Origin of the sequence: Brachybacterium sp. J144, assembly GCF_036321705.1 — a bacterium.
Lineage (GTDB): Bacteria > Actinomycetota > Actinomycetes > Actinomycetales > Dermabacteraceae > Brachybacterium.
Genome location: NZ_JAZDCG010000001.1, coordinates 286,606 through 400,816 on the forward strand (window position 1 = coordinate 286,606; position 114,211 = coordinate 400,816).

General features: G+C 71.4%; 95 protein-coding genes, 2 tRNA genes, 3 rRNA genes and 1 pseudogene (2 of these 101 running past the window's edge). 69 read left to right on the forward strand and 32 right to left on the reverse strand.

Features of this window, described 5'->3' with window-relative positions:
* A protein-coding gene (gene rlmB / locus V1260_RS01250; RefSeq protein ID WP_329744977.1) for a 23S rRNA (guanosine(2251)-2'-O)-methyltransferase RlmB crosses the window boundary here: on the forward strand, positions 1-792 show its 3' portion. Its footprint begins 162 nt before the window's first position; 792 of the gene's 954 nt are visible here — the last part of the coding sequence; its start codon lies beyond the left edge, outside the window; it ends in the stop codon at positions 790-792.
* 29 nt (positions 793-821) lie between these two features.
* Here the strand turns inward: rlmB and yczE are convergent, their stop codons facing one another.
* The 3 genes and pseudogenes from yczE to V1260_RS01265 all read right to left on the reverse strand — a co-directional run.
* Positions 822-1,559: a membrane protein YczE gene (gene yczE / locus V1260_RS01255; protein WP_329744978.1), complete on the reverse strand. Its 738-nt coding sequence runs from the start codon at positions 1,557-1,559 to the stop codon at positions 822-824.
* Between the two features lie 11 nt (positions 1,560-1,570).
* Positions 1,571-2,812 carry a DUF4032 domain-containing protein gene (locus V1260_RS01260; protein ID WP_329744979.1) on the reverse strand — a complete coding sequence of 414 codons (1,242 nt, stop codon included), beginning with the start codon at positions 2,810-2,812 and terminating at the stop codon, positions 1,571-1,573.
* Positions 2,813-2,951: 139 nt separating this feature from the next.
* Positions 2,952-4,028: pseudogene (locus tag V1260_RS01265) on the reverse strand (ABC transporter ATP-binding protein); the annotation flags it as partial.
* 173 nt (positions 4,029-4,201) lie between these two features.
* Between V1260_RS01265 and V1260_RS01270 the strand changes: the two are divergent.
* Together V1260_RS01270 and V1260_RS01275 are read left to right on the forward strand one after the other, a co-directional pair.
* On the forward strand, positions 4,202-4,897 hold the full coding sequence (locus tag V1260_RS01270) for a peptide deformylase (RefSeq protein ID WP_329744980.1): 696 nt from the start codon (positions 4,202-4,204) through the stop codon (positions 4,895-4,897).
* Positions 4,898-4,952: 55 nt separating this feature from the next.
* Positions 4,953-5,693 carry a hypothetical protein gene (locus tag V1260_RS01275; protein WP_329744981.1) on the forward strand — a complete coding sequence of 247 codons (741 nt, stop codon included), beginning with the start codon at positions 4,953-4,955 and terminating at the stop codon, positions 5,691-5,693.
* Positions 5,694-5,826: 133 nt separating this feature from the next.
* Here V1260_RS01275 and V1260_RS01280 read toward each other — a convergent pair whose 3' ends face one another.
* Positions 5,827-6,339: an inorganic diphosphatase gene (locus tag V1260_RS01280; RefSeq protein WP_329744982.1), complete on the reverse strand. Its 513-nt coding sequence runs from the start codon at positions 6,337-6,339 to the stop codon at positions 5,827-5,829.
* A 67-nt stretch (positions 6,340-6,406) separates the two neighbouring features.
* Between V1260_RS01280 and V1260_RS01285 the strand changes: the two genes are divergently transcribed.
* The 15 genes from V1260_RS01285 to V1260_RS01355 all read left to right on the forward strand — a co-directional run bounded on the left by V1260_RS01285 (position 6,407) and on the right by V1260_RS01355 (position 20,834).
* Positions 6,407-7,816 carry a D-alanyl-D-alanine carboxypeptidase/D-alanyl-D-alanine-endopeptidase gene (locus V1260_RS01285; RefSeq protein WP_329744983.1) on the forward strand — a complete coding sequence of 470 codons (1,410 nt, stop codon included), beginning with the start codon at positions 6,407-6,409 and terminating at the stop codon, positions 7,814-7,816.
* Positions 7,816-8,910 carry a tRNA lysidine(34) synthetase TilS gene (gene tilS, locus V1260_RS01290; RefSeq protein WP_329744984.1) on the forward strand — a complete coding sequence of 365 codons (1,095 nt, stop codon included), beginning with the start codon at positions 7,816-7,818 and terminating at the stop codon, positions 8,908-8,910. The genes V1260_RS01285 and tilS overlap by 1 nt, the downstream gene beginning before the upstream one ends.
* A 41-nt stretch (positions 8,911-8,951) precedes the next feature.
* A complete protein-coding gene (gene hpt / locus V1260_RS01295) occupies positions 8,952-9,506 on the forward strand; it encodes a hypoxanthine phosphoribosyltransferase (protein WP_329744985.1) in 555 nt (184 codons plus the stop codon).
* Positions 9,507-9,508: 2 nt separating this feature from the next.
* A complete protein-coding gene (gene ftsH / locus V1260_RS01300; protein ID WP_329744986.1) occupies positions 9,509-11,578 on the forward strand; it encodes an ATP-dependent zinc metalloprotease FtsH in 2,070 nt (689 codons plus the stop codon).
* A 1-nt stretch (position 11,579) separates the two neighbouring features.
* Complete coding sequence (gene folE / locus V1260_RS01305) at positions 11,580-12,149, forward strand: GTP cyclohydrolase I FolE (protein WP_329744987.1); 570 nt, start codon at positions 11,580-11,582, stop codon at positions 12,147-12,149.
* Between the two features lies 1 nt (position 12,150).
* Positions 12,151-13,011, forward strand: coding sequence for a dihydropteroate synthase (folP, locus tag V1260_RS01310; RefSeq protein ID WP_329744988.1), 861 nt, complete (start codon positions 12,151-12,153; stop codon positions 13,009-13,011).
* The gene (gene folK, locus V1260_RS01315) at positions 13,008-13,931 is read left to right on the forward strand and encodes a 2-amino-4-hydroxy-6-hydroxymethyldihydropteridine diphosphokinase (protein WP_329744989.1); all 924 of its coding nucleotides are present in this window, start codon (positions 13,008-13,010) and stop codon (positions 13,929-13,931) included. Before folP ends, folK begins: the two co-directional genes overlap by 4 nt.
* Positions 13,928-14,437, forward strand: coding sequence for a DUF3180 domain-containing protein (locus V1260_RS01320; RefSeq protein ID WP_329744990.1), 510 nt, complete (start codon positions 13,928-13,930; stop codon positions 14,435-14,437). The genes folK and V1260_RS01320 overlap by 4 nt, the downstream gene beginning before the upstream one ends.
* Positions 14,438-14,571: 134 nt before the next feature.
* Complete coding sequence (locus tag V1260_RS01325; RefSeq protein WP_329744991.1) at positions 14,572-15,264, forward strand: PH domain-containing protein; 693 nt, start codon at positions 14,572-14,574, stop codon at positions 15,262-15,264.
* Entirely contained in the window at positions 15,261-16,889 is a 1,629-nt protein-coding gene (locus V1260_RS01330) for a PH domain-containing protein (RefSeq protein ID WP_329744992.1), read from the forward strand. Before V1260_RS01325 ends, V1260_RS01330 begins: the two co-directional genes overlap by 4 nt.
* Complete coding sequence (locus V1260_RS01335; protein WP_329744993.1) at positions 16,886-17,788, forward strand: Rossmann-like and DUF2520 domain-containing protein; 903 nt, start codon at positions 16,886-16,888, stop codon at positions 17,786-17,788. The genes V1260_RS01330 and V1260_RS01335 overlap by 4 nt, the downstream gene beginning before the upstream one ends.
* Positions 17,785-18,648: a pantoate--beta-alanine ligase gene (gene panC, locus V1260_RS01340; protein WP_329744994.1), complete on the forward strand. Its 864-nt coding sequence runs from the start codon at positions 17,785-17,787 to the stop codon at positions 18,646-18,648. The genes V1260_RS01335 and panC overlap by 4 nt, the downstream gene beginning before the upstream one ends.
* Positions 18,649-18,691: 43 nt before the next feature.
* Positions 18,692-20,200 (forward strand): lysine--tRNA ligase, encoded by a 1,509-nt coding sequence (gene lysS, locus V1260_RS01345; RefSeq protein WP_329744995.1) that lies wholly within the window; start codon positions 18,692-18,694, stop codon positions 20,198-20,200.
* A 1-nt stretch (position 20,201) separates the two neighbouring features.
* Positions 20,202-20,405: a hypothetical protein gene (locus V1260_RS01350; protein WP_329744996.1), complete on the forward strand. Its 204-nt coding sequence runs from the start codon at positions 20,202-20,204 to the stop codon at positions 20,403-20,405.
* A gap of 90 nt (positions 20,406-20,495) precedes the next feature.
* Positions 20,496-20,834: a histone-like nucleoid-structuring protein Lsr2 gene (locus V1260_RS01355; protein WP_329744997.1), complete on the forward strand. Its 339-nt coding sequence runs from the start codon at positions 20,496-20,498 to the stop codon at positions 20,832-20,834.
* A gap of 116 nt (positions 20,835-20,950) precedes the next feature.
* Here the strand turns inward: V1260_RS01355 and V1260_RS01360 are convergent, their stop codons facing one another.
* From V1260_RS01360 to V1260_RS01385, 6 genes are all read right to left on the reverse strand, one after another.
* Complete coding sequence (locus V1260_RS01360; protein WP_329744998.1) at positions 20,951-21,907, reverse strand: aldose 1-epimerase family protein; 957 nt, start codon at positions 21,905-21,907, stop codon at positions 20,951-20,953.
* Positions 21,904-22,674, reverse strand: coding sequence for a LutC/YkgG family protein (locus V1260_RS01365; RefSeq protein WP_329744999.1), 771 nt, complete (start codon positions 22,672-22,674; stop codon positions 21,904-21,906). The genes V1260_RS01360 and V1260_RS01365 overlap by 4 nt, the downstream gene beginning before the upstream one ends.
* Complete coding sequence (locus tag V1260_RS01370) at positions 22,671-24,260, reverse strand: lactate utilization protein B (protein WP_329745000.1); 1,590 nt, start codon at positions 24,258-24,260, stop codon at positions 22,671-22,673. The genes V1260_RS01365 and V1260_RS01370 overlap by 4 nt, the downstream gene beginning before the upstream one ends.
* 49 nt (positions 24,261-24,309) lie before the next feature.
* Positions 24,310-25,104, reverse strand: coding sequence for a (Fe-S)-binding protein (locus tag V1260_RS01375; RefSeq protein WP_329745001.1), 795 nt, complete (start codon positions 25,102-25,104; stop codon positions 24,310-24,312).
* A 41-nt stretch (positions 25,105-25,145) separates the two neighbouring features.
* The gene (locus tag V1260_RS01380) at positions 25,146-26,630 is read right to left on the reverse strand and encodes a malate:quinone oxidoreductase (RefSeq protein ID WP_329745002.1); all 1,485 of its coding nucleotides are present in this window, start codon (positions 26,628-26,630) and stop codon (positions 25,146-25,148) included.
* Between the two features lie 82 nt (positions 26,631-26,712).
* Positions 26,713-27,453: a DUF624 domain-containing protein gene (locus tag V1260_RS01385; protein ID WP_329745003.1), complete on the reverse strand. Its 741-nt coding sequence runs from the start codon at positions 27,451-27,453 to the stop codon at positions 26,713-26,715.
* 81 nt (positions 27,454-27,534) lie between these two features.
* Between V1260_RS01385 and V1260_RS01390 the strand changes: the two genes are divergently transcribed.
* Entirely contained in the window at positions 27,535-28,821 is a 1,287-nt protein-coding gene (locus tag V1260_RS01390; RefSeq protein WP_329745004.1) for an alpha-L-fucosidase, read from the forward strand.
* A gap of 87 nt (positions 28,822-28,908) precedes the next feature.
* Here the strand turns inward: V1260_RS01390 and V1260_RS01395 are convergent, their stop codons facing one another.
* The 4 genes from V1260_RS01395 to V1260_RS01410 all read right to left on the reverse strand — a co-directional run bounded on the left by V1260_RS01395 (position 28,909) and on the right by V1260_RS01410 (position 34,614).
* Complete coding sequence (locus V1260_RS01395) at positions 28,909-30,657, reverse strand: extracellular solute-binding protein (RefSeq protein WP_329745005.1); 1,749 nt, start codon at positions 30,655-30,657, stop codon at positions 28,909-28,911.
* A gap of 58 nt (positions 30,658-30,715) precedes the next feature.
* The gene (locus V1260_RS01400) at positions 30,716-32,527 is read right to left on the reverse strand and encodes an extracellular solute-binding protein (RefSeq protein ID WP_329745006.1); all 1,812 of its coding nucleotides are present in this window, start codon (positions 32,525-32,527) and stop codon (positions 30,716-30,718) included.
* A 67-nt stretch (positions 32,528-32,594) separates the two neighbouring features.
* A complete protein-coding gene (locus tag V1260_RS01405; protein ID WP_329745007.1) occupies positions 32,595-33,611 on the reverse strand; it encodes an ABC transporter permease in 1,017 nt (338 codons plus the stop codon).
* Positions 33,612-33,618: 7 nt separating this feature from the next.
* Positions 33,619-34,614 carry a carbohydrate ABC transporter permease gene (locus V1260_RS01410; protein WP_329745008.1) on the reverse strand — a complete coding sequence of 332 codons (996 nt, stop codon included), beginning with the start codon at positions 34,612-34,614 and terminating at the stop codon, positions 33,619-33,621.
* A gap of 234 nt (positions 34,615-34,848) precedes the next feature.
* Here V1260_RS01410 and V1260_RS01415 point away from each other — a divergent pair, with 234 nt between their 5' ends.
* From V1260_RS01415 to V1260_RS01430, 4 genes are read left to right on the forward strand one after another with little or no spacing between them, the layout of a single operon-like run.
* A complete protein-coding gene (locus tag V1260_RS01415; RefSeq protein WP_329745009.1) occupies positions 34,849-36,171 on the forward strand; it encodes an enolase C-terminal domain-like protein in 1,323 nt (440 codons plus the stop codon).
* Entirely contained in the window at positions 36,155-37,450 is a 1,296-nt protein-coding gene (locus V1260_RS01420; protein WP_329745010.1) for an alpha-L-fucosidase, read from the forward strand. Before V1260_RS01415 ends, V1260_RS01420 begins: the two co-directional genes overlap by 17 nt.
* Positions 37,447-38,382, forward strand: coding sequence for an aldo/keto reductase (locus V1260_RS01425; RefSeq protein ID WP_329745011.1), 936 nt, complete (start codon positions 37,447-37,449; stop codon positions 38,380-38,382). Before V1260_RS01420 ends, V1260_RS01425 begins: the two co-directional genes overlap by 4 nt.
* On the forward strand, positions 38,375-39,277 hold the full coding sequence (locus V1260_RS01430; RefSeq protein WP_329745012.1) for an amidohydrolase family protein: 903 nt from the start codon (positions 38,375-38,377) through the stop codon (positions 39,275-39,277). The genes V1260_RS01425 and V1260_RS01430 overlap by 8 nt, the downstream gene beginning before the upstream one ends.
* Before the next feature lie 55 nt (positions 39,278-39,332).
* On the opposite strand, the gene V1260_RS01435 is transcribed toward V1260_RS01430, so the two are convergent.
* Together V1260_RS01435 and V1260_RS01440 are read right to left on the reverse strand one after the other, a co-directional pair.
* Positions 39,333-40,025, reverse strand: a complete 693-nt coding sequence (locus tag V1260_RS01435; RefSeq protein ID WP_329745013.1) for a FadR/GntR family transcriptional regulator — start codon at positions 40,023-40,025, stop codon at positions 39,333-39,335.
* Between the two features lie 160 nt (positions 40,026-40,185).
* Positions 40,186-40,425, reverse strand: coding sequence for a DUF6458 family protein (locus tag V1260_RS01440; RefSeq protein ID WP_329745014.1), 240 nt, complete (start codon positions 40,423-40,425; stop codon positions 40,186-40,188).
* 212 nt (positions 40,426-40,637) lie between these two features.
* Here V1260_RS01440 and V1260_RS01445 point away from each other — a divergent pair, with 212 nt between their 5' ends.
* The 3 genes from V1260_RS01445 to V1260_RS01455 all read left to right on the forward strand — a co-directional run bounded on the left by V1260_RS01445 (position 40,638) and on the right by V1260_RS01455 (position 44,692).
* Positions 40,638-43,220, forward strand: a complete 2,583-nt coding sequence (locus V1260_RS01445; RefSeq protein ID WP_329745015.1) for an ATP-dependent Clp protease ATP-binding subunit — start codon at positions 40,638-40,640, stop codon at positions 43,218-43,220.
* A gap of 111 nt (positions 43,221-43,331) precedes the next feature.
* Positions 43,332-44,180 (forward strand): DedA family protein, encoded by an 849-nt coding sequence (locus V1260_RS01450; protein ID WP_329745016.1) that lies wholly within the window; start codon positions 43,332-43,334, stop codon positions 44,178-44,180.
* On the forward strand, positions 44,177-44,692 hold the full coding sequence (locus V1260_RS01455) for an amino-acid N-acetyltransferase (RefSeq protein ID WP_329745017.1): 516 nt from the start codon (positions 44,177-44,179) through the stop codon (positions 44,690-44,692). Before V1260_RS01450 ends, V1260_RS01455 begins: the two co-directional genes overlap by 4 nt.
* Positions 44,693-44,716: 24 nt before the next feature.
* On the opposite strand, the gene V1260_RS01460 is transcribed toward V1260_RS01455, so the two are convergent.
* From V1260_RS01460 to V1260_RS01480, 5 genes are all read right to left on the reverse strand, one after another.
* The gene (locus V1260_RS01460) at positions 44,717-45,658 is read right to left on the reverse strand and encodes an A/G-specific adenine glycosylase (RefSeq protein ID WP_442878103.1); all 942 of its coding nucleotides are present in this window, start codon (positions 45,656-45,658) and stop codon (positions 44,717-44,719) included.
* Positions 45,659-45,746: 88 nt separating this feature from the next.
* Entirely contained in the window at positions 45,747-46,154 is a 408-nt protein-coding gene (gene mscL / locus V1260_RS01465; RefSeq protein WP_329745019.1) for a large conductance mechanosensitive channel protein MscL, read from the reverse strand.
* A 60-nt stretch (positions 46,155-46,214) separates the two neighbouring features.
* Positions 46,215-46,853 carry an SAF domain-containing protein gene (locus tag V1260_RS01470; protein ID WP_329745020.1) on the reverse strand — a complete coding sequence of 213 codons (639 nt, stop codon included), beginning with the start codon at positions 46,851-46,853 and terminating at the stop codon, positions 46,215-46,217.
* Between the two features lie 85 nt (positions 46,854-46,938).
* Positions 46,939-47,265, reverse strand: a complete 327-nt coding sequence (locus tag V1260_RS01475; protein WP_329745021.1) for an FmdB family zinc ribbon protein — start codon at positions 47,263-47,265, stop codon at positions 46,939-46,941.
* A gap of 83 nt (positions 47,266-47,348) precedes the next feature.
* On the reverse strand, positions 47,349-48,083 hold the full coding sequence (locus V1260_RS01480) for a 5-formyltetrahydrofolate cyclo-ligase (RefSeq protein WP_329745022.1): 735 nt from the start codon (positions 48,081-48,083) through the stop codon (positions 47,349-47,351).
* Positions 48,084-48,146: 63 nt separating this feature from the next.
* Here V1260_RS01480 and V1260_RS01485 point away from each other — a divergent pair, with 63 nt between their 5' ends.
* The 7 genes from V1260_RS01485 to V1260_RS01515 all read left to right on the forward strand — a co-directional run bounded on the left by V1260_RS01485 (position 48,147) and on the right by V1260_RS01515 (position 55,051).
* On the forward strand, positions 48,147-48,773 hold the full coding sequence (locus tag V1260_RS01485; RefSeq protein ID WP_329745023.1) for a GNAT family N-acetyltransferase: 627 nt from the start codon (positions 48,147-48,149) through the stop codon (positions 48,771-48,773).
* 36 nt (positions 48,774-48,809) lie between these two features.
* On the forward strand, positions 48,810-49,754 hold the full coding sequence (locus tag V1260_RS01490; protein ID WP_329745024.1) for a hypothetical protein: 945 nt from the start codon (positions 48,810-48,812) through the stop codon (positions 49,752-49,754).
* 1 nt (position 49,755) lies between these two features.
* Positions 49,756-50,976 (forward strand): alanine racemase, encoded by a 1,221-nt coding sequence (locus V1260_RS01495; protein ID WP_329745025.1) that lies wholly within the window; start codon positions 49,756-49,758, stop codon positions 50,974-50,976.
* 39 nt (positions 50,977-51,015) lie between these two features.
* On the forward strand, positions 51,016-52,344 hold the full coding sequence (locus tag V1260_RS01500) for a D-arabinono-1,4-lactone oxidase (protein WP_329745026.1): 1,329 nt from the start codon (positions 51,016-51,018) through the stop codon (positions 52,342-52,344).
* A gap of 24 nt (positions 52,345-52,368) precedes the next feature.
* Positions 52,369-53,271, forward strand: a complete 903-nt coding sequence (locus V1260_RS01505; protein WP_329745027.1) for an inositol monophosphatase family protein — start codon at positions 52,369-52,371, stop codon at positions 53,269-53,271.
* A gap of 77 nt (positions 53,272-53,348) precedes the next feature.
* A tRNA-Ala gene (locus tag V1260_RS01510) sits at positions 53,349-53,421 on the forward strand.
* Positions 53,422-53,542: 121 nt separating this feature from the next.
* Positions 53,543-55,051: an Hsp70 family protein gene (locus tag V1260_RS01515; RefSeq protein WP_329745028.1), complete on the forward strand. Its 1,509-nt coding sequence runs from the start codon at positions 53,543-53,545 to the stop codon at positions 55,049-55,051.
* 90 nt (positions 55,052-55,141) lie between these two features.
* Here V1260_RS01515 and V1260_RS01520 read toward each other — a convergent pair whose 3' ends face one another.
* Together V1260_RS01520 and V1260_RS01525 are read right to left on the reverse strand one after the other, a co-directional pair.
* Positions 55,142-56,266, reverse strand: coding sequence for a Gfo/Idh/MocA family protein (locus tag V1260_RS01520; protein WP_329745029.1), 1,125 nt, complete (start codon positions 56,264-56,266; stop codon positions 55,142-55,144).
* A complete protein-coding gene (locus V1260_RS01525; RefSeq protein ID WP_329745030.1) occupies positions 56,263-57,087 on the reverse strand; it encodes a sugar phosphate isomerase/epimerase family protein in 825 nt (274 codons plus the stop codon). Before V1260_RS01525 ends, V1260_RS01520 begins: the two co-directional genes overlap by 4 nt.
* Before the next feature lie 117 nt (positions 57,088-57,204).
* Between V1260_RS01525 and V1260_RS01530 the strand changes: the two genes are divergently transcribed.
* The 3 genes from V1260_RS01530 (at position 57,205) to V1260_RS01540 (ending at position 59,493) form a co-directional block, all read left to right on the forward strand.
* A complete protein-coding gene (locus V1260_RS01530; RefSeq protein WP_329745031.1) occupies positions 57,205-57,906 on the forward strand; it encodes a TetR/AcrR family transcriptional regulator in 702 nt (233 codons plus the stop codon).
* A 106-nt stretch (positions 57,907-58,012) separates the two neighbouring features.
* Positions 58,013-58,726, forward strand: coding sequence for an alpha/beta hydrolase (locus tag V1260_RS01535; RefSeq protein ID WP_329745032.1), 714 nt, complete (start codon positions 58,013-58,015; stop codon positions 58,724-58,726).
* Positions 58,723-59,493, forward strand: a complete 771-nt coding sequence (locus V1260_RS01540; RefSeq protein ID WP_329745033.1) for an alpha/beta fold hydrolase — start codon at positions 58,723-58,725, stop codon at positions 59,491-59,493. Before V1260_RS01535 ends, V1260_RS01540 begins: the two co-directional genes overlap by 4 nt.
* Positions 59,494-59,520: 27 nt before the next feature.
* Here the strand turns inward: V1260_RS01540 and V1260_RS01545 are convergent, their stop codons facing one another.
* Positions 59,521-59,934 carry a hypothetical protein gene (locus V1260_RS01545; RefSeq protein ID WP_329745034.1) on the reverse strand — a complete coding sequence of 138 codons (414 nt, stop codon included), beginning with the start codon at positions 59,932-59,934 and terminating at the stop codon, positions 59,521-59,523.
* A gap of 151 nt (positions 59,935-60,085) precedes the next feature.
* On the opposite strand from V1260_RS01545, the gene V1260_RS01550 reads away from it, so the two are divergent.
* The 4 genes from V1260_RS01550 to V1260_RS01565 all read left to right on the forward strand — a co-directional run bounded on the left by V1260_RS01550 (position 60,086) and on the right by V1260_RS01565 (position 63,139).
* Entirely contained in the window at positions 60,086-61,156 is a 1,071-nt protein-coding gene (locus V1260_RS01550; protein WP_329745035.1) for a hypothetical protein, read from the forward strand.
* Between the two features lie 90 nt (positions 61,157-61,246).
* Positions 61,247-62,062 (forward strand): hypothetical protein, encoded by an 816-nt coding sequence (locus V1260_RS01555; protein WP_329745036.1) that lies wholly within the window; start codon positions 61,247-61,249, stop codon positions 62,060-62,062.
* Between the two features lie 26 nt (positions 62,063-62,088).
* Entirely contained in the window at positions 62,089-62,634 is a 546-nt protein-coding gene (locus V1260_RS01560; RefSeq protein ID WP_329745037.1) for a LysR substrate-binding domain-containing protein, read from the forward strand.
* Between the two features lie 31 nt (positions 62,635-62,665).
* Entirely contained in the window at positions 62,666-63,139 is a 474-nt protein-coding gene (locus V1260_RS01565) for an S-ribosylhomocysteine lyase (protein WP_329745038.1), read from the forward strand.
* Positions 63,140-63,184: 45 nt separating this feature from the next.
* Here the strand turns inward: V1260_RS01565 and malQ are convergent, their stop codons facing one another.
* Both malQ and V1260_RS01575 read right to left on the reverse strand, forming a co-directional pair.
* Positions 63,185-65,332 carry a 4-alpha-glucanotransferase gene (malQ, locus tag V1260_RS01570; protein ID WP_329745039.1) on the reverse strand — a complete coding sequence of 716 codons (2,148 nt, stop codon included), beginning with the start codon at positions 65,330-65,332 and terminating at the stop codon, positions 63,185-63,187.
* A gap of 56 nt (positions 65,333-65,388) precedes the next feature.
* The gene (locus V1260_RS01575; RefSeq protein WP_329745040.1) at positions 65,389-66,999 is read right to left on the reverse strand and encodes a dolichyl-phosphate-mannose--protein mannosyltransferase; all 1,611 of its coding nucleotides are present in this window, start codon (positions 66,997-66,999) and stop codon (positions 65,389-65,391) included.
* A gap of 43 nt (positions 67,000-67,042) precedes the next feature.
* On the opposite strand from V1260_RS01575, the gene rsmI reads away from it, so the two are divergent.
* Positions 67,043-67,885 carry a 16S rRNA (cytidine(1402)-2'-O)-methyltransferase gene (gene rsmI, locus V1260_RS01580; protein ID WP_329745041.1) on the forward strand — a complete coding sequence of 281 codons (843 nt, stop codon included), beginning with the start codon at positions 67,043-67,045 and terminating at the stop codon, positions 67,883-67,885.
* 95 nt (positions 67,886-67,980) lie between these two features.
* On the opposite strand, the gene rpmF is transcribed toward rsmI, so the two are convergent.
* Entirely contained in the window at positions 67,981-68,151 is a 171-nt protein-coding gene (gene rpmF, locus V1260_RS01585; RefSeq protein WP_329745042.1) for a 50S ribosomal protein L32, read from the reverse strand.
* 240 nt (positions 68,152-68,391) lie between these two features.
* On the opposite strand from rpmF, the gene V1260_RS01590 reads away from it, so the two are divergent.
* The 4 genes from V1260_RS01590 to V1260_RS01605 all read left to right on the forward strand — a co-directional run bounded on the left by V1260_RS01590 (position 68,392) and on the right by V1260_RS01605 (position 73,227).
* Positions 68,392-69,393, forward strand: a complete 1,002-nt coding sequence (locus V1260_RS01590; protein WP_329745043.1) for a TatD family hydrolase — start codon at positions 68,392-68,394, stop codon at positions 69,391-69,393.
* Positions 69,390-70,313, forward strand: a complete 924-nt coding sequence (rsmA, locus tag V1260_RS01595) for a 16S rRNA (adenine(1518)-N(6)/adenine(1519)-N(6))-dimethyltransferase RsmA (RefSeq protein ID WP_329745044.1) — start codon at positions 69,390-69,392, stop codon at positions 70,311-70,313. The genes V1260_RS01590 and rsmA overlap by 4 nt, the downstream gene beginning before the upstream one ends.
* Positions 70,310-71,311 carry a 4-(cytidine 5'-diphospho)-2-C-methyl-D-erythritol kinase gene (locus tag V1260_RS01600; protein ID WP_329745045.1) on the forward strand — a complete coding sequence of 334 codons (1,002 nt, stop codon included), beginning with the start codon at positions 70,310-70,312 and terminating at the stop codon, positions 71,309-71,311. The genes rsmA and V1260_RS01600 overlap by 4 nt, the downstream gene beginning before the upstream one ends.
* Positions 71,312-71,634: 323 nt before the next feature.
* A complete protein-coding gene (locus V1260_RS01605; RefSeq protein WP_329745046.1) occupies positions 71,635-73,227 on the forward strand; it encodes an HNH endonuclease signature motif containing protein in 1,593 nt (530 codons plus the stop codon).
* Between the two features lie 41 nt (positions 73,228-73,268).
* On the opposite strand, the gene V1260_RS01610 is transcribed toward V1260_RS01605, so the two are convergent.
* The 3 genes from V1260_RS01610 to V1260_RS01620 form a co-directional block, all read right to left on the reverse strand.
* Positions 73,269-75,110 (reverse strand): ABC-F family ATP-binding cassette domain-containing protein, encoded by a 1,842-nt coding sequence (locus V1260_RS01610; RefSeq protein WP_329745047.1) that lies wholly within the window; start codon positions 75,108-75,110, stop codon positions 73,269-73,271.
* Between the two features lie 89 nt (positions 75,111-75,199).
* Positions 75,200-75,721: a MarR family winged helix-turn-helix transcriptional regulator gene (locus V1260_RS01615; RefSeq protein ID WP_329745048.1), complete on the reverse strand. Its 522-nt coding sequence runs from the start codon at positions 75,719-75,721 to the stop codon at positions 75,200-75,202.
* A gap of 23 nt (positions 75,722-75,744) precedes the next feature.
* Entirely contained in the window at positions 75,745-76,404 is a 660-nt protein-coding gene (locus V1260_RS01620; RefSeq protein ID WP_329745049.1) for a TetR/AcrR family transcriptional regulator, read from the reverse strand.
* A 211-nt stretch (positions 76,405-76,615) separates the two neighbouring features.
* Here V1260_RS01620 and V1260_RS01625 point away from each other — a divergent pair.
* From V1260_RS01625 to V1260_RS01635, 3 genes are all read left to right on the forward strand, one after another.
* A tRNA-Gln gene (locus V1260_RS01625) sits at positions 76,616-76,687 on the forward strand.
* A gap of 60 nt (positions 76,688-76,747) precedes the next feature.
* Positions 76,748-78,235, forward strand: coding sequence for a bifunctional UDP-N-acetylglucosamine diphosphorylase/glucosamine-1-phosphate N-acetyltransferase GlmU (gene glmU, locus V1260_RS01630; RefSeq protein ID WP_329745050.1), 1,488 nt, complete (start codon positions 76,748-76,750; stop codon positions 78,233-78,235).
* Entirely contained in the window at positions 78,232-79,212 is a 981-nt protein-coding gene (locus V1260_RS01635; protein WP_329745051.1) for a ribose-phosphate diphosphokinase, read from the forward strand. Before glmU ends, V1260_RS01635 begins: the two co-directional genes overlap by 4 nt.
* A 154-nt stretch (positions 79,213-79,366) precedes the next feature.
* On the opposite strand, the gene V1260_RS01640 is transcribed toward V1260_RS01635, so the two are convergent.
* Positions 79,367-79,924, reverse strand: coding sequence for a hypothetical protein (locus tag V1260_RS01640; protein ID WP_329745052.1), 558 nt, complete (start codon positions 79,922-79,924; stop codon positions 79,367-79,369).
* A gap of 380 nt (positions 79,925-80,304) precedes the next feature.
* Here V1260_RS01640 and V1260_RS01645 point away from each other — a divergent pair, with 380 nt between their 5' ends.
* The 12 genes from V1260_RS01645 (at position 80,305) to V1260_RS01700 (ending at position 94,085) form a co-directional block, all read left to right on the forward strand.
* Entirely contained in the window at positions 80,305-80,934 is a 630-nt protein-coding gene (locus V1260_RS01645; RefSeq protein ID WP_329745053.1) for a 50S ribosomal protein L25/general stress protein Ctc, read from the forward strand.
* 116 nt (positions 80,935-81,050) lie between these two features.
* Positions 81,051-81,665: an aminoacyl-tRNA hydrolase gene (pth, locus tag V1260_RS01650; RefSeq protein ID WP_329745054.1), complete on the forward strand. Its 615-nt coding sequence runs from the start codon at positions 81,051-81,053 to the stop codon at positions 81,663-81,665.
* Positions 81,662-85,258, forward strand: a complete 3,597-nt coding sequence (mfd, locus tag V1260_RS01655; RefSeq protein WP_329745055.1) for a transcription-repair coupling factor — start codon at positions 81,662-81,664, stop codon at positions 85,256-85,258. Before pth ends, mfd begins: the two co-directional genes overlap by 4 nt.
* A 9-nt stretch (positions 85,259-85,267) precedes the next feature.
* Positions 85,268-86,101, forward strand: a complete 834-nt coding sequence (locus V1260_RS01660; protein ID WP_329745056.1) for a MazG nucleotide pyrophosphohydrolase domain-containing protein — start codon at positions 85,268-85,270, stop codon at positions 86,099-86,101.
* 66 nt (positions 86,102-86,167) lie between these two features.
* Positions 86,168-87,451, forward strand: a complete 1,284-nt coding sequence (gene eno, locus V1260_RS01665; RefSeq protein WP_329745057.1) for a phosphopyruvate hydratase — start codon at positions 86,168-86,170, stop codon at positions 87,449-87,451.
* Between the two features lie 29 nt (positions 87,452-87,480).
* The gene (locus V1260_RS01670; protein ID WP_329745058.1) at positions 87,481-88,152 is read left to right on the forward strand and encodes an FtsB family cell division protein; all 672 of its coding nucleotides are present in this window, start codon (positions 87,481-87,483) and stop codon (positions 88,150-88,152) included.
* Positions 88,149-88,679: a DUF501 domain-containing protein gene (locus tag V1260_RS01675; RefSeq protein WP_329745059.1), complete on the forward strand. Its 531-nt coding sequence runs from the start codon at positions 88,149-88,151 to the stop codon at positions 88,677-88,679. Before V1260_RS01670 ends, V1260_RS01675 begins: the two co-directional genes overlap by 4 nt.
* Positions 88,676-89,629, forward strand: coding sequence for a Ppx/GppA phosphatase family protein (locus V1260_RS01680; protein WP_329745060.1), 954 nt, complete (start codon positions 88,676-88,678; stop codon positions 89,627-89,629). The genes V1260_RS01675 and V1260_RS01680 overlap by 4 nt, the downstream gene beginning before the upstream one ends.
* A gap of 97 nt (positions 89,630-89,726) precedes the next feature.
* Complete coding sequence (locus V1260_RS01685; RefSeq protein ID WP_329745061.1) at positions 89,727-91,100, forward strand: NAD(P)/FAD-dependent oxidoreductase; 1,374 nt, start codon at positions 89,727-89,729, stop codon at positions 91,098-91,100.
* Positions 91,101-91,337: 237 nt separating this feature from the next.
* Positions 91,338-92,093 (forward strand): glucosamine-6-phosphate deaminase, encoded by a 756-nt coding sequence (gene nagB / locus V1260_RS01690; protein ID WP_329745062.1) that lies wholly within the window; start codon positions 91,338-91,340, stop codon positions 92,091-92,093.
* A gap of 52 nt (positions 92,094-92,145) precedes the next feature.
* On the forward strand, positions 92,146-93,648 hold the full coding sequence (locus V1260_RS01695; protein WP_329745063.1) for an NCS2 family permease: 1,503 nt from the start codon (positions 92,146-92,148) through the stop codon (positions 93,646-93,648).
* Positions 93,645-94,085: a MarR family winged helix-turn-helix transcriptional regulator gene (locus V1260_RS01700; protein ID WP_329745064.1), complete on the forward strand. Its 441-nt coding sequence runs from the start codon at positions 93,645-93,647 to the stop codon at positions 94,083-94,085. Before V1260_RS01695 ends, V1260_RS01700 begins: the two co-directional genes overlap by 4 nt.
* Positions 94,086-94,186: 101 nt before the next feature.
* On the opposite strand, the gene serC is transcribed toward V1260_RS01700, so the two are convergent.
* Entirely contained in the window at positions 94,187-95,344 is a 1,158-nt protein-coding gene (serC, locus tag V1260_RS01705; protein WP_329745065.1) for a phosphoserine transaminase, read from the reverse strand.
* 131 nt (positions 95,345-95,475) lie between these two features.
* Here serC and V1260_RS01710 point away from each other — a divergent pair, with 131 nt between their 5' ends.
* The 9 genes from V1260_RS01710 to V1260_RS01750 form a co-directional block, all read left to right on the forward strand.
* A complete protein-coding gene (locus V1260_RS01710; RefSeq protein WP_329745066.1) occupies positions 95,476-96,189 on the forward strand; it encodes a ubiquinone/menaquinone biosynthesis methyltransferase in 714 nt (237 codons plus the stop codon).
* A 522-nt stretch (positions 96,190-96,711) separates the two neighbouring features.
* A 16S ribosomal RNA gene (locus V1260_RS01715) occupies positions 96,712-98,230 on the forward strand.
* 367 nt (positions 98,231-98,597) lie between these two features.
* Positions 98,598-101,657 (forward strand): 23S ribosomal RNA (locus tag V1260_RS01720).
* A gap of 111 nt (positions 101,658-101,768) precedes the next feature.
* Positions 101,769-101,885 (forward strand): 5S ribosomal RNA (rrf, locus tag V1260_RS01725).
* Together the 16S, 23S and 5S rRNA genes form the textbook arrangement of a ribosomal RNA operon.
* Positions 101,886-102,200: 315 nt before the next feature.
* Positions 102,201-103,208, forward strand: a complete 1,008-nt coding sequence (locus tag V1260_RS01730) for a polyprenyl synthetase family protein (RefSeq protein WP_329745067.1) — start codon at positions 102,201-102,203, stop codon at positions 103,206-103,208.
* Between the two features lie 256 nt (positions 103,209-103,464).
* Positions 103,465-109,698, forward strand: coding sequence for an Ig-like domain-containing protein (locus V1260_RS01735; RefSeq protein ID WP_329745068.1), 6,234 nt, complete (start codon positions 103,465-103,467; stop codon positions 109,696-109,698).
* A gap of 67 nt (positions 109,699-109,765) precedes the next feature.
* Complete coding sequence (locus tag V1260_RS01740) at positions 109,766-110,740, forward strand: AAA family ATPase (protein WP_329745069.1); 975 nt, start codon at positions 109,766-109,768, stop codon at positions 110,738-110,740.
* Positions 110,737-112,137: a DUF58 domain-containing protein gene (locus V1260_RS01745; protein ID WP_329745070.1), complete on the forward strand. Its 1,401-nt coding sequence runs from the start codon at positions 110,737-110,739 to the stop codon at positions 112,135-112,137. Before V1260_RS01740 ends, V1260_RS01745 begins: the two co-directional genes overlap by 4 nt.
* On the forward strand, positions 112,134-114,211 hold the 5' portion of the coding sequence (locus tag V1260_RS01750) for a transglutaminase-like domain-containing protein (RefSeq protein WP_329745071.1). It continues 430 nt past the right edge of the window; 2,078 of the gene's 2,508 nt are visible here — the first part of the coding sequence; its start codon is at positions 112,134-112,136; its stop codon lies beyond the right edge, outside the window. Before V1260_RS01745 ends, V1260_RS01750 begins: the two co-directional genes overlap by 4 nt.

Here is a 114,211-nt window from a genome sequence, read left to right on the forward strand (position 1 = left end):
GGCGCCGGCCGGGGCGGCAAGAACGCCCGCAAGGTTCCCGGCAGCGATCAGGTCGCTGGCCGCAACGCGGTGCTCGAGGCCCTCTCCGAGGACGTCCCCGCGACCCAGCTGACCATGATGCAGCGCCTCGAGGTCGACGAGCGGGTGCGCGAGATCATGCGCCTGGCGACCGCGCGCGGCCTGCCCATCGCGGAGGCCTCCCGCACCGACCTGGACCGACTCACCGACCACGCGGTCCACCAGGGCGTGGCCCTCACGATCCCGCCGTACGAGTACGCGAGCCTCGACGACCTGCTGCAGATCGCCTCCGACGCCTTCGAGCCGCCGTTGCTGGTGGCCCTCGACGGCATCACCGACCCGCGCAACCTCGGCGCGATCCTCCGCTCGGCCGACGCCTTCTGCGCGCACGGCGTGATCCTGCCCGAGCGCCGCAGCGTCTCGATGACCGCGAGCGTGTGGAAGGTCGCGGCGGGAGCGGCGGGCCGGGTCCGCGTCGCGCAGGTCACCAATCTCAACCGCGCGCTCGGCGAGCTCAAGGAGCGCGGCGTCTTCGTGCTCGGCCTCGACGCGGACGGCGACGTCACCTCGCGCGAGCTGAGCCTCGGCACGCAGCCGGCGGCGCTCGTCGTGGGCGCCGAGGGCAAGGGCCTCTCGCGCCTCGCCCGGGAGACCTGCGACCAGGTGGTGTCGATCCCGATGACCGGCCGCACCGAGTCGCTCAACGCCTCCGTGGCCGCCGCGATCGCGCTCTACGAGATCTCGGGGGTGCGCGCGGAGAAGGGACGCGCCTGAGTTCGGGCGGGCAGCTCCGCGTCTCCGTCTCAGGCGGGCAGCGCCGGGGGATCCTCCCCGGCGCCGTCCTCGTCGTCACGGCTCGTGCCCGCGGCCGGGCCGACCGGCCGCCCGCCGACGGTGCGCACCGGGATCGTCACCCAGGGGAGCGTCGCCTGGATCACCGGCCCCAGGCCCAGGGCGTAGACCACCGTCCCCACGCCGAGCGGACCGCCGAGGGCCCAGCCGGTGAGCAGCACGGCGATCTCGAGCACGATCCGCACCGGACCGACGGGTCGCCCCAGCCTCCGGCTGAGACCCGTCATGAGGCCGTCCCGGGCCCCCGGCCCGAGCTGTGCTCCGATGTACACCGCGGCGAAGATCCCGTTGAGCAGCACGCCCAGCAGCATCATGCCGATCCCGGCGACCGGGCCCGAGACGCTCGGCAGCAGCCACAGGCCGAGGTCGATGCTGGCTCCCACCCAGATCGCGTTGGAGACGGTGCCGATCCCGACCTGCTCCCGCAGCGGGATCCACACGAGGAGCAGCATGAAGCTCACGGCGATGCTCATGAACCCGACGCTCGTGCCCAGCAGGCCCGCCAGCGCGGTGTGCAGCACGTCCCAGGGGGCCGCGCCGACGCCCGCTTCGAGCAGCAGGGCGAGGGACAGGCCGAAACCGGTCAGGCCCACCATCATCAGGGCCACCCGCTGGGGGAGACGATCCACCCGCAGCTGATCGCGCAGGGACAGGTTCGCGAGCGCACGGTCACGCGGGGTCGACGCCATCGGGGCCGGGCTCAGCTGTCGAAGAGCGGCAGAGCCGAGGTCTCGGTGGTCACGAGCGACTTCTCGTCGGGGCGATGGATCAGCACGTTGAGGATGTAGTGGCGCACCGTCTCGTCGAGGCTGACATCCTTCTCGGCGGTCTCCGACAAGAACCACTTATGCTCGAGCACCTCGTGGAAGAACTCCGGCGGCTGCAGCTTCGAGCGCATCGAGCGGGGGATCGCCCGCACCACCGGCTCGTACTGGCGCTGCAGCCACTCATGGGCCACGAACTCCTCCTCCTCGGCCTGCTGCTCGGTCGCCGCCCGGTACTGGTCGAGGTCGTTGAGCAGCCGACGGGCCTGGTTCTCCTGGGCATCGATACCGGTCAGCCGCATGAGCCGCCGGGCGTGATGACCCGCATCGACCACCTTCGGGCGGATGCTCAGCGAGGTGCCGTCGAGGTCGGTGGTGATCTCCAGCTCGCCCACGTCGAAGCCCAGCTCGTTGAGCCGCTCGATGCGGGCCGAGACCCGCCAGCGCTCATCGGCCGCGAAGCGCTCCCGCGCGGTCAGCGCATCCCACAGGGACTCGTAGCGACGCACCAGGTCGTCGCCCACCTCGACCGGATCCGCCTCGGGGTCGAACATCTCGCCGGCCTGGAGGTCCATCAGCTCGCCGATGATGTTGGTGCGGGCGAGGTCCACGTCGTAGCGGCGCTGGCCGTCGCTGAGCTTCTCGTAGAGGGTGCCCGTCTCGACGTCGACGATGAAGGCGGCGAAGGCCCCCGCGTCGCGGCGGAACAGGGTGTTGGACAGCGACACGTCGCCCCAGTAGAAGCCCTCGAGGTGCAGACGCACCAGCAGCACGGCGAGGGCGTCCAGCAGGCGGTGCGCTGTCTCCTGCTGCGACACCTGGCTGAACAGGGAACGGTAGGGGAGGGAGAACTGCAGGTGCCGGGTGATCAGCACCGCGTCGAGCGCGTCCCCGTTCGCGTCGGTGCGGCCCGAGACGACGGCGAAGGGCTCGACGCACGGGATCCCGAGCCGGCCCAGGACGCGCAGCATGTCGTACTCGCGCCGTGCCAGCTGATGGTTGATCTCCTTGAGCGCGAGCACGCGCCCCGAGACCCGCACGAAGCGCACGACGTGGCGCGAGATGCCGCGGGGGAGCGCGGCGAGCATCTCCTCCGGCCAGTCCTCGAGCGGTCGTTCCCAGGGCAGGTCCAGGAGTGCCGGATCCGCCCGGGACGCAGTGATCTCCAATGGTGCCATTGCTCCATTCTCCCCCGAACTGCCAACGGGTGCGCGCGGAAGCCCGCGGAAGGAGAAGATGTCCCTCCCGCGGAGACGGCGACGGGGGGGCGGGGGAGGGGGGGGGGCGGTGTGCGGTGGGGGGGGGGGGGGGGGGGGCCAGGCGCTGACCGGACTTCACGTCGAACAGGTGCAGGTGGCCCTGCTTCGGTCGGAAGTAGACGGTCTCACCCTTGGCCGGGGGACGACGGCCGTCGACACGCGCGATGAACGGCTTGGCCGTCTCGTCGCTGCCGGCGCGGCGCCCGTAGATGAACGCGTCGGCGCCGAGCTCCTCGACGACGTCGACCTCGACCGCTATGCCCTGCTCGTCGCTGACCAGCTCGAGGTCCTCGGGGCGGACGCCCACGGTGACCGAGGTCTGGTCGGTGCCCGAGAGGGTCGCACGATCCACGGGCAGCACGGCGCCGCCGAAGTGGACGCCCTGGTCGGTGAGGGACTCCTCGAGGAGGTTCATCGCCGGGGAGCCGATGAAGCCGGCCACGAACACGTTGTTCGGGTGGTCGTACATGCGGCGGGGCGAGTCGATCTGCTGGAGCACGCCGCGGTCGAGCACCGCCACGCGATCGCCCATGGTCATGGCCTCGGTCTGGTCGTGGGTCACGTACACGGTGGTGACGCCGAGTCGACGCTGCAGGGAGGCGATCTGGGTACGGGTCGAGACGCGGAGCTTGGCGTCCAGGTTGGACAGCGGCTCGTCCATGAGGAACACCTGGGGCGAGCGGACGATCGCACGACCCATGGCCACACGCTGGCGCTGACCACCGGAGAGCGCCTTCGGCTTGCGGTCGAGGTACTCGGTGAGGTCCAGGATCGCGGCGGCGTCCTCGACGCGCTTGCGGATCTCGGCCTTGGGGGTGCCCGCGATCTTCAGGGCGAAGCCCATGTTGTCCGCGACGGTCATGTGCGGGTACAGGGCGTAGTTCTGGAACACCATGGCGATGTCGCGGTCCTTCGGCGGGACGTCGGTGACGTCGCGATCGCCGATCAGGATGCGACCCGCGTCGATCTCCTCGAGACCCGCGAGCATGCGCAGCGAGGTCGACTTGCCGCAACCGGAGGGGCCGACGAGGACGAGGAACTCGCCGTCACCGATCTCGATGTTGAGGTTGTCCACCGCGGGGCGCTCCTGGCCCGGGTAGATGCGGGAGGCGTTGTCGAAAGTGACTGTTGCCATGGTGTTTCTCCTTCACCGGCAGGTACGTGCCGGACGATCCGTTGTGAAGTGAATAGGTCACCGGTCCAGGGGATTCGCATCCGTGAGGGTGCGTCCTTGCACCGGCAGAAAGAGTGTATCCCATCTCTCACCGGCTCCGGACGCGACCGTCCGGACTGCGGGATACTGGCGCGGTGGACATAACCCAGCTGACCCGGAAGATCCTCGATCGTCGCGCCCGACCGACGGACCCCCTGCGCATCGTCCAGGCCGGGCACCCGGCCCTGCGCCGCACCGCCGTCGACGCGCGCGATCGCCTCGAGCCAGAGCTGCTCGGCGAGCTCGTCCGGGCGATGGCCCTCACCATGCGCGAGGCGCCGGGGGTCGGCCTCGCCGCCCCGCAGGTGGGCCTGCCGCTGCGGCTGTTCGTGATCGAGGACCGCTACGCAGGCGAGGACGGCGACCCGGAGGACCGGCTGCTCGAGCGCACCCCCGTGCCCCTGCGCGCGCTCCTCGACCCCGTCGTCGAGCCCCTCGGCGACGAGCGCGTCTACGCCTGGGAGGGCTGCCTGTCGGTCGACGGCTGGAGCTCGATCGTGGCCCGCTCCCGCCGCGTGCGGCTCACCGCCCTCGAACTGCTCGGCGACGGGAGGATGCGCGAGGTTGACGAGGAGCACGTGGGCTGGCCGGCCCGCATCCTGCAGCACGAGACCGATCACCTCGCGGGCACCCTCTGCCATGACGTGTCCGTGCCGCGCTCCTTCATCGAGACCGGCTACGTGCGCCACTACGCCGACCTCCCCGAGGCGGTGCGCCGCCTCCGGCTGACCGGCGAGATCACGTCGCTCGGCGAGGGCGAGGTGCGCATCTCGGGGCCCGCCCGGCGGTAGCGTGATCCTGTTCCCCGGAGCCCTCCGGGACCCGTCCGACGAAACGGAGCCGACCGTGACCTCGAGCCCCCAGCACCTGCCCGAGCCCTCTCAGCTCGCCGACGACGGCTTCGCCGAGCAGCTCGACGAGCGCTGGCTGGCCGTCCTCGACACCGCCCTGCGGGTCCAGGCGCCGCTCGCCCACTCCTACGTCCTGCGCCTGCGCGAGAAGCATCCCGAGGCGACCGATCGGGAGCTGCTGGAGAAGGTCACCGGGCGCTTCACCGGCCTGATGACCCTCACCGGGGCGGGCATCGGCGGCGTCGCCGCCCTGCCCGGTCTCGGCACCGCCGCCGCCGTCGGCCTGAGCATCGGCGAGGGCGTCTCCTTCGCCGAGGCGTGCGCCTTCCTCACCCTCGCCGCGGCGGACATCCATGGCCTGGACATGTCCGACCGCAACACCCGCCGCCTGGTGCTGATGAGCGTGCTGTCGGGGGAGCGGGGCGCCGAGATCATCGCGCGCTCGCTCGGCAAGCAGGGCGTGCGCTGGTCCTCGCTGCTCGGCGGGGGCGGCGGCGGGCTGATCCCCGGCTTCGTCTCGCGGGAGATCTCCCGTCGGGTGCGCCGCACCGTCGTCCGCCGCGCCGGCGGGCTGTGGCTGGTGCGCCTGCTGCCCTTCGGCATCGGTGCCCTGCTCGGCGGGCTCGGGGCGCGCGCCGTCTCGCGCTCGGTGGTCGAGGCGATGCAGGAGATCTTCTCCCAGGCCACCCTCCTCGAGGGCGAGATCGCGGGCGACCCCGGCCGCCTCGAGGCCTGAGCACGCGGGACTCCGCTACCGGCGCCACGGCCCACGGATCACGATGCGCGACGACATATAACGCAGGAGCGGGCCGCCCCGATCGGGGCGGCCCGCTCTCGCGTCGCGGGGACCGAGGACGGCCCCTCGGGGATCAGACGTCCTGCGTGAACTCGTTGGCGTGCTCGGTGCCGATCGCGCGCTGGTACGAGCGGCGGATCTCCGCCTCCGCGTCGGAGCGGCCCTCCCAGTGGGCGCCCTCGACGCTCTTGCCGGGCTCGAGGTCCTTGTAGACCTCGAAGAAGTGCTGGATCTCGAGGCGGTGGAACTCCGAGACGTCGGTCAGCTCCTGGCGGCGCACCTGGCGGCGGTCGCCCACCGGCACCGCGATGATCTTGTCGTCGCCGCCGGCCTCGTCGCGCATGCGGAACATGCCGAGCGCGCGGCAGCGGATCAGGCAGCCCGGGAACGTGGGCTCCTCGAGCAACACCAGGCAGTCCAGCGGGTCTCCGTCCTCGCCGAGGGTGCCCTCGATGAATCCGTAATCATCCGGATAGCGGGTGGCGGTGAACAGCATGCGGTCCAGACGGATGCGCCCGTTGTGGTGGTCCACCTCGTACTTGTTCCGGTTCCCGCGAGGGATCTCGATGGTCACGTCGAATTCCACGACAGCCGCTCCGTTGCTCCGGCCCTGAGGCCTTGGGTATTGACCGGGACACCATATCGTTAAGGCCATGGGCTTCAGGGCATCTGACCGGGTATGGCGGGCGACGGCGATCGTGCTGTGCGCCGCGGTGCCGGCGAGCTTCTACGTGCTCGGCGACCTCACCGACGCCTTCCCCGGTGTGCTCACCCTCGAGCGTCGGGAAGAGGGGACCGCGGCGGGTCCCCCGGCTCGCGCCGAGGGCTTCGAGCGCGTCACCCCCGCCGAGCCCGGCCCCACCATCACCTCCGGGGTCGACGCCGATCAGTCCGCTGACCTGGAGCAGCGCATGGCCGCGCATGCGGATCTGCCGGTGGTCGCCGGCGGTCTCGCCTTCTCCGTCGTCGACGTCGGGACCGGGGAGCTGATCGCCGCGCGGGACGCCGACACCGCGCGGATCCCCGCCTCCACCCTCAAGCTGCTCACCGCCGCCGCCGTGCTGCGGCTCTACACCGGCGAGGAGGTGCTCACCACGCGGGCGGTGGTGCAGGACGGCACCATCACCCTCCAGGGAGGGGGTGACATGACTCTCTCCGAAGAGGACCTGCGCGGGCTCGCCGAGGACGCTGCGGCCCTCGCCCGGGAGCAGGGCACGACCGAGGTGTCCCTCGTGCTCGACGCGGACTACATCGTCGGCGGGCAGAACCCGGCCTGGGGCGCGAACGGCACCGCCGGCGGCTGGGTCGCGCCCACCGCCTCCCTCGCCGTCGACGAGGGGTGGCTGGATGCGGAGCAGTACGGCCCGAAGTCCACCGACCCCGCGGGCGACGCCGCCGCGCTCTTCGCCCAGCTCCTCGGCGAGCAGGGCCTCACGGTGACCGGCGAGATCACCACGGGGCAGGCCCCGGCCGACGCCCCCGCCGCCGAGGTGCACTCCGAGAGCATCGGCGAGATCGTCCGGCACACCCTGGAGATCTCCGACAACACCACCGCCGAGCTCCTCGCCCACCTCGTGGCGCTGGGCCGCGGCGAGGCGACCACCCCGGAGTCCGCGGCCGCCGCCGTCGAGGCCGAGGTGCGCGAGCTCGCCGCCGAGGCGGGCGTCCCCGAGCCGGACCTCGAGGCGCTCGAGATCCGGGACGGCTCCGGACTCTCGCGCGACAACCGGGTCCCTCCCGCCCTGCTGGCCGCGGTCCTCGGCGAGGTGGCCGCGGGGACCGTCCCCCAGCTGCAGCAGATCCTCTTCGACGTCCCGATCGCCGGGCTCTCCGGGACCCTCGCCTCCCGCTTCGACGAGGAGGACACCGAGGTCGCCCGCGGCGTGGTGCGCGGCAAGACCGGCTACCTCGGCGGCGCCTCGACCCTCGCCGGGGTGACGGTGCTGCCCGACGGCCGCATCGTCGCCTACTCGATCGTCGTGCACGGATTCGACGGCGCCGACGCCGCGGCGGCCCGCGCCGCCGTCGACCAGGTCGCCGCCGAGATGGTGCAGGACTCCTGATGGCCGGTCCACCCCCCGTCGTCGCCCGGGCCCGCACCGCGGTGCGCGCCGCGCTCACCGCGCGCCTCGAGCAGCTGGCCGACGACACCGCCGCCGGGAATCTCGCCCCCCGGCTGCTCGTGGGCGTGAGCGGCGGCGCGGATTCCCTGGCGCTGCTCGCGACCACCCGCTGGGTGGGGGAGCGGATGGGGCTGGAGACCGAGGCGGCGATCGTCGACCATGCCCTGCAGCACGAGTCGGCGCAGGTCGCCGAGCGCGCCGCCATCCAGGCCGAGCGGCTCGGCGCCACCGCCCACGTGCTCCGCGTCGCCGTGGACCGCGACGCCCCCGGTGGACTGGAGAGCGCGGCCCGCGACGCCCGCCACGCCGCCCTCGAGCTCCTCCTCGCCGACCGGGGCGGCCTCGCCCTCCTCCTCGGCCACACCCTCGACGACCAGGCGGAGCAGGTGCTCATGGGACTCGCCCGCGGTGCCGGACCGCGCGCCCTCGCGGGCATCCCCCGGGCGCGCGGCCCGCTCCTGCGGCCCTTCCTGGGGACTGGCCGGGACGAGACCACGGCCCTGCGCCGCGGAGACACCGAGGAGATCTGCCGCCTCCACGACCTCGAGTGGTGGGAGGACCCGATGAACGCCGACCAGACCCTTCTCCGAGCGCGCGTGCGGCACCGGGCGCTGCCGCTGCTGCGGGAGATCCTCGGCGAGCAGATCGACGAGAACCTCGCCCGTACCGCGGACCTTGTGCGACCCGACGTCGACCACCTCGACGCCGCCGCCCGCGACGGGCTCGAGGCGCTGCGGCGGGACGGCGGCGCGCTGCGGACCGAGGACGATCTGCTGCTGCTCGACGTGCACGCCCTCGCCGCGCTGCCCGCCCCGGTCCGCACCCGGATCCTGCGCGATGCGACCCGCTCCGCACAGGCCGCGGCGCGGGAGCTCGGCGCCGTCCCCGCGACCAAGTCCCTGCTGCGCCGCCAGGTGCTCGCCCTCGACGCCCTCGTCGTCTCATGGCACGGTCAGGTAGGCGTGCCCGTTCCGGGTAGGATCGAGGTCGCTCGCCGCGACGGCCTGCTGGTGTGGCGCCGGTCGGATCCGTGAGCCGCGGCGGCGCACCCACACCTTCCACCGAGGAGTACCGCGTGCCCCAGACGCACATCCACCCCGATGTCGAGCGCGTCCTGCTGGATCAGCAGCAGATCAGCGACCGGCTGAGCGAGATCGGCGCACAGATCGCCGCGGACTACGCGGACGAGCCCCCGATCCTCGTGGGCGTCCTCAAGGGTGCGGTCATGGTCATGGCCGACCTCGCGCGCGCCGTTGACCTCACGGTGGAGATGGACTGGATGGCCGTGTCCTCCTACGGCTCGGGCACCAAGTCCTCCGGGGTCGTCCGCATCCTTAAGGACCTCTCCGCGGACATCTCCGGGCGCAACGTGCTCATCGTCGAGGACATCATCGACTCGGGCCTGACGCTCAAGTGGCTGCTCTCCAACCTCCGCTCGCGGGGGCCGAAGTCCGTCGAGATCTGCACCCTGCTGCGCAAGCCCGAGGCGGCGCGCGTCGAGATCGACGTCCGCTACGTCGGCTTCGACATCCCCAACGAGTTCGTCATCGGCTACGGGCTCGACTACGCCGAGGTGTATCGCAACCTGCCCTACGTCGGCGTCCTCAAGCGCTCCGTCTACGAGAGCTGATCATGGCTGAGACCTCCCCCCGCGGCCGCAGGAAGCGGCCGTTCACCTCGATCGCCCTGTGGATCCTGGTGGCCCTGCTGCTGGGCATGGCGCTCTTCACCCTCTTCGGCCGCGACGGCTACCAGCAGATCGACACCGAGCAAGGCCTCGCCCTGCTCGAGGGCGACACCGTCGAGCAGGCCCGCATCATCGGCGGCAACCAGCAGCGTGTCGATCTCGTGCTGACCGAGCCGTACGTCGACGGTGAGGAGGACAAGGGCACCCAGGTCCGCTTCAGCTACGTCGACGCCCGCGCCGAGGCCGTGGTGCAGGCCGTCGACGCGGCGCAGCCCGAGAAGGGCTACACCGACGAGATCGCCACCTCGTCCTGGTGGTCCACGCTGCTGCTGTCCTTCCTCCCGCTGCTGATCTTCATCGGCCTGTTCTGGTTCCTGATCATGAACGCCCAGGGCGGCGGTCGGGCGATGCAGTTCGGCAAGTCCAAGGCGAAGCTGTTCAACAAGGAGGCCCCCAAGGTTACCTTCGCGGACGTCGCCGGCGCCGAGGAGGCCGTCGAGGAGCTCGACGAGATCAAGCAGTTCCTCGTCGACCCGGGCAAGTACCAGGCGGTCGGCGCGAAGATCCCCAAGGGCGTGCTGCTCTACGGCCCGCCCGGCACCGGCAAGACGCTGCTGGCCAAGGCCGTCGCCGGCGAGGCGAACGTGCCCTTCTACTCGATCTCCGGCTCGGACTTCGTGGAGATGTTCGTTGGCGTCGGCGCGAGCCGCGTGCGCGACCTGTTCACCACCGCGAAGGATAACGCCCCGGCGATCATCTTCATCGACGAGATCGACGCCGTCGGCCGCCATCGCGGCGCGGGCATGGGCGGCGGTCACGACGAGCGCGAGCAGACCCTGAACCAGATGCTCGTGGAGATGGACGGGTTCGACGAGAACCAGAACGTCATCCTCATCGCCGCGACCAACCGCGTCGACATCCTCGACCCGGCCCTGCTGCGCCCCGGCCGTTTCGACCGCCAGATCGCGGTGACCGCCCCGGACCTCAAGGGCCGCCTGCACATCCTCGGGGTGCACGCCAAGGGCAAGCCGCTCGCGCACGACGTCGACCTCGAGGCCGTCGCCAAGCGCACCATCGGCATGTCCGGCGCGGACCTGGCCAACGTGCTCAACGAGGCGGCGCTGCTGACGGCCCGCTCGGGCAACCAGATCATCGACAACCGGGCGCTCGACGAGGCGATCGACCGCGTCTCCATGGGCCCGCAGCGCTACTCGAAGGTCATGACGGAGCGCGAGCGCCAGATGACCGCGTACCACGAGGGCGGCCACGCCCTGGTCGCGGCGGCGATGAACAACTCCGCCCCGGTCACCAAGGTGACGATCCTGCCGCGCGGCCAGGCCGGCGGCTATACGATGGTCGTGCCCACCCAGGACCGCAACTACCAGTCCCGCAACGAGCTGCTGGACCGCCTCGCGTACGCGATGGGCGGCTACGCGGTGGAGGAGTCGATCTTCCACGACGTCACCACCGGCCCCAGCTCCGACCTGCAGAACGCCACCAAGATCGCCCGCACCATGGTCATGCAGCTGGGCATGAGCGAGGCCGTCGGCCAGGTCGCGCTCTCCGGCGACCAGGACGAGGTGTTCGTGGGCATGCAGCAGGGCCAGGCGCCCCGCTTCAGCGGCGAGACCGCGACCCTCGTCGACCAGGAGGTGCGCAAGCTCCTCGACGCCGCGCTCGACGAGGCCTGGGCCGTGATCGTGGAGAACCGGGACGTGCTGGACCGCCTGGTGGAGGAGCTCCTCGAGAAGGAGACCCTGAACGAGGCGGAGCTCGCCGAGATCTTCCGCGACGTGCGCAAGCGCCCGCTGCGCGAGGTGTGGGTCTCGAGCGCGGAGCGCCCGGCCCTCGAGGCCCCGACCGTCGGCGCGACCACCACCGCGACCGGCGCGGAGTCCCATGACGCGGGGGAATCCCTGCAGCCCGGCGCTCCCGAGCTGCCGCATCCGGGCGGTGACGGCCCCGCGATCCCCGGCGCCCCGGGGCACGACGCGACCGGCGGGACGGACCACTGAGGTGGCCGTCGACCACGCCCGCGTCGAGGCCGCGGTCCGGGAGATCCTCGCCGGCATCGGCGAGGACCCCGACCGCGACGGCCTGAGAGACACCCCCGCCCGGGTCGCCCGCATGTACGCCGAGGTCTTCGAGGGCCTCGATCAGGATGCGCGCGAGCCGCTCTCGACCCGCTTCGAGATCGAGCACCAGGAGCTGGTGCTCGTGCGGGGCATCCGCTTCCACTCGATGTGCGAGCACCACCTGCTGCCTTTCATCGGCACCGCCCACGTGGGGTACATCCCCGGCGGCGGTGCCGTGACCGGACTCAGCAAGCTCGCCCGCCTGGTGCACGTCTACGCCCGGCGCCCCCAGGTGCAGGAGCGCCTGACCTCCCAGATCGCCGATGCCCTCGCCGAGGAGCTGGGCGCCGCCGGGGTGATCGTCGTGATCGAGGCGGAGCACATGTGCATGTCGATGCGCGGCGTGCGCGCCGAGGGCGCCGACACCGTCACCAGCGCCGTGCGGGGCATGCTGCGCGACAGCGCGAGCACCCGTGCGGAGGCGATGAGCCTCATCCATCGAGGACGCTGAGATGGACCGCACCCCGCGACGCGGCCCCGACGGCCTGCCCGCCCGGCTCGGCGGCGACGACACCCTCGTCATGGGCGTCCTGAACGTCACGCCCGACTCCTTCTCCGACGGCGGGGAGCACGATCGCGCGCCGGAGGCGATCGCCCACGGTCGACGGCTCGTCGCCGAGGGGGCGGACATCGTCGACATCGGCGGCGAGTCCACCCGCCCGGGCGCGCCCCGCGTGGACGAGGAGGAGGAGCTGCGCCGGGTGGTCCCGGTGGTCCGCGCCCTCGCCGCGGAGGGCGTCGTGGTCAGCGTGGACACGATGCGCGCGGCCGTCGCGGTGGCGAGCGTCGAGGCCGGCGCCCTGATCGTGAACGACGTGTCCGCGGGGCTCGCCGACGCCGAGATGGGGACCATCGCCGCCACGCTGCGCACGCGCCTGGGCACCCCGCCGGTGTTCGTGGCGATGCACTGGCGCGGGCACAGCGACGTGATGAACCGGCTGACCGACTACGGCGACGTCGCGCGCGACAGCGCCGCCGAGCTCGAGGACCGGCTGACGGCCCTGCGCGCGGCCGGCGTAGAGGACCGCTTCCTGGTCGCCGACCCGGGGCTCGGGTTCTCGAAGACCGGCGAGCAGAACTGGGAGGTGCTCGCCGACTGGGACTCCCTGACCTCCCACGGTCTGCCGGTGCTGATCGGGGCCTCCCGCAAGCGATTCGTGAGCGCGCTCGGCGTGGATCGCGACGCCGCGACCGCGGCGATCAGCGCCTACAGCGCCGAACGCGGCGCCTGGGCCGTGCGCGTCCACTCCGTGCCGCCCACCGTGGCCGCGGTGCGGGTCGGGGATCGTCTGCGCCGGAGCAGGCGCGCATGAGCCCGATCGAGCAGAGCGTGCCGCGCGACGGCGCCGACGGCCTGCTGGACCGCATCGAGGTGTCCGGCATCCGCGCCTGGGGCCGCCACGGCGTGCTCGCGGCGGAGAAGGAGCTGGGGCAGGAGTTCGGCGCCGACGTCACGCTGCACCTGTGGACCGGCCCCGCGGGTCGGGCGGACGCCCTCTCGCGCACGGTGAACTACGCAGTGGTCGCCGAGGCGGTCGCCGAGGAGATCACGACCGGCTCCCACGACCTCGTGGAGACGCTCGCCGAGCGGATCGCCGCGCGGATCCTCGAGGACGTGGGACGTCCGCTGGTGCGCCGGGTGGGGGTGCGGATCCACAAGCCCGGGGCCCCCGTCGGCCGACCCATCGGCGATGTGACCGTCACGATCGAGCGCGACGCGGCCCCGGTGTCCGGCGTGCTCGCCCTCGGCGGCAACCTCAACGACCGCGCGCAGATCCTCGAGCGGGCCCTCGCCTCCCTCGCCGCGCACCCGCTGGTGGACGTCGAATGGACCGGACCCGTGCTCGAGACGGCCCCCGTCGGCGGTCCCGACGGGCAGGGGGCCTTCCTGAACTCGGTCGTCGGCGTGCGCACCGCGCTGGGCCCCTTCGCCCTGCTGGACCTCGCCCACCGCCTCGAGCGGGAGGCGCGCCGGGAGCGGCTCGTGCGCTGGGGGCCGCGCACCCTGGACGTCGACCTGATCGCCTACGGCGACCTGCGCAGCGCGGACGAGGAGCTCACCCTCCCGCATCCGCGCGCCCACGAGCGCGCGTTCGTGCTCGCCCCGTGGCATGCGGCCCGCCCGGAGGCCGAGCTGCCCGGACACGGCTCGATCGCGGCCCTGCTCGAGGGCGCCGCGGATCGTGGCGATCTCGCCCCGGGCCCCGAGATCGCGGGATTCGGGCGTCCATGAAGCCGCTGAGCATCCCGGCGCTGGTGCTGATCACCGTCGTCGGCGCCGGACTGGGTGCGCAGATGATGGAGACCCTCGCCACGCGCGGCCACTCGCTGCCGATCGCCGGCTGGCTGACCACGCTGGTCGAGCTGGTGCTGTGCGCCGTCCTCCTCGCCTACGGCCTGCCGATGCGCCGTTATCTCGCCGAGAGCGAGGAGCGGCGCCGGCACCCCAGCCTCACCCCGCGCCGGCATCAGATCGACCTGCCCACCGCGTATCGCACGGTGCTGCTGGCCCGGGCCTGCGCGTACACGGGGGCGGTCGTCGGCGGGCTGTTCAGCGGCCAGGCGCTGTTCCTGACCATCACCGGCACCGGAGACCCGCTGAGCGGGATCCTGCCCACCGCCGCCGCGGCCCTCGCGGGGCTCGCCCTCGGGGTCCTCGGCGTGGTCGTGGAGCGCTGGGGGACGCTGCCGCCCGAGGACGGCGAGCACGGTGCCGAGGGGGCCGGGGCCGGGTCCTGAGCCGGACCCCTTTCCCGGGTCGGCCCGGCGAGGCCGCGGGCCGACGATGATCGCCGCGGACATCGACCATCGACGGGTCATCCCGCGCCGGGCGTCGCAGGCCGGGTGCCCGCGAGGATGACACGATGGGGCGCATGACCGACGCGCCCGATCCGGCTCTGCCCGCGCCGCCGCCCGCCGCACCCCGACCCACGCCGCAGCCCGCCGCTCCGGTGCCGACGCCGCAGCCTGCCGCGCCGGTGCCCGCGGTCGCGCCGCCAATGCCCGCAGCTGCGCCGCCAATGTCCGCCACGGCGCCGCACGAGCTCTCGCGGACGTCGCCGGAGATCTCCGACGCGCCGCCCGCCCGGCTCGGTGCGGCCGGGATGACCCCCGTCTCCGAGAAGCTGATCCCCGCGCGGTATCTCGGCGGGATCCCCGGCTATGCGTTTGGGCTGCTGCTGGTCGCCGGGGCGATCGTGGGCGCGGTCCTGACCTCCTGGTGGTGGATCGGGGCGCTCGGCGCGCTGCCGCTGATCGTGGTCGTGCAGGGACTGCTGTTCACCCCTCGGCGTGTGCGCGCCCTCGGCTATCGCGTGGGGGAGGAGGACCTCACCGTCGTCTCCGGCATCCTCTTCCGCACAGTCGAGACGGTCCCCTTCGGCCGCGTGCAGTCGGTCAACATCGGCGAGGGCCCCGTGGAGCGCCGCTACGGACTCGCCACGATCACCCTGGGCACCGCCCACAAGGACTCGGCGGTCACGCTCCCCGGACTGCCCCGTGAGGAGGCGGAGCGGCTGCGCACGCTGCTCACCGCGCGCGGCGTCGAGCTGATGGCGGCGCTGTGAGCACTTCCGAGCCCGCACCGGAGCGTGCCTCCGCCGCGGCCGGCGGATCCGATCCGATCCAGGCCCCGCCATCCGCCGCGGAGACTCCGCGACGGCGCACCCACCCGATCACCCCGCTGGTGACCGGCTGGAAGGTTGTCGTCGGCATCATCGCCGTGGCCACGGCGCAGAACATCTCGCAGCTGGTCGGCGAGTTCGACCCGCGCCGCCTCCTGATCGGCCTGGGCCTGGTGACCCTCGCCATCGTGGTCGCGGTCCTGTTCTCGACGCTCAGCTGGTGGTTCACCACCTACGCGGTCGATGACGACGGTGTCTCCGTGCACCGCGGGGTGATCAGCCGCTCGCGCGAGTATGCCCCGCGCGCCCGCATCGAGTCGGTCTCGGTCGAGCGCCCGCTGCTGGCTCGGATCCTGGGCCTCGCGAAGGTGCGCGTCGAGGTCGCCGGCGGCGGCGAGTCCTCCCTGGACATCGAATACGTCAGCTCCGCGCGGGCCGAGGAGCTGCGGCTCGGCATCCTCCAGATTGCGGCGGGCGGGCGGTCCGAGAAGCCCGCGACGGAGAACGGCGGCGAGGCCGCTGCGCCGGACGCGGCGACCGCCGCCCCCCGACACGTCGAGGGCGGCGCGGAGTCGACGGCGGCCCCTCGGGGCGGCCGGCTCGACGCGCTGCTGCACGACGGGGTCACCGACGGCGAGCTGATCGCCCGCATCCCCACCGAGCGCCTGGTGCGCTCCCTGCTGCGGGACCTCGGCTTCCTCACCGGGGTGCTCATGAGCATCCTCGGCGTGGCCGTCGCCATCGGCCTCGCGATCTGGCAGGAGGGCTTCTCGCCCGCGATCCTCCTCGCCCTGCTGCCCACGGTGATCGCCGTGCCGCGATACGTCTTCGGTCGCATCGACGCCGGGTGGGGCTTCGTCTCCCGCGACACCGACCGCGGCCTGCGGATGCGGCGCGGTCTGCTGAACACCCGCACCGACAACATCGCGGCCGGCCGCATCCAGGGCCTCGATCTGCGCCGTCCCGTCCTCTGGCGGGCACCCGGATGGACCGCCGTGACGGCGACCGTCGCCGGGATCGACGAGGACGACGAGAACGGACCGACGAGCGTGCTCCCCGTCGGCACCCGTGCGGAGCTGCGCGACACCCTCCGTCGTCTCAGCACCCCGCTCGGCACGGCCGACGACCTCGCCGTCGTCGAGCACCTGCTCACCGCCCCGGCGCGCAGCATCGAGGGCCTGCGCGCCCCCGTGCGCTGGGCCTGGATCGCGCGGCGCACCCGCGTCACCGTGCTCCTGCCGGGGGCCCTGGTGCACCGCAGCGGCATCCTCGCGCGCCGCCTCGAGATCGTGCCCCGCGAGCGGATCCAGCAACTCTCGGTCGGGGACGATCCGATCGCCCGTCGCCTCGGGATCCTCGACCTCACGGTCCGCACCGCGGGTGACGAGCTGACGCTGGACAGCCTCCCGCGGGCCGAGGTCCTCGGCCTCCACGCGACCCTCGCCGCCGACGCCCGCACGCTGCGCCGCTACCGCGATCGGGACAGCTGGCCGCAGCCGCTGGTCGCCGCGGGAGCGGTCGACGGTCCCGCCGAACCCGTGCACGCCGCCGAGGAGACCGGGCGATGACCCCGCCCCGCCTCGGCATCGGCGTGATCGGCGCGGGTCGCGTCGGCGCCGTGCTCGGAGCGGCCCTGCGCGCCCGGGGCCACGGGATCCTCGGCGCGTACGCCGTCTCCGACGCATCACGGACTCGGGCCGCGGAGCTGCTGCCCGGCGTCCCCCTGCTCGACGTCCCCGCGATCGTCGAGCGCAGCGAATTGCTCCTGCTCGCCGTGCCCGACGACCAGCTCGGCCCCCTCGCGGCCGGGATCGCCGCGACCGGCCTCGCCCCCGGGGGACAGCTCGTCGTCCACACCTCGGGCCGCTACGGCACCGAGGTGCTCACCCCGCTCGCCGAGGCCGGCTGCGCCCCGCTCGCCCTGCACCCCGCGATGACCTTCACGGGCACCTCCGCGGACCTCCCGCGCCTGGTCGGCTGCCCCATGGCCGTGACCGCCGCCGAGGAGTTCCTGCCCGTCGCGGCGGCGCTCGTCGTCGAGCTCGGCGGCGAGGCGGTGGTGCTTCCCGAGGGGGACCGGCCGACGTACCACGCCGCGCTCGCCCATGCCGCGAACCACCTGGTGGTGCTCGTGGACCAGTCCCGCGAGGTGCTGCGCCGGCTCGGGATCGACGATCCCGGCGCCTATCTTCGACCGCTGCTCGAGGCGGCCCTGGACGAGTCGCTGCGCCGCGGGAGCCGGGCGCTCACCGGACCGGTCATCCGCGGCGACGCGGGCACCGTCGCCGCCCATCTCGTGGCCCTCGAGGACCTCGACGCCACCGCCGCGGACCCGGGCACGGCGGATCTCGGCGCGACCTACCGGGCCCTCGCGCTCGCGGCCCTCGCGCGTGCGACACTCGCCCCGGGCGACCGGGATGCGATCCGGGCGCTGCTCGCGGAGAGCACCACCGAGGAGGACGCATGACCCCTGCCGCCGGCACCACCCCCAGAACGACGCTCGTGAGGACGAAGGCGGAGCTGCGCACCCACCGCGCCGCGCTCCGCGGGAGCGTCGCCCTGGTCCCCACGATGGGTGCCCTGCACGACGGGCACGTCGCCCTCGTCGCCCGCGCCCGCGAGCTCTGCGACCACGTGATCCTCTCCGACTTCGTGAACCCCCTGCAGTTCGGGCCCGGAGAGGACTACGAGGCCTATCCGCGGGACCTCGAGGCGGACCTCGCCGCCGTCGACGGCCTCGTCGACCTGGTCTTCGCCCCCTCTGTCGAGGAGATGTACCCGGTCCTGCCGCCGACGGTCTCGGTCACCGCGGGCGCCGCCGGCACGATCCTCGAGGGTGCCGCCCGGCCCGGCCACTTCGACGGGGTCGTCACCGTGGTCACCAAGCTGCTCCAGCTGACCACCCCGGATGTGGCGGTCTTCGGGCGCAAGGACGCCCAGCAGCTCGCGATCATCCAGGCCCTCGTCGCCGACCTCGACCTGCCCGTGCGGATCGAGCCGGTCGAGATCCAGCGGGAGCCCTCGGGCCTGGCCCGCTCGAGCCGCAACGTGTACCTCAGCGACGCGGGACGCGAGCGCGCCCTCGTCCTCTCCCGCACTCTGGCCGCGGCCCGCGCCGCCGCCCCCTCGAACGCCGCCCTCCGCGCCGTGCTCCACGACGCCCTCCAGCGCGCCGAGATCGACTGGGCCTACGCCCTGGCGCTCGACCCGGCCACGCTCCAGGAGATCGACGCCGCGCATCGCGGCGAGGTGCTCGTGACGCTCGTCGGCCGCGTCGAGGGTGTGCGCCTGCTCGACGCCGCTGTGGTGGTGGTGACAGAGGCCTGAGCCTGCAGGCATCGTCCGGGGCGCGGATGAGACAATCGCGGCCATGAGCGAGAACCTCCCTGCCCCGGACCAGACCGACACCTCCGACCAGGTGGCGGTCCGCAAGGCCAAGCGGGAGCGCCTGCTGGCGCGCGGGGAGGAGGCCTACCCCGTCTCCGTCCCGGTGACGACGAGCATCGCGGCGGTGCGCGCCGCGTACGGCCACCTCGAGGCGGGCCAGGAGACCGAGGACGTCGTGGGCGTCGCCGGGCGCGTCGTCTTCCAGCGCAGCACCGGCAAGCTCGCCTTCATCACCCTCCAGGACGGCGCCGGCGAGCGGCTCCAGGTGATGGCCTCCCTGGCCGAGATCGGGGAGGAGCGCCTCGCCGACCTCAAGGCCGATGTCGACCTCGGCGACCATGTGTTCTTCCACGGTCGCGTCGGCGCCTCCCGCCGCGGGGAGCTGAGCATCTTCGCCGACTCCTGGCAGATGGCCGCGAAGGCCGTCCGCCCGCTCCCGGTGCTGCACGCCGACCTCTCCGAGGAGTCGCGGGTGCGTCGCCGCTACGTCGACCTCATCGTGCGCCAGCAGGCCCGGGACACCGTCCGTCAGCGCGCCGAGGTCATGCACTCCCTGCGATCCTCCTTCCGCGAGCGGGACTTCGTCGAGGTCGAGACCCCGATGCTGCAGGTCGTCCCCTCGGGGGCGGCGGCCCGTCCGTTCGTGACCCACATGAACGCCTTCGACCTCGACCTCTTCCTGCGCATCGCCCCGGAGCTCTTCCTCAAGCGGGCCGCCGTGGGCGGACTGGAGCGAGTGTTCGAGATCAACCGGAACTTCCGCAACGAGGGCGCCGATTCGACCCATTCCCCCGAGTTCGCGATGCTCGAGGCATATCAGGCATACGGGGATTACGACTCGATCGGTGATCTCACCCGATCCCTCGTCCAGGAGGCCGCGGAGCAGGCGACGGGATCGCAGATCGTCACCCTCGCCGACGGCTCCGAGTACGACTTCTCCGGGGAATGGAGGCAGATCACCGTCTACGGATCCCTCTCGGAATCCCTCGGGCAGGAGATCACCCCCGAGACCTCCGTCGAGGAGCTGCGCGCGATCACGCGATCGCTCGATCTCGACCTGGACCACCCGCGCTTCGGGCACGGGAAGCTGGTCGAGGAGCTGTTCGAGCATCGCGTGGGCGACCACCTGTACGAGCCGACGTTCGTGCGCGACTTCCCCGTCGAGACCAGCCCGCTCGTGCGCGCCCACCGCTCCACTCCCGGCGTGGTCGAGAAGTGGGACCTGTACGTGCGCGGCTTCGAGCTCGGCACCGGCTACTCCGAGCTCGTCGACCCCGTCATCCAGCGCGAACGCTTCGCCCAGCAGGCGCAGCTCGCGGCCCAGGGCGACGACGAGGCGATGCGGCTCGACGAGGACTTCCTCGAGGCGATGGAGTACGCCCTGCCCCCGACGGGCGGGATGGGCATGGGCGTGGATCGGCTGCTGATGGCCCTGACCGGCCTCGGTATCCGCGAGACGATCCTCTTCCCGCTGGTGAAGCCGGGGGCCTGAGATGGACAGCGGATTCTGGTTCGAGGCGGGGTCGCTGCTCCCGTCGATCGGTGTGGGCCTGCTCTTCTGGTTCGTGATCCGGGCGATGATGCGCGCGGATCGCGGGGAGCGGGAGGCGGACCGAATTGCGGAACACGAAATCCGCGAGGCGATGTCCCGCGAGGATTCCGTGAAGAATCAGACCCCGACACGCGAAATGGATTGATTCTCGCTCGGAGCATGTGGATACTGTGTGCAATCTCGGACTGACTCGGTCCGGAGCGCATTGCACCCCTATCGACGAGGGAGAACCCCTGTGGCACGAAAGACTTTTGTGGAGCTCATCGACGACCTTGACGGCGGAAAGGCCGAGCAGACGGTGAGCTTCGCCCTGGACGGCGTGGCCTACGAGATCGATCTCTCCGAGGAGAACGCCGCGAAGTTCCGCGAGGAGCTCGGCGCCTGGGCCGAGAAGGGCCGCCGCGTGGGCGGTCGCCGCGGCGGTCGCGCCGGCGGCTCCGCCCCCGCCAAGTCGGGATCCAACGATTCCTCGCGCATCCGCGAGTGGGCCCGCTCGGCCGGCTACGAGGTCCCCGACCGCGGCCGTATCTCGGGCACCATCCGCAAGGCCTACGAGGACGCGCACAAGGACTGATCACCGGACGTACCGCGTGTCCCGGACAGCGCGCGAGGGCCTGTCGCCGATCGGCGACAGGCCCTCGTCGTGCGTCCAGGGGTGGGACTCACCCGGGGGATCCCCGGGGAGACGCCTCACCAGCCGCGGATGCTCCAGGAGGCCTCGTGCTGCTGGCCCGGGGCGAGGCGCACCACGTCCGTGCCCGAGCGGAATGCATCCGGCGGGCAGGTCATCGGCTCGACCGCGAGCCCGAGGCGGTTCTCCTCGGGCTCGGGCCGGTCACCGGTGTGCACCTGGAGCCAGCTGCACTCGGTGCCCGCGCTCATCTCCACCCCGGTGCCGCCGGGGGCGTCCAGGCGCACGCGGAAGGTCCCGTCGTCCTCACGGACCAGATCGGTGAACGCGTGATCGATGAAGAGATCCGCGATCGGCCGCGGCGACCGGAAGTCGAAGGGGTCGCCCGGTCCGACCGGCGCCGTGCCCGTCGGCAGCAGGCGGTCCTCGGTCACGGTCATCACCGTGCCGGCGCCCATCGTCAGGCTCCAGGTGTCGAGCGGCTCGGGGCCTGCGACGAGGTAGGGGTGCGGGCACACGCCGTAGGGCGCGTCCTGGCCGCCGAGGTTCAGGGCGGTGACCGTGCTGACCAGCCCGGCCTCGGGCTCGACGGCGTGGCGGACGGTGAGCAGCAGATGGAAGGGGTAGCCGGGGGAGGGGAACAGCTCGGTCCGCAGCACCACCTCGTCCCCGGAGACGCTGACCGGGACGAAGGCCTGGAAGGACACCAGCCCGTGGAGGGCGTTGCCGCGGTCCGGCTCGGTCAGGGCGGTCTGGATCTCCTGCCCGTCCCAGGTGTAGCGGCCGTCGCCGATCCGGTTCGGCCAGGGGGCGACGACCGCACCCCGGTATAAGCGCATCGGCCCCGTCTCGGGGCTCCGCACCAGCAGATCGCGACCGTCGACGGTGAGGTGCTCGACGGTCGCGCCGACCAGCGAGATCCCGGCGCGGTAGGGGCCGGCCGCGATCTCGAGCAGGTCGCCGCGGTCACGGGCGGCGACGGGGGTGCGGTCGGCGGGGACGGGGGTCTCGCTCATGCGGTGCGCTCCTGGCGGGGACGGGCGACGGGGGAGGGTGCTGCGTCGGCGGGCTCGGGCTCGGGCTCCGGTTCGGGGTCGATGAGCACCACGTCGAGCCGGCGCGGTCCGTGCACGCCCTCGACGCGGTCCAGCTCGATGTCGCTCGTGGCGCTGGGCCCGGAGATCATGGTCCACGCCGCCCGGGCGTCCTCGGCCATGCGCTCGATGCCCTTCGGGACGCCGAGCACGACCTGCTCCGCCTCGACGACGATCACGTGATGGTCGGGGACGAGCGAGATCGCGCGACGACCGCCGGTCCCGTCCCCGCGCAGCACGATGGTGCCGGTCAGCGCGATCGCCGTGTGGCAGCCGGTAAGCACGGCGTCGATCCGGTCGAGATCCCGCGGGGTGGCGGTGCCGTCGTCGGTGGTGATCTCGGCGGTGACCCCGCTCGTCCACTCCGTCGGCAGGTCGGCGGGGACCACCACGGTGCGGGCCTCGCCGAGAGCGGCGGCGATCGCGGACGCCACGCCGGAGGGCGTCGTGCGGTGCACGGTCGCGGTGTAGTCCTCGAGCCGCTGGACGAGGACGTCGCGGATCTTGCCGGGGTCGGTGGAGACCTCCTGCTTGTCGTCGGCCCGCTGGTAGTCGCGGGGGACGTCCTCCGCCTCGGTCACCGCATCGCGGCGCGGTGCGGCCAGCGCGGTGCGGACCCGCGCGAGGATCTCCTCCTTCGCGCTCATCCCCGGGGTGCGGGTGGGGCGGGAGTCGGACCACTCGTTCATGCCTGCTCCTGTCCGTCGGCCGTCGGCCCGTCGGCGCCGTCCTCGGTGGCGGGGGCGGCGGAGGTGCTCCCGCCGCGCGCCTTCTCCTTCTCCCGCGCGTCCCACCAGGAGCGGAAGGACTGCCCCGGCTTGGGGAGATCGCGGTGGTCGGTCCAGCCGGGCACGAGCGGCAGGATCCCGGGGAGCTTGCCGATGTTCGCGCCGGGCAGCACCTTGGCGAGGGTCCCCGCCGAACGGACCGCGGCGTCGTAGGCGCGGGGCGAGGACATGAGCCGGCTCGCCCCCTTCAGCGCCACGTCCCAGGTGCCGTGGAACTCGCCGCGTGTCTCCCGACGGCGGTCGACGTCCTCGGCGCGCAGGTGCACCAGGATCTCGGGGATGTTGATCTTCACCGGGCACACGTCGTAGCACGCGCCGCACAGACTCGAGGCGTAGGGGAGTGTCGAGTTCGGGTCGTCCGTGCCCGAGGTGCCGGTCATCTGCGGGGAGAGGATCGCCCCGATCGGTCCGGGATAGGTCGAGCCGTAGGCATGGCCGCCGGCGCGCGCGTACACCGGGCAGACGTTCAGGCAGGCCGAGCAGCGGATGCAGTGCAGGGCGCTGCGCCCCTCGGGGTCCTCGAGCACCGCCGAGCGGCCGTTGTCCAGCAGCACCAGGTGGAACTCCTCGGGGCCGTCGCCCTCGTGCACCCCCGTGAACAGGGTCGTGTACGGGTTCATCCGCTCACCGGTCGAGGACCGGGGGAGGAGCTGCAGGAAGACCTCGAGATCCTGGAAGGTCGGCACGATCTTCTCGATCCCGACCACGGAGATGAGGGTCTTCGGCAGGGTCAGGCACATGCGCCCGTTCCCCTCGGACTCCACGACCACCAGGGTGCCTGTCTCGGCGACGGCGAAGTTCGCCCCGGAGATCGCGACCGACCCCGGCATGTCCAGGAACTTCTCGCGGAGGAAGCGGCGGGCGGCCTCGGCCAGCTCCTTCGGCTCATCGGTGATCGACGGATCCAGATCCGGCATGGCGGCGAGGAAGATCTCGCGGATCTCGGCGCGGTTGCGGTGGATCGCGGGGACCAGGATGTGCGACGGGGTGTCGTCGGCGAGCTGCACGATGAGCTCGGCGAGATCGGACTCGATGGTCCGGATCCCAGCGTGCTCGAGGGTCTCGTTCAGGCCGATCTCCTGGGTGGCCATCGACTTGACCTTGAGCACCTCGGTGGCCTGCCGCTCGAGGCAGAGCCGGGTGACGATGTCCCCCGCCTCCTCGGCGTCACGAGCCCAGTGCACCACGCCGCCCGCGGCGACGACGGACTCCTCCAGCTGCTCCAGCAGCTCCGGGAGATGATCGGTGACCTGCCACTTCAGGGCCGAGCCGGCATTGCGGAGCTTCTGCCAGTCACGCACCTCGCGGACCACTCCGGCGCGCTTGGCCTGGATCGTGGTCGTGGCATGGCGGAGGTTGCCGCGAAGGGTCTCGTTGCCCAGCTCGTCATGGGCCGCGGCCGGGAAGCCGCGCTCCCCGCGCAGGTTCGAGGAGGGGGAGGCGTGCTGCGGGCGGATGGTGGGGATGCCCAGGTTCACCGTGTTCATCGGGTCATCTCCTCCCGCTCGTTCCTCACAGTTCGTCGACCGACCGTGCTCATGAGACCGCTGCGCTCCGTCCGAGGATCGTCTCCGAGGGGATGAAGGGCTCCTCGCGGGTGGAGGCGAGGATCTGCGCGAGATGCACGGGGCGCGGAGCCGCCCCGGTGCGGCGGAGCTTCCCGCCGATGTTCATCAGGCACGAGGCGTCGCCCGCGACCACGAACTCGGCGCCGGAGGCGACGACGTTCTTCGCCTTGTCGGTGACCATCGCGTCGGAGGTGTCGGCGTTCTTCACCGAGAAGGTGCCGCCGAAGCCGCAGCAGGTGTCGGACTCGGGGAGGTTCTTCACCTCGATGCCCTCGACGGCCCGCAGCAGCTTGAGCGGACGCGGCCCCACCTTCAGCACGCGCATCGAATGGCACGTGGGGTGATAGGTCACCGAGTGGGGGAAGTAGGCGCCGACGTCGGTCACCTTGAGCACGTCGACCAGCAGCTCGGAGAGCTCGTAGGTCTTCGCGGCGACCGCGGCGGCGCGCTGCTCCAGCTCCCCGTCCCCCTCGTGCCGCGCGACCAGCGCATGCTGGTCCCGCACGCAGCCGGCGCAGGACCCGGACGGCATGACGATCGCGTCGACCGTCTCGAGCGCCGGCTCATAGGTGTCCACGAACTGCCGCACCACGGGCGCGGCCTCCGTGTAGTAGCCGGTGTTGGTGTGCATCTGGCCGCAGCAGGTCTGCCGCTTGTCGAACACGACCTGGTGGCCGAGCCGCTCGAGCACGGTCACCGTGGCGCGCGCGACGTCGGGTGCCATCACGTCGACCAGGCACGTGGTCATCAGGGAAATCCGCATGGGACGTTCTTCCTCCTCTGTCGCGGTTGCGCCGCGTCGGCTCAGGGGTGGTCGAGGCCGAGCGAGGCCGCGGTGTGCTCGAGGGAGCGGTGCGCGATGTCGGCGTCGTCCGACAGGCGCGTCCCCCAGCTCGGCACCATCTGGGTGATCGTCGGTCGCCACGCGTCGATCCGCTCGGGGAACATGCGGCCCAGCATGGTGAGCATGATGTCGGTCGCGGTGGACGCGCCGGGGGAGGCGCCGAGCATCCCGCCGATCGACCCGTCGGCCGCGGTGATCAGCTGGGTGCCGAACTGCAGCACCCCGTGCTTCGCCGCATCGGGCGCGATGACCTGCACCCGCTGACCGGCCGTGACCTGCTCCCAGTCGGACTCGCGGGCCGAGGGCATGTACTCCAGCAGCGCCTCGAAGCGCTTCTTCCGGGTGGCCGCGAGCTGCGAGCCGAGGTAGACCATGAGGTCCAGGTTCGGTGGGGCGACCGCCATCATCTGGGTGACGTTCGAAGGCTTCACCGACGCGAAGAGGTCGGTGTAGCTGCCGGTCTTGAGGAACTTCGGTGACCAGCCGGCGTACGGGCCGAACATCAGCGAGCGCTCGCCGCCGATGTAGCGGGTGTCCAGGTGCGGGACGCTCATGGGCGGCGCGCCGACGGCGGCCTTGCCGTACACCTTCGCGTCGTGGCGGTCGATGACCTCGGGGTTCGTGCAGCGCAGCCACTGGCCCGAGATCGGGAAGCCACCGAAGCCGCGGATCTCGTCGATCCCGGACTTCTGCAGCAGCGGCAGGGCGTTGCCGCCCGCGCCGACGAACACGACGGGGGCGCGGAGCACGCGGATCGAGTCGTCGGCCGTGGAGCGCACCATGACGCCCCAGTCGGCGCCGAGGCGGCGCAGGTCCACGACCTCGGAGCGGGTGGAGACGGTGGTGCCGACGCGGCCCGCGAAGTCCAGCAGCTGCCGGGTGAGGGCGCCGAAGTCGACGTCGGTGCCGTCCGGCGACCAGGTCGCGGCGATGGTCTCCGTGACGGGACGCTCGGCGGCGACCAGCGGCGCCCACTCGGCGAGGCGCGCGTGCTCGGTCGTGAACTCCATGCGGTCGAACAGCGGGTTCGCGGTGAGCGCCTCGTGGCGGCGGCGCAGGTAGTCGACGTTGTCGAGGCCGTGCACGAAGCTCATGTGCGGCACGGAGTGGATGAAGGAGGAGGGATCGCCGATGCGGTCGTTCTCCACGAGGTGCGCCCAGAACTGGCGGGACACCTGGAACTGCTCGTTGATGGCGATCGCCTTCGCGGGGCTCACCGAGCCGTCGACGTCCTGCGGCGTGTAGTTGAGCTCGCACAGGGCGCTGTGGCCGGTGCCGGCGTTGTTCCAGCCGTCGCTCGACTCGAGCCCGAGGCCGTCGAGCTTCTCGAGGACCACGATCCGCCAGTCGGGCTGCAGCTCGCTCAGCAGCGCCGCCAGGGTGGCACTGGCTATGCCGCCTCCGATCAGCACCGCATCGGCACGCGTCACGTCCAGGTCAGCCATCTCACTCCGTTCCAGCGTCGAGGTCGCCCCCGGGCGGCGGAGCGGGGCTCCTCGCGCATCCCGGGCGGGCGTGCCGCCCAGCCTATCCCTCCCGGGCGGGCGTCGCGCCCGGCGCTGCGCTCTGGGATGCGGCCTGATCGGCGCCGGGGACGGCGCGCGCCGCAGCTCCCCGATCCAGGTCCTCGAGCAGCACCCGGATCCGGCGCGAGAGCACCGAGACCGCGAGCAGCGCCGAGACGGAGGCGCCGAGCAGCAGGGCGAGCGGCCACACGAGGGAGCACACCACGGCCCAGACGAGCAGCAGCAGTAGCAGGCCGATCGAACGCAGCGGCATCGCCCCCGGCAGCAGCAGCGCGAGCCGCCAGGTGACGAGCAGGTCCTGGCGGCGCACCCGCGGGGCGGCGACGATCACCGCGAGGCTCACGGTCGCCCAGGCGCCGCTCACCGCGGCAAGCACGCCCGTCGCGAGCAGGGCGAGCGGCCCGTCGGACAGCCCCGCCGAGACGGTCCAGAGCATCGATCCGGCACCGGCTTGGACCAGCAGCAGCGGCAGCATCCGGAGGTTCCCTCGCACCAGCTCCTCCCGCCAGGTGGACCACATGCGCGAGACCACGCGGGGTCGCTCCCCGTCGCGCAGCGCGAGCTGGACGTCGGCCGCGGCGCTGCTCGCCGGTCCGATGCCGAGCACGACAAGTCCCAGGAGGGTGAGGGCCAGCCACATGATCCCGGTGAGCAGGAGGGTGAGGAGCAGCTCGATGGCCTCGTTCATGCGGACCGCCCAGCCGGGCATCTCCGTCGGGCCGGCGCGGCGGGTGTCTTCCATGTGAGGCAGGGTACACAGGAGGGTGGGGAGATTCCCGGACGCCCCCTTCCTCAGACACCCGATGTCTGATGGGATGGGCCCATGTCCACTGCTGCACATCCTCCCCTCCTCGCCCCGACTCCCAGCCAGCTCGCCTGGCAACGGGACGGACTCGGCGTGTTCTTCCACGTCGGCGTCAACACCTTCGCGGGCCTCGAATGGTCCGATGGGACGCTGTCCCCGGAGATCTTCGATCCCTCCGATCTCGACACCGACGAGTGGGTGCGCACCGCCGCGCGGCTCGGCGCTCGCTACGTGGTCCTCACCGCCAAGCACCACGACGGGTTCTGCCTGTGGCCGACGGCGACCACCGACTACTCCGTCGCCTCCTCCCCGTGGCGGCAGGGACGCGGCGATCTCGTGCGTGAGCTCGCGGACTCCTGCGCCCGCCACGACATGAAGCTCGGCCTCTACCTCTCGCCGTGGGACCGTCACGATCCCCGGTACGAGGACCCGGCCGCGTACGACGAGCTCTATCTCGCCCAGCTGCGCGAGCTCTGCACGGACTACGGCGAGCTCCATGAGCTCTGGTTCGACGGCGCGGGCTCCGCGGGCCGCGAGTACGACTGGGAGCGGATCGGCGCGCTCATCGCCGAGCTGCAGCCCGGCGCGATGGTCTTCAACATGGGCCCCGCGACGATCCGCTGGGTCGGCAACGAGGACGGCCTCGCCGCGGACCCCGTCGAGTATGTGACCACCAGCGCGGACCTCAACAACTACGACGAGGACACCATCGAGCGGGACGCCCCGCGGTACCTCCCGCCCGAGTGCGACGTGTCGCTGCGCAAGGGCTGGTTCTGGCAGGAGGGGGAGGACCCCAAGTCCCTGCCCCACCTCCTCGCGATCCACGACCGCTCGATCGGCCTGGGGGCGAACCTGTTGTTGAACATCCCGCCGGATCGGCGCGGCCGCATCGATCCGGCCGACGCCGCGAGCGTGCGCGAGCTCGGCACGGCCCTCCGGGCGCGCTTCGGCGCCCCGGTCGTGGGGGAGATGGTCGCCGCGGCCGACGGGACGGTGCGGGTCCGGCTCCCCGAGGGGACGCGTGCCGACCACGTGGAGCTGCGCGAACGGCTCGAGGAGGGCCAGCGCGTGCGCGGGCACCGCGTCCGCACGGCCGACGGCGAGATGCTCGCCGAGGGCCTCACCGTAGGCGTGCGCCGGATCCACCAGCTCGGGGAGGCGCGGACGCTCTCGGAGCTGGTGATCGAGATCGACGGGGACGAGCCCGTGCTCGAGCAGGTGCTCGTGCACGATGCGACCGGGGCGCCGGTGCCGGACCTCGGCGACTTCTACGCCGCGAGCACCGAGCGGCCGGACGCGGGCTGAGCCCGCCCGGGACGACGCAGCGCCCCCGCCCGGACGGACCGGACGGGGGCGCTGTCTTCGGAGCCGGGCTCCGCTGGCGGGTGGCGCTCAGGCGCGCTCGCGGTCCGCCTCGGTGAGGACCTCGAGGTAGCGCTCGAGGCCCGCATTGGTGATCGAGGCGACGTAGGTCTCCCAGTCGGCGTCGTCGTTCGGGTCGAGGTCGCCGAGCACCATCTGCGTCGACACCTGCGCGAAGGCGCTGTCGATGTTGGTGCGCAGCTCGCCGATCTCCGCGGACTGGTTCGCGTCGAAGAAGGGGCTCGCGAACACCGCCGAGAGGTCGTTGCGGTACGGCTCGTACAGCTTGCCGGCGTCGTAGAGCATCGGCTCGATGGAGCTCTCGGGGTCCACCGCCTCGCCGTGCCGGACGTCCATCCCCAGGTTGTAGGGGCCGAACTCGGGCCAGGTGAGGTTCGAGGGGCCGTCCTCACCCTGGGGGATCTTCGTGTAGACGGCGCTCTTCCCGTCGATGCCGAGGTCGTCCGGGCTCGCCCAGGTCCACTGCTCCTCGAGGACTCCGAGGCGCATCTCGAGGGTGGGGAGGAGGCCCAGCTGGAAGTCGGCCCAGCGGACCAGCATCGCGGGATCCTCGCAGGCGTTCGTGATCACGAGGCCGGTCGCATCGCCGTGGGACTCGTTCCAGGGGATGATCGGATCGCCGTTCGGCCCCTTGAAGGGGGCGAGCGGCACGAACTCGCGGTAGCGCGCCGCGGGGTCGGAGTAGTCGATGTCGGCGAACCCACCCTGGGAGCCCATCTGGACCACGCCGGTCTTCGAGCCGGCGGGATCCATCGTAAGGCGCTTGAGCTGGTCGCCGTCCTGCGTGAACGCGTTCGGGTCGAGGAGGCCGTCGGCGACGAAGCGGTGCATCGTGATCAGCACCTGGCGGAACTTCTCGTCGACCGGCGTGTACACGATCTGGTCCCCGTCGCGGCGCAGCCAGTTGACGCCGATGTCCAGGAACGCCGCGCCGATCAGCCCGAACGGGGGCGTCGACTTCTCGCCGCTGAACGGGCGGTACGCCGGGTCGGAGCCCTTGAACGCGATGAGCATCTCCTCGAACTCGTCGAGAGTCGTGGGCTGGGAACTGATCCCCACCTTGTCGAGCGTGGGCTGGTGGACCCAGGTCCGCACCGCCGACGAGGCGCAGTGGTAGCACTGGTTCACAGCGGGCATCGCGTACATGACGCCATCCGGCGCGGTCCAGGTCGCGCGGAGGTCCGGGTTCTGCTCGAAGAGCTCCTGGAGCTGCGGGGCGTACTCGTCGATCAGCTGGTCCAGCGGCTGGAAGAGCCCCTGCTGGCCGTAGACGTACAGCTGCGCCTTCGTGAAGCCGCCCATCCACTCCGGGCCGAGCATGAGCGCATCCGGGAGATCGCCGCTCGAGATGACCGCGTTGACTTTCGGGGCGCCCTCCTCGCCCTGGGGCACGGTCTCGTAGGTGATCTTCACGCCCGTCTTCTCCTCCAGATAGAGGGAGTGGGTGTTCTTCGCGAGGTCGAGGTTCGTCTCGCTCCGGGTGAGGATCGTGAACTCGGCGCCGTCGCCGAAGGGCTCGGACTCCCGTGCCTTCGGGCCGACATAGCCCTCCGGGTACGGGACGCCGTCGATCTCCGGGCCGAGCCCGACCTTGAGCGAGGAAGAGCCCTGCACGTACTCCGCCTGCGGGACGTCGCCGCCGGATCCGCTGGATCCGCCGCCCGAGCAGGAGGCGAGGGCGGCGACGCCGGGCAGCGCGCCGAGGCCGATCAGCAGGCGCCGGCGGTCGAGGAGGGCGGCGGGGGTGGACGTGGTCATGGTGGTCTCCGAGGGGGTGAAGGGGTGGAAGGGGAGCACGGTCGGGGGCGGGGCGGTCTCAGGCCTGGGCGTCGTACGCCGACTGTGTGATCTCGAGATACCTCTCGAGCCCCATGGACGAGAAGGTCTCCACGAAGGCGGTCCAGTCGGCGTCCTTCGAGGCGTCGGCCTTCCCGGTGCCGAAGTTCGCGAAGCTCTGGGTGAGGTGCTGGTTGAGGTTCGCCTCGATCTCGCCGATCTCGGCAGACTGGTCGAGGTCGAAGGCGAGCTCGGGGATCTTGGACTCCTTGGCGATCCGGTAGGGCTCGTACGCCGCCGCCGACTCGTAGAGCGACGGCTCGATCGAGGTGGTGCCCTCCTGGACCGCCTCGCCGTGGCGCTGGCCCATCGACTTGTAGTACGGGCCCCACTCCCACCAGCCGGTGTTCTTCAGCTCGGTACTGCCGGGGACGACCTCGTAGACGGCCTGCTCGCCGTCGATGCCCAGCGTCCCCTCGCCCGCCCACACCCAGCCGGGGCCCTCCTGGCCGCGGCCCATCGCGGTCGTGAGGCTCAGCTCGAACTGGTAGTCGGCCCAGCGGATCATCGTCACGGGATCCTGGCAGGAGCTCGTGATGACGAAGTTCGGGGACCCGATCGAGTACCACTCCCAGTCGGTCGTGCGCACGCCGCGGGGGCCCTCCATCGGCGGCAGAGGCACCATGATCGCGGCGGGGTTGCTGGGATCCGACGGGTCTGCGGCGGAGCTGAACGAGCCCTGCGAGTTGCCGTAGGTGACGCCGAGCTGGGGCCCCTCGGGGGCGTCGGCGAGACGCTTGATCTGTTCCTCGGTGGCGGAGAACATCGCGGTGTCGAAATGCCCCTTCGAGAACTGCTCCTGGATCCAGATCATCCCCTCGCGGTACTCGTCGAGGGTGGGCAGCCAGGTGACCTTCCCGTCGCGCAGCAGGCGGCTGTCGGCGGAGATCTCGAGGAAGGAGCCGAGGAAGAAGGTGAACAGGCTCGTGACGGTGTCGGAGGTGGTGGTGACGAGCTGCGAGGAGGAGGTTCGCGAGGGCAGGCCCTTCCACTCCGCGAGCAGGGCGTCGAAGTCGTCGAGGGTCTGCGGCACCTCTGCCCCGACCTCGGTCAGCCAGTCGGTGTTGTACCAGGTGCGGACGGAGCCGATCTTGCAGTGGTAGCAGTCGTTCATCGACGGGACGGCGTACATGCGGCCGTCGGGCGAGGTGAACAGCGAGCGCATGTCGGGGAAGGTCTCGAACATCTCGCGGATGTGCGGGGCGTGCTCGTCGATGAGCTGGTCCACGGGCTGGAAGAGGCCCTGCTGGCCGTACACCGCGACCTGCGAGGTGCTGAACAGGCCCATGCCGGTCATCATCGCGTCGGGCAGATCGCCCGCGGAGAGGATCGCGTTGACCTTCGTCTGGCCGTCCTCGCCGAGCGGCACCTCGAGGTACTCGACCTTCACGCCGGTCTTCTCCTCGACGAGCCCGGCGTAGTAGTTGGTGGAGTAGTCGAGGTCCGGGATGGTGCGGCCCAGGATCGTGAAGGTGATCTCGCCGTCCCCGAAGGGCTCGAGCTGCCGGGCCCGCGGCCCCTGATACCCCTCGGGGTAGAGCACTCCCTCGATCTCGGGACCGAGCTCGACCTGCAGCGGGGCGCTGCCCTGCTCGTAGTCGGCTCCGCCGCCCCCGTCGCCGCCGCTCCCGCCGGAGTCGGAGCAGGCCGCGAGGGCGCCGGAGCCGGCCACGAGGGCGGCGCCGCCGAGACCGGCGCGGGCGAGGAAGCCGCGCCGGGTCGTGCCCGGCGCCTGATCGGGGACGGTCCCGCTGCCGGGCAGCGAGGGGGTCGGATCGGTGGGTGCGGTCATGGCGGAGCTCCTGACGACGATGTCCGGTGTGCTGGTGAGGGTCGGCCAGGGCCTCCGGCCGGGAGGATCAGAACAGGCCGGCCTTCGTGACGCGGCGCGAGAAGGCGTTGACGGCGATGAGGAGGAGGAGGCCGACGACGCTGCGGAAGAGGCCGATCGCGGTGGCGTAGCTGTATTGGGGGATGGGGCTCTTGAGGCCGACCTCGTAGACGTAGGTGTCGATCACCTGGGAGGTGGTGAGGTTCAGCGGGTTCTGCATGAGCAGGACCTTCTCGAAGCCGACCGACATGATCGAGCCGACCGAGAGGATCAGGAGCACCATGGCGATCGGCATGATCGCGGGGAGGTCTATGTGCCACATGCGGCGGAGGTGGCTCGCGCCGTCGACCTTGGCGGCCTCGTGCAGCTCCGGCGGGATGGAGGAGAGGGCGGCGAGGTAGATGATCGCGCTGAACCCGGCGGTCTGCCAGACCCCCGACCAGACATAGGTGTGGCGGAACCACTGCGGGTCGGTGAGGAAGGCGGGCGGGTCGATGCCCAGCAGGGAGAGCGCGTGAGGCACGATGCCGGTCTGCGGGTCCAGGAGCATCACGAGGATGCCGACGACCACGACGACGGAGATGAAGTTCGGGGCGTAGGTGATGAGCTGGACGACGCGCGAGAAGTACTTCTGGCGGATCCCGTTCAGCGCGAGTGCGAGGATGATCGGGACGGGAAATCCAGCGATCAGCTCGTAGAACGCGAGGACGAGCGTGTTGCGGATCAGGGGCCAGAAGTTGTAGCTCTCGACGAAGCGCTCGAAGTGCTTCATCCCGACCCACTCGGAGCCGGTGATGCCGCCGACGGGGGTGAAGTCGCGGAACGCGATCTGGATGCCGTACATGGGCCAGTAGGCGAAGATCGCGACCCACAGGATCGCAGGGATGAGCAGCAGGTACAGCTGCCAGGAGCGGAGGATCCGCTGAGAGAGCGGCCGCTTTCGCTGGGGGAGGACGGGCGGGGCGTCCTTGCCGCGGCGGCGCCTCGGGGTGTCGTCGACGCGGAGCTGGTCGACGAACGATGCCTGGGACTGGTCGGTGGTCATCGGTGTCTCAACCCTTCAGGGAGCCGATCATCATGCCCTTGACGAAGTGCTTCTGCACGAACGGGTAGGCGATGAGCGGGGGGACGGACGCGATGATGATCAGCGCGTACTTGAGCTTGTCCGCGAGCTGCTGCATCGCGGCGATCCTGGTCGGGTCGGCGTTGGCCATCTTCGAGGGGTCGAAGGTGTTCTCCAGGAGGATGTTCCGCATGACGAGCTGGAGCGGGTACAGCGACTCGTCGGTGAGGTAGATGAGGCCGTTGAAGTACGCGTTCCATGTGGCGACGCCGTACAGCAGCAGGTTCACGGCGATGATCGGCTTGGACAGCGGAATCACCACCTGCGCGAAGAAGCGCAGGTCGTTCGCGCCGTCCAGGCGGGAGCACTCGAGCAGCTCGTGGGGGATGGTGACCTGGAAGAAGGTGCGGGTCACGATGAGCTGCCAGACGCTGACGGCGCCGGGCAGGATCATCGCCCAGATGGTGTTGAGCATCCCGAGGTCCTTGACCACGAGATAGGTGGGGATCATGCCGCCGGAGAACATCATGGTCAGCACGAAGATCATGGTGATCGGGCCATTGCCGACGAGGTCCCTGCGCGAGAGGGCGTAGCCGCCCATCAGGGTCACGGCGGTGCCCACGAGCATCGCGGCCCCGGAGTACAGCAGCGAGTTGAAGAAGCCGCGGGTGATCGCGGGGTAGTCGAGGACCGCCTGGTAGGCGTCGAGGCTGAACCCGACCGGCCACAGCCACATCTCCCCGGAGATCACCGCCGTCGGATCGGAGAACGACGCGCTGACGATGTAGACGAACGGGTAGACGATCGTGAGCGTGAACAGGCACAGCAGCGTCAGCATGATCGCGTGCAGGATCTTGTCCGACCGGGGCTCCCGGATGCGGCGGGGGGACGCCGTGGGGGCGTCCGGTGGTGCGACTGCGGTCTCGACGGCCATCGTTGTCCCATCTCTCTCCAGACCCTCCTCGTCGAGGGTCGGCGACATCATGACACAGGTCCGAGGTCTTGCCAACGTCGGTGCCCGGGGCGTGGGATGACCATGCCGACCCTTCGGGCGGAAAGCCGGAATTCTCCGCTCAATCCGGAGATGCCACCCTTCGGCGATGGACTCGCCGGCGAAACCGAGCCAGAGTTGTCCGATGTTTCGGCGAGCTCTACACTCCAAGACATCCGATCACTGGCGGTCTTCTGCACGCCGTGACCATCTGGCCCTGGAGACGCGATGACCACCCCCAGCACCCTGATCGACCTCCGCGTGAGCGACGTCCGCTTCCCGACCTCCCGGGACCTCGACGGTTCCGACGCGATGAACCCCGACCCCGACTACTCCGCGGCCTACGTCGAGCTCCTCACCAGCGACGGCGACGCCGGCTACGGGTTCGTGTTCACGATCGGCCGCGGCAACGACGTGCAGTGCGCCGCGATCGACGCTCTCCGTGGGCATGTCGTCGGGCGCGACGTCGAGACGCTGCTCGCGGATCTCGGCGGCTTCTCCCGCGAGCTGGTCGGCGACTCGCAGCTGCGCTGGCTCGGCCCGGAGAAGGGTGTCATGCACATGGCGATCGGGGCCGTGGTCAACGCCGCCTGGGACCTGAGGGCGCGCCGCGCGGGCCTGCCGCTGTGGAAGCTGCTCGCGACCATGACCCCCGAGGATCTCGTGGACCTCGTCGACTTCCGCTATCTCACCGACGCGCTCACCCGCGAGGAGGCGCTCGAGATCCTGCGCCGCGGCGCGGTGGGCAAGGCGGAGCGGATCACCGCCCTCGAGGCTCACGGCGTCCCCGCATACACCACGACCCCCGGCTGGCTCGGCTACAGCGACGAGAAGCTCGTGCGCCTCCTGCGCGAGGCACGCGACGAGGGCTTCCGGATGGTCAAGCTCAAGGTCGGCGCCGACGTCGAGGACGACGTGCGCCGCCTGCGCCTGACCCGCGAGACGCTCGGGGAGGACTTCCCCGTCGCGACCGACGCGAACCAGCGCTGGGACGTCGCCGACGCGATCGCCTGGCTCGAGCGGCTCGCGCCCTTTCGCCCCGCCTGGATCGAGGAGCCGACGAGCCCCGACGACGTCCTCGCCCACGCCGCGATCCGCCGCGCCGTCGCCCCGCTGCCCGTCGCGACCGGCGAGCAGATGCAGAGCCGCATCGTCGCGAAGCAGCTGCTGCAGGCCGGCGCCGTCGACGTGCTCCAGCTGGACGCCGCCCGCGTCGGCGGCGTCAACGAGAACCTGGCCATCCTGCTGCTCGCCGCGAAGTTCGACGTGCCCGTCTGCCCGCATGCGGGCGGGGTCGGCCTCTGCGAGCTGGTCCAGCACTACGCCTTCCTCGACGCCGCGGTCATCGCGGGGGAGCGGGAGGACCGCTTCATCGAGTACGTGCACCACCTCCACGAGCACTTCGAGGACCCCGTGGTGATCGTCGACGGCAGCTACCGTGCCCCGTCCCTGCCCGGGGCGAGCGCCCGCATGCTCCCCGACTCCCTCGCGCCGCACCTGTTCCCGGACGGCGCCGTCTGGAAGGATCCCCACCATGTCCTCGCCGTCTGAGTCCTCCGTCGCCTGGTTCGACGAGGCCCGCTTCGGGCTGTTCATCCACTTCGGGCTGTACGCGATACCGGCCCGCCACGAGTGGGTCATGTCGCGCGAGCTTCGCGATCCCGACGAGTACGCCCGCTATGCCGAGGAGTTCGACCCCGACCGCTTCGACGCGGCGGACCTCGCCCGCACCGCCCGCGCGGCCGGCATGCGCTACGCCGTCCTCACCACCAAGCACCACGAGGGGTTCAGCCTCTTCGAGACCGCGCACAGCGACTACTCCGCCCCGGCGGTCTGCGGCCGCGACCTGGTGCGCGAGTTCGTCGACGCGATGCGGGCCGAGGGGCTGCGCGTCGGCCTCTACCACTCGCTCATCGACTGGCACCATCCCGACTTCACGATCGATGAGCACCACCCGCTGCGCGGCCGTGACGACGTCGACGCGCTGAACGCGACCCGCGACATGGACCGCTACCGCGCCTTCCTCCACGCCCAGGTGCGGGAGCTGCTCACCGGCTACGGGCAGATCGACTATCTCTTCTTCGACTTCACCTATCCCGGGCCACACGGCAAGGGGCCTGAGGACTGGGACGCCGAGGCGCTGCTCGCGATGGTGCGCGAGCTGCAGCCGGGCTGCCTCGTCAACGACCGGCTCGGGCTCCCCGGCGACCTCGTCACGCCCGAGCAGTACCAGCCCGCCGCGCCGATGCGCGACGAGCAGGGCGAGCTCGTGCGATGGGAGGCGTGTCAGACCCTCAACGGCTCCTGGGGGTACGACCGCGACAACCTCGACCACAAGAGCCCGGACCTGCTGGCTCGGATGCTCGTCGACTCCGTCGCGAAGAACGGGAACCTGCTGCTGAACATCGGGCCCGACGGCCGCGGCGCCCTCACCCCCGTCGACCGGGCGACGCTCGGCGCGCTCGGGGAGTGGATGGCGCTGCACGGCGACTCCGTGCACGGCGCCGGACCGGCCGACGGCGTCGACGCGCCGCAGGGCACCCTGCTCACCCGCCGCGGCGACCGCCTCTACGTCCACCTCACGGCCTGGCCGATGCAGCACCTGCACGTGCGCGGCCTCGCGGGGCGGGTCCGCTTCGCGCGGCTGCTGCACGACGGCTCCGAGGTGCCCTTCGAGACCATCGACCCGGAGCGGCGGGCCTGGAACACCACCGCCCGCGGCCTGGGCGCCGACGTCGTGACGTTCACGCTGCCGATCCGCCGCCCCGACGTGCTGCTGCCCGTCCTCGAGATCCGACTCGACGCCCCCGATGAAGGAGCGATGCGATGACCCCCGCCGCCCGCCTGCCGGAGCTCGGCTTCGGCGCCGCCCAGCTCGGCAACATCTTCCGTGTGACCACTGACGAGGAGGCGCGCGGCGCGGTCGACGCCGCCTGGGAGGGCGGGCTGCGGATGTTCGACACCGCCCCGCACTACGGCGTCGGCACGAGCGAGCGCCGTCTCGGCGCGCTCCTGCGGGACCGGCCCCGCGACGAGTACGTGCTCTCCACCAAGGTCGGCCGGCTCCTCGTCCCCGGCCCCGGCACCGGCGACGACATGGCCCACGAGTTCGCCGTCCCCGACGACCTCGTCCGGCGGTGGGACATGAGCGAAAAGGGGGTGCGGGCGAGCCACGAGCAGTCCCTCGAGCGCCTCGGCCTCGACCGCGTCGACGTGCTCTACCTCCACGACCCCGAGGAGGGGCCCGTCGACCAGGGCATCGAGGAAGCGCTCCCCGCCCTCGCCGCGATGCGCGAGGAGGGGCTGATCAGCCACGTCGGCGTCGGCTCGAAGAACGCGGACGTCCTCACCCGCGCCGTCCGCACCGGGCTGCTCGACGTGGTCATGCTCTCCGGCCGCTACACGCTGCTCGAGCAGCCCGCCGCCGCCGAGCTGCTGCCCGCCTGCCTCGAGCACGACGTGCAGGTCGTGGCCGTCTCGGTGTTCAACTCCGGGATCCTCTCCCGTCCCGAGGTGCCCCAGGACTCCCACTACGAGTACGGGCAGGCGCCGACGGAGATGCTCGAGCGGGCCCGGGAGCTCGCCGCGCTCGCCGTCCGGCACGGCGTCGAGCTGCCGGACCTCGCCCTGCAGTTCCCGCGTCGCCACCCCGCGATCGGCTCCGTAGTGCTCGGCATGCGGACCGGGGCCCAGGTCCGCCAGAACCTCGAGCGGTTCCACCGGGAGATCCCCGCGGCGCTGTGGGAGGAGCTCGGTGCCTGATCACGCAGGTCTCACGGACACCCACCTGCACCTGTGGGACCTCTCCGGCGGCGGCTACGGATGGCTCGCGGGAGCGCCTGAGGGTCTGCGTCGCGATGTGCGCTGGGAGGACGTCGCCCCGCAGCTCGCCGCCGTCGGTGTGCGCCGCCTAGTGCTGGTCCAGGCCGACGACACCCGCACGGACACCCTCGCGATGCAGGCCGCCGCCGAGCGGATCGAGGCGGGGACGATCCGCGGCGGCAGCGGCGGGGTCGAGCGGGTCGACGTGGTGGCCTGGCTGCCGCTCGACGACCCGCACGAGGTCGCCCAGCTGCTCGACGACCCCGCGGCGATGCACCGCGTCGTCGGCGTGCGGCACCTCGTGCACGACGACCCCGACCCGGGCTTCCTCGACCGGGCGACGGTGCGCCGCTCCCTGCAGCTGCTTGCCGCCCGCGGCCTGCCCCTTGACGTCCCCGACGCCTACCCCCGCCACCTGCGGCAGGCGACGCGGGTCGCCCGCGAGGTCCCCGGGCTCGTGGTCGTCCTCGACCATCTCGCCAAGCCGCCCTTCGGGGACGCCGCGGCGATGCGCCAGTGGGAGGAGCAGCTGCGCGAGGCCGCGGAGGTGCCCACGGTCGTCGCGAAGGTCTCGGGGCTGTCCACGAGCGGTCTCGGTCCCGGCCCGGGGGACGTGGCGCGGGTGCTCGAGGTCGCGCTCGACGCCTTCGGGGCGCAGCGGCTGATGTTCGGCTCGGACTGGCCGATCGCCCCCGTGCCTCTCGACCTGCGCTCCGGCGTACAGGAGCTGCTCGACGCGGTGGATGCGCTCGAGGAGCCGGCCCGCTCCCAGCTGCGGCAGCGGACGGCGGAGGGCGTCTATCGACGCGTCGAGGGGCAGACGACCTCACGCTAGGCAGGGGGCGCCGGAGGGGCGGCGCACGCGTCTGCGATGCCCGCGTGCCCCGCGGTCAGCCGGCGTCGGCGCCCCGCTGGATCCAGGACTCCACCGCGGCGATGTGCGCCGCCGTGTGGACCCGGGCCAGATCCGCCCGGCCCGCCCGCAGCGCATCGAGGATGCGACGGTGCTCGGCGAGGGTGCTCTCCACCGCCGAGTCCTCGGTCAGCCCGCGCCAGACCCGCGCGCGGGCGGTCGCCGAGGCGAGTCCCTCGAGCATCGAGGAGAGGTATGCGTTGGGGCAGTGGGAGATGATCCGCTGGTGGAAGGCGAGATCGGCCTCGACCAGCTCCTCGACCGAGGAGTGCTCGGAGATGTCCACCATCAGCTGTTCGAGATCGGCGAAGTCCTCGTCGCCCAGGTGCGCGCAGGCCTGCTCCACCGCGACCGGCTCCAGCAGTCGGCGCACCTCGAGGATCTGCCCCTCGGCCGAGCCCTGGTGGAGGTCCAGCATGAAGGCGAGGGACTCGACCAGCAGCTCGGGGGCGAGCGAGGTGACATAGGTGCCGTCGCCCTGCCGGACGTCCAGCACCCGGATCACGGAGAGCGCCTTGACCGCCTCGCGCAGGGAGTTCCGGCTGACCCCCACGCGCTCCGCGAGCTCCTTCTCGGGCGGGAGCCGATGTCCGGGGCCGAGCTCGCCCACGAGGATCATCTGCTTGATGGCGTCGATCGCCCGATCCGTCACCGCATGCGTCGTGGCCATCCGCGCCGTCCTCCCTGGGGTGCTGCTGGGTGTGCTCGAGGCGCGCGCTGCGCTGCCGGGCACTGTCCGACGAGCCTAGTCGAGCACGACGGCCCGTGTCCGGGAGGACACGGGCCGTCGTGGCTGGTCGAGAGGGTGTGCTCGGGCCGAGCGTTCCGGCTCAGACGACGGGAGGATCCCGACGCTCGGAGACCGAACCGTTCGGTGAGGACTGCGTGCTCACCACGGTGCGGCGCGACTTCAGCGCGAGCAGGAGGCCCACGACGAAGAGGATCGCGCCGGCGACCATGAGGATCGTGCCGAGCGTGCCGGAGTCGAGTCCGGGGAGGTCGAACTCGAGGGCGAAGCGCGCGATGGCTCCGAGGACGAACAGGATGATGCCGCCGACGATGGCGCCCATGGTGTGCTCCTAGCGGTGGGGGGCGGGGAAGGGGTGCTGCGATGACCGCGGGGGCGGTCTCCGGCATCGTACGGCCGGGGCCCGTCCCGGGGTGGGAGAACGGCCGATGCGCGCCCGTGTCACCGGCCGTCACGCCCGCGGCGAACAGACGGGGAATCCCCGGGGATCGCGCGTACTCTCGATCCATCACCACCACCGGACGGGGGAGGACCATGTTCGAACGCTTCACCGATCGCGCCCGCCGCGTCGTCGTCCTGGCTCAGGACGAGGCACGGCTGCTGAACCACAACTACATCGGCACCGAGCACATCCTGTTGGGCCTGATCCACGAGAACGAGGGTGTGGGCGCGAAGGCGCTCGAGGCCCTCGGGGTCACGCTCGACGCCGTGCGCGAGCAGGTCCGGGACATCATCGGCGAGGGCAACCAGACCCCCTCGGGCCACATCCCGTTCACCCCGCGCGCCAAGAAGGTGCTCGAGCTGAGCCTGCGCGAGGCGCTGCAGCTGGGCCACAACTACATCGGCACCGAGCACATCCTGCTCGGCCTGCTGCGCGAGGGCGAGGGCACCGCGGTCAAGGTGCTCTCGCGCCTCAAGGCCGAGCCGTCGGCCGTGCGCCAGGAGGTCATCGAGCGCCTCTCGGGCTACCAGGGCAAGGAGCCGGCGACCGCCGGCGGCCCCGCCGAGGGTCAGCCCGCGGGCTCCCTCGTACTCGACCAGTTCGGTCGCAACCTCACCCAGGCCGCCCGCGAGGGCAAGCTCGACCCGGTCATCGGCCGCGAGGCCGAGGCGGAGCGCGTCATGCAGGTGCTCAGCCGCCGCACCAAGAACAACCCGGTGCTGATCGGCGAGCCCGGCGTGGGCAAGAGCGCCGTGGTCGAGGGCCTGGCCCAGTCGATCGTGGCCGGCGACGTCCCCGAGACCCTCAAGGACAAGCAGCTCTACACCCTCGACCTCGGCTCCCTGGTCGCCGGTTCCCGGTACCGCGGCGACTTCGAGGAGCGCCTGAAGAAGGTGCTCAAGGAGATCCGTACCCGCGGCGACATCATCCTGTTCATCGACGAGATCCACACCCTCGTCGGAGCCGGTGCCGCCGAGGGCGCGATCGACGCCGCCAGCATCCTCAAGCCGATGCTCGCCCGTGGCGAGCTGCAGACCATCGGGGCGACCACCCTCGAGGAGTACCGCAAGCACATCGAGAAGGATGCCGCCCTCGAGCGCCGCTTCCAGCCGATCCAGGTGGGCGAGCCCTCGGTGTCCCACACCGTCGAGATCCTCAAGGGCCTGCGCGACCGCTACGAGGCGCACCACAAGGTGACCATCACCGACAGCGCCCTCGTCGCCGCCGCGAACCTCGCCGACCGCTACGTCAACGACCGCTTCCTGCCGGACAAGGCGATCGACCTGATCGACGAGGCCGGCGCCCGCCTGCGGATCCGTCGCCTCACCGCCCCGCCGGAGCTCAAGGCCTTCGACACTCGCATCGAGGAGACGCGGAAGAAGAAGGAGGAGGCGATCGACGGGCAGGACTTCGAGCTCGCCGCGAGCCTCCGCGACGAGGAGCAGAAGCTCAAGACCGAGCGGGACGAGAAGGAGAAGGCCTGGCGGCACGGCGAGTCCGATGCGGTCACGACCGTCTCCGAGGAGACCATCGCCGAGGTGCTCGCCGCCGCGACCGGCATCCCGATCGTGAAGCTCACCGAGGAGGAGTCCTCGCGACTGCTCCACATGGAGGACGAGCTGCACAAGCGGGTCATCGGCCAGGACGAGGCCATCAAGGCGCTCTCGCAGGCGATCCGCCGCACCCGTGCCGGGCTCAAGGACCCCAAGCGCCCCGGCGGCTCGTTCATCTTCGCGGGGCCCACGGGCGTCGGCAAGACAGAGCTCGCCAAGGCGCTCGCCGAGTTCCTCTTCGGTGACGAGGAGTCCCTCATCCAGCTGGACATGTCCGAGTTCGGTGAGAAGCACACCGCCTCGCGCCTGTTCGGCTCGCCCCCCGGCTACGTCGGGTACGACGAGGGCGGCCAGCTCACCGAGAAGGTGCGCCGCAAGCCGTTCTCCGTGGTGCTCTTCGACGAGGTGGAGAAGGCCCATGTGGACATCTTCAACTCGCTGCTGCAGATTCTTGAGGACGGCCGCCTCACCGACTCGCAGGGTCGCACGGTCGACTTCAAGAACACCGTGATCATCATGACCACCAACCTCGGCACCCGGGACATCGCCAAGGGCGTGTCGATGGGCTTCACCGCCGGCGGCGACCTCTCCACCGACTACGAGCGGATGAAGTCGAAGGTCCATGAGGAGCTCAAGCAGCACTTCAAGCCCGAGTTCCTCAACCGCGTCGACGACGTGGTGGTCTTCCCGCAGCTGTCGCAGCCCGAGATCGTCCAGATCGTCGACCTGATGATCGGGAAGCTCGAGACGCGTCTCGCGGAGAAGGACATGGCGATCGAGCTGACCGACGGCGCCAAGAAGCTCCTCGCGGAAAAGGGGTACGACCCCGTCCTCGGTGCCCGTCCGCTGCGGCGCACGATCCAGCGCGACATCGAGGACACGCTCTCCGAGAAGATCCTCTTCGGGCAGGTCCACGTGGGCGACACGATCGTCGTGGACGCCGAGGGCGAGGGTCTGCTGGGCGAGCTCACCTTCGCGCGCCGCGACGGCGAGGGCCGCCTCGCGGCGATCTCCGACACCGTCGATCTCGAGCAGATGACGCAGGCCCGGGCCGACGAGGTCTCCCTGCCGGACGCCTCGGGCTCGGAGGAGTCCGATCCGGCGGAGGCCAGCGCCTCCTGACCCCGGAGGAGCCGGCCCCCGCCCCATGATGGAGCGGGGACCGGCTCCTCGTCCCAGCCGCCGCTGTCCCGTCGATGCGGGGGAGCCAGATCTCGCGGACGGAGGAGTCGCATGGGCGGATTCGTCGAGTGGGTGCTGTCCCTGACCGGTCAGGTCGAGGACTGGATCCTGCAGGTGGCCGACGCCTGGTGGATCCACGGCGTCGTCTACCTCTTCGCCGCTCTCGACGGGTTCTTCCCCACGGTCCCCAGCGAGTCGACCATCGTCACCCTCTCCTCGCTGTGGTCGAGCTCGGGCCAGCCATCGATCCTCCTGATCGGGATCGCCGCCTGGGCCGGGGCCTGGACCGGTGACAACCTCGGCTACCTCCTGGGGCGCAAGATCGGGGCCGAGCGGTTCCGGTTCCTGCGGGAGGGCAAGGGCCGGGCAGCCGTCGAGGCCGCCGAGCGCGGGCTCGAGAAGCGCGCCCTGGTCTTCCTGATGACCGCCCGCTACATCCCCTTCGGCCGTACCGCCGTGAACCTCGTCGCGGGCGCTGTGCACTATCCGCACCACCGCTTCTGGCCGCGCTCGCTGCTGTCCACCTTCGTGTGGGCGGTGTACTCCTGCGCGATCGGCGCTGTGGCCGGAGCCTGGTTCGAGGACAACCACCTGTTGGCGATCTCGGTCGCGCTGGTCGCCGCGGTGGTCATGGCCCTCGTGGTCGAACGCCTGATCAACGCCCTGCACCGGGTCCTGGACCGCCGCGCCACCCGGCGCGCTTCTGCCGGTCGGTCCGCCGGCGCCGCCGACGCGGAGGCCGCCGCAGACGAGAAGCCTGCGGAGCAGTCCACCACCGCGGAGCACCCCGCCCGCGCGGAGCATTCCGCTGCCGCGGAGCAGCTCGCCGCCGCAGAGCGGGCGCCCGCCGCCGGGTCGCCCGCAGAGCCCGTCCGTTCCCGCGAGGAGCCCACCGCATGAGCATTGTGGTCCGTCCCGCCCGTCCCGCCGACGTCCGCGGCATCGACGCGCTCGTCGAGCCGATGGCGACCGCGGGGATCCTGCTGGGCAAGGACCTGGTCTCGTACTACGAGGCGGTCCAGGAGTTCCTCGTCGCCGTCGACGAGGAGACCGGGCGGATCCTCGGCTGCGGGGCGCTGCACGTGATGTGGGAGGACCTCGGGGAGGTCCGCACCCTCGCCGTCCACGAGGACCAGCGCGGCACCGGGCTGGGGCACAGGCTGCTCGACCATCTCCTCGAGCGCGCCCGGGAGCTGGGCCTGCAGCGGGTCTTCTGCCTCACCTTCGAGGTCGAGTTCTTCGCCCGCCACGGCTTCGAGGTGATGGCCGAGGCGGTCGACCCCGAGGTCTACAGCCAGCTGTTGCGCTCCCTCGACGAGGGCATCGCCGAGTTCCTCGACCTGGCCCGGGTCAAGCCCAACACCCTCGGCAACACCCGCATGATCCGGCACCTCGAGCCGACCTCGGCCTGAGCCCAGTCCCAGCGCCGGGACCCCTCATGGCAGGCGCAGCGCCGAGCCCTCCCGCACCGCGAGACCGTCGGCGACGAGGGAGTCCCGGCACCGGGCGACCCGTGCGGGATCCGCCGGGTCTAGGCGGTCGAGGTCGGCGCTCTCCACCTGGCTCGCACCCCGCAGCGCGGCCATGATCTTCCCGCGCATCTCCCGGTCGGTGCCGGCGAAGGCCTGGCGGGGCCGCGCCTCACCCTCCGGGGCCGCAGGACGTCCGGCGGCGACCCAGGCGCAGCGGCCGTCGGCGAGGGGGCACTGCGCGCAGCGCGGGGCGCGGGCGGTGCACACGAGGGCGCCGAGCTCCATCACGGCCTGGTTCCAGGCGACCGACTGCTCCCGGGCTTCGGGGAGCACCGCGGTCGCGAGACGTCGCTCCGCGGCCGAGTAGCTGGGGGCGGGCAGGGCGCGCCCGGTCGCGGCTCGCGCCAGGACCCGGCGGATGTTGGTGTCGACGACCACGGCACGGTCGTGATGGGCGAAGGCGGTGACGGCGGCCGCGGTGTACTCGCCGATCCCGGGCAGCGCGCGCAGCGCCTGCTCGCCGCGGGGCACGACCCCGCCGTGCTCGCGGACGATCGCCCGGGCGCACTCCTGCAGCCGCAGTGCGCGGCGCGGGTAGCCGAGGCGGTCCCAGGCGCGCAGCACCTCGGCGGTCGGCGCATCGGCGAGGTCGGCCGGATGCGGCCACCGCTCCATCCACTCGAGCCAGCGTGGCAGGACCCGCACTACCGGGGTCTGCTGCAGCATGATCTCGGAGACGAGGATCGCCCAGGGCGAGGCCTCGGGGGAGCGCCAGGGAAGATCTCGGGCCTGCTCCGCGAACCAGGAGATGACCGCCTCCACCGACCCGGCGGTGAGCGCAGCAGGCGCGGCCGGATCGACGGCGGGAGCGGCGGGGGAACGGGGCACCTCGGGACCGTACCCCATGGCGGGGCCTGGGACGCGCCGGGAGACACAACGACGGGGCGGCACCGTGCGGTGCCGCCCCGTCGGGGTGGGTGCTGATCGGGGTGGATCAGACCTGCGGGTTCTGCGCCTTGAGCAGGTCGCGGATCTCGGAGAGCAGGACGACGTCCTCGGGGGCTGCCTCGACCTCCTCGTCCACGTTCCTCTTGCGGTTGGCGACCTCGCGGGCCTTGGTCATCGGCATGACGAAGACGAAGTAGACGACGGCCGCGGTGATCAGGAAGGTGATGATCGCGGAGATGACGGCGCCGAAGTTGACGAAGGTCGCCTCGTTGTTCTCGAAGATGTGGACGCCGAAGCCGCCGACGGAGTCGGCACCGCCCGCCGCGGCGACGACGGGGTTGATGAGGTTGTCGACGAAGGCGGTGACCAGGGCGGTGAACGCTCCACCGATCACGACACCGACCGCGAGGTCGATGACGTTGCCCTGCATGACGAAGTCCTTGAAGCCCTTCATGGCGGGTTTCCTTACTGGTTCGGGGGTTCGGGAGAGGTGCTTTCGCGACCCGTGGGAACTTTATCCGATGACTGAGACGCTGATGCTTCCCTCGGCGACTGCGCTGGCCACGCGGGCCGTGTCTCGTCGGTCGAGGACCACGAGCACCTGCACGGCTCCCGCCGAGGTGCTTCTCGTCACGGCCTCCATCCCCACCGCCTCGCTCGGCGCCTCCAGGACGGTCGCCGGCACGCCCCGCGGCGCGGGATCGAGGGCGCTCGCGGTCTGCAGCTCGAGCCGTGCGCCGGCTCGCAGATGTGGGGTGAGGACCGCGGGGGCCGGCACGGCGAGCAGTGCCGAGCCCTCGGGGACGATCGTAGAGTCGGTTCGGTCCTCGAGCATCCCCTCCAGCAGCGGGGTGCCCGCCGAGAGGGGGATCAGGGTCTCGCGGCCGGCAAGCTCGTCCACGGAGGCGAGGGCACCGGCCGGCACCAGCTCGACGGCGAGCCGCTCGGTGCGGAGATCCTCCCGCTGCAGCTGCTCACCTGCCGCGGCATCCCGGTGCAGGACCAGCACCTCGACGCCCCGGTGGGACACCGGGACCAGGGCGGGCAGCAGCAGTGCCCCGGCGAGGGCGAGGCACAGCACCGTCAGCAGACGGCGACGCCGACGGAGTGCGCGGTGCCAGTGGGGGAGGCGGGCGAGAAGTCGCGAGAGCATGCCCCGACGCTAGGGCGCGCTCGGGCTCGGGGCAGGGTGGATCCGCCCGCTGTGGATCAGCGGGCTCTGGGGAGGAACGGTCCGGTCAGGACGCGGCGGCCTGGCTCGAGCTCGAGGAGCTCGAGGCCGACGACGACGTGCTCGAATCGCTGGAGGTGCTCGAGGAGTTCGTCGCGGAGGAGGTGTCCGTGCTGCTCGACTCGGAGGAGCTGCCGACGGTGCTCTTCCCGCTCGTGGAGGAGTCGGTGGAGTAGAAGCCCGGGCCCTTGAAGACGATGCCCACGGAGTCGAACACCTTGCGCAGCGCGTCCTGCGTGCACTCGGGGCAGGTCACGAGCGAGTCCTCGCTGAAGCTCTGGTACTGCTCGAAGCGGTGACCGCAGTTCTTGCAGGCGTAGACGTAGGTGGGCACGCGAGGTTCCTCCGGGGCGTTCTCTCTGGGGTCGCGAGCGGAGCGACCGGAGGCAGTCTACGGCGCGCACGGAGGCGTGGTCCTCACGGTGTGGTGAGGCAGACGCTCCCCTCGGCCGTGAGAGCTGTGGCCACCGGCACGTCCCGGGGCCCGCGGGGCAGCGCTCCGGCGGGGAGCACCTCGTGGGGATGCACGACGACGAGCACCTCGGTGGTGACGGGCAGGCGGCTCAGCGCTCGGTCGTAGTACCCGCCGCCGTGACCGATCCGGGTGCCCGAGAGGTCCACGGCGAGGGCCGGGGCGAGGACCAGGTCGACGCTCTCCACGGCCTCGGGGCCGAGCCGTTCACCGTCGGGCTCGCGGCCGAAGCCGCGGCCGGGGGAGGGGACGAAGTCTGACCGCCCGTCCCAGCGGATCCAGTCCAGCTCCTCGCCGGCCGCAGCGGGGAAGAGCAGCTCGGCGCCGTGCTCGGCGAGCGCGCGGACCAGCGGCAGAACATCGGCCTCGGTGGGGGTGGGGTGGAAGGCGGCGACCCGCAGGGGCGCGCCCGTCGGCCGCTCACGGCTGCGTTCGATCAGGGGGTCGCCCGCCGTGCGCAGCGCCGTGGCCTCCGCAGCCCGACGCGCAGCGCCCTCCGTCCCGCTGTAGCGGGCGCGTCGCTCGGCTCGCAGTCGGATCCGCAGCTCCTGCTTCTGTGCGGGGAGCGCGTCGCGCGCGGCGCCGCCGCGGTGCACGGCGTCGTCCCCGCCGACGTTCCCCCTGACGTCTCCGTCGTCGTGCGCAGTCTCCGGGAGCTCCTGACCGGTCGCCTCGTCCATGCCTGCAGGGTCGCACATGCGCGTCGTCGGGGCAGGGGGTCCGCCCCGCCGTACGATGGCGCGATGGTGCACGTATGGCCGCTGACGCTGCGGGACGGGGAACTGGTGCTGCGGCCGTTGCGTCGCCGGGACCGGGGCGCCTTCGAGCGTCTCCGCGAGCGCAACCGCGACTGGCTGCGCCCCTGGGACGCCGCCGACCCCGATCGTCCGCGCAGCACCCTGCCCTTTCCCGTGCTGCGCCGCTGGAACGAGCAGCAGGCGCGGCGCGGCGCGTACCTTCCCTTCGCCCTCGAGGTCGACGGCCGCCTGGCCGGACAGATCACCGCAGGTCCGCTGCAGTACGGCGCGCTGCGCACCGCGGTGCTGGGGTACTGGATCGACCGCGAGCAGGCCGGGGCGGGTCTCGTCCCCCGGGCCGCGGCGCTCGTCATCGACCATCTCTTCGCCGAGATGGGGATGCACCGGGTGGAGGTCACGGTACGCCCGGAGAACGCCCCCAGCCTCCGAGTGGTCGAGAAGCTGCACCTGCGGCCCGAGGGACTGCGCCGCGGGGCGATCTTCGTCGACGGAGCCTGGCGGGACCATCTCGTCTTCGCCCTCACCGCGGAGGAGGTCGTGACCGACGCGGAGGGCCGCGGGGTGCTCGCGCGATTGCGGACGGAGTTCGGTGCCGACACGCCCGCGACGTGACCAGGGAAATCACATCGGTGTCATTACCCTGGGCTCGTGGAGACCATCAACCTCGGAGCCGTGCTGTTCGCTCTGCTGCTGCTGCTGTGGGTGGCGTACGCCCTCCCTCGCACCGCCGGCCGGCGCGAGGTGATGGGGCGCGCCCGCGCCCAGGAGATCGCCGAGATGTCCTCGGAGGCCCGGGATCTGTCCGAGGCCGTCCACGCCCGCCGCTCGCCCAGCCGTGAGGTGACCGCCCCCATGCCCCAGGACCGCCTGCTCCTGCGCCCCGCCGATCCCACCCGTCGGCCCCGGTTCGACGCGGACCCCGGGGTCCGCATCGACCTCTCCGAGGAGCGGCAGCGCTCCCGCCGCCTCATGCGCGTGCTGCTCGTGGCTCTCGCGCTCGGCACCGCGGCGCTCGTCGTGGCCGCGGTGATCGGCCCCGTGAGCTGGTGGGTGCCGCTGATCTCCGGTGGTGCCCTGCTGGTCTACCTGGCGGGTCTGCGCCGTGCCGAGGTCCAGCGCCGCGCCCGGGCCACCCGGGCGGCGACCCTCGCGCGCCAGGAGCGGGCCGAGCAGGAGACCGCTCGCCGTGCCGCGGCCCGGGGCGCGGGACATGCGCCGGCTCCGGGAACCCACGCGTCGGCGCCGGGCGCTGGGCCTGTCGAGCCTGCCGCGACCGTCGCCCGGGTGTCCGGCGAGGAGTCCGAGGCGCCGGTGCGTCGCGCTCCCCTCGAGACCACCTCCGCCCGGGCCGCGGAGCAGGTCGCCGCGCCGGGCGAGTGGATCCCGCGCCCCGTGCCGCTGCCCACCTATGCCCTGCGCGGGGAGGTCGACGACCTCGCGACGCGCCACGCCGCCCACCGCGAGTCCCTGCGCGCCACCGCGGTGCCGCTCGAGCGGGACGGCGTCGAGGCGATCGAGGCGGCCGATGAGGCCGCCGCACCGCCGGCCCTCGACCTGGGCCTCGACGAGGTCCTCGCCCGCCGCCGCGCCTGAGATGACCACCCGCCCGGGGATCGCGGCGATCGCGGCGCTCCTCGACGCCGAGGGATACCGGGAGCGCCCGATCGCGGTGCTCGACCTCGACGCCTTCGACGCGAACCTCGAGGTCCTCGCCCGCCGGGCGAGCGGGCGCCCGATCCGCATCGCCTCGAAGTCCCTGCGCGTCCGCGCCCTGCTCGAGCGGGCGCTCGCCCATCCCGCGACCCGAGGCGTGCTCGCCTACACCCTGCCGGAGGCGCTCTGGCTGGTGGACCACGGAGCCCGCGACGTGGTCGTCGCCTATCCCACCGCCGAGGCGGGAGCGCTGCGCCGCCTGTCCGCGCGGCCCGACGCGCTGCGCGTCATCACGCTCATGGTCGACGAGTCCGCTCAGGTGGACCTGATCCTCGCGGCGACCGCGGATCTCCGCCCCGGCCGCGACCGTCCGCCGCTGCGGGTCGCGCTCGAGGTCGACGTCTCCTACGCGCCGCTGCCCGGAGTCCGCGTCGGCGCGCACCGCTCCCCGGTCCGCACTCCGGCCCAGGCCGCCGCGCTGGCGCGCGAGATCCAGGCCCGGCCGGCCCTGCAGCTGGTGGGGATGATGGCCTACGAGGGGCAGATCGCCGGGGTCGCCGACGCGGCCGCCACACCGTACGGCGCCGCGGTGCGGGCCATGAAGCGGCTCTCCCGTCCGGATGTCGCCCGCCGCCGCGCGGCGGCCGTCGCGGCCGTGCGCGAGGTGGCGGAGCTCGAGTTCGTCAACGGCGGCGGCACCGGCTCCCTCGAGTCCACGGCCGCAGAGAGCGCGGTCACCGAGGTCGCCGCGGGGTCTGGTCTCATCGGCCCGGGTCTCTTCGACGGCTTCCGGGACTTCTCCCCACGACCGGCGCTGCACCTCGGCGTCTCGGTGGTGCGTCGGCCCGCGCCCGGGGTCGCCACCGTGCTCGGCGGAGGCTGGGTGGCGAGCGGCCCGCCGGGCCCGGACCGACTGCCCACGATCGCGCATCCGCCCGGTCTCCGCTACGCCCCGCAGGAGGCGGCGGGGGAGGTGCAGACCCCCGTCCTCGGCCCCGCGGCCGATCGACTCCGGGTGGGGGACACTGTCTGGCTGCGGCACGCCAAGGCCGGCGAACCGGCAGAGCACGCCCTGACCTATCTCCTCGTCGCCGGCGACCCCGAGCCCGCCCTCGTCGGCGCGGTCCCGACCTACCGGGGCGAGGGCGCCCTGTTCCTCTGACCTCACGACCGCCGTCATCCCGGTGCGAAGGAGCCCCGCATGACCCGTCGACCCGCCGTCCCCACCCGCACCTGGAGCGGAGGCCACCGCTGGTCCCCGCAGCAGATCCTCACCCCGCGCAGCGAGGCGGAGGTGCTCGCCGGGATCGCGGCCGCCCGGGCAGCCGGCCGGCCGCTGCGGGTGGTGGGAGGCGGTCATTCCTTCAGTCCCCTCGCCGCGACCGACGGCGCGGCGATGAGCCTGGACCACTACCAGGGACTGGTCCGCGCGGACCGGGCCAGTGGTCTCGTCACCCTCCGCGGCGGCACTCGTCTGTGGGAGATCGCGGACCTGCTCGCGCCGCACGGTCTGGCGCTCGAGGTGATGGGGGACATCGACCGGCAGTCGATCGCCGGCGCGATCCAGACCGGCACCCATGGCACGGGAGCGGCCTTCACCGGATTCGCCGGCATGGTGCGCGGCCTGCGCCTCGCCCTGCCCGACGGCAGCATCGTGGAGACCTCGCCCGCCGAGGATCCTGACCTCTTCGAGGCGGCGCGGCTGGGCCTCGGGGTCATCGGGGTCGTGCTCGAGGTGACGCTCGCATGCGTGCCGCGATTCCGGCTCGTGCTCACCGAGAGCACCGAGGACCTCGACGGCACCGTCCGGGCGTTCGCGGCCCGCTCCCGGGAGGAGGACCACCACGAGTTCTTCTGGTTCCCGCGCACCTCGCGGGCGACCGTGCGCACCGCCGTGCGCGTCCCCGCGGACACCCCCGTCCGCCGTCCGGGCCGTGCCGCGGAGCTGCTGCAGCGGGAGGTGCTCAGTAACGGCGCCTGGGAGCTGCTGTGCCGGGCCGCCTCCGCGGTGCCCGCCGCGAGCCGGCCGGTCGCAGAGGTCGCTTCCCGCGTGTTCGCGGGCTCGGCCGTGACCGACGACTCCGCGGCCGTCTTCGCCGCCCCGCGCCGCGTGCGCTTCCACGAGTCGGAGTGGGCGATCCCTGCCGAGCGCTTCGAGGAAGCCTTCACGGCGCTGCGGCGCCGGCTCGAGGAGGAGCGGGTGCGCGTCACCTTCCCGCTCGAGATCCGCCGGGCCGCCGCCGATGACGTCTGGCTCTCCACCGCCTCGGGACGCGACACCGTGTACCTCGCCGCGCACCGCTACCACCGCGAGGACCCCGGCCCCTACCTGCTGCTGGTCCAGCGCACCCTCGCCCCTTTCGCGGCCCGGCCCCACTGGGGCAAGCGGCACTGGCTCGGCGCACGGGAGCTGGCGGCGCTGTACCCGCGCTTCGAGGACTTCCGGGCCGTGCGGGCGGCCGTGGATCCCGAAGGTCTGCTGCTCACCCCGTACCTGCGCCACCTGCTGGGCGTCGCACCCGCGGCCTGAGCGCCCCGCCGTAGGCTGGACGCGATGAGCATCCAGCCTGCCTCCGCCCCCACGCCCTCCGCCGACGAGCTGCTCCGCATCGCGGTCGCCGCCGCCCACGAGGCGGCCGAGTACCTCCGCTCGCTGGACCGCGACGCGCTCGACCGCGAGTACAAGACCTCGAGCCACGACATCGTCACCGTCCACGACCGTCGCAGCGAGGAGATCATCGTCGCTTCCCTGCGGGCCGCCCTGCCCGACTGCCGGATCGTGGGGGAGGAGGGCGGGGAGCGTCGCGCCGAGGAAGCGGGCCCGGACCAGGTCTCCTTCTACGTCGACCCGATCGACGGCACCAGCAACTTCGCGGCCGGCCTGCCGCTGTTCTGCGTCTCCATCGGGGTGGCGATCGGCACCGGCGAGGACGAGCGCCTCGTGGCGGGCGTCATCGACGTGCCGATCCTGCACCAGGTCTTCACGGCCGCCGACGGGCCCGCGTTCCTCAATGGGCGCGAGATCGCCCCCCGCTCCACGAAGCCGGCCGCGGACGCCCTGCTGGTCACCGGCTACCCCAGCCAGCGGATCATCTCCGAGGAGCCGGAGGTCGCCGCCCGCGCCGCGAGCGATCTGCACCTGGGGGTCTCCGCCGTGCGCCATCTCGGATCCGCCGCGATCGAGCTCGCCTACGTCGCCGCCGGCTGGGCGGATGGGACGGGACTCGGCTCGATCAACGCCTGGGACGTGGCGGCGGGCTTCCACCTCCTCGAGCGGGCCGGCGGCTCGCTGCGCACCTGGCCGGCGCTCGGCGATCCGCGCCGTCCGGCGCACCACCAGCCGGCCTACGCCGCCTGCACCGGCCCGGAGCGGATCGAGGTGCTCGACCGCCTGATGGACGAGCTGCAGGCGGCCCGCGAGGCGCGCGCCGCCGGGTCCACCCCGACGCCCATGTGATCCTCGTCAACGGCGGCTGACCTGGTGTGCGAGCATCCTCCCCGCAGTGCTAACCTGCTCTGGTCGCTTGACGACATGGGGCTATGGCGCAGTTGGTAGCGCGTCTCGTTCGCAATGAGAAGGTCGGGGGTTCGAATCCCCCTAGCTCCACCGCAGGCCGAGGCCGCGGCATCCTCCAGGGGTGCCGCGGCCTTCTGCGTCCCGCCCCGGAGCCGCCTCCACCCCTGGACACGCGGTGGTCCGGACCGCCGCCCCGGGTTAGCGTCAGGACATGCGCATCGGCATCGATCTGGGCACCACGCGAACCATCGTCGCGGGCGGCGACCGCGGCAACTATCCCGTCCTGACCGTCCCGGACCCCGACGGGGATCCCCAGGACCACGTGCCCTCCGACATCGCCCTCGACGGGGACCGGCTGGTCCACGGTCATGCCGCGGTGCGGGCCGCGCAGGATGGCGCCCCGCACCTCCGGTCCTTCAAGCGCCTGCTCGCCGACCCAGAGGCACATCCGGGCATGATGGTGCGGATCGGCTCTCGGGAGCTGCCGCTGCTGGACCTGCTCACCGGCTTCCTCGCCGCGGTGCGCGCGGCGCTGCCCGCGGAGGTCATCGGGCGCGGCGACAGCCCCGTGCCGGCCGCGATCTCGGTCCCCGCCCACGCCCACTCCGCCCAGCGCGTGATGACCCTCGAGGCCTTCCGGCGGGCCGGCTTCGAGGTGCTGTGCCTGCTCAACGAGCCCTCCGCGGCGGGCTTCGAGTTCTCCCACCGCCAGGCGCGCTCCCTCACCTCCCGCCGCACCCGCATCGCCGTCTACGACCTCGGCGGCGGCACCTTCGACGCGTCCCTGCTGGAGACCGACGGCACGCGCCACGAGGTGCTCGACAGCGTCGGCATCGCCCGACTCGGCGGGGACGACGTCGACGCGCTCCTCGCCGAGCTCGCCCTGCGCGGCACCGGGACCTCCCTCGAGGATCTCGATACCGCCCCGCGGGCCGCGCTGCTCGAGGAGGCGCGCGGCGCGAAGGAGCGGATCACCCCGCAGACCCGCCGGATCCTCGTCGAGCGCCCCGAGGCGGTCTCCGACCAGCCGGCCCTGATCCCCGTCGAGGACCTGTACGCGGCCGCCTCCCCGCTGGTCGACCTGACCATCGAGGAGATCGCCCCTCTCGTCGGCGCCCTGGACCGCGACTCCGCCATCGCCGGGATCCACCTCGTCGGCGGCGCGACCGCCCTGCCGCTCGTGCCGCGGATGCTGCGCGAGCGCTTCGGACGCCGCGTGCACCGCTCGCCCTATCCCGCGGCGTCCACGGCGATCGGACTCGCGATCGCGGCCGACCCGGACGCGGGCGTGACCCTCACCGACCGGCTCTCCCGCGGCCTCGGCGTCTTCCGGGAACGGGAGGCGGGAGGCGGCGTCGCCTTCGACCCGATCCTGACCCGCGACGCGACCCTACCCGAGAGCGGGGTGCGGACGGTGACCCGTCGCTACCGGGCCGCGCACGACCTCGGTTGGTTCCGGGTGGTCGAGCACGGTGCCGTCGACGCGGCGGGGGAGCCGCGCGGCGACCTGGTGCCCTACGCCGATGTGCTCTTCCCCTTCGACCCCGCCCTGCAGCACCTCGACGGCGAGACCCTCCTGGGCCGGCCCGTGCGGCGCCGCGAGGAGGGCCCCGAGGTGGAGGAGGTCTACACGGTGCACCCCTCGGGCATCGTCGGCCTGCGGATCACCGACCTCGACACCGGCCACTCGCGCGAGTACGGCCTCTTGCCGCGCGGCTGACCCTCGCGCGAACCGCACGACGTCCCACAGCACGACACCCCCTGCACCGAGCGGTGCAGGGGGAGTCGTCGCAGACGGCGATCCGGAGTCTCAGATCGTCGCGGCGAGGGGGTCGAAGTCGACCGGGACCAGCGGGATCTCGCCGACCGAGCTGTTCACCGTGACGAACTCGCCCGAGGCGGCGGACTCCTCGGCGGAGAGCATCACGTCGAGCACGTGGTAGCCCAGCTCGCCGCTCGCGACGTGCGGACGGTCCTCGGCGATGGCCCGGACCATGTCCAGCAGGCCCATGCCGCGGCCGACGACGACGCCCTCCTGGGGCACCTCGATCCAGTTCTGCTCCGGCGGGCGCTCGCCGAAGGACTCGAAGGGCTTCACGTAGGCGATCCGGCCCTCGAACATGTTCGGGTCGGGGACCACGAGGGAGCCCTCGGTGCCGTGGATCTCGACGATGCCCTGGCGGGCGAGCGGCGAGTCGAAGCTGACCAGGGAGGTGCCGGTCTGGCCGGCCTCGAACTGGGTCAGCACCGAGATGGTCGAGGGGACCTCGACGGGGAAGGTCTGCCCGGCGTTCGGGCCCACCTGGATCGCGCGCTCCTCGCGGGCCTTGAGGCCCACGGCGGCGACCTTGTCGACGGTGCCGAACAGGCTCACCAGGGTGGTGAAGTAGTACGGACCGATGTCGAGCAGCGGGCCGGCGCCCTTCGCGAAGAGGAAGCCGGGGTTCGGGTGGAAGACCTCGGGGCCCTGGTACTGCATTGAGGTCTGCGCGAAGAGGGGACGGCCGATGGTGCCCTTGGCGATCTCCCGCTTGGCGGTCTGCACACCGGGGCCGAGCACCGTGTCGGGGGCGCAGCCCACGCGCAGGCCCGCCTCGTCGGCGGCCTTCAGCAGCGCGGCGGTGGACTCGCGGTCCAGGCCCAGCGGCTTCTCGGTCCACACGTGCTTGCCGGCCGCGATCGCCGCGGAGGAGATCTCGGCGTGGACCGCCGGGATGGTCAGGTTGACGACCACCTGCACGCCCGGGTGGTCCAGGACGTCCTGGGCCGAGCCGTGCGCGGGCACGCCGTGCTTCTCCGCCTGGGAGCGGGCGCGGTCGAGATCGAGGTCGCCGAGGATCAGCACCTCGACGTCCGGGAAGGAGTTCAGGTTCTCGAGGTAGGTGTCGGAGATGACGCCCACGCCGATGAAACCGACGCCGACGGGGGCGCTCATGCGACGAAGCCCCCCTCGACGAGGAAGGTGTAGCTGTCGCGGATGTCCTCGAAGACGTCGCCGGGGGCGTTGTCGTACTCGATGACGGCGTACTGCACGTTCTTCGCGGCCTTCAGGGCGGCCTCGGTGGGCACATCGCCCTCGCCGGCGTGACGCTGATCGAGGTCGGCGGAGGAGAACTTGGGGGCGTCCGGGGCGAAGGGGTTCGAGGCCGGGGCCTTGCCGTCCTTCACGTGGATCGCGGTCACGCGGTCGCCGAGGCGCTCGACGAGCGCGACGACGTCCTGCTGGCCGGCGAGGGCCCAGAACAGGTCCAGCTCGATCTGCACCGACGGGTCGACCAGCGAGATGAAGTACTCGTAGGCGGTGACGCCGTCGAAGGACGCCACGAACTCCTGGGAGTGGTTGTGGTAGCCGACGGCGAGGCCGAAGCCCTTGGCCTTCTCAGCGGCCGCGTTGAGGCGCTCGGCGATGTCCTTCACGCCGTCCTCGGTCAGCCAGCGATCGGCGGCGACCATGGGCTCGAAGACCGTCTTGATGCCGATCTCGGCGGCCGCCTCGAAGACGACCTCCTGGGCCGGGGTGGGGATGGAGCCGTCCGGGGTCCACAGCTCGTCGGAGAGCAGCGGGGCATGGCCGGTGGGGGAGGCCAGGCCGGCCTTGTCCAGGGCCTCGCGGATCTCCTGGGGGCGGCGCACGAAGTCGAAGGCCTCGACGTTCTTCAGGCCGATCTCGGAGAGCTTGGCGAGGGAGCCGTCCATGTCCGCCGAGAACTCGGCGGCGAGGGTGTAGAGCTGGATGGAGGCGAGGGGTGTCGTCACGAAGGTCCTCTTTCACGCGTCATCGTCGGGCGAGAGCCACGTCTCACCGACGTGGTGGAAGAACGCTAGCACGCAAAAACCTCCATGTGGAGGCTTTGGCGGGCTAGAGTTCGGCCCATGACGCCCGCGACGCCTTCAGAGCCCCTCTCGACGCCCCTGGACGGAGCCCCTGGGGCGACCCCGGAGGAACCCGTCGCGATCGGTCGCCCCGGGGCGTACTCCAAGGGCGTCGCGCGGCGGCAGGAGATCCTCGACCGGGCGATCGAGGTCTTCCGCGAGCGCGGCTCGGACGGCACCTCGCTGCGACGCATCGCCACCTCGATCGGCGTCTCCCATGCGGCCCTGCTGCACTACTTCGATTCCCGCGAGCAGCTGCTGGTCGCCGTCTACCAGCACGCCGAGGCGCAGCGGGACGCCACGGAGCGCGGGGAGGAGTACAGCAGCGGGGTCAGCCGGGCCGTCGACGAGATGGTGCGGGCCGCTGTGCTGAACGTCGAGAGGCCCGGGCTGGTGAAGCTCTACTCGACGCTCGTCGCCGCCTCGCTCGAGGCCGACGCCGGCCCCTCGAGAGACTTCTTCGCCCCCCGCTTCGAGCACCTGCGGGAATCGCTCACCGCCGCCCTGCGCTCCGAGCAGGAGGCGGGGGCGGTCCGCGACGACGTCGATCCCGCGCACATCGCCGCGCTCGTCATCGCCGCCTCCGACGGCCTGCAGATCCAGTGGCTGCTCGAGCCCTCCATCGCCCTGCGCGACACCCTGGCGACCCTCGCGACGCTGCTCACGCCGCCCCCGGCCCTGCAGTCTGCCGCCGCCGACTGAGACCGCCGCCCGATCGCTCACATCCCCGCGTCGTAGCCGTGATCACTCCGGTACGCTCCCAGCGCAGCGCGGGCGGCCCGCGCGCTCACCGGGGGAGGGGATGGGGATGACGCACAGCATCGTGCTGATCCACGCCGTGCGCTCCTCCCGCACCATGTGGGCGGGCCAGGTGCGCCGGCTCCGGAAGAAGGGCTTCGAGGTCCATGCCCCCGACCTGCCCGGGCACGGCACGCGCCGCGGCGAGCCGTTCACCGTCGACGCGGCGCTCGCGACGATCGACGCGGCCGTCGACGCCTGCACCGAGCCGCCGCTGCTCGTGGGCCTGTCCCTGGGCGGCTATCTCACCCTCCACTGGGCGGGACGCTCCGCGGATCGCCTCGCCGGCGTGGTCGCGGCCGACTGCACGATCGTCCCCGGCCCCGCGCTCGCCCGCCTCTACGGGCTGTGGATGACCATGAAGGACTGGCTCCCCGGCGACTCCGACTCCCGCGTGGAGCGCTCCTTCGCCCGTCGGCACAGCCGCAAGGCGGCCCGCCGCTACTACGGCGGCGGTCGCGCCCACGGCGTGGTCGCCGCGGTGGTGCGCGCGATCGGCGGGATCGACCTGCTCGCGGACGTCGCCGCGATCTCCGTGCCGATCATTTTCGTCAACGGCGAGCACGATCCGTTCCGCCGTCATGAGGCGCTGTTCCTCGAGGCCGCGCGCGACGGGGAGCTGGTGGTGCTCGAGGGCGCCGGGCACATCGCCAACCTCTCGCGGCCCAAGCGGTTCACCAAGATCCTGCGCCGCTGCGCGGCCGGCGCGCCGCTGCCGGTATGAGCCCCTGGCCCGTCGTCCTGGTCCACGGGGCGCGCACCTCCCGCAGCCAATGGGATCTGCAGCTGCCCGGGCTGCGCGCGGCCGGGCACGAGGTGCTCACCCCGGATCTTCCCGGGCACGGCACGCGACGCGCGGAGCCCTTCCTCCTCGAGGCCGCGCTCGCGGGGATCGAGGACGCGCTCGCCACCGCCCCTGGGCAGGGGCCCGTGCACCTGGTGGGCAGCTCCCTCGGCGGGCTGCTGGCGATCGCGGTCGCCGGCCGACGCCCTGCCCGTCTCGGCTCGCTGACCGCCTGCGGCGCCGCCGTCCGCCCCTCGCCCCTGACCGCCCGCCTCTACGCAGCGCTGATCGCGGCGACCGATCGGCTGCCCGGCGCAGGGGCCGACGCGGATCCCCGCCTGCTCCGGCTCCTGCTGGGCGCCGACGGTTCCCGGGCGTACCTGCGCGGGGGACGGGCGGATCTCGAGACGGTCGGCTCCGCGCTCCGCGCCGTCGGACCTCTCGATCCGCTCCGGGACCTCCACCGCACGCAGGCGCCCGTGACCTTCCTCCACGGTCGCTTCGACCAGCTGCGCTTGCACGAGCGCTCCCTCACCGCCGCGGCGGCGCACGGCCGCCTGGTGGTCCTGCCCTACGGCACCCATCTCGTGAACCTCACCCGGCCCGGGCGCTACACCGCCGAGCTGCTGCGGGTCCTCGCCAGCGCGGAGGGCGCCGCCCGTGCAGAGGACCCCGCTCGCGCCGCGCGCGGGTCGTCGGCCGTCTGAGCGCCGCGGCGCTCCGGAGCCGCCCCGTCAGCCGGGTAGGGACCCCGTGCGGAGGAGGTGGTCGAGCTCTCCCGCGAAACGTTCGGCGTCGTCCTTGCGGTGGGGGAGCAGCCTCAGGTCGCGCTCGCCGTCGACCAGCAGCCGCAGCCGCGTGAAGGCACCCTTTTGGTACTCGACCCCCCGCACCTTCGCGGCGGGGATCGAGCGCAGCGCCTTCGCCCGGGCACGCCACCCGCCGACCCGAGAGAGCACCACCCGGGAATCGGTGACGATCAGGACCGTCGGGGCGTCGCTCGCGACGGCCGGGAGGGCCAGCAGCGCTCGCTCGGAAGGCTCGAGCACGTCTCCCGTACGGCGCAGCCCCAGGTCCGCGTACAGCTCGTTGCGGGACAGCGCGGCGGCGTATCCGTTGTCGGCGGCTCGAGGATCCACGGTGTTCACGCGACGATCGTAGGGGACGGCGCGGCGCGGTCGACCGCCATGGGGAGTCCTCCCCATGGTCTTCCTCCGGGCGCCCCGCCTACGGTGGTCCCGGCATCACGAGGGCCGCACCGACCGGTGCGCGCCGGGGACGAACAGGGGCGTCAGGACGATGAGCGGATTCTACGGAGCGGATACCGAGCAGCTGCGCGATCACGCGCAGTCGATGCTCGAGCGCGCGCGGCGGCTCGGCGAGCTGCGGGACGAGCTCGAACCGCTCGTGATGGACGACAGCATCTGGCGCGGCACCGATGCGGACGCCTTCCGCCAGGACTGGGCCTCCCGCATCGCCCCCTCCTTCTCGCAGGGCTCGGAGCGGATCCTGGAGAAGCGCAACGAGCTCGATCGGCACGCCGAGGAGCAGGACTCGGCCTCCGAGGTCGGCGGGGCGGCTGGCGGCTCCGGCGGCGGCAGCGGCGAGGACGACGGCTGGAATCCGCTGGGCCTGCTGAAGGACGTCTGGCTGAAGGGCCAGGGGATCTACGGCGGCGTCCAGAAGATGATGAAGTTCATCGACGCGATCCCCAGCGCTGCCGACGAGTTCGCGATGCTCAGCGAGGCCGGGCTGAAGAAGCTCTGGAAGTCCGCCTACCTCGACGAGCTGTTCCAGGGCGGCAAGGGCTGGCAGGCGGCCGGCGAGAAGTTGCTCTCCAAGCTCGGCATCCCCAATGCTCTCGGTGACTTCAAGCCGCTCTCGGTCCTGAACAAGCTCGACGACGTCGCCCCCTGGCTGAAGACCGCCGGCCGGGGCCTCGGCAAGGTGCTGCCGGCCGTCGACGTGATCACCGGCGGCATCAATGCCTACAAGGGCTTCACCTCCGGCGACGTCTACGGCGGCGTGAGCGGCAGCCTCAGCGCCGTTGGCGGAGCCCTGCTGATCGCCGCGCCCTTCACAGGACCCGCTGCCCCGATCGTCGGCGCGATCGGTGCCGGTCTCGGGATCGTCTCCGTCGGCATGGACCTCGGACGGGAGATCTACCGCAACTGGGACGGGATCACCTCGACCGTCGGCGGTGCCTTCTCGACCGCCGGCGACGTGATCAGCGGAGCGGCCTCGACCGCGAGCGATGCCATCGGCGGGGCCGTCTCGTCGGCGGGTGAGGCGATCAGCGACGCGGCCTCGACGGCGAGCGATGCGATCGGCGGGGCCATCGACGGTCTCGGTAACGCCTTCGGCTTCTGACCCCCGACCGTCCCCGACCTCTCCTGACCTCTCCTGACCTTTCCTGACCAGCCCTGACCAGCCCCGCCCCCACCCCCTAGGATCGGTGCCATGACCAGCCCCACCTTGATCTCCGAGCGCGACGCCGCCGGCGCGTACGCCCTGCTCGCCACCGCGGCCGAGGACCCCTCCGTGATCGCCGTGCTCAGCGACGAGGAGCTCCTGGCCCTCGAGGGGCTGGAGGGCGCCGAGCTCGCCGGCAGCCCCTTCCTCGAGGCCTCCGGCTTCGATCGCGAGCAGGCCGCCGCGGTCGCCGCCCGCTCCCTCATCGCCCGCGGCCTGGTGGTGCTCGACGAGTCCCGGCAGCAGCCCGAGGGCGAGGACCTCGAGACCGGGCAGACCGTCACCCGCGCCGCCCAGCTCGATCCCACCCTCGCCGGACTCCTCACCCTGCGCGGTATGCCGCTCGCGATCCTCAACCTCGCCCGCCAGGTCGAGGAGCAGGCGACGAGCCTCATGCTCTACGTCTTCCCGCAGGACGGCATCCTCGAGGAGCTGGTCACCGCGGACGGCTTCCACCACTTCAGCCTCCCCACCCGGTCCGTCGTCCCCGAGCGGCTCGCCCGCTATGTCGACCAGGCCCAGGTGGCGGGGGAGGAGGACGGCGAGTCGGTCTCCGGCACCGCCGCCGAGCTCGAGGCCGACTCGCCGATCGGGCGGCGCCTCGCGGACACCCGCGCGCTGACCGTCATCACGAGCGCTTCCGGCGAGGGCTCCTCCCAGCTCTCCGTGATGGCGACCGCCACCTCGGTGCACGCCATGGACACCCCCTCCTCGCCCGAGGACCGGGTCGAGGTGCGGGAGATCTCGGCGGGGTCTCTGCGCGAGCTGCTCGCCCGGGTCCTGCCCTCCGTCAGCGCCGCCTGACCCGGAGGGGGCCGTACGCTGGCCCCATGGACCACCCGCATCTCCGCGTGGGCTTCGTGCCCGGCGTCGAGCCCGACCGCTTCCTGCGCCGCTGGAAGGCCGGACGTCGACCCGCTCGGCTCGACCTGATCCCGGTGCCGCTCTCGCGCCAGGAGGACGCCCTCGCCGCGGGCGAGGTGGACATGTGCTTCGTGCGCCTGCCCGTCACCGACGATGATCTGCACGTCGTCGCCCTGTGGGAGGAGCGGCCCGCGGTCGTGGTCGCGACGGAGAACGTCCTCAGCCTCCTCGAGGAGGTCACGGAGGACGATCTCGCGGAGGAGACGGAGATCCGGGCCGAGCACCCTGACGACGCCGCGGACCGCGTGGCCGTCGTCGCGACCGGCATCGGCTACACCCGCATGCCTCTCTCCCTCGCGCGGCTCCACCATCGCAAGGACGCCGCCCACCGGCCGCTGGTCGACGCCGAGCCCACCCGCATCGCGCTGGTCTGGCCCCGCGGCGCCGACGAGCCGATCCGTCAGGAGTTCGTCGGCGTGGTGCGCGGCCGCACCGCGCGCTCGAGCCGCTGACCCGCCCCCACCCACACCCCAGGAGAACCCCGTGACCGAGCAGCCCCGCATGAACGTCGAGAGCTTCAACCTCGACCACCGCACCGTCGCCGCCCCCTATCTGCGGATCGCCGACCGCAAGCAGCTGCCCGGCGGCGACGTGCTGACGAAGTTCGACATGCGCTTCACCCAGCCGAACGCTGAGCATCTCGAGTCCGAGACCGTGCACTCGCTCGAGCACCTGATGGCCGAGCATCTGCGCAACCACACCGGCGACGTCCTCGACGTGTCCCCGATGGGCTGCCGCACCGGCTTCTACGTGCTGCTGGTCGGCGACCACACCGTCGAGGACGTCGCCCCGCTGCTCGCGGCGACCCTCGAGGACGTCCTGGCGGCCACCGAGGTGCCCGCCGCGAACGAGGTCCAGTGCGGCTGGGGCGCCCACCACACGCTCGAGGGCGCCCAGGCCGCGGCCCGCGCCTTCCTCGCCGAGCGCGAGCAGTGGGGACAGGTCACCGCGGCCTGAGCTGACCCTCCCGGGCCAATCTGGCGCCGTTCAGCCCCGCGACGTTCAGCCCAGCTCGGCCCGCACGGCGGCGAGCAGGCGGGCGGTACGGGCGTCGGAGGCGATCTCATCCACGCCGATCGGGCGGAGGTCCGGATCGGCGAGAGGGATGCGCCAGTTCGGGTATTCCTCGTCGGTGCCGGGCTGGTTCTGGATCCGCCGCTCGCCCACGCAGTCCACGAGCGAGACCCCGAGCAGCATCGCGGGGGTGCGGGCCAGGTGCCGGTGCAGCGCGATCACGATCTGCTCGAGCTCGAGCTCATCGGTGGGCAGCGCGGGCAGCAGCTGCTCGGCGCGCAGCAGGTCGAGCACCTGTTCGCGCTGGGCGGCATCGGTCGCCCGCTCCTCGTCGAGGCCGCGCTCGAGCAGCCCCAGCTCGTGGCGCAGGGCGACGTGGTCGCCCGCCAGATAGCCCGCGGTCGGCGGGAGGTCATGGGTGTTCACCGAGGCCATGCACAGGGCGCGATAGTCCTCGGGACGCAGCGGACGCCCCTCGCCGTCGTGCTCGAACCACAGGATCGAGGTCCCGAGGATCCCGCGATCCACGAGGCAGTCGCGCACCCAGGGCTCGAAGGTGCCGAGGTCTTCGCCGATCACCAGGGTGCCCGAGCGCTGCGCCTCGAGGGCGAGGATCCCGATCATCGCCTCGTGGTCGTAGGAGACGTACGCGCCGTCGGAGGCCTGATGCCCCGCGGGGATCCACCACAACCGGAACAGCCCCAGCACGTGATCGATGCGCAGCGCCCCGGCATGGCGCATCAGGGTGCGCAGCATGTCCCGCCATGGCCGGTAGGACGCCTCGGCGAGGCGCTGCGGGTGCCACGGCGGCTGACTCCAGTTCTGACCCTGCTGGTTGTACTGGTCGGCCGGGGCGCCGACGGTCGCGCCGCGGGCCAGGATGTCGCCGAGGTTCCAGGAGTCCGCCCCGACCTGCTCCACGCCGACCGCGAGATCGTGCATGATCCCGATCCGCATCCCGGCCTCGCGCGCCGCTGTGTGGGCGGCCGCGAGCTGCTGGTCCAGCAGCCACTGCACCCACACGTGGAAGTCGACGCGGCCTGCGAGCTCCGTGCGGGCCCGCTCGCGATCCGCCTCGGTGAGCGCGCGCAGTCGCTCCGCGGCCGAGGCCGGATCCGCCCCGGGCGCCGTCCGGGCCTCCTCGGCGAGGGCCGACCACACGGCGAAGTCCTCGAGCCCCTGCCCCTCCCGGGCGCGGAACGCCTCGAGCAGCGCGCTGCGGGCGGGGGAGAGACCGGCGGCGAAGAGCTCCTCGAGGGCGAGCAGCTTCGCGGCGAACGGCCGGTCGCGATCCAACGACTCGACGCCTGAGTTCAGCGGAGCGACCTCGGCGTGCAGCAGGTCGATCCGCTGCCGGGCGTGGGCGGGCAAGTCGCGGTACTCGGCGATGTCCTCGATGCGCAGCATGAGCAGGCTCGGGAAGCGGCGGGTGACCGGGAGGTACGGGGAGGGCTCGACCGGAGGCGTCGGATACGAGGCGTGCAGGGGGTTGATCAGCAGGAAGTCCGCACCGTGACGGGCCCCGAGGATCGCGGCGAGATCCCGCAGGTCGGCGAGATCGCCGATCCCCCAGGAGCGCTCCGAGCGCACCGAGTACAGCTGCGCCTGCACGCCGACGGCCCGGCGGGCGCGGAACGCCTCGTGCACGGTGAGCCGCGCGGGCACGATGACCACGTCGGCCTCGTGGCGGCCGTCGGCGGCCTCGGCGACCAGTCGGTGCCAGCCGAGCGGCAGACCCGCCGGCAGCGCGAAGCGCGCCCGACCGCGCAGGGCCCCGTCGAGATCGGCGGGAGGGGTGAAGTCCTCGACCTGGACGAGGTCCCGGCGCGAGCCGTCCTCGAGCTCGAGATGGACCCCCACGGCCGTTCCGTGCGGGACGTGCACCGGGATGCTCGTCTCCCGGTCCTCGCGCAGCACCGTCACGGCCGGCAGGGTGCGCCGCCAGCGCTCGGACTCCCGCTCCTCGCGATATCGCGCCACGTCGGCATCGGACTCGGCGTGCACGCCGAGGGCCGCGAGGACGGCGCGGAGGGTGTCGTCGGCGACGTCGCGCCGGATCCCGTCCCAGCCCCAGTAGTCGGTGCCGACGCCCAGGTCGCGGGCGAGATCGCGCAGTGCTGCGGAGTCCAGAGCCATGCGCACATCGTACGGGCGTCAGGTGCTCCGGCGCGCCTGCTGACCGTGGTTTGCCGTCAGCTCCAGCTGGGCAGCCAGATGCGGTAGTGCCACTGCTCGGCGTCGATCACCTGGCCGGTCCACAGGGGCCAGAAGAAGGCCGAGACCAGCACGATCAGCACCATCAGGGAGCCGACGAAGAGACCGCCCGCGAGCCGGCGCTCACGGTCCGCGTCCTCCCCGCCCAGCACCAGGCCCAGCACGTAGGCGAGGCACAGCATCACCCAGGGGGTGAAGGCGATCGCGTAGAAGGTGAAGATGGTCCGGTCGAGGTACATCAGCCACGGCAGGTAGCCGGCGGCGATCCCAGCGAGCGCGGCCCAGGCGCGTCCGTCGCGGAACCAGACCGCGAGCACCAGTGTCACCACGACGGCCAGGGCGCCCAGCCACCAGATCAGCGGATTGCCGACGTTCAGGATCTGGGCGGCGCAGCGGGCGACCTCGCAGCCCTGCTCGCCGTAGTCGTAGGAGCGGTAGTAGAAGTTGGTGGGGCGGAGCATGATCAGCCAGCCCAGCGGGCTCGCCTCGTAGGGATGCTCCGAGTCGAGGCCGACGTGGAACTCGTAGGCCTGCCGATGGTAGATCCACAGCGAGTGCAGCGCGTCGACGATCGGGGTGCCGGTCGCGACGCCCTGCTCGGCGGCGACCTGGCGGTGGTAGCCGATCGCGGAGGCGAACCAGCCGGACCAGCTCGCGACGTAGACGACCAGCGCCGTCCCCACCGTGGCGAAGAAGGCGGGGATCGCATCGCGCAGCAGCCCGGAGAGGAACCACCTGCGCCGGGCGACCGTGCGCCGCGCCCACCAGTCCCACAGCACGGTCATGATCCCGAAGACGGCCACGAACCACAGCCCGGACCACTTCACCGAGCAGGCCATCCCCAGCAGCACCCCGGCGAGCAGTCGCCAGGGCCGCAGACCGCCGGGGACGCCGAGCGGCGGCTCCGCCTCGGAGGAGGTCTGGATCCGGGCCATCGTCACGGCGAGGCGCGCGCGGAACCGGTCGCGATCGATCAGCAGCGCGCCGAAGGCCGCGAGCGCGAACACCATCACGAAGTTGTCGAGCAGGCTCGTGCGGGCATGCACGATCGCCATCCCGTCGACCGCCATGAGCAGGCCCGCGAGGAGACCGACGGCGGTGGAGCGGAACAGTCGCCGACCGATGAGAGTCACCATCAGCACGGCGAGGGATCCGGCGAGAGCGGTCGAGATCCGCCACCCCCAGGGGCTGTCCGCCCCGAGCAGCATCATCCCGGCGCCGATGAGCCACTTCCCGAGCGGGGGATGGACCACGTAGGCGGGATCGCCCTCGAGGTACGAGTCGACGTCCCCGGCCTCGAAGGCGGCGTCGGGCTCCTCCGGCCAGTCCATCTCGACGCCCTCCTGGGTGAGGGCGTAGCCGTCCTTGACGTAGTAGGTCTCGTCGAAGATGAGCTCACCGATGCCGCCGAGGCCCCAGAGACGGAGCACGAGCGCGAGCCCGAAGATCGCCATCGCCGCCGCCCAGGCCAGACGCCCGGCGGGGCGGTGATCGACGTGCAAGCGACGTCGCCAGGAGGCGAGGAGGGCTTCGGGCTCGTCGCCGATCTCGGCGCGATGCGTCGGGACCTGCTCCTCCTGCGTGTGCACGCGCACATGCTAGGTCATGGCCCCGCCTCGATAGCATGGCGGGATGCTGGAGCCCGGAGTCCTCACCCTCGCCGCGACCCCCATCGGGAATCCGCTCGACGCCTCGGTGCGCCTGGTGCGGGCGCTCGGCTCGGCGGACCTCATCGCCGCCGAGGACACCCGGCGCCTCCATCGCCTGCTCACCGATCTCGAGGTCGAGGCCGCCGGGCGGATCCTCTCGTACCACGAGCACAACGAGGCGGAGCGCACGCCCCTGCTGCTCGAGGCCCTCGCGGCCGGGCAGCGGGTGCTGATCGTGACCGATGCCGGGATGCCGGTGGTCTCGGACCCGGGCTTCCGCGCGGTGCGCGCCGCGACAGCGGCCGGACACCCCGTCACCGTGCTGCCGGGCCCGTCGGCCGTGCTCACCGCCCTCGCCGCCTCCGGGATCGCCCCGGACCGCTTCGCCTTCGAGGGGTTCCCGCCGCGTCGGGACGGCCGGCGCGCCGCCGCCTTCGAGCCGCTCGCGGGGGAGGAGCGGACCCTGATCTTCTTCGAGTCGCCGCGCCGCACCGCGGCGACCCTCGCGTCGATGGCCGCCGCCTTCGGCGCCGACCGTCCGGCCGCGGTGGCCCGGGAACTGACGAAGACCCACGAGGAGGTGCTGCGCGGGACCCTCGGGGAGCTCACCGCCTGGGCCGAGGGCACCGAGGTGCTCGGCGAGATCGTGATCGTCGTGGCGGGGGCCGAGCCGACGACGGCGAGCGCCGAGGACCTCGTGGAGGCGGTGCTGGCCCGGGCCGCGGCGGGGGAGCGCCTCAAGGACGCCGCGAAGGAGGTCGCCCGGGGTCGCAGCGGGGTCACCGCGAGCGCGCTCTACGACCTCGCCCTGCAGCGGAGGGGCTGATCGTCACGCTGGTCGTCACGATGACGACGACGCCCCCGTCACCACGGAGGGTGACGGGGGCGTCGTGACAGTTGCGGGGCCGGGCCCGCGCGGGATCAGTCCTCGATCTGGAGGAGACCGCGCTGGTAGGCCTTGGCGAGGCGACGGGGCACATTGGCGGTGCGGCCACGCACGGTGACCTGCACGAGGCCGGCGTTGTCGGCCTTCCACTGCGCACGGCGGGACCGCGTACGAGCGCGGGACATCTTGAACTTGGGCACTGCCATGGGAACGCTCCTTGACGGTCCGGAGGATGGTCGGGCGTCGGCATCCCGCCCGAGCAGCGACCCGAACCCACTCCAGCGGAATCGGGGCGCTCGGGTGCACGAAAGGGACGCGCAACGACGACCCATCTTGCCACAGGACGCGCGCTCGCGCTCCCTCCGCTGCCCGTGAGCTATCCCACCGCGGCGCGCGGTCGCGGGGAACCCGGCGGACGACGACGGCCCGGCTCCTACGATGGTCGCATGCCGTCCCCGAACGAGACCGAGACCGCGTCGACCAGCGCAGCGCCGACCGTCGCGTCCGCCGCCCCCGAGCCGGTGCGCCGCCGTGAGGACATCGACCCGCGAAGCTCCTCCCGGGATCGCTCCTGGCCGCCGGAGCCCGAGCCGCTGCCGTTCCCGGTGATCGACAACCACTGCCATCTCGACTTCGCCGACGGCGAGCAGCACCTCACGGTCGGCGAGCACGTCCGCCGGGCGGCTCGAGCCGGTGTCGACGGCCAGATCACGATCGGCTCCGACCTCGAGGCGGTGCGCTGGACGGCAGCGCTGCTCGCCGATCCCGCCTGCCCCCCGAGCCTCGTCGGCGGCGTCGCGATCCACCCCAACGAGGCGGCGCTCCACGCGCGGGGCACCGACCACGACGGCCGCCCGCTCGTCGACCTCGACGCCGCGCTCGCCGAGGTCGCCGAGCTCCTCCGCGGTCCGCGGATGGTGGTGGTGGGGGAGACGGGCCTGGACTGGTTCCGCACCTCGCGCAAGGACGAGCGCGCCCGCGCCGCCCAGATCGACGCCTTCCGCGCCCACATCGCGCTCGCCAAGGAGCTCGATCTCCCGCTGCAGATCCACGACCGCGACGCGCACCGCGACGTGCTCGAGATCCTCGAGGCGGACGGCGCCCCCGAGCGAACCGTCTTCCACTGCTTCTCCGGCGACGCCGAGTTCGCGCGCGCCTGCGCCGACCGCGGCTGGTACCTCTCCTTCGCCGGCACCGTGACCTTCAAGAACTCCGTCCCGCTGCGGGAGGCGCTCGCCCAGGTCGGGCTCGACCGTGTGATGGTCGAGACCGACGCCCCTTTCCTCACCCCGGTGCCCTACCGCGGCCGCCCGAACTCCTCGTACCTCATCCCGCTGACGATGGCCACGATCGCCGAGGTCACGGGGACCGAGCTGACCGAGGCGTGCCGACGGGTGCGGGCCACGACGGAGTCGGTCTACGGCGCGCTGTGGACGGCGGCGGCATGAGCCGGGACGCAGGGGCCGGCGCCGCGAGCGCCGCGGGTGGCGAGCGCGAGAGTGCGGGCCTGCTGCTCACCCACCGGGACATCCGGGAGCTGGCCGAGGCCGCCGGCATCCGGCCCTCGAAGCAGCGGGGCCAGAACTTCGTGATGGACCCGAACACCGTGCGCACGATCGTCGGCCGGGCGCACCTCGAGCCGGGCCGGTCCGTGCTCGAGGTCGGTCCGGGCCTCGGCTCCCTCACCCTCGGCCTGCTCGAGGCGGGAGCCGACGTGGTCGCCGTCGAGCTGGACCGCGGACTCGCCGAGCTGCTGCCGCTCACCCTGCGGGCCCGCGGTGTCGCGGAGGACCGCTTCCGACTCGTGCATGCCGATGCGCTGCAGGTGACCGCGCTGCCGTCGCTGCCCCGTGCGGGCGAGCCCACGGCGCTCGTCGCGAACCTGCCCTACAACGTCGCGACCCCGATCCTGCTCACCGTGCTCGAGCGGTTCCCCTCAATCCGCACGGCGCTCGTGATGGTGCAGTCCGAGGTGGTGGACCGCCTCGCCGCCGGCCCCGGCTCGCGCACCTACGGCGCCCCGAGCGTGAAGGCCGCCTGGTACGGCCGCACCGAGCATGCCGGTCGGATCTCCCGGCAGATCTTCTGGCCCGTGCCCAACGTCGACTCGGCCCTCGTCGAGCTGGTCCGCCACGAGACCCCGCTCGGGGACGACGCGGAACGCGCCCGGGTGTTCGCCGTGGTCGACGCAGCCTTCGCGCAGCGGCGCAAGACCCTGCGGGCGGCTCTGGCCGGATGGGCCGGTTCCGCACCCCGTGCCGAGGCAGTGCTGCGCGCGGCCGGCGTGGACCCGTCGGCCCGCGGCGAGACCCTCGAGATCGCGCAGTTCCAGGCCATCGCCCGCGCCGCCGACGAGGTGCCCGCATGAGCGGGGTCCCGGCGTCGGGTGCGGACCAGGGGACGGGTGCGGGCTCGGGCGCCGGTGTGGGCCCGGGCGCCGGTGTGGGCCTCCCGCGACGGGTCGTCGTGCTGGCACCGGGCAAGATCAACCTCTCGCTCGCGGTCGGCGCCGTGGACGCGCGGGGCTATCACGTGCTCGAGACGCTCTTCCACGCCGTCGACCTGGCCGAGACCGTCACCGTCGTCCCGGCCGACGAACTCTCTCTCACGGTCGACTCGGCCGTGCCCGGGGAGATCCCGCTCGACGGCCGCAACCTCGCCCTGCGCGCCGCCGAGCAGCTCCGCGCCGAGCACGACGTGAGCGTCGGCGCGGAGCTGCACATCCGCAAGGAGGTCCCGGTCGCAGGCGGGATGGGCGGCGGATCGGCCGACGCCGCCGCGACCCTCGTGGCGCTCGACCGACTCTGGGGCCTGGGGCTGAGCGAGGCGCAGCTGCGCGCCCACGCGGCGCGGCTGGGGGCCGACGTGCCCTTCGCTCTCCGCGGACGCACCGCGCTCGGCCGCGGCAACGGGGGAGACCTCTCCTCGGTGCTCACGGCGATGCACCCCACGTGGCTGCTCGCCGTGCCGGGAGGACACCTGTCAACCCCCGAGGTCTACCGCCGGCACGACGAGATCGCCGCCGCCCGCGGACGAACGCTCACCCCCGAGCCGCGGATCGACCCGCGCCAGCTCGAGGCCCTCGCGAGCGGGGACCTCGAGCTGCTCGGCCGCACGCTCCACAACGATCTCCAGGACGCCGCTCTCGCCCTCCATCCCGGGCTCGAGCCGGTCCTCGCCGCCGCGCTGCGCGAGGGCGCCCTGGGTGCGCTGGTCAGCGGCTCGGGGCCGACGATCGCCGTGCTGGTCGCCGACCAGGCCCAGGCGCGGGGCGTAGCGGCCGCCCTGCAGTCGGCGGGGCTCGTCGAGAGCTGCCTGATCGCGGAGGGCAACGCCCCGGGGGCACGGGTGCTCGAGGAGAGCTAGGGGCTACCGCTCGTCTCCCGGCGGGCCTCCCGCCGTGTGCCACGCGCTATCACCTGCGCGTCCGATGGAAGAATTCTCCTGCATATCAGGGACGCGCCGCCTGCTTCGTCGTTCCTGCACCCGAGAAATCCCTCTTCTCACGCCGCGCGTCGCGCTCGAGCGGGCCAATCGTGCAGCGCGCGGCGTGCGGGCCCACGGGTGAAGAATGGGGGCCAGTAAGAATCGTTCCTCCCCAGTCGGTAGTTATCCACAAAAGGAAACTACTGCCCAGTAGCTATGTGATTCCCCTTGCTCTATTCGAAAGGGTGTACGAGACTGGAGGCATGACATCTTCGGGGGACGGCACGAGCAGGGTCGCCGGTGGGGCGGTGCTGGAGGACCAGCACATCCGCCTCGCCGAGGTCGACCTCTCTGCTGCTCGCGACGCTCTCGCCCGGATCGGCGCCGAGGGTTCCAAGACGCTCGACGCGCTCACCGCGCCGGAGTCCATCGCCCTGCTCGCCGAGCTCACTCGGATCGACGGCGCGCTCGAGGCGATCCGCGCCCGCGCCCTCATCCGTCTCCAGGAGGCGGTGCGCGAGGACTGCGCCGAGCGCGGCGAGAGCCCGCGCCGCGCCGTCGACATCGCCCGCACCGAGGCGTCCTTCGCCCTGCGCTCCTCCCGCGCGGTGGCCGGTCGCAGCCTCGCCACCTGCCGCCGGCTCGTGCTCTCGCTGCCCGGTCTGCTGCGGAGCCTCGCGGAGGGCACTCTGTCCCCCGAGGCGGTGCATCAGGTCGGCGTCGTGCTCGGCCCGGTCGAGCCGGAGATCCGTCGGCAGGCCGACGAGATCCTCACCTCCCGGCTGGAGGAGCACCAGGACTGTGGCCCCCGGGAGTGGTCGGACCTCGCCGAGAAGGTGCTCCACGGCCTCGATACCGCGGCAGCCCCGGCCCGGCATCATCGGGCCCGCCGAGAGCGGCACGTGCGGATCCGTCGCGCCCCGCACGGGATGGCGAAGGTCTCCGCGCTGATCCCCGCAGCGGACGGCGCCAGGATCCGCAAGGGTCTCTCCGTCGCGGCGGAGGCCGCGCGTGCCAGCGGCGACCGACGCGGGCACCAGCAGATCATGGCCGACCTCTTCGCGGACGCCCTCGTCGGCCGCGGCGACGGCGTCGACCCCGCGACTCTCGAGCTCGGGATCATCATCACCGACCGCTCCCTCCTCGCGCCGGAGCATGCCGACGCCGCGATCCTCGAGGGCTTCGGGGCCGTGCCCCTCGAGCACGTGCGCGAGGAGATGCGCCGCACCGCCAGGGACGCCGAATCCGCAGATCCCGAGCTCGCGCACACGCTGCGCCGCCTGTACACCGATCCGGAGGACGGTCAGCTGGTCGCGGTCGAGTCCCGCTCCCGTGCCTTCCCGCCCGCGCTGCGCCGCTTCCTCACCTATGCCCACCAGAGTTGCCGCGCCCCGCACTGCGATGCCGACATCCGGCAGATGGACCACATCGTCCCCTGGTCCGAGGGTGGGGAGACCTCCCTCGCCAACGGCAACGGACTGTGCGCCGCGGACAACGCCAAGGAGAGCGCCGGGGTGCGTGCCCGCGTCATCGAGGACGAGACGAGCGTGCGCCGCGGCGTCCGCTGGATCAGCCGCTACGGGCAGGTCGCAGAGCGCGGAGCCGTGGACCTCGACCCCCTCGGGACCTACCGGAACCGGGTCCGGCGAGAACCGGCAGACCACGAGCGACGGTGGGATGAACCCGCCCCGCACCCCCAGACAGACCCCGGGTCACAGCCCCTGCCCACGCTGCAGCGCGCCCTCGAGGCCCTCGTGATCCCGCTCCGGGACGGCACGAGGTCCCACCCGCAGGGCTCCCGAGGATCGGCGTCTCGCCGTGTCGATCTCTACTACCTCCGGTCCGAGGCCGCCTGAGCCTCCGCGAGACCCGACGGACCGCCCGTCCGGCCCCGCGGTCAGCCGATCTGCTCGGACAGCTCGAGCCAGCGCTCCTCGAGCTCCTCGTTCTCCTGCTCCAGCGCGCGCAGCTGATCGGTCAGCCCCTGCAGCCCCTGATAGTCGGACTGGTCGTGGTCGGCGAGTTTCGTGTGCAGCGTCTCGGTCTGCGCGGAGATCTTCTGCATCCGTCGCTCCACCGCGGAGAGTTCCTTTCGCGCGGCATGCGCCTCGGCACCCGAGAGCGCCGGGGCGCCTCCCGCAGAACTCCCGTCGGCCGGGTTCGTCGCCGACGAGCCGGTGACCCCAGCTCCGGCCCCAGCTCCGGCCCCTGACCCGGCCCCCGCTCCGGCCTCCTCCTCCGCCGCGCGCAGCGCGAGATACTGCTCGACCCCGCCCGGCAGGTGTCGCACCGCCCCGTCGAGCACCGCGAACTGCAGGTCCGTGACGCGCTCGAGCAGGTATCGGTCGTGGGAGACGACGAGCAGCGGCCCCGGCCAGGTATCGAGCAGGTCTTCCATCGCGGCCAGCATGTCGGTGTCCATGTCGTTCGTCGGCTCGTCGAGCACCAGCACGTTGGGCTCCTCGAGCAGGGTCAGCAGCAGATCGAGCCGCCGCTGCTGCCCGCCCGACAGCTCCTTGACCTGCACCTTCTGGTGAGCCGAGGTGAAGCCGAGCCGCTCGAGCAGCTGGCCGGGGCTGACCTCGTCCTTCCCGGCGCGGAAGGTCGTGCGGTAGCGACCCACGAGGTCGCTGATGCGCTCGTGCATGTGCTCCTGCAACCCGTCGAGACGCTGGGTGACCTCCTTGACGGTCACCGTCTTCCCACGCTTGACCCGGCCGGCCTGCGGCGACACCGAGCCCGTCACGAGCCCCAGCAGCGTCGACTTCCCGGCACCGTTGGGGCCGAGGATGCCGATCCGGTCCGCCGGCCCGATGTGCAGGGTGACGTCGCTCAGCACGGTCCGGTCCCCGTAGCCGGCGTCGACGTCCACGATGTCGATCACGTCGCGGCCCAGGCGCGAGGTGGCCAACTGGGTCAGCTCGACGGAATCACGCACCGGCGGCTCGCCAGCGATCAGCTCGTTCGCGGCGTCGATCCGGAACTTGGGCTTCGAGGTGCGCGCCGGTGCTCCGCGGCGCAGCCAGGCCAGCTCCTTGCGCATGAGATTCTGGCGCTTGGCCTCGATCGCGGCGGCCTGCCGGTCGCGCTCCACGCGCTGCAGCACGTACGCGGCGTAACCGCCCTCGAACGGGTCGACCACCCCGTCGTGCACCTCCCACATGCGGGTGCACACGGCGTCGAGGAACCAGCGGTCGTGAGTGATGACCACGAGGCCGCCGTCCTTCGGGCTCCACCGGCGGCGCAGGTGCTCGGCGAGCCAGGCGATGCCCTCGACGTCGAGATGGTTGGTGGGCTCGTCCAGGAGCAGCACCTCCCAGTCACCGACGAGCAGCTCGGCGAGGTGGACACGGCGCAGCTGCCCGCCGGAGAGGGAGTCGAGCCGGGCGTCGAGATCGATCCCGCCGAGCAGCCCCGCGAGGACGTCGCGGATCCGCGCGTCGGACGCCCACTCGTACTCGGGCCGATCGCCGACCACGCGCTCCCGCACCGTCGCCCCGACCGTCGCCTCGTCCTGCTGGCTGAGCACGCCCACGCGCACCCCGCCGCGCACCGTGACCCGTCCGTCGTGCGGCTCCTGCGCGCGGGAGAGCAGCCGGAGCAGGGTCGACTTGCCGTCGCCGTTGCGGCCGACGACGCCGATGCGGTCGCCCTCGTCGATCCCGATCGTGACGTCGTCGAGGAGCACCCGGTCGGGGAGCGCGACGTGGAGGTTCTGGGTGCCGAGCAGGTGGGCCATGCGGTGGGGGTTCCTCTGAGGATGTCGAAGGGCGGATCGCGGGCGCGGGTCCGTCGTGGGGTGGGGCGCAGGACGCCACTCGGCGGAGGTCAGTCGCCCGGAGGGTCCTCGACCTCGAAGGTCAGCAGCAGGGCGCGCAGGGTCTGAGCCAGGTCCTGCTCCGCGTGGGGGTCCAGCGGGGCCAGGAGCTGGCGCTCGGCGGCGAGCAGGCTCTCCATCGCCGTGTCGACGCGGGCGACGCCTTCGGGCTGCAGCCGCACCTCGACAGCACGGCCGTCCCGGGGGCTGCGGTTCTTGGAGACCAGTCCGCGGGAGACGAGCTTGTCGATGCGAGTGGTCATCGTCCCGCTCGTGACGAGGGTCTGATGCATCAGTGCGCCGGGGGAGAGCGCGTCGTCCCCGCTGCGGCGCAGCGCCGAGAGCATGTCGAACTCCCAGCCCTCGAGGCCCGCGGCGGCGAAGGCCGAACGGCGCGCCGTCTCGAGATAGCGGGAGAGGCGCGAGATGCGCGAGAACACGGCGAGGGGGCTGACGTCCAGCTCGGTGCGCGCCCGCTGCCAGCCCTCGATGATGCGGTCGACCTCGTCGCGGGGGTCGGTGGGAGCAGGCATGGGGGCGAGTCTACGGAACCTGCTCAGCCCGACTGACGGGGGCCGGACTCCTGGCGCAGCGTCGGGGCCTTCTGCAGCGCTCCGAGGCCGAACCAGGACAGGTTGACCATCCGTGCGGCGACGACCTCCTTGGCGGGACGACGCGTCTCGAGCCACCACTGCCCGGTGTACGCCACCATGCCCACGAGCATCTGCGCATAGAGGGTCGAGTCCTTCGCGGGATAACCGTGGCTCGAGAGCTGGGTCGAGAGGATCACCTCGACCCGCCGGGCGACGTCGGTGAGCAGGGCCGAGAAGGTCCCTCCGGCCTGCGAAACCGGGGAGTCCCGCACCAGGATCCGGAAGCCGTCCTCGTTCTCGTCGATGTAGGACAGGAAGGCGAGAGCCGCCCGCTCCATGAGCTGTCGCGGATGGGCGCGCTGGTCCTGCAGCGAGTCCTCGAGAGCCCGCAGCAGGCTCGAGACCTCGCGGTCGACGACGACCGCGTACAGCCCCTCCTTGCCGCCGAAGTGCTCGTACACGATGGGCTTGGAGACCTTGGCCCGGGCCGCGATCTCCTCGACGCTGGTCACGTCGAAGCCTTTCTCCGCGAAGAGCCGACGGCCCACGGACACCAGCTGCTCGCGCCGCTCCTGGCCCGTCATCCGGGTCGACCGCCCCCGAGGGGCTCCCTTCTCCGCCATGCGGCGAGTCTCGCACAGAGCGGCGCAGAGCTCGGGCGGGGCACGGCGGGCGGCTCGGGTCGAGCGCTGCGGTCGAGCCGGGCACGGCGCCGCGGGCGGCAAAGCAGGTGCGCGGCCCTCGGGCGCTAGGATCGAGCCGCGCCGACGGCGCCGCCGGACCCGGCCCTGCTCCCTCGGAGCAGGACCGATCTTCGCGGCGGTGGCGTCGCCCTCCGCCATGGTGTAATCGGCAACACCTCAGATTTTGGTTCTGAAGTTTCAGGTTCGAGTCCTGATGGCGGAACGCCCATCGCCGACCGGCGGTGCCGCAGCCCAGACCCGTCGACCTCGAGGAGCTGCCCCCGTGGAAGCCTCTGCCCCTGCCGCCGTGATCGTCCTGGCCGCCGGTGCCGGGACCCGCATGAAGTCCCGGACCCCCAAGGTCCTCCATGAGATCGGCGGCAGGTCGCTGCTGGCCCACGCCGTGATCGCCGCCGAGGGCACCGGGCCCGCCGAGCTTGTCGTCGTCGTCCGGCACGAGCGGGAGAAGGTCGCCGCCCACCTGTCCGAGCACGCCCCCGAGGTGGCGATCGCCGACCAGGACGACGTGCCCGGCACCGGCCGCGCCGTCCAGTGCGGGCTCGAGAAGGTCGCCGCGGACTCCGGCACGGTGCTCGTGACCTACGGCGACGTGCCGCTGCTCGAGGCCGCCACGCTGCGCGAGCTGGTCACCGCCCACGAGGCGGCCTCCGCCGCGGTGACCGTCCTCACCGCCCGCGTCGGCGATCCGACCGGCTACGGGCGGATCCTGCGCAGCGCCGACGGCTCCGAGGTGCTCGGCATCGTCGAGCACAAGGACGCCACCGAGGCCCAGCGGGCGATCGACGAGATCAACTCCGGCATCTACGCCTTCGACCTCGCCGTGCTGCGCGACGCCCTCTCGCGGGTCAGCACCGACAACGCCCAGGGCGAGATGTACCTCACCGACGTCCTCGAGATCGCCCGATCCGACGGCCGTTCCGTGCGGGCCGTGGTCACCGACGACGTGATGATGGTCGAGGGCGCCAACGACCGCGTCCAGCTGGCCCAGCTCGGCGCGGAGATGAACCGTCGCACCCTCGAGCGCCACATGCGCGCCGGCGTGACGATCATCGACCCGGCCACCACCTGGATCGATGCGGACGTCACCATCGGCCAGGACGCCCGCATCCTCCCCGGCGTGCAGCTGCACGGCGCGACCGACATCGGCGAGGGCGCGATCATCGGTCCCGACACGACCCTGCGCGACACCGAGGTCGGCGCCGGAGCCGAGGTGCTCCGCTCCCATGCGCTGCTCGCCCAGATCGGCGCGGGCGCCACCGTCGGACCGTTCTCCTACCTGCGTGCCGGCACCGAGCTCGGGGCGAATGGCAAGATCGGCGGCTTCGTCGAGACGAAGAACGCCCGCATCGGGGACGGCGCGAAGGTGCCGCACCTCAGCTACGTGGGCGACGCCGAGATCGGCGAGGGCACCAACATCGGCGCCGCCACGATCTTCGCCAACTACGACGGCGTCTCCAAGCACCGCACGACCGTCGGCAAGCACGTGCGGATCGGCTCCGACAACGTGCTCGTCGCCCCCGTGACGATCGGAGACGGTGCCGCGACCGGCGCCGGGACCACGGTCCGCAAGGACGTGCCCCCGGGCGCTCTCGGAGTGAACGCCGTCGCGCAGCGGAACGTGGAAGGATGGACCCTGCGGCGCCGAGCGGGGACCGCGGCCGAGGCGGCGGCGCGTGCCGCCCTCGAGGCCGATCCCGCGGCCGCCGCAGCACCTGCCGTCGAGGACAACGAGGAGCACCAGCAGCGATGAGCGGAATCGTCACGACGGGGGAGAAGCGCCTGGTCCTCGCCTCGGGAAGGGCTCATCCGGTCCTCGCCCAGGAGGTCGCCGCCGAGCTCGGCGTCGAGGTGCTCCCCATGGACGCCTGGGACTTCGCGAACGGCGAGATCTACGTGCGCTACGGCGAGTCCGTGCGCGGCACCGATGTCTTCGTGCTGCAGTCGCACCCGGCGCCCATCAACACCTGGGTGATGGAGCACCTGATCATGATCGACGCGCTCAAGCGCGCGTCTGCCAAGCGCATCACCGCGATCGCGCCGAGCTTCCCGTACGCGCGCCAGGACAAGAAACACCGCGGGCGCGAGCCGATCTCGGCCCGCCTCATGGCGGACCTCTACGAGACCGCCGGTGTGGACCGCATGATCTCCGTGGACCTGCACGCCCCGCAGGTGCAGGGCTACTTCAACCGCCCGCTGGACCACCTCATGGCGCTGCCGATCCTCGCGGACTACATCTCCGCGAAGTACGGCCACGAGGACATCGCCGTGGTCTCGCCCGACGCCGGCCGCATCCGCGTGGCCGAGCAGTGGTCCAAGCGACTCGGCGGCGCGAACCTCGCCTTCATCCACAAGACCCGCGACACCACGCGCCCGAACCAAGCGGTGGCCAAGCGCGTGATCGGCGACGTCGAGGGCAAGACCTGCATTCTCGTCGACGACATGATCGACACGGCGGGCACCATCGTGCAGGCCGCCGACGCTCTGGCCGCCAACGGCGCGAACTCGGTGGTCATCGCGACCACGCACCCGATCCTCTCCGACCCCGCCACCGAGCGGCTGCGCAACAGCCAGGTCCGCGAGGTCGTCGCGACCAACACGCTCCCGGTGCCGCCCGAGAAGCAGTTCGACCGGCTCACCCTGCTCTCGATCGCGCCGCTGCTCGCCCGGGCGATCCGCGCGGTCTTCGACGACGGCTCGGTGACGTCGCTCTTCGACGGCGAGGTCTGAGCACCGCCCCGGGGAGCCGAGGTCTCCGGGACGAGAAGGACATGAGGAAGGGGCCGCTCCTGGGGGAGCGGCCCCTTCGTCGTGTCTCTCGGGGGGAGTTCGCCCTGGGGTGGGAGACGGTGCCGGACAGCCGGACCGGCACAGGCCTGCCGCCTCAGATCAGGTACGGAGCCTTCCGTCCGACGAGGGCCTTCCACTGCTTCCCCAGGCCCAGGTACTCACCGGCGCCGAGGCCGGCCAGGGCGACCATCAGCACACCGAGGATGACATGGTCGTCGATGATCGGGTTGGTGGTCATGGGGAACGCGGCGAGGTACATGAGGCCGTAGAGGGCGGCGCCGGAGACGGCCGCGATCCGCATGCCGATACCGAGGAGCAGGGCGATGCCGATGCCCAGCAGGCCCGCCATGAACAGGATGTTGGTGATCGGGTTGAGGCCCAGCCAGAACTGCCAGAAGCCGGCGAACGGGTTGCCGCCCTCGATCGAGCCGCCGAGGAAGCCGGCGGTCGGGGAGCCGCCGTTGATCCAGGCCCGCTCCGCGGGGGTGGAGAAACCGAGGCCGAACAGCTTGTCGAGGAAGGCCCACAGGAAGTAGAAGCCCAGGAGGATGCGCACGACGCCCAGGACCGTGAAGCCCCACCCGCGGGCGGAGCCGACGGCCGCGGGAGCGGCGGGGGCGGTGGTCGGGGAGGAGGGAGCGGCGGTGGCCATGAGAGATGTTCCTTCGCTGTCGCGAGTTCCGTGCCGGTCGTGTTCGACTGACACCAGAAGGCTAGGCTCGCTGAGCGCTCCCCCGCGGGGACCTAGGTCACCGTTTTCTGCCCCTGACCTGCAGGGACGTTGGTCCCGACGGCGCCGGAGGGGGCGAGGCGGATCCGGGGCCGGTGCACTTGGGGGTGCTCCGGTGCGAGTCCGATCACCCGGCCGACGAGGTGGATCCCTCCACGTGCTAGCCTTCCCGCGTCACTTCGGCGAGGGAACGGGCTCGGCCCGCTCCGTGATCGACGCGGTGCGGGTGCTGCCGGAGCTCTCCGGCCCGAGCTCCCGTGGCGTCGCTCATCGTCGAGCCCCACCCCACTGAGGAGCATCCCATGGCTGAGAAGCTGAACGTCGAACTGCGCGAGGACTTCGGCAAGGGCGCCGCCCGCCGTCTCCGCGTCGAGGGCCGCGTGCCCGCCGTCCTGTACGGCCACGGCGTGGACCCCATCCACCTGTCGCTGCCGGGCCACGAGACCGCCCTCGCCGCCCGCAACCCCAACGCCCTGCTCGAGCTCGCGCTCGCCGACGGCACCACCCACCTCGCCCTGATCAAGGAGATCCAGCGCCACCCGCTCAAGCGCTCGCTGGCCCACCTGGACCTGATCATCGTCCGCAAGGGCGAGAAGGTCGAGGTCGACATCCCCGTCGTCCTCACCGGCGAGCCCGTCGCCCCGGCCATCGCTGTCGTCGACGCGCAGACCCTGACCCTCTCCGTGGACGCCCTGAACGTCCCCGAGCAGATCGAGATCTCCGTCGAGGGTGCCGAGGACGGCCACCAGCTGTTCGCCGGCGACGTCACCCTGCCGGGTAACGCCGAGCTGGTCACCGACGCCGAGCTGCTCGTCGTCGCGGTCCAGATCCCGCGCGTCGAGGAGGAGCCCTCCGAGGACGAGGAGTCCGAGGAGGCCGCCGACGGCGAGGAGTCCGCGGGCTCCGAGGAGGAGTCCTCCGAGCAGGAGTGAGGATCCTCGGATCACACCGACCCGCCGGGGCGTCGCGCAGGAGCGCGGCGCCCCGGTAGGTTTCTCGGGGGCCTCGGTGCGCCGGAGGCCCCTGTCGTCATGTTCAGGAGGAACACGTGAGCACGTCCGACCGCAGCCCGGGCACGTACCTGGTGATCGGCCTCGGCAACCCCGGGGACCGCTACGCCGCGACCCGGCACAACGTCGGCCAGATGGTGCTGGATCACATCGCCGCGAGCACCGGGTCGAGGTTCTCGACAGCGCGGCGCGCCCAGGCCGTCGTCGTGGAGGGCCGGCTCGGGCTGCCCGGCGCCGACGAGCGCGTGATCCTCGCCAAGCCCACGACCTACATGAACACCTCCGGCGGGCCGGTGAAGGCACTGGCCGCCTACTACGACGTCCCGCCCGAGCGGGTCGTCGTCGTGCACGACGAGGTCGACATCCCCTTCGACACCGTGCGGCTCAAGCGCGGCGGCGGCGAGGGCGGGCACAACGGCCTGCGCGACATCACCAAGGCCCTCGGCACGAAGGACTACCTGCGGGTGCGCGTCGGTGTGGGCCGCCCGCCGGGCACGAAGGACACCGCGGACTTCGTGCTCTCGCCCTTCACCGCCACCGAGCGGAAGTCCCTCGAGCTGCTGATCTCCGACGCCGCCGACGCGGTCGAGTCGGTCGTGCTCGAGGGCCTCACCGCCTCCCAGCAGCGCTTCCACTCCCAGGACCCCCGATGACCCCGCGCGCTCATTTCGCCCCGCTCGCCCCGCTCCTCGACCAGCTCGCCGAGGGCGCGGACCTCACGGCGATACGCCGTCTCCTCGAGGACGGCACCGCCTCGGGCGAGGGCGGGGACATCGTCGCCGCCACCGGCCTGTTCCCCTTCGCCGTCGCGGACCTCGCGCGTCGGGCGACCGCCGAGCAGCCGCTGGTCGTCATCACCCCCACCACCCGCTCGGGGGAGGACCTGCGCGCGGCGCTCGGCGCCCTCGTCGGCACCGAGCACGTCGCCGAGCTGCCCGCCTGGGAGACCCTCCCGCACGAGCGGCTCTCCCCGCGCGCGGACACCGTCGCCCGCCGTCTGGCGACGCTCCGCCGTCTCGCGCACCCCGAGTCCGAGACCCCCGTGCACGTGCTCCTCATGCCGGTGCGCTCGCTGCTCCAGCCGATCGCGACCGGACTCGGCGAGCTGCGGCCGGTGCGTGCCCGCACCGGGGAGGACTATCCGCTGGAGCGCCTCGTGGAGGACCTCGTCGATGCCGCCTACGTGCGCGTGGACATGGTCGAGAAGCGCGGCGAGTTCGCCGTGCGCGGCGGCATCCTCGACGTCTTCCCGCCCACCGAGCCGCATCCCGTGCGGGTGGAGCTCTTCGGCGACGAGATCGACGAGGTCCGCTACTTCTCGGTGGCCGACCAGCGCTCCCTCGACACCGCCCCGCACGGCCTCGACGCCCCGCCCTGCCGGGAGATCCTGCTGACCCCCGCCGTCCGCGGTCGCGCCCGCGCCATGGCCGAGGAGCTGCCGGGGGTGCGCGACCTGCTGCTGCGCATCGCCGACGGCATCGCCGCCGAGGGCATGGAGTCCCTCAGCCCCGTGCTCGTGGACGGCATGGAGCAGGTCGCCGACGTCCTGCCGCGCGGCGCACGCCTCCTCGTGCTCGACCCGGAGAAGGCCCGCGCCCGCGCGGCCGAGCTCGTGGCCACGACCGACGAGTTCCTCGCCGCGGCCTGGTCGAGCGCGGCCGCCGGCGGGGGCCTGCCCATCGACGTCGGCGCGGCCAGCTTTGTCCCGCTCGCCGAGGCGCGGGCCCATGCCGAGGCGGAGGGGCGCGCCTGGTTCACCCTGGCCGCCTTCGGCCTCGAGACCGACGTCGACGTCACCGCCGGCGCGACGACCCATCCCGGCTATTCGGGCAAGCCCGGTGACGCCGCGAAGGACCTCGGGCGCCGCCGCGAGGACGGCTGGTCGGTGATCGCGACCATGGTCGGGCCCGGCGGTGCCCGCCACGTGGTCGAGAACCTTCGCGCCGAGGGCCTGCCCGCCGTCTTCGCGCCCGACCTCGAAGGACCGGTCGCCCCGGGCGAGGTGGTCGTCACCGTCGGCCCCTTCCCCGAGGGACTCGTCGTCCCCGACCTGAAGCTCGTCCTCGCCTCCGAGCGCGACCTCACGGGCAAGTCCGGAGCGCGCCGCGGCGAGGAGCGGAAGATGCCCTCGCGGCGCCGCAACGTCGTCGACCCGCTCCAGCTGCGGCCCGGCGACCACGTCGTCCACGCCCATCACGGCGTCGGCCGGTTCGTCGAGATGACCAGCCGCACCGTCGGGGTCGGCGCGAAGCGCACCACCCGCGAGTACCTGGTCATCGAGTACGCCGCCTCGAAGAAGGGGCAGCCGGGGGATCGGCTGTACGTCCCCTCCGACCAGCTCGACCAGGTCACCAAGTACGTCGGCGGCGAGGAGCCGAGCGTCAACCGCATGGGCGGCGCGGACTGGGCGAAGACCAAGTCCAAGGCCCGCAAGGCGATCCGCGAGATCGCCGACGAGCTGGTCCGTCTGTACTCGGCGCGGCAGTCCGCCCCCGGGCACGCTTTCGCGCCCGACACGCCGTGGCAGCGCGAGCTCGAGGACGCCTTCGAGTTCGTGGAGACCCCGGACCAGCTCTCGACCCTCGACGACGTCAAGGCCGACATGGAGAAGACGGTCCCGATGGACCGCCTGATCCTCGGCGACGTCGGCTATGGCAAGACCGAGATCGCCGTGCGCGCCGCCTTCAAGGCCGTGCAGGACGGCAAGCAGGTCGCCGTGCTCGCGCCCACGACCCTGCTCGCCCAGCAGCATCTCGACACGTTCACCGAGCGGTACACGGGCTTCCCCGTCACCGTGCGCGGGCTGTCCCGCTTCCAGACCCCCGCCGACTCCCAGGCGACCATCGAGGGGATCGCCGACGGCAGCGTCGACGTCGTCATCGGGACCCATCGTCTGCTCACCGGGACGGTGCGCTTCAAGGACCTGGGTCTGCTGATCATCGACGAGGAGCAGCGCTTCGGCGTCGAGCACAAGGAGACCCTCAAGGCGCTGCGCACCGATGTCGACGTGCTCGCGATGTCCGCGACCCCGATCCCGCGCACCCTCGAGATGGCCGTCACGGGCATCCGCGAGATGTCGATCCTGGCGACCCCGCCCGAGGAGCGCCACCCGGTGCTGACCTATGTCGGCGTGCAGGAGGACAAGCAGGTCACCGCCGCGATCCGGCGCGAGCTGCTGCGCGATGGCCAGGTGTTCTACATCCACAACCGGGTCGAGGACATCGACGCCGTCGCCGCTCATCTGCGTGAGCTCGTGCCCGATGCCCGGGTGCGCGTCGCCCACGGCAAGATGAACGAGGCCCAGCTCGAGCGGGTCATCGTCGACTTCTGGGAGCGGGAGTTCGACGTCCTGGTATGCACCACGATCGTGGAGACCGGCCTCGACATCGCGAACGCGAACACGCTCATCGTCGAGAACGCGGACCGCTTCGGCCTCTCCCAGCTGCATCAGCTGCGCGGCCGCGTGGGCCGCTCGAGCGAGCGGGCGTACGCCTACTTCCTCTACAACGGCTCCAAGCCGCTCACCGAGACGGCCCACGACCGCCTCACCACGCTCGCCACCAACACCGATCTCGGCGCGGGCATGCAGGTGGCGATGAAGGACCTCGAGATCCGCGGCGCGGGCAACCTGCTCGGCGGGGAGCAGTCCGGGCACATCGCCGGAGTCGGTTTCGACCTGTACGTGCGCATGGTGGGCGAGGCCGTGGCGGCCTTCCGCGGCGAGTCCTCGGCTCCCGAGAAGGAAATCCGCGTCGAGCTACCGCTGGATGCTCACATCCCGCACGACTACATCGGCTCCGAGCGGCTCCGGCTCGAGGCCTACGCGAAGCTCTCGGCCGTCCGCACGGTGGAGGAGATCGCCCAGGTCCGCACCGAGCTCACCGACCGCTACGGCACGCCGCCGGAGCCGGTCGAGGTGCTGCTGGACGTCGCCCGCTTCCGCATCGACGCCCGCGCCGCGGGCGTCGACGAGGTCCAGGCGCAGGGCAAGATGATCCGCTTCGCGCATCTCGAGGTCCCCGACTCCGTCGCGATGCGGATGACGCGCCTCCACCCCGGCACCCTGCTGAAGCCCGCGACCCGGCAGGTGCTCGTGCCGCGCCCGATGACCTCCCGCTTCGGCGGCACCGAGCTGCGCGACCACGAGCTGCTCGACTGGGCCCGGGACGTGCTGCGCACCCTCGTGCCGTCGGCGCAGCTGACCGAGCCGCCGGCGGCGGACCCCGCTGCGCGCCCGACCGCGTAGCCTCTCGCCGTGAGCCCCGCAGCACTGCACGACCCCGCCGGCCGCCCCGACCGCCGCCCCGACGCGGCCTCTTCGCCCCGCGGGAGCGAGCTGCTGCGGGCCGTCGCGGTGATGGAGTCCCTGCGCGGCGAGCACGGCGACGCCTGGACCCACCAGCAGACCCACGCCTCCCTCGCCCGCTATCTCCTCGAGGAGACTCACGAGGTGCTCGAGGTGATCGACGACCCCGCCGCGCACGGACCCGGGGCTCTCGCCGACGAGCTGGGTGACCTCCTCTTCCAGATCCTCTTCCACGCCCGGGTCGGCCAGGAGGCCGAGGTGCCGTGGGACATCGACGACGTGGCCCGCGCCTTCGTGGCCAAGATGGAGCGGCGCAACCCGCATGTCTTCGGCGACCGCGAGGCGGAGGAGCAGGTGCTCGAGGACCCCGCGGACGTCGACGCGATCATCGCCCAGTGGCACGCCGTCAAGGCCGCTGAGCGCCGTGCAGCGGGGAAGCGGGAGAAGGGGTGGCTCGACGGCGTCCCGTCGGGCCTGCCGGCGCTGCAGACCGCCGCGAAGGCCGTCCACCGCGCCCGGTCCGCGGGGCGGCTGCCCGAGCTGCTCGCGGCGGCCGACGGGGTCGCCGGGGCGCCCGGGGAGGATTCCGACGGTTGGGGCGGGGACCTCGCCCGGCGGATGCTCGACCTCGCCGTCGAGGCCGAGGCGCGGGACGTGGACCCCGAGTCCGCCCTGCGCGCCCTGCTCACCCGACTGCGTGCCGAGCTCCCCCCGCAGGGCGCTGAGCCGGGTCCCGACGGCAACAGCGGCCACCGCGGCGGTGCGGGCACGCGTACCGCCTAGACTGTCCGCGGACGGTCAGCGACGACCGGACGATTCGAACTTCATCCCCGAAGGAAGGAAATGCCCATGGCTGCCATCATCGATGCCGTCCACGCCCGCGAGATTCTCGACTCCCGCGGCAACCCCACCGTCGAGGTCGAGATCCTCCTGGAGGACGGCACCGTCGCCCGCGCCGCCGTGCCCTCGGGCGCCTCCACCGGCGCCTTCGAGGCCGTCGAGCGCCGTGACGGCGACAAGGACCGCTACCTCGGCAAGGGCGTCGAGCTCGCCGTCGCCGCGGTCATCGAGGACATCCAGCCCAAGATCCTCGGCTTCGACGTGCAGGAGCAGCGCGCGATCGACGCCGCGATGATGGAGATCGACGGCACCCAGAACAAGGGCGCCCTCGGCGCCAACGCCATCCTCGGCGTGTCCCTCGCCGTGGCCCGCGCCGCCGCGGACTCCGCCGGCGTCCCGCTGTACCAGTACGTCGGCGGCCCGAACGCGCACATCCTGCCCGTCCCGATGATGAACATCCTCAACGGTGGCTCCCACGCCGACTCCAACGTCGACATCCAGGAGTTCATGATCGCCCCGATCGGTGCGGACTCCTTCGCCGAGGCGCTCCGCATCGGCGCCGAGGTGTACCACGCGCTGAAGTCCGTGCTCAAGGAGCGCGGCCTCGCCACCGGTCTCGGCGACGAGGGCGGCTTCGCCCCCAACCTCGAGTCCAACCGCGCCGCGCTCGACCTGATCGTCGAGGCCATCGGCAAGGCCGGCTTCGAGGCCGGCAAGGACGTCGCGCTCGCGCTCGACGTCGCCGCCTCCGAGTTCTTCGAGGACGGCTCCTACACCTTCGAGGGTGCGACGAAGACCTCCGCCGAGATGATCGAGTACTACGCCGAGCTCGTCGACGCGTACCCGCTGGTCTCCATCGAGGACCCGCTGAACGAGGAGGACTGGGAGGGCTGGAACGCCATCACCGCGAAGCTGGGCGCCAAGGTCCAGCTCGTGGGCGACGACCTGTTCGTCACCAACCCCGAGCGCCTCGGCCGCGGCATCGCCGAGGGCTCCGCGAACGCGCTCCTGGTGAAGGTCAACCAGATCGGCTCGCTCTCCGAGACCCTCGACGCCGTGGACCTCGCGCACCGCGCAGGCTTCAAGGCGATGATGTCGCACCGCTCCGGTGAGACCGAGGACACCACCATCGCGGACCTCGCGGTCGCCACAAACTGCGGCCAGATCAAGTCCGGCGCCCCCGCCCGCGGCGAGCGCGTGGCGAAGTACAACCAGCTGCTGCGCATCGAGGAGGAGCTCGGGGACGCCGCCCGCTACGCCGGCGCCTCCGCCTTCCCGCGTTTCTCCGCCTGAGGCCCAGCCCCAGGCTGTAGCCTTCCGGCATGACCAGCAGACGACCGGGCGCCCCGCGGACCGCGAGGCGCCCGGTCTCCGCGTCCGGGGGCTCCGGCGCCTCGGCGCGGAAGGCTGCGCGCTCCGCGTCGAGCTCCCGCTCCGCCTCGAGCTCCCGCAACGCCTCGAACTCGCGCTCTGCGTCGAGCTCCCGCCCGGCGGCCGCCTCCAGGCCGCGCACGACCGCTCCGCCGGCACCGCCGGCCGACGGGCCGGGCGTCACCATCACCCGTCGCACCCTCGCCCTGATCGCCGTCGTGGTCGTCGCCCTCGCGGCGCTCGTCCCGACCGTGAACTCCTACGTCGCCCAGCGGCAGCAGCTCGCGCAGCTGCGCGCGCAGGTCGCGCAGCAGGAGCAGGACGTCGAGGCGCTGCGCGCCCAGGTCGCCCGCTGGGACGATCCCGCTTATGTGGCGGCGCAGGCTCGTGAGCGCCTGCTCTTCGCCATGCCGGGGGAGACCCAGTACCGACTCACCGACACCTCGGGCCGGGACGTCCCCCTGACAGAGGAACAGCAGTCCGCCGCCGCGGCGGAGCAGGGCGAGTGGTACTCGACCCTGTGGACCTCGGTGGAGGGCTCGAGCCGCCTCACGCCCGAGGACATCCCCGACGAGACCGGCGCCACCGACGAGGACGCCGCCGACCAGGACAGCACTCCGTGACCCCACTTCCCCCGCTCCCGTACGAGACCCCCGCGACCGCGCACGACCTCGAGGTGATGAGGGTGCAGCTCGGACGCGACATGCGCGGCGTCGTCTCGATCGCCCGCCGCTGCGGCTGCGGCCGTCCCGCCGTCGTCCGCACCGCCCCCCGCCTCGAGGACGGCACGCCCTTCCCCACGTCGCTCTACCTCACGCTGCCCTGGCTGACCCTGGACCTCTCCCGCCTCGAGGCGGTCGGCACGATGTCCGAGCTGACCGAGCGCCTCGGTCAGGACGAAGAGCTGGCCGCGGGCTACCGCGCCGCCCACGAGCGTTACCTGGCCCGGCGCGAGGAGGTCGGCGACGCCGAGGAGGTGCGCGACGTGAGTGCGGGCGGAATGCCGACCCGCGTGAAGTGCCTGCACGCCCTCGCCGGCCAGGCCCTCGCCGAGGGACCGGGGGTCAACCCCGTCGCCGACGAGGTGCTCGCCATGATCCCCGGCGCCCTCCCCGACCTCGACTGCCGCTGCGAGGAGGAGGACGCGTGAGCCGCCCCGTCGCCGCGATCGACTGCGGCACGAACTCGATCCGACTGCTCGTCGCGCAGCCCGAGGAGGGCACCAGCCGCCTGCTCGACCTCGAGCGCCATCTCGAGATGGTGCGGCTCGGCCTGGGCGTGGACCGCACCGGTCGCTTCGACCCCGTCGCCGTCGAGCGCACCCTCGACGCCGCGCGCCGCTACGCCCGACTGATCGAGCACCACGGCGTCGACTGGCAGGACATCCGCTTCGTCGCCACCTCGGCGACCCGCGACGCGTCCAACCGGGATGTCTTCATCGAGGGGATCGAGTCGATCCTCGGCGTGCGCCCCGAGGTGATCTCGGGACAGGAGGAGGCGGAGCTCTCCTTCCGCGGTGCGGTGACCACGCTCGACGCCCTGCCCGACGGGCCGCGCCTGGTCGTCGACATCGGCGGCGGCTCGACCGAGCTGGTCCTCGGCACCGAGTCCCCCACCCATCGCATCAGCCTCGACATCGGCTCGGTGCGGCTGACCGAGAGGCACCTCGGGGAGGACCCTCCGACCGCCGCACAGATCGCCGCCGCCACCGCCGACATCGAGGAGCTCCTCGACCGGGCCGCGGCGGAGATCCCTCTCGAGCGGGCCGCCGCCCTCGTCGGCGTCGCCGGGACCGTCACCACCCTCACCTCCGTGGCGCTCGGACACACCGAGTACTCGCCCGAGGACACCCATGGGGCGACGCTGAGCGTGGATGCCTCGCTCGCGCTGTGCGACCGGCTGCTACAGGAGAGCCGCCAAGAGCGCTCGGCGCACCCCACCATCCACCCCGGCAGGATCGACGTGATCGGCGCGGGAGCGCTCATCTGGTCCCGGATCCTCCGTCGCGTCCACGAGGCGGCGGGACTCACCTCGGTCCGTACGAGCGAGCACGACATCCTCGACGGCATCGCCCTGGCCCTCGCCGACCGCTCCCGCTGACCCTCGGCAGGCGCTCCGGAACCGGGTCGCTCGCGAGCGGTGTCCATTCCACCGGCAGGTTTTTGTCCGGGGGCACATTCGCCCTAAGGTTGACCCCATGAACACCACCTTCGGCGGCAAGCCCCATGTCCTGATCCTCGGCGGCGGGTCCGTCGGTATGACGACCGCGTCCGAGCTGCGCAAGACCCTCGGCTCCGAGGTCGCGATCACCATCGTCGACCCGCGTCCCTACATGACCTACGCCCCCTTCCTCCCCGAGGTCGGCGGCGGCTCGATCGATCCGCGCAACGTCCTCGCGCCCCTGCGCAAGGTCCTCGCCGGCACCAAGGTCGTGACCGGCTCGGTGTCCCAGATCCGCTCGGCGGAGAACACCGTCGTGGTGACCACCGAGGACGACAGCAAGCTCGAGATCGCCTACGACTACCTGGTCGTCGGCCTCGGCGCCGTCCCGCGTCTGCTCCCGATCCCCGGCCTGGCCGAGAACGCCATCGGCTTCAAGCAGGTCGAGGAGGCCGTGGCCGTGCGCGACCGCATCCTCGCCAACCTCGCCGAGGCGGCGTCCACCAAGGACCCCAAGGTCCGCAAGCGCCTGCTCACCTTCACCTTCATCGGCGGCGGCTTCGCCGGCGGCGAGGCCATCGCGGAGACCGAGGACATGGTCCGCGACGCTCTGCGCTACTACCCCGACCTGCACGCCTCCGACATCCGCTTCGTGCTCGTCGACGCGGCGCCCTTCGTGTTCCCGGAGCTCACCGAGGACCAGCGCGCCTACGTGCTGAACCAGCTGCGCGAGCGCGGCATCGAGGTCAAGCTCGAGACCTTCCTGAACTCGGCCGAGAACGGCGTCATCAAGACCTCCGACGGCGACGAGTACGAGACCGGCCTGCTGGTCTGGAACGCCGGTGTGAAGCCGAACCCGGTCCTCGGCGACGCGGAGTCCTCGGACCTCCCCACCGTCACCGAGCGCGGCCCCCTCATGGGCAAGCTCGAGGCCCTCGCGGATCTCCGCGTCAACGGCACCGACGGCCCGCTGGACAACGTCTTCGCCGCCGGCGACTGCGCCGCCGTGCCGGACCTCGCCTCGGGCGAGGGCAAGTTCTGCCCGCCGAACGCCCAGCACGCCGTGCGCCAGGGCAAGCGGGTCGCGGACAACATCGCCCGCTCCGTGCAGGGTCGTCCGCTGGTGGACTACTACCACAAGAACCTCGGCGTCATGGCGACCCTGGGCATGTACAAGGGCGTCGGCCGGCTGATGCTGGGCGACAAGGAGATCGACGTGCGCGGCGTGCCGGCGTGGGCCATGGCCCGTGCCTACCACGTGTACGCCATGCCGACCCTGGGGCGGAAGGCCGCGGTCCTCGCGGGCTGGGCCACCACCCTGATCTCGCGCCGCGACATCATCGGCATCCCCGAGACCACCACCCCGCGCGCCGCTTTCGAGTACGCGGCGAACTCGGGCAAGAAGAAGTGATCGGAGCGCTCCTGCCGCGCTGAGGCACGGAGCGCACCGACCCCACGGCACCGTCGCACCCTCGGGTGCGGCGGTGCCGTTCGTCGTGCGGGCTGCGGAACTCTGCGGGCTGCGGCCGACGCGCGGTTCGCGGTGCGCGGCGGCCGCAGCGCAATCCTCGAGTATGCTCATCTTTGAGATCAAACGAGCAGAGTCGCGCAGTCGCCGGGCTGCGGGGCCGCCCGGGAGGAGCACAGCATGCAGGTCCACATCGTCCCCGACGCCGCCGCAGGCGGAGCGCTCGTCGCCGACCTCTTCGAGGAGGTCATCCGGGAGGCGGGGGAGGCGGGCGTGGTCCTCGGACTCGCCACCGGGTCCTCGCCGCTGACCGCCTACGCGGAGCTGATCCGCCGCCACCGGGAGCGCGGGCTGTCCTTCGCGCACTCCCGCGCCTTCACCCTCGACGAGTACGTGGGGCTGTCGGGTGATCACCCCCAGAGCTACCGACGCTTCATCCACGAGCACCTCGTCGATCAGGTCGACCTGCCCACCTCCTCCATCGACACCCCCGACGGCGCCGCCCCGGACCCCGACCTCGAGGCGATCGCCTATGAGCGTCGGCTGCAGGACGCGGGCGGGGTGGACCTGCAGATCCTCGGCATCGGCTCGAACGGGCACATCGCCTTCAACGAGCCGGGTAGCGATCGCGCCTCCCGCACCCGGGTGGTGGACCTCGCGCCGTCGACGATCGCGGACAACGCCCGCTTCTTCGGAGACCCCTCCCAGGTGCCGGTGCGTGCGATCAGCCAGGGGCTCGGCACCCTCGGCGAGGCGCGCCGCATCGTGCTCACGGCGAGCGGCGCCGGGAAGGCCGAGGCCATCGCCCATCTGCTGGAGGGCGAGATGACGGACCAGTGGCCGGCCACCGCGCTGCAGCAGCACCCGCAGGTCACCGTCGTCGTGGACGAGGCGGCCGCGTCCCGGCTCGCGCGGTCCGACGCACGTCACAGCTGAGGGGGCGGCCTGGGGGAGAGGGGCGCGGTCCCCGCCGGATACGATCGCAGCCATGCAGCAGGCAGATCCCCACACCTCCTCGGCGCCCGAGGCGCCCGCGCCGGCCGCTCCGCGCTCCGGCCTCGACCGCTACTTCCATCTCAGCGAGCGCGGCTCGACCGTCGGTCGGGAGATCCGCGGCGGTCTCGTCACCTTCTTCTCGATGTGCTACATCGTGGTGCTCAACCCCCTGATCATCGGGACCGTGCCGGACTCCCAGGGCAACTACCTCGGCGGCGGCACCGAGCCGAACCTGGCCGCGGTCGCCGCCGGCACGGCGCTCGTGGCCGGCCTGCTGAGCGTGCTCATGGGAGCGTGGGCCAAGTTCCCCCTCGCCCTCGCCGCGGGTCTCGGCCTCAACGCCTATCTCGCCTACTCGGTCGTGTCCCTGCCCGGGATGACCTGGCCCGGCGCGATGGGCCTGGTGGCGATCTCCGGCCTGCTGATCCTCCTGCTCGTGCTGACCGGCTTCCGCAAGGCCGTGTTCGACGCGGTGCCGCCCTTCATGAAGACCGCGATCAGCGTCGGCATCGGCCTGTTCATCGCGTTCATCGGCCTCTACAACGCCCGCTTCGTCACCCACGCGGCGGGGACGCCCGTGCAGCTCGGCAACGACGGCTCGCTGACCGGCTGGCCGACCCTCGTCTTCGTCGTCGGCCTGATCCTGATGTTCGTGCTGTGGGTGCGCAAGGTGCCCGGCGCGATCCTGATCTCGATCCTCGTCGCGACCGCTCTCGCGATCGTCCTCGAGGCGGTCAAGGGCCTCGGGGCCTTCTCCGACGGCTCCCTCTCCCCGGAGAACCCGAGCGGCTGGTCGATGAACGTGCCCGCACTCCAGGGCTCGCCCATCGCGCTGCCGGACTTCGCGACGCTCTTCCGCGTCGACTTCCTCGGCGGCGTCCAGGCCGCGGGCGTGATCGGCGCCTTCGTCATCGTCTTCTCGCTGCTGCTGGCAGACTTCTTCGACACCATGGGCACCATGGTCGCCGTGGCGGCGGAGGGCGACCTGCTGGACGAGAAGGGCGACATCCCCTACTCGCAGCGGATCCTCGTCGTGGACTCCCTCGGCGCGCTCGGCGGCGGCATCGGCGGCGTCTCCTCGAACACCAGCTTCGTGGAGTCGACCTCGGGCGTGGCGGACGGCGCGCGGACCGGACTCGCGGCCGTGACCACGGGCCTCGCCTTCCTGCTCGCCACCTTCCTCGCGCCGCTGGTCTCGGCCGTCCCCTACGAGGCGGCCACCCCGGCACTGGTCATGGTCGGCTTCCTGATGATGACCAATGTGACCTCGATCGACTTTCGCGACCCGGAGATCGCGATCCCGGCGTTCCTGACGATCATCCTCATGCCCTTCGCCTACTCGATCACCGTCGGCATGGGCGCGGGCTTCGTGATGTACGTGGTGATCCGCCTCGTGCGCGGCAAGGCTCGTGAGGTCCACTGGCTGATGTACGTGATCGCCGCGCTGTTCATCGCCTACTTCCTCCGCGGGGCGATCGAGGGCCTGCTGCTGTGACCACGGGCGACCCCACCGCGGAGCTGGCCGCCGACCTGCGTCGCTCGCTGCTGGTCTCCTCCCGGGTGCTGCGCTCGCGCACCTCCTCGGAGGAGGTCTCGGCCTCGCAGTTCTCCGTGCTCGCCTACCTCCAGCGGGAGGGGGACGCCACCCCCGGTGCGCTCGCCGACTTCGAGCGCGTCACCCCACCGGTCATGACCCGGATGCTCCGGCGCCTCGACGAGGCCGGCCTCGTCACCCGGTCCGCGCATCCGCGGGACGGGCGTCAGGTCCTGGTGACGCTCACGGATCAGGGCCGGCGCGTCGTCGAGGAGGGGCGCGCCGAGCGCGACGCCTGGCTGCGCACCCGGATCGCGACCGCCGCTCCCGAGGACCGGGAGGTCCTGCGTCGTGCGGCGCAGGTCCTGCGCGAGCTCCTCGTCGAGCACCGCGACTGACGGAGCGCCCCGGCGCCCGCCCCGCGGACGACGACGGCCGGACCACCCCTCGGGGCGGTCCGGCCGTCGTGCGTCCCCGGTCGGGACCGGGCGGGTCCGGATCAGGCGGTCGCGTCGAGCACGTGGTCCAGCACGGCGATCAGCGCCTCGGTGTCCTCCACGGTGACCGCGGGGAAGGTCGCGATGCGCAGCTGGTTGCGGCCCAGCTTGCGATAGGGCTCGATGTCGACGATGCCGTGCGCCCGCAGCACCGCGGTGATCGCGGTGGCGTCGATGGCCTCGTCGAGGTCGAGCGTCGTGACCACCTGCGAGCGGGCGGCGGGATCGGACACGAAGGGCGTGACCTCCTCGCGGCGCGCGGCCCACTGCTGGAGCAGACCGCTCGTGGTGCGGGTGCGCTCGTCGGCCCAGGCCAGCCCGCCCTGCTCGAGCATCCAGTCGATCTGCTCGGCGAGGAGCACGAGGGTCGCGACCGCCGGGGTGTTGAGCGTCTGGTCCTTGCGGGAGTTGTCGATCGCGCTGGTGAGCGAGAGGAACGACGGAATCCAGCGGGATCCGTCCGCGGCGAGGCGCTCGGCACGGGCGATGGCGGCGGGGGAGAGGAGCGCGAGCCAGAGCCCGCCGTCCGAGGCGAAGGACTTCTGCGGGGCGAAGTAGTACGCGTCCGTCTGGGAGACGTCGACGGACACGCCGCCGGCGGCGGACGTGGCATCGATCAGCACCAGCTGGTCCTCGCCCGCTCCGGCGGGCCGGAGAACCGGGGCCATCACGCCGGTCGAGGTCTCGTTGTGGGGCCAGGCGTAGGCGTCGACATCGGCCGAGGCCACGGCGGCGGTGAGGGAGCCCGGGGTCGCGGCGAGGACCTCCGGATCCTCGAGGTGCGGTGCGCCCTTCGCCTCGGCCGCGAACTTCGACGAGAACTCGCCGAAGGTCAGGTGCTGGGAGCGCGCGGAGATCAGGCCGTACACGGCCACGTCCCAGAAGGCGGTGGAGCCGCCGTTGCCGAGGACCACCTCGTAGCCCTCGGGCAGCGAGAACAGCTCGGCGAGACCCGTCCGGACCCGGGCCACCTGCTGCTTGACCGGCGCCTGCCGATGGGAGGTGCCGAGCACCGTGCGGGAGAGTCCGGAGAGGGCCTGCATCTGCGCGTCACGGATCCGCGAGGGACCGGAGCCGAAGCGCCCGTCCTCCGGGAGGAGCGCGGCCGGGAGGGTGAGGCCACGGAGGGCTTCGGCGCGAGAGGTGCGGGCATCGGACATCGGGTGCTCCTCGGGGGACGACGGGCCGGGACCGGGGATCCGGCGGCGGGCGGGCACCATCCTGCCAGGGAGATGTCGGGACGGGTCCGACGGTCCGTGCCCGGCGGCGGGAGCGTGGGAGGATCTGCCTCATGAGTCGCGCAGATCTGAAGAAGCAGCCCTATGACGTCGCCGGGATGTTCGACAGCATCGCCGGACGCTACGACCTCATGAACGATCTGGCCGCGCTCGGGCAGGTCCGCCTGTGGCGGGGCGCGATGGTCGAGGCGCTCGGACTCGAGGAGATCGCGGTGGACGGCGAGGCGCGGGTCCTGGATCTCGCCGCCGGCACCGGGACCTCCTCGGCGGCGATCGCGCACGCGGGGGCGAAGGTGGTGGCCGCCGACTTCTCCCTCGGGATGATGGCCGAGGGCCGACGCCGCGGGGCGCCCGTGCCCTTCGTCGGCGCCGACGCACAGCACCTGCCCTTCGCGGACGGATCCTTCGACGCGGCCGTCATCTCCTTCGGACTGCGCAACGTGCAGGATCCGCGACGGGGCCTGGCAGAGATGGCACGGGTGGTGCGCCCCGGGGGACGGGTCGTGGTGTGCGAGTTCTCGACCCCCAGCTCCCCGCTCTTCCGGACGGTGTACGAGAGGTACCTGCTGCGTGCGCTGCCGGCCGTCGCGCGCCGCGTCGCCACGAGCGCCGACGCCTACGACTACCTGGCGGAGTCGATCCTCGACTGGCCCGACCAGGTGCAGCTGCGCGGCTGGTTCCGGGACGCGGGCCTGGTCGGCACCCAGTTCCAGAACCTCTCCGGGGGCATCGTCGCGCTCCACCGGGGCGTCGTGCGACACATCTGAGGGGTGATTCCGGGGCCGGCGCAGGGGGCTCACGGGGCGCATTCCGCCCCGTCTTCCCGGAACCGGCGCCGACTGCCCGGCACTGCATGCCTCTGACCTGCGCTTTTGTAGATCAGACAGGAATGTGGCGCAGGACACCCCGGAAAAGGCCGTTCTGGCTTGACGGCCCCTGCGGATCCCCGTAATGTTCTTCCTCGTGCCCAGCAGAACGGGACAGCGAGAAGGTCGAGAGACCGGACAGCGAAACCGGCACTGAGCAGGCACTTCGGATCTCTCCGAAAAGCAGTGAGGCGCGGATCACACCGCACCGAGTTGACAAGGAGGACCGGAAGCCCTAAGTTATCAGGGTTGCCCCGGAGCGAAGAACCGAAAGGTTCGGAACACCGAGTGCGCGTGTTGCTTGATATCTCAATAGCGTGTCTGTTTGTTGATGCCAATATTTTAAGTTGGCAAACATTTTAAACGGATGATTCAGCAGTTATATGCTGGTTGTTTGTTGTTTGTCAGGATTTTTTCTATGTTTTCATGGAGAGTTTGATCCTGGCTCAGGACGAACGCTGGCGGCGTGCTTAACACATGCAAGTCGAACGATGACGACCGTGCTTGCACGGTCTGATTAGTGGCGAACGGGTGAGTAACACGTGAGTAACCTGCCCCTCACTTCGGGATAACCTCGGGAAATCGTGGCTAATACCGGATACGAGTCTTCACCGCATGGTGGTGACTGGAAAGTTTTTCGGTGGGGGATGGACTCGCGGCCTATCAGTTTGTTGGTGAGGTAACGGCTCACCAAGGCGATGACGGGTAGCCGGCCTGAGAGGGCGACCGGCCACACTGGGACTGAGACACGGCCCAGACTCCTACGGGAGGCAGCAGTGGGGAATATTGCACAATGGGCGAAAGCCTGATGCAGCGACGCCGCGTGAGGGATGACGGCCTTCGGGTTGTAAACCTCTTTCAGTAGGGAAGAAGCGAAAGTGACGGTACCTGCAGAAGAAGCGCCGGCTAACTACGTGCCAGCAGCCGCGGTAATACGTAGGGCGCAAGCGTTGTCCGGAATTATTGGGCGTAAAGAGCTTGTAGGTGGCTTGTCGCGTCTGCCGTGAAAACCCGAGGCTCAACCTCGGGCGTGCGGTGGGTACGGGCAGGCTAGAGTGTGGTAGGGGAGACTGGAACTCCTGGTGTAGCGGTGAAATGCGCAGATATCAGGAAGAACACCGATGGCGAAGGCAGGTCTCTGGGCCATTACTGACACTGAGAAGCGAAAGCATGGGTAGCGAACAGGATTAGATACCCTGGTAGTCCATGCCGTAAACGTTGGGCACTAGGTGTGGGGGACATTCCACGTTTTCCGCGCCGTAGCTAACGCATTAAGTGCCCCGCCTGGGGAGTACGGCCGCAAGGCTAAAACTCAAAGGAATTGACGGGGGCCCGCACAAGCGGCGGAGCATGCTGATTAATTCGATGCAACGCGAAGAACCTTACCAAGGCTTGACATGCACCGGACGACTCCAGAGATGGGGTTTTCTTCGGACTGGTGCACAGGTGGTGCATGGTTGTCGTCAGCTCGTGTCGTGAGATGTTGGGTTAAGTCCCGCAACGAGCGCAACCCTCGTTCCATGTTGCCAGCGCGTAATGGCGGGGACTCATGGGAGACTGCCGGGGTCAACTCGGAGGAAGGTGGGGACGACGTCAAATCATCATGCCCCTTATGTCTTGGGCTTCAAGCATGCTACAATGGTCGGTACAATGGGTTGCGATACTGTGAGGTGGAGCGAATCCCAAAAAGCCGGCCTCAGTTCGGATTGGGGTCTGCAACTCGACCCCATGAAGTCGGAGTCGCTAGTAATCGCAGATCAGCAACGCTGCGGTGAATACGTTCCCGGGCCTTGTACACACCGCCCGTCAAGTCACGAAAGTCGGTAACACCCGAAGCCAGTGGCCCATCCTCGTGAGGGAGCTGTCGAAGGTGGGATCGGTGATTGGGACTAAGTCGTAACAAGGTAGCCGTACCGGAAGGTGCGGCTGGATCACCTCCTTTCTAAGGAGCATCACCAATGATTGGTGGCCATCTTCCTGCCCGAGTGTGGTGGGGGTGGTTGCTCAAGGGTGGAACATCAACGGATGGGCGCTTCGCCGGCCGGCAGGGCTGCGCTAGTACGACTCTTCGGGGTCTGGAACGTGTGGTTGTTCGGGTGGTTTGAGGTGGAGACACGCTATTGGGTTGTGAGGCTGCACGCGGCCTGCTGAGGGTCCTTCGGGATGCTGGGTGGGTGTGTGGCTGGTCCTCCCTGATTCTTGCTGCCTGTGTGGGTGGTGGGGGTTGGTGTGGGGTTGTTTCTTGAGAACTACATAGTGGACGCGAGCATCTTGTAAGCAATTTTTAAGATTTTGGTCTTTGTTGTGTTGCCTAAGTTGTAAAGGGCGCACGGTGGATGCCTTGGCACAAGGAGCCGAAGAAGGACGTGGGAGTCTGCGATAAGCCTCGGGGAGTTGACAACCGAACTGTGATCCGAGGATGTCCGAATGGGGAAACCCACCAGGGGTCATGCCCTGGTACCCGCCACTGAATGTATAGGTGGTGTGGAGGGAACGCGGGGAAGTGAAACATCTCAGTACCCGCAGGAAGAGAAAACAAATAGTGATTCCGTGAGTAGTGGCGAGCGAAAGCGGAAGAGGCTAAACCTGGTTTGTGTGATACCCGGCAGGGGTTGCAGGTCAGGGGTTGTGGGACGTGTCTGATGGGTCTGCCGGCTCATCGACGTGGACGTGCAGCGGTAGTCGAAGTCGTGATGAGTGCGACGGCGTAGAGGGTGTGACCCCCGTAGACGAAACCGATGTGCGGCGTGACGCTGTTCCCGAGTAGCACCGGGCCCGTGAAATCCGGTGTGAATCTGCCAGGACCACCTGGTAAGCCTGAATACTACCTTGTGACCGATAGCGGACAAGTACCGTGAGGGAAAGGTGAAAAGCACCCCGGGAGGGGAGTGAAATAGTACCTGAAACCGTGCGCTTACAATCCGTCGGAGCCTTACGGGGTGACGGCGTGCCTTTTGAAGAATGAGCCTGCGAGTTAGTGGTCGGTGGCGAGGTTAACCCGTGTGGGGTAGCCGTAGCGAAAGCGAGTCTGAACGGGGCGTTCAGTCGCCGGCTCTAGACCCGAAGCGAAGTGATCTATCCATGGGCAGTGTGAAGCGCGGGTAAGACCGCGTGGAGGCGCGAACCCACTTCAGTTGAAAATGGAGGGGATGACCTGTGGATAGGGGTGAAAGGCCAATCAAACTTCGTGATAGCTGGTTCTCCCCGAAATGCATTTAGGTGCAGCGTTGCGTGTTTCGTGTCGGAGGTAGAGCACTGGATAGGCGATGGGCCCCACCGGGTTACTGACCTTAGCCAAACTCCGAATGCCGATACGTGAGAGCGCAGCAGTGAGACTGTGGGGGATAAGCTTCATAGTCGAGAGGGAAACAGCCCAGAACATCAGCTAAGGCCCCTAAGCGTGTGCTAAGTGGAAAAGGATGTGGAGTTGCTTAGACAACCAGGAGGTTGGCTTAGAAGCAGCCACCCTTGAAAGAGTGCGTAATAGCTCACTGGTCAAGTGATTCTGCGCCGACAATGTAGCGGGGCTCAAGCACACCGCCGAAGCTGTGTCATTCAGATTTTTGTCTGGATGGGTAGGGGAGCGTCGTGCAGCCAGCGAAGCCGCGGGGGAACCCAGTGGTGGAGGCTGTACGAGTGAGAATGCAGGCATGAGTAGCGAAAGACGGGTGAGAAACCCGTCCGCCGATTGATCAAGGGTTCCAGGGCCAGGTTTATCCGCCCTGGGTTAGTCGGGACCTAAGGCGAGGCCGACAGGCGTAGTCGATGGACATCGGGTTGATATTCCCGAACCGATCGTAGGAGGACCCATACCGAGGCAGTCGATGCTAACCACCCGAGTCTTCCCCATGCCCTTCGGGGTGTGGAGGTTGATGAGGCTGGGAACCAAGGTTGTAGTAGGTCAGCGCGAGGGATGACGCAGAGAGGTAGCTTCCGCGGACTTAATGGAATAGTCCGTCTAAGCGAGCAGCCCGAGCACCGGTAATGCGGTGCCGTATTGGGTGAGACGTGATGGGGATCCCGTATGGGCGTAGGTGAGTGATCCTGTACTGCCAAGAAAAGTTCCGGCGTGACGAATACGGTCGCCCGTACCCTAAACCGACTCAGGTGATCAGGTAGAGAATACCAAGGCGTTCGAGAGAATCGTGGTTAAGGAACTCGGCAAAATGCCCCCGTAACTTCGGGAGAAGGGGGGCCCGAACCGTGAGAGCGGTGAGGGCCGCAGAGACCAGGGAGAAGCGACTGTTTACTAAAAACACAGGTCCGTGCGAAGTCGTAAGACGCTGTATACGGACTGACGCCTGCCCGGTGCTGGAAGGTTAAGAGGACCGGTTAGATCTTCGGATCGAAGCTGAGAATTTAAGCCCCAGTAAACGGCGGTGGTAACTATAACCATCCTAAGGTAGCGAAATTCCTTGTCGGGTAAGTTCCGACCTGCACGAATGGCGTAACGACTTCTCCACTGTCTCAACCGCGAACTCGGCGAAATTGCATTACGAGTAAAGATGCTCGTTACGCGCAGCAGGACGGAAAGACCCCGGGACCTTTACTATAGTTTGATATTGGTGTTCGGGACGGCTTGTGTAGGATAGGTGGGAGACTGGGAAGCATTCACGCCAGTGAGTGTGGAGTCATTGTTGAAATACCACTCTGGTCGTTCTGGATTCCTAACCTCGGTCCGTGATCCGGATCAGGGACAGTGTCTGATGGGTAGTTTAACTGGGGCGGTTGCCTCCCAAAAAGTAACGGAGGCGCTCAAAGGTTCCCTCAGCCTGGTTGGTAATCAGGTGTTGAGTGTAAGTGCACAAGGGAGCTTGACTGCGAGACAGACATGTCGGGCAGGTGCGAAAGCAGGAACTAGTGATCCGGCACCTCATTGTGGAATGGGTGTCGCTCAACGGATAAAAGGTACCCCGGGGATAACAGGCTGATCTTGCCCAAGAGCTCATATCGACGGCATGGTTTGGCACCTCGATGTCGGCTCGTCGCATCCTGGGGCTGGAGTTGGTCCCAAGGGTTAGGCTGTTCGCCTATTAAAGCGGTACGCGAGCTGGGTTTAGAACGTCGTGAGACAGTTCGGTCCCTATCCGCTGCGCGCGTTGGATATTTGAGAAGACCTGTCCCTAGTACGAGAGGACCGGGATGGACTGACCTCTGGTGTGCCAGTTGTTCTGCCAAGGGCATGGCTGGTTGGCTACGTTGGGAAGGGATAACCGCTGAAAGCATCTAAGCGGGAAGCCTGCTTCAAGATGAGATATCCGTGCACTTTGTGTGAGAGGCCCCCAGTAGACCACTGGGTTGATAGGCCAGATGTGGAAGCGCAGCAATGCGTGGAGCTGACTGGTACTAATGGCCGATGACTTATTCAACACTTCTTTTGCTGTGAGTGTTCGCGTCCACTGTGTGGTTCTGGGGAAGCAATCCCTGCCACTGTTGCCCTGTGGGGTGGTGGTGTGTGGGCTGGTTGTGTCTCATAGTGTTACGGCGGTCATAGCGTCGAGGAAACGCCCGGTTCCATTCCGAACCCGGAAGCTAAGCTCGATTGCGCCGATGGTACTGCACTCGGGAGGGTGTGGGAGAGTAGGTCGCCGCCGGACATCTTTGTGGGAGTGGGAGTGAGCTTGAGGCCTTTCGGGGTCTCGCTCCTCCCACTCCCTTTTTTCATGCCCCGAATTCATCCCCGAAGGCCGGCTCGCCCGCGGTCTCGGAGCCCTGCACCGCGCTCGGGCAGCGCCCGATGTGTCCTCGGCGACCTCGGGGCCTCAGCCCTCGGCGGGAGCGACCGCGACGGTAGACTGATCGGTCGTAGCCGGGTCGCATCCAGCATGCACCCGAGCCGTTCCGTCCCGCGGTCGCGGCAGCGCTCCCGAGCAGGGAGCGAGCCCGCCCGCACACATCCACCCAGGAGCGTCATGCCGTCCACGCTGCCGGTCATCCCCGACATCGATGACCAGCTCGCCTCGAGGATCCTCGAGCAGCTCGAGGCGATCGAGGAGCGCCTGCGCGACTCCGTGGCCACCTCGGACGACATGGTGCGATGGACCGCGCGCCATCTGATGGACGCCGGTGGCAAGCGGGTGCGTCCCATGCTGGTCCTGCTCGCCGCCTCGTTCGGCGACATCGGCCGCGAGGAGGTCCTCGACTCGGCGGTCCTGGTCGAGCTGACCCACCTGGCGAGCCTCTACCACGACGACGTCATGGACTCGGCCGCGACCCGTCGTGGCGCGGAGAGCGCCCACGCACTGTGGGGCAACAACGTCGCCATCCTGACCGGTGACTTTCTCTTCGCCCGTGCGAGCGGTCTGAGCGCACGCATCGGTCCCGAGGCGGTGCGCCTGCACTCCGAGACCTTCGAGAGGCTGTGCCTCGGCCAGCTGCACGAGACCGTCGGCCCCCGAGCGGAGGACGATCCGTTCGCGCACTACATCTCGGTGCTCGCCGACAAGACGGCCTCGCTGCTCGCCCTCGCGGGTCGACTGGGCTGTCTCCTGTCCGGAGCGCCGGCCGGCACGGACGAGATCATGGCCCGGTACGGCGAGAAGGTCGGGGTGGCCTTCCAGCTCGCGGACGACGTCCTCGATCTCACCAGCGACAGCGCCACGAGCGGCAAGACCCCCGGGATCGACCTTCGGGAGGGCGTCCCCACCATGCCGACCCTCCTGGTGCGCCGTCGCGCCGCGGAGACCGGTGATCCCTCGGCCCGCAGGATCGTCGAGCGACTGGGCGCGGACCTGTCGAGCGATGACGAGCTCTCGGAGCTCGTCGAGCTGCTCCGTCAGGATCCGGCGCTGGAGGAGACGCGACGCCTCGCGGAGCGCACCGCGGACGAGGCGGTGGAGGTCCTGCTCGAGCTCCCCGCCGGTCCCGCGCGCGACGCTCTCGTGGAGTTCACCCGCAGCCTCGTCGACCGCAGCCGCTGAGCAGCCCCGGAGGGCCCGTGTGACGGGTTCCGCGGAGTCCTCGGTCCGGAGCTCCTGTCGTCACCGTGTGAATCGACGCTGACCTGCCCCGGCTCCTCGACGTGAGCAGTCCCGCGTGGCGTCGACAGGTCTTCACGAGTACCCTGTGGACGTCGTGTGGCACGCAGAGTCGGCCTCCGGGACGCCTCGCAGGGGAGCAGTGGGGGTCACTGCTGGTCCACGACAGCATGTCGATCATGTCTCTGGGGGTACCTCTATGTCCGTCGCCGCGGGACCGCAGCGCCGACGCCGCCGCACCACTGTCGTCACCACCGCAGTGCTGGCGGTCGCCGCGCTCGTCCTGACGGGCTTCGCGATCAACTACCAGGGACTGACCTCCTCCGAGGTCGAGGTCTCCAACGGCGGCGTCTGGGTGATGAGCGAGCAGGATGCTCGCATGGGCCGGCTCAACGTGGACGCCGGCGAGCTGGACGCGCGCCTCAACCAGAGCGGCGACGATCTGGATCTGCTGCAGTCGGGGAACATCGTCTTCGAGACCGGCGCCCGCGGCCTCACGCCGATCAACACCGCGTCCGTGCAGCGCGGCGGACTCGTCGAGCTCCCGCTCGGCAGCACCGTGGCCCTCGGCGGCGACCGCGTGGCGATCACCGCGGCCGACGGTCGTGTCTGGATCCTCTCTCCCGAGGAGGCCGCCGCCTTCTCGCCCTCCGGCGCCGACCCCGCGTACACGGCCGAGGGCTCCGTCCCGCTGGTCACCGTGAGCACGGAGGGCACCGTCTTCGTCCTCGACGGGACCAAGCTGCTGCGCTTCGAGCGCACCACCGACACCCGCGATGCCAAGGCCGCCAAGGCGATCGAGGTCGGGAACCTCTCCGGCAAGCAGGAGCAGCTCGAGCTGACCGTCGTCGGCGAGCAGCCGGTGATCCTCGACCGGGAGAACCGGCTCCTCCGCGTCGGCACGAAGGTCGCCCGCTACAGCCTCGCAGACTACGGCGTCACCAACTACGAGCCCGAGGCGATCCGGTTGCAGCAGCCGAGCTCCGCCTCCGACCACTTCGTGCTCGCGACCGAGGACTCGCTCTTCACCATCCCCTTCGACGGCGGCGAGGCGCGGGTCGAGGCCGCCGGCGGCACCGGCACCCCCGTGCCGCCCGCCCAGGCGAAGGGCTGCGCCTACGGGGCGTGGAACGGGTCGAACCGCTACGTGCGCGCCTGCGAGGGCCATGAGGCGGCGGCGGACACCGTCCCCGGGGTCGACAGCGAGGCGGACCTCTCGCTCCGGGTCAACAACGAGCTCGTGATCCTCAACGATCAGCGCTTCGGCCTGTCCTGGGAGATCATGGACGCGATGGCGATCGTGGACGACTGGGAGATCACCCAGGAGATCCAGACCTCCTCCTCCGAGGAGAAGGAGAAGGAGACCCTCACCACCACCATCACGAACATCGCGGCCGAGCGGGACGAGGAGAACCGGGCCCCCACGGCGAACGACGACGAAATCGGGGTGCGGCCGGGCAAGAACGTGGTCCTCCCGGTCACCCGCAACGACACCGACCCGGACGGCGACATCCTCACCGCACGGGTGGAGGGCGCGCAGCCGGGCATCGGGACCGTGACGCCGATCCGCGGGGGGACGCAGCTGCAGATCGCGGTGAACGAGGACGCGACCGGCTCCGCGAGCTTCACCTATCTGGTGGACGACGGCCGCGGCGGGACCGACACCGCGACCGTCACCCTCGACGTCCGCGAGGAGACCGAGAACAGCGCCCCGCAGCCCGTCACGGACGGCATCACCAAGGTCCAGGTGCGCTCCGGGCAGGACGTCAGCGTCAACATCCTCCCGTACTGGGAGGATCCCGACGGGGACGCCTTCTACCTCACCAACGCGACCACCCAGCCCGAGGACGTCGTCACTTTCCAGCCCGACGGCCTCATCACCTTCAACGACGCGGGCCTCGCGACGGGCACCAAGCAGGTCCAGCTCACCTTCCGCGACGAGAAGGGCATGGTCGGCGAGGCGCACATCGAGGTCGAGGCGGTCACCGACACCGACCTCGCGCCGATCACCACCGGCGACCACGTGAGCGTCGTCGCCGGGCGCACCACGACGATCAAGCCGCTCGTCAACGACCTGAACCCCAACGGCGGCGAGCTCGAGCTGACCAACGTCTCGGAGACCGACGGCCTCGAGGTCGACGCCGCCCTCGAGGCGGGCACGGTCAACGTCACCGGCTCGGCCCCGGGCACCTACTACCTCGAGTACACCGTCGCGGGCGCCGGCTCGAGCACCGCCTCGCTGGGCATCATCCGCGTGGACGTGGTCGAGCCCTCGAGCGAGGACCTCGCCCCCGTCGCCGTGGACGACACGGGCACCGTGACCACGGGCGCGGACACGCTCGTCGACCCGCTCGAGAACGATGTGGACCCCACCGGCGGGGTGCTCGTGATCAACTCGATCTCGGTGCCGGAGGACAGCGGGCTCAAGGCCACGATCATCGGCCACCACCTCGTGAAGGTCGAGGCCGAGCCCGGCGCCGTCGTCGCCGAGGAGCCGCAGCCGATCACCTACGAGGTGGCGAACTCGTCGGGGAGCACGACCGGCACGCTCCGTGTCATGGTCGCCCGGACCGACACCCAGTTCGCGAACCCGATCGCCGTCGCGGACCGGGCCGTGGTCCGCGCCGGGGACATGGTGAACATCGACGTGCTCGCCAACGACGTCTCCCCGACGTCCTCGGACCTGCATCTGGGCCGGCTGCTGGACGTCGAGTCCGCCAACGCGAAGGGCAATGTCGAACCGCACCAGGACCGCGTCCGCTACAGCGCCGACGCCGACGCCTCCGGCGAGGTCGTGCTGACCTACGAGGTGGTCGACGAGACCGGCCGCACCGGATCCGCCCGCACCACCATCGACATCATCCCCGCGGATGCCCCGAACACGCCGCCGCGACCGGAGAACCTCACCGCGCGCACGGTCGCCGGGACACCCGTGCGGATCCCCATCTCCACCACGGGCATCGACCCGGACGGCGACTCGGTCATGCTCACCGGCATCACCAGCCCGATGCCGCAGCTGGGGGAGATCACCGAGGCCAACGGCGAGTGGATCGAGTACACCCCGGATGCCGACGCCTCCGGCACGGACCGCTTCCAGTACCAGGTGATGGATCGCTTCGGCGCGATCGGCACCGCGGAGGTGCTCGTCGGCGTCGCCCAGCCGCACGCGCTGAACCAGCCGCCGTACGCCGTGGATGACACCGTGGAGGTGCGCCCCGAGCGCGAGGTGCAGATCCCGGTGCTCGACAACGACACCGACCCCGAGGGGTCGCCGCTGGCGGTGGTCCGCGAGGACGTTGAGGCGATGACGGACATCGAGGTGATCCCCGCCGAGGAGGAGCGCAACGAGGGTGCCGTCAGCGTCGTCACCCCTGCCGAGCCCGGCACCCACACCGTGCTGTACAGCGCGAGCGACGGGCAGCTGAGCAGCTCGGCGACGATCACCGTGAAGGTCGATCCCAACGCCCCGCTGCGCGCTCCCATCGCCCGCGACGACTTCGTCGAGGCGGCCGACGTGCTCGACCCCGAGGCGGAGTTCGTCGACGTCGACGTGCTCGCCAACGACTCCGACCCCGACGGCTCCGCGAGCGACCTCGAGGTCCGCCTGGAGGGGGCGGGGGAGACCGCGACCCTCCGCGAGGACGGGATCGTCCGGATCACGCCGACGGAGGAGCAGCAGCGGCTGCGCTACGTCATCACCGACGTCGACGGCCTCGAGTCGGCCGGGTACATCTGGGTTCCCGGCACGGCGAAGCAGGCGCCCGTGTGGGTCGGGGAGACCATCGAGGTGCAGGCCGGTGCGACCGCCACGATCGACCTGGGCGATCCCGCGAACGTCCGCGTCCGTCCCGGCGGGCGGCCCGCGACCATCACCGACCCCTCCCTCGTGGTCGCGGAGCACGGTGACGGCTCGCAGCTGGTCACGGGCGATCGCACCCTCGAGTACCGATCGGCCGAGGGCTACTCGGGCAATGACACGATCACCGTGGAGGTGACCGACGGCGAGCTGGGCGATCCGACCGCCGCGACGGCGACCCTGGCCATCCCGGTCCGCGTGATCGCCGAGGAGACCAACCTCCCGCCGACCTTCCAGGGCACGCTCCTCGAGGTCGAGCTCGGCGGTCCCGCCTCCACGGTCGACGTCGCGCCGGGGGCCTCCGATCCGGAGGGCGATGAGCTCTCCTACGCCCTCGGGGAGCCGGAGGGCTCGACGGCGGAGGTGACCGTGTCGATGGAGGGGTCCGTCGTCACCGCGAAGGCCACGTCGAAGGCGCCCAAGGGCACGACGGTCGACGTCCCCGTCACCGTCACCGACGGCACCAACGATCCGGTGTCCGCGACGGTGCAGGTCGTCGTCGGCGGATCGAAGCAGCCGCTGCTCGCCGCGGTCGATGACACGGTGGACATCGACGCCGGCGACACCGACACGATCGACGTGCTCCGCAACGACTCCAACCCGTTCCCCGGCGGGGAGCGCACCGTCACCGAGGCGACCCGGGTCAACGGCACCGGCGAGGTGGTGCTCGACGGGAACCAGGTGACGATCACGCCCGACGCGGATTTCCACGGGGTGCTCACCGCCCAGTACAAGGTGCTCGACGACACCGAGGACCCCGATCGGATGGCGACCGGCACGATCACGGTGAACGTGCGCGGCCGGCCCGAGCCCCCCTCGGCGCCGCGCATCGGCGACGTCAGCGACCAGCAGGTCGAGCTGAACTTCACCGCAGGCGCCGACAACAGCGCCCCGATCACCGGCTACCGGGTCACCTCGGCGAGCGGACCGGCCGTGTCCCAGGACTGCCCCTCGACCTCCTGCACCATCACCGGGCTGCAGAACGACGTCGAGTACTCCTTCCAGGTCATCGCGATCAACGACGTGGGGGAATCCGACACCTCCACGGCCTCCGCGGTCGCCCGCCCGGACGTCCGGCCCGAGAAGCCCGCCCCGCCCCGCTCGACCCGCGGGGACATGGAGCTCGGCGTGGCCTGGGCCGCACCGGAGAACCGCGGCTCCGCGATCCAGCGCTACGAGCTGCAGATGCAGAACACCGCGACCGGCGACCTGCAGACCCGTGAGGTCGAGGCGGGATCGACCCAGATCACGTGGGCCGAGCTCACCAACGGCACCGACTACCGGTTCCGGGTCCGCGCGCACAACCTGGCCGAGGAGCCCTCGGACTGGTCCGACTGGTCGCGCGCGGAGCATCCGGCGGGCCGCCCCGCCGCGCCCTCCGGCACCCCGACCGCCGAGCGCATCAACGACCCCAAGGGCGGCGGCATCACCGTCACCTGGCCGGAGATGACCACGGCCGAGGCGAACGGCGAGCCGATCACCCAGTACGTGGTCACCGCGTCCTCCGGCTCCTCGCAGACCGTCGCGGCGGGCTCCACGAAGGCGACCTTCTACGGGCTGGACGCGAACTCGAACCACTCCTTCACATACATCGGCGTGAACTCGGTGGGCAACGGCGTCGGCTCCTCGAAGTCCTCCAACGCGGTCACCCCCTGGGCCGTCCCGTCGACCCCGGGCGGCGTGCGCGCCTCGATGCCCGACGAGGGCACCGGCTCCGGACCGGACCGACGGATCGACGTCGAGTGGGACGCGGCGGCCGGCAACGGCACCTCGATCGAGGAGTACGTGGTCACCTGGAGCGGCGGCTCGAAGACCGTCGCCGCCTCGAGCACCTCGGTCCGTCTGACGGGTGCCGACGGGATCAAGAACGGGACCGCCTACTCCTTCAAGGTCCAGGCGAAGAACCGCTTCGAGGGCGGCGAGAGCGAGCTGTCGAAGGCCTCGAACTCGGTCACCCCGTACACGAACCCCGCGGCCCCGACCGTCGGCGGCAGCGCCGGCAAGTGCACCGGTGCGAAGGACTGCACGATCAAGCTGACCGCCTCGGCCGACGGTGGGGACGGCGGCGGGGGCGGGAAGACCCTCCAGGTCAGCGTCGACGGCGGCAAGACGTGGCAGGACTCCGGGACTAGCTACTCGAAGACCTTTACCGTCGCCTCCGGCTCCTCGAAGACGATCGAGGCGCGGGTCGTCAACGGCGAGGGCCTCACCAGCGGCACGAAGAAGCACACGCAGAAGGCGCAGACCTGGGTGCCGCCGGATCCGAAGAGCTCGGTCGTCTGGGGTGCGTACAAGACGAAGTCCCCGGCGTGCACCTCGCAGTACTGCCGTCAGGTGAACATCAAGGTCTCGGATCTGGATCCGAACAGGACCTACAACATGACCCTCTACACCAATCCCAGCGGAGGCGGTTCCGGTGCGGACTGGGGCTACAACATCACGGTCAAGCCCCGGGCCGATGGCACCTGGAGCACCTACTACGACGGCGGCTACGACTTCCTGTACGGCTACCCCGACAAGAGCTTCACCGTCTACCTCGACGGCAAGGCCGTCGGCACGCATCCCTATCAGGCCTGACGATCGTCCGTCGCCGCCTCCTCGATCCCCTCTGACGTCCCTCCCCACGAAAGCTGAGCACCACCCGATGAGCATGACCCCCGAACAGGCCCGCTGGTTCGCCGAGACCTTCGACAAGCTCGTCCAGAGCGTCGGCCAGGCCGTGCTCGGCAAGAACGAGGTGGTCCGCCTCGTGCTGACCGCGATGATGGCCCCCGGCCACGTGCTCCTCGAGGACGCCCCCGGCACGGGCAAGACCTCGCTCGCCCGCTCCATCGCGGCGACCGTGCAGGGCACCAGCACCCGCATCCAGTTCACCCCGGACCTGCTCCCCTCGGACGTCACCGGCGTGACCATCTACGACCAGAACACGAAGTCCTTCGAGTTCCACAAGGGCCCGGTCTTCGCGAACATCGTGCTGGCCGACGAGATCAACCGCGCCTCGCCGAAGACCCAGTCGGCGATGCTCGAGGTGATGGAGGAGGGCCGGGTGACCGTCGACGGCGTCACCCACGAGGTCGGCAACCCGTTCATGGTGATCGCGACCCAGAACCCGATCGAGCAGGCCGGCACCTACCGCCTCCCCGAGGCGCAGCTGGACCGCTTCCTCATGAAGACCTCGCTCGGCTACCCGGATCACGCCTCGAGCGTGCAGATCCTGCAGGGCTCCGCCCTGCGCGACCGCTCCCAGCAGCTGACCCCGCGCATCTCCCTGCAGGCCGTCAACGACATGACCCAGCTCGCCTCGACCGTCCACGTGGACCCGGCGGTGCTCGAGTACGTCTCGCGCCTCATGGAGGAGACCCGCCTCGCGCCCGAGGTGCGCGTCGGCGTCTCGATCCGCGGCGCGCTCGCGCTGATGCGCGCCGTCAAGGTGTGGGCCGCGGTCAACGGTCGCCACTACGTCATCCCCGACGACGTCAAGCACCTCGTCGGCCCCGTGTGGCTGCACCGCTTCGTGCTGGACCCCGAGGCGGAGTTCGCCGGCACCACCGCCCAGACCGTCATGACCAAGATCCTCAGCGAGGTGGCGCCTCCCCAGGCGCGCCAGCAGTCCGCATGAGCCAGAGCACCGTCCCCAGCGACACCGCCGACGCGAAGAGCGCCAAGGCGGAGGCGAAGCGACGCCGCCGCACGGCGAAGGCCGAGGAGCGGGCCGCCGCCCGTCGGCAGCGCCGCCGGGAGAGGACGGCCGCCCGCACCGGCGACCCGGTGGAGGCCACCGCTCCCGGAGCCGAGCAGCCCGCGCCGACGGGCCTGCGGGCGCTCCGCGACCGGATCGGCGAGCTGTGGAGCTCCCGGGTGCATCCCGTGCTCGACGTCATCTCGCCCATCGGGTGGGCGGTCCTGGGCGCGGCCGCCTTCTGCTGGATCGCGGGACTGTGGCTGCACGTCACCGAGCTCAACGTGATCGCCCTGGTCCTCACGGTGCCGCTGGTGATCGCGGCGCTCTTCGTACTCGGCCGCGCGAACTACAGGGTGGTGCTGGACCTGCAGACCCACCGGGTGGTAGTCGGGACCCGGGCCGTCGGCCGCGTGGAGGTCGCGAACCCGTCGACGCGGGACATCCTGCCCTCCCGGATCGAGCTCGCCGTCGGATCGGCCACCGCCCAGTTCATGGTGCCGCGCCTCAAGCCCGAGGCGACCCACGAGGAGCTCTTCGCCGTCCCCACCAAGCGACGTGCCGTGCTCGTCGTGGGACCGGTGCGCTCGGTGCGCGACGACCCGCTCTCGCTCATGCGCCGCCAGGTCACCTGGGCGAAGGAGCAGGAGCTGTACGTCCACCCCCGGACCGTGCGCCTCGACGAGGCCGCGAGCGGCTTCCTCCGCGATCTCGAGGGCACCCCCTCCTCGGACCTCTCCAGCTCCGACATCGCCTTCCACGCCCTGCGCGACTACTCGCCGGGCGATGACCGCCGGCATGTGCACTGGCGGACCACCGCCCGCACCGGCAAGCTCATGGTCCGCCAGTTCGAGGAGACCCGCCGCTCCCACGTGGTGGTCGCCCTGGACAACCTCGCGGAGCACTACGCGAGCGAGGACGAGTTCGAGCTGGCGGTCTCCGCGGCCGCCTCGATCTCGGCGCAGACCATGCGCGAGGAGAAGGAGCTGACGCCCTTCACCTTCGACGAGCGGCAGCGCACCGGCTCCCCGCGCCAGCTGATGGACGACTACACGGTGGTCGAGCAGCTCTCCGAGCAGATCGGCTTCCACGAGCTCGGGCAGAAGGCCGCGGATCTCGCCCCGAACGCCTCGGCGGTGATGATGATCGTCGGCTCCCACACCACGGCGCGCGAGCTGAACGCCGCCGCCAACCAGCTTCCGATCGGAGTGATGGCCGTGGCGATCCGCTGCGTGGACGACGCGGAGGTGCGACGCTCCGCGATCGGCTCCCTCGACGTGGTCACCCTGGGCGACCTCGAGACCCTCGCCCGCGCCCTGAGGTCGGTGGGCCGATGACCGCCGCGACCTCCCGCCGCCGCGCCGCCGCCGCGCCGCCGCCCTCCGTCGGCCGCCGGGCGACGGACCTCGGCGTCCTCGGACTGCTGTTCGTCCTCGCCCTGGTCGGCTTCCAGACCGCCTACGGCGGCGTGCAGTTCGCGATCACGGGCGTCATGGCCCTCGTGCTCGGCATGCTCATCGCCCTGCTCACCGCGCATCTGCGCTGGGGTCCGCTGCGCACCCTGCCGATCGTGCTGGGCGTCTACTTCCTGCTCGGCCCGATGCTCGCCGCGCCCACGCGGGCGCTGTGGGGGATCCTGCCGACGCCGGGCCCCCTCTGGGAGCTGCTCAAGGCGCCGGTGACGACCTGGAAGTCCGCCCTGACGGTCGCGCCGCCGGTCGGCAGCGCCCAGGGCGTGCTGGTGGTGGTGTGGCTCAGCGTCCTGCTGCTGTCCCTGGCCTCGGCGACCATCGTCCTGCGCACGAGGCGCTACGTGATCGCGTGGCTGTTCCCGCTCGCGCTGCTGATGGTGACGATCGTCTTCGGCACGACCGACGCCGTCCAGCCCGTGGTCCGCGGCGTCCTCTTCGCCGTGGTGTCGGTGGCCTGGCTGACCTGGCGCTTCGAGAGCGCGCGACTGGACAACGCCCAGTCCACGATCATCTCCGACTCGGTGCGGCCCGGCTCCTGGAAGAACCCGGTGCTGCGCCGGCGCCTCATCGGCGGCGGCGTGATCATGGCGATCGCCGTCGGAGCGGCCTTCGGCGCGAGCTCGCTGCTGGACCCGCCGGAGGGCGCGGGGCGGTTCGCCCTGCGCGACCGGATCTCCCCGCCCTTCGACCCGGACCTGTACGTCTCGCCGCTCTCCGAGTTCCGCGGGTACCGCAAGGACCAGCGTGACGCGGTCCTGTTCACGGTGACCGGGGTCGAGGCGGGCGACTACGTGCGCCTGGCGACCATGGACCAGTACGACCTCCACGTGTACAACGTCGCGGGGAACCGCGACCGCACCAGCACCTCCGGCGCGTTCATGCGCACCGCCTCCGGGGTGGACCTCCATGAGCCCGGCGAGCAGCAGCGCACCGCGACCGTCACGATCGGCGACTACCGCGGCGTGTGGCTGCCGACCCTGGGGGAGCGGACCGACCGCATCGACCTCTCCTCGCTCCCGCAGGAGCGGGCGGGGGTCACCGCCGAGAACCTGTTCCTCAACGAGAAGTCGCAGACCGCCGTGAACGCCGCGGGGGTCGCCGAGGGGGACGTCTACGAGTTCCTCTACGACCCGTACACCGAGCCCGCCGCCGAGCAGCTCGAGAGCGCGAGGTTCGCCGACATCGCCATGCCCGAGAACTCGCGGGTCGACCAGCTCGCCGTCGTCGCGGAGGAATGGGCGGGCGACTCGGACTCCGACTACGAGCGCTTCGCGAACCTCTCCCGCGCGCTGAAGTACGAGGCGTTCTACTCCAACGGGCTCGCAGAGGACACCGCCTCGCTCTCGGGCCACGGGGTGAGCCGTCTGCTGGCGATGATGGACCCGATCGGCTTCGACAAGGAGCAGCCCGACGCCCAGCCGACCGGCAAGATCGGCGACGAGGAGCAGTACGCGGCGCTCCTGGCGGTCATGGCGCGCTCCCTCGACATGCCGGCGCGGGTGGTGATGGGCTTCGAGGTGCCCGAGGGCCAGGAGGGCACGGTCTCGATCACCGGGGACAACGTCACCGCCTGGGTCGAGGTGGCCTTCGACGGCGTCGGCTGGGTGCGCTTCGATCCGGCGCCCGACGAGGACCAGGATCCGACGCAGCCCGAGCCCAAGGAGGTGGAGAAGCCGCTCCCGCAGGTCGCGCAGCCTCCGCCGCCGCCGGCCGAGCCGCCGAGCCCTCCGCCCGGCGCGATGAGCGAGGAGTCCGAGACCGAGGACCCTCCGGACGAGCCGACCCGCTCGTGGGTCGTGTACCTCGGGATCGGGGCGATCCCGATCGTGCTCGCCCTGCTGGCCGCGCTCGCGATCGTGGTCGCGAAGTCCGTGCGCCGCGGCCGACGGCGCACCCGCGGCGATCTCGCGACCCGCGTCGACGGCGGGTGGCAGGAGAT

What these genes read in the sequence shown, in the direction of transcription:
- V1260_RS01395 (WP_329745005.1), bottom strand. Translation starts at nt 30,657, where the DNA reads ATGACCACGTCCACCCCCGCCGCCCTCCTCGACCGCCGGCGCCTGCTG.
- V1260_RS01635 (WP_329745051.1), top strand. Translation starts at nt 78,232, where the DNA reads ATGAGCGGAATCGTCACGACGGGGGAGAAGCGCCTGGTCCTCGCCTCG.
- V1260_RS01540 (WP_329745033.1), top strand. Translation starts at nt 58,723, where the DNA reads ATGAGCCCCTGGCCCGTCGTCCTGGTCCACGGGGCGCGCACCTCCCGC.
- serC (WP_329745065.1), bottom strand. Translation starts at nt 95,344, where the DNA reads ATGTCCGATGCCCGCACCTCTCGCGCCGAAGCCCTCCGTGGCCTCACC.
- V1260_RS01335 (WP_329744993.1), top strand. Translation starts at nt 16,886, where the DNA reads ATGACCCCGCCCCGCCTCGGCATCGGCGTGATCGGCGCGGGTCGCGTC.
- V1260_RS01350 (WP_329744996.1), top strand. Translation starts at nt 20,202, where the DNA reads ATGGACAGCGGATTCTGGTTCGAGGCGGGGTCGCTGCTCCCGTCGATC.
- folP (WP_329744988.1), top strand. Translation starts at nt 12,151, where the DNA reads ATGGACCGCACCCCGCGACGCGGCCCCGACGGCCTGCCCGCCCGGCTC.
- V1260_RS01685 (WP_329745061.1), top strand. Translation starts at nt 89,727, where the DNA reads ATGAACACCACCTTCGGCGGCAAGCCCCATGTCCTGATCCTCGGCGGC.
- V1260_RS01610 (WP_329745047.1), bottom strand. Translation starts at nt 75,110, where the DNA reads ATGGCCCACCTGCTCGGCACCCAGAACCTCCACGTCGCGCTCCCCGAC.
- V1260_RS01470 (WP_329745020.1), bottom strand. Translation starts at nt 46,853, where the DNA reads ATGCTCTCGCGACTTCTCGCCCGCCTCCCCCACTGGCACCGCGCACTC.
- mfd (WP_329745055.1), top strand. Translation starts at nt 81,662, where the DNA reads ATGACCCCGCGCGCTCATTTCGCCCCGCTCGCCCCGCTCCTCGACCAG.
- V1260_RS01535 (WP_329745032.1), top strand. Translation starts at nt 58,013, where the DNA reads ATGACGCACAGCATCGTGCTGATCCACGCCGTGCGCTCCTCCCGCACC.
- V1260_RS01745 (WP_329745070.1), top strand. Translation starts at nt 110,737, where the DNA reads ATGAGCCAGAGCACCGTCCCCAGCGACACCGCCGACGCGAAGAGCGCC.
- V1260_RS01520 (WP_329745029.1), bottom strand. Translation starts at nt 56,266, where the DNA reads ATGAGCGCCCCCGTCGGCGTCGGTTTCATCGGCGTGGGCGTCATCTCC.
- V1260_RS01620 (WP_329745049.1), bottom strand. Translation starts at nt 76,404, where the DNA reads ATGGCGGAGAAGGGAGCCCCTCGGGGGCGGTCGACCCGGATGACGGGC.
- V1260_RS01590 (WP_329745043.1), top strand. Translation starts at nt 68,392, where the DNA reads ATGCCGTCCCCGAACGAGACCGAGACCGCGTCGACCAGCGCAGCGCCG.
- V1260_RS01260 (WP_329744979.1), bottom strand. Translation starts at nt 2,812, where the DNA reads ATGGCACCATTGGAGATCACTGCGTCCCGGGCGGATCCGGCACTCCTG.
- V1260_RS01285 (WP_329744983.1), top strand. Translation starts at nt 6,407, where the DNA reads ATGGGCTTCAGGGCATCTGACCGGGTATGGCGGGCGACGGCGATCGTG.
- mscL (WP_329745019.1), bottom strand. Translation starts at nt 46,154, where the DNA reads ATGAAGGGCTTCAAGGACTTCGTCATGCAGGGCAACGTCATCGACCTC.
- V1260_RS01500 (WP_329745026.1), top strand. Translation starts at nt 51,016, where the DNA reads ATGACCCGTCGACCCGCCGTCCCCACCCGCACCTGGAGCGGAGGCCAC.
- V1260_RS01400 (WP_329745006.1), bottom strand. Translation starts at nt 32,527, where the DNA reads ATGACCGCACCCACCGATCCGACCCCCTCGCTGCCCGGCAGCGGGACC.
- folK (WP_329744989.1), top strand. Translation starts at nt 13,008, where the DNA reads ATGAGCCCGATCGAGCAGAGCGTGCCGCGCGACGGCGCCGACGGCCTG.
- V1260_RS01530 (WP_329745031.1), top strand. Translation starts at nt 57,205, where the DNA reads ATGACGCCCGCGACGCCTTCAGAGCCCCTCTCGACGCCCCTGGACGGA.
- rsmA (WP_329745044.1), top strand. Translation starts at nt 69,390, where the DNA reads ATGAGCCGGGACGCAGGGGCCGGCGCCGCGAGCGCCGCGGGTGGCGAG.
- V1260_RS01600 (WP_329745045.1), top strand. Translation starts at nt 70,310, where the DNA reads ATGAGCGGGGTCCCGGCGTCGGGTGCGGACCAGGGGACGGGTGCGGGC.
- V1260_RS01740 (WP_329745069.1), top strand. Translation starts at nt 109,766, where the DNA reads ATGAGCATGACCCCCGAACAGGCCCGCTGGTTCGCCGAGACCTTCGAC.
- V1260_RS01710 (WP_329745066.1), top strand. Translation starts at nt 95,476, where the DNA reads ATGAGTCGCGCAGATCTGAAGAAGCAGCCCTATGACGTCGCCGGGATG.
- V1260_RS01325 (WP_329744991.1), top strand. Translation starts at nt 14,572, where the DNA reads ATGACCGACGCGCCCGATCCGGCTCTGCCCGCGCCGCCGCCCGCCGCA.
- V1260_RS01735 (WP_329745068.1), top strand. Translation starts at nt 103,465, where the DNA reads ATGTCCGTCGCCGCGGGACCGCAGCGCCGACGCCGCCGCACCACTGTC.
- V1260_RS01440 (WP_329745014.1), bottom strand. Translation starts at nt 40,425, where the DNA reads ATGGGCGCCATCGTCGGCGGCATCATCCTGTTCGTCCTCGGAGCCATC.
- malQ (WP_329745039.1), bottom strand. Translation starts at nt 65,332, where the DNA reads ATGGCTCTGGACTCCGCAGCACTGCGCGATCTCGCCCGCGACCTGGGC.
- V1260_RS01450 (WP_329745016.1), top strand. Translation starts at nt 43,332, where the DNA reads ATGGGCGGATTCGTCGAGTGGGTGCTGTCCCTGACCGGTCAGGTCGAG.
- V1260_RS01380 (WP_329745002.1), bottom strand. Translation starts at nt 26,630, where the DNA reads ATGGCTGACCTGGACGTGACGCGTGCCGATGCGGTGCTGATCGGAGGC.
- V1260_RS01485 (WP_329745023.1), top strand. Translation starts at nt 48,147, where the DNA reads ATGGTGCACGTATGGCCGCTGACGCTGCGGGACGGGGAACTGGTGCTG.
- V1260_RS01495 (WP_329745025.1), top strand. Translation starts at nt 49,756, where the DNA reads ATGACCACCCGCCCGGGGATCGCGGCGATCGCGGCGCTCCTCGACGCC.
- V1260_RS01505 (WP_329745027.1), top strand. Translation starts at nt 52,369, where the DNA reads ATGAGCATCCAGCCTGCCTCCGCCCCCACGCCCTCCGCCGACGAGCTG.
- V1260_RS01420 (WP_329745010.1), top strand. Translation starts at nt 36,155, where the DNA reads ATGTCCTCGCCGTCTGAGTCCTCCGTCGCCTGGTTCGACGAGGCCCGC.
- nagB (WP_329745062.1), top strand. Translation starts at nt 91,338, where the DNA reads ATGCAGGTCCACATCGTCCCCGACGCCGCCGCAGGCGGAGCGCTCGTC.
- V1260_RS01385 (WP_329745003.1), bottom strand. Translation starts at nt 27,453, where the DNA reads ATGGAAGACACCCGCCGCGCCGGCCCGACGGAGATGCCCGGCTGGGCG.
- ftsH (WP_329744986.1), top strand. Translation starts at nt 9,509, where the DNA reads ATGGCTGAGACCTCCCCCCGCGGCCGCAGGAAGCGGCCGTTCACCTCG.
- V1260_RS01640 (WP_329745052.1), bottom strand. Translation starts at nt 79,924, where the DNA reads ATGGCCACCGCCGCTCCCTCCTCCCCGACCACCGCCCCCGCCGCTCCC.
- V1260_RS01320 (WP_329744990.1), top strand. Translation starts at nt 13,928, where the DNA reads ATGAAGCCGCTGAGCATCCCGGCGCTGGTGCTGATCACCGTCGTCGGC.
- V1260_RS01730 (WP_329745067.1), top strand. Translation starts at nt 102,201, where the DNA reads ATGCCGTCCACGCTGCCGGTCATCCCCGACATCGATGACCAGCTCGCC.
- V1260_RS01445 (WP_329745015.1), top strand. Translation starts at nt 40,638, where the DNA reads ATGTTCGAACGCTTCACCGATCGCGCCCGCCGCGTCGTCGTCCTGGCT.
- tilS (WP_329744984.1), top strand. Translation starts at nt 7,816, where the DNA reads ATGGCCGGTCCACCCCCCGTCGTCGCCCGGGCCCGCACCGCGGTGCGC.
- V1260_RS01480 (WP_329745022.1), bottom strand. Translation starts at nt 48,083, where the DNA reads ATGGACGAGGCGACCGGTCAGGAGCTCCCGGAGACTGCGCACGACGAC.
- V1260_RS01365 (WP_329744999.1), bottom strand. Translation starts at nt 22,674, where the DNA reads ATGAACGAGTGGTCCGACTCCCGCCCCACCCGCACCCCGGGGATGAGC.
- V1260_RS01375 (WP_329745001.1), bottom strand. Translation starts at nt 25,104, where the DNA reads ATGCGGATTTCCCTGATGACCACGTGCCTGGTCGACGTGATGGCACCC.
- V1260_RS01460 (WP_442878103.1), bottom strand. Translation starts at nt 45,658, where the DNA reads ATGGGGTACGGTCCCGAGGTGCCCCGTTCCCCCGCCGCTCCCGCCGTC.
- rsmI (WP_329745041.1), top strand. Translation starts at nt 67,043, where the DNA reads ATGCTGGAGCCCGGAGTCCTCACCCTCGCCGCGACCCCCATCGGGAAT.
- V1260_RS01645 (WP_329745053.1), top strand. Translation starts at nt 80,305, where the DNA reads ATGGCTGAGAAGCTGAACGTCGAACTGCGCGAGGACTTCGGCAAGGGC.
- V1260_RS01515 (WP_329745028.1), top strand. Translation starts at nt 53,543, where the DNA reads ATGCGCATCGGCATCGATCTGGGCACCACGCGAACCATCGTCGCGGGC.
- V1260_RS01360 (WP_329744998.1), bottom strand. Translation starts at nt 21,907, where the DNA reads ATGAGCGAGACCCCCGTCCCCGCCGACCGCACCCCCGTCGCCGCCCGT.
- eno (WP_329745057.1), top strand. Translation starts at nt 86,168, where the DNA reads ATGGCTGCCATCATCGATGCCGTCCACGCCCGCGAGATTCTCGACTCC.
- V1260_RS01455 (WP_329745017.1), top strand. Translation starts at nt 44,177, where the DNA reads ATGAGCATTGTGGTCCGTCCCGCCCGTCCCGCCGACGTCCGCGGCATC.
- V1260_RS01410 (WP_329745008.1), bottom strand. Translation starts at nt 34,614, where the DNA reads ATGATGTCGCCGACCCTCGACGAGGAGGGTCTGGAGAGAGATGGGACA.
- V1260_RS01615 (WP_329745048.1), bottom strand. Translation starts at nt 75,721, where the DNA reads ATGCCTGCTCCCACCGACCCCCGCGACGAGGTCGACCGCATCATCGAG.
- rpmF (WP_329745042.1), bottom strand. Translation starts at nt 68,151, where the DNA reads ATGGCAGTGCCCAAGTTCAAGATGTCCCGCGCTCGTACGCGGTCCCGC.
- V1260_RS01370 (WP_329745000.1), bottom strand. Translation starts at nt 24,260, where the DNA reads ATGAACACGGTGAACCTGGGCATCCCCACCATCCGCCCGCAGCACGCC.
- V1260_RS01405 (WP_329745007.1), bottom strand. Translation starts at nt 33,611, where the DNA reads ATGACCACCGACCAGTCCCAGGCATCGTTCGTCGACCAGCTCCGCGTC.
- V1260_RS01415 (WP_329745009.1), top strand. Translation starts at nt 34,849, where the DNA reads ATGACCACCCCCAGCACCCTGATCGACCTCCGCGTGAGCGACGTCCGC.
- V1260_RS01695 (WP_329745063.1), top strand. Translation starts at nt 92,146, where the DNA reads ATGCAGCAGGCAGATCCCCACACCTCCTCGGCGCCCGAGGCGCCCGCG.
- V1260_RS01550 (WP_329745035.1), top strand. Translation starts at nt 60,086, where the DNA reads ATGAGCGGATTCTACGGAGCGGATACCGAGCAGCTGCGCGATCACGCG.
- V1260_RS01390 (WP_329745004.1), top strand. Translation starts at nt 27,535, where the DNA reads ATGTCCACTGCTGCACATCCTCCCCTCCTCGCCCCGACTCCCAGCCAG.
- V1260_RS01425 (WP_329745011.1), top strand. Translation starts at nt 37,447, where the DNA reads ATGACCCCCGCCGCCCGCCTGCCGGAGCTCGGCTTCGGCGCCGCCCAG.
- panC (WP_329744994.1), top strand. Translation starts at nt 17,785, where the DNA reads ATGACCCCTGCCGCCGGCACCACCCCCAGAACGACGCTCGTGAGGACG.
- V1260_RS01560 (WP_329745037.1), top strand. Translation starts at nt 62,089, where the DNA reads ATGGACCACCCGCATCTCCGCGTGGGCTTCGTGCCCGGCGTCGAGCCC.
- V1260_RS01555 (WP_329745036.1), top strand. Translation starts at nt 61,247, where the DNA reads ATGACCAGCCCCACCTTGATCTCCGAGCGCGACGCCGCCGGCGCGTAC.
- lysS (WP_329744995.1), top strand. Translation starts at nt 18,692, where the DNA reads ATGAGCGAGAACCTCCCTGCCCCGGACCAGACCGACACCTCCGACCAG.
- V1260_RS01605 (WP_329745046.1), top strand. Translation starts at nt 71,635, where the DNA reads ATGACATCTTCGGGGGACGGCACGAGCAGGGTCGCCGGTGGGGCGGTG.
- yczE (WP_329744978.1), bottom strand. Translation starts at nt 1,559, where the DNA reads ATGGCGTCGACCCCGCGTGACCGTGCGCTCGCGAACCTGTCCCTGCGC.
- V1260_RS01435 (WP_329745013.1), bottom strand. Translation starts at nt 40,025, where the DNA reads ATGGCCACGACGCATGCGGTGACGGATCGGGCGATCGACGCCATCAAG.
- V1260_RS01670 (WP_329745058.1), top strand. Translation starts at nt 87,481, where the DNA reads ATGACCAGCAGACGACCGGGCGCCCCGCGGACCGCGAGGCGCCCGGTC.